Source organism: Gordonia sp. ABKF26 (assembly GCF_041103195.1).
Lineage (GTDB): Bacteria > Actinomycetota > Actinomycetes > Mycobacteriales > Mycobacteriaceae > Gordonia > Gordonia terrae.
In genome coordinates this window covers 2468698-2582462 of record NZ_JBGCVZ010000003.1, presented here as the reverse complement: position 1 = coordinate 2582462, position 113765 = coordinate 2468698, and the positions used below count along the sequence as shown (strand labels likewise).

The 113765-nt window shown below is 68.1% G+C and carries 110 protein-coding genes, 3 tRNA genes, 1 other RNA gene and 1 pseudogene (2 of these 115 only partly in view); 53 read left to right on the top strand and 62 right to left on the bottom strand.

Going from position 1 to position 113765, the window contains the following annotated elements; all coding sequences use genetic code 11:
• From sucB to AB4Z55_RS12080, 5 genes are all read left to right on the top strand, one after another.
• On the top strand, positions 1-1555 hold the 3' portion of the coding sequence (sucB, locus tag AB4Z55_RS12100; protein WP_369519790.1) for a 2-oxoglutarate dehydrogenase, E2 component, dihydrolipoamide succinyltransferase. It extends 221 nt beyond the left edge of the window; 1555 of the gene's 1776 nt are visible here — the last part of the coding sequence; the start codon falls outside the window, past its left edge; it ends in the stop codon at positions 1553-1555.
• Positions 1556-1591: 36 nt separating this feature from the next.
• Positions 1592-2491, top strand: coding sequence for a TIGR01777 family oxidoreductase (locus tag AB4Z55_RS12095; RefSeq protein WP_369519789.1), 900 nt, complete (start codon positions 1592-1594; stop codon positions 2489-2491).
• Positions 2484-3221 carry a lipoyl(octanoyl) transferase LipB gene (lipB, locus tag AB4Z55_RS12090; protein ID WP_369519788.1) on the top strand — a complete coding sequence of 246 codons (738 nt, stop codon included), beginning with the start codon at positions 2484-2486 and terminating at the stop codon, positions 3219-3221. The genes AB4Z55_RS12095 and lipB overlap by 8 nt, the downstream gene beginning before the upstream one ends.
• Positions 3218-4306: a lipoyl synthase gene (lipA, locus tag AB4Z55_RS12085; RefSeq protein ID WP_369519787.1), complete on the top strand. Its 1089-nt coding sequence runs from the start codon at positions 3218-3220 to the stop codon at positions 4304-4306. The genes lipB and lipA overlap by 4 nt, the downstream gene beginning before the upstream one ends.
• Positions 4307-4370: 64 nt before the next feature.
• Positions 4371-5111 carry a DUF4191 domain-containing protein gene (locus tag AB4Z55_RS12080; RefSeq protein ID WP_369519786.1) on the top strand — a complete coding sequence of 247 codons (741 nt, stop codon included), beginning with the start codon at positions 4371-4373 and terminating at the stop codon, positions 5109-5111.
• Positions 5112-5283: 172 nt separating this feature from the next.
• Here AB4Z55_RS12080 and AB4Z55_RS12075 read toward each other — a convergent pair whose 3' ends face one another.
• Positions 5284-5787: an RDD family protein gene (locus tag AB4Z55_RS12075; RefSeq protein ID WP_369519785.1), complete on the bottom strand. Its 504-nt coding sequence runs from the start codon at positions 5785-5787 to the stop codon at positions 5284-5286.
• 322 nt (positions 5788-6109) lie between these two features.
• Here AB4Z55_RS12075 and glnA (AB4Z55_RS12070) point away from each other — a divergent pair, with 322 nt between their 5' ends.
• Both glnA (AB4Z55_RS12070) and AB4Z55_RS12065 read left to right on the top strand, forming a co-directional pair.
• A complete protein-coding gene (glnA, locus tag AB4Z55_RS12070) occupies positions 6110-7543 on the top strand; it encodes a type I glutamate--ammonia ligase (protein ID WP_004022935.1) in 1434 nt (477 codons plus the stop codon).
• A 137-nt stretch (positions 7544-7680) separates the two neighbouring features.
• On the top strand, positions 7681-7938 hold the full coding sequence (locus AB4Z55_RS12065; protein ID WP_004022936.1) for a hypothetical protein: 258 nt from the start codon (positions 7681-7683) through the stop codon (positions 7936-7938).
• A gap of 46 nt (positions 7939-7984) precedes the next feature.
• On the opposite strand, the gene AB4Z55_RS12060 is transcribed toward AB4Z55_RS12065, so the two are convergent.
• On the bottom strand, positions 7985-9043 hold the full coding sequence (locus tag AB4Z55_RS12060; protein WP_369519784.1) for a zinc-dependent alcohol dehydrogenase family protein: 1059 nt from the start codon (positions 9041-9043) through the stop codon (positions 7985-7987).
• Between the two features lie 233 nt (positions 9044-9276).
• Between AB4Z55_RS12060 and AB4Z55_RS12055 the strand changes: the two genes are divergently transcribed.
• Positions 9277-9462 (top strand): hypothetical protein, encoded by a 186-nt coding sequence (locus tag AB4Z55_RS12055; RefSeq protein ID WP_004022938.1) that lies wholly within the window; start codon positions 9277-9279, stop codon positions 9460-9462.
• Positions 9463-9505: 43 nt separating this feature from the next.
• Here the strand turns inward: AB4Z55_RS12055 and AB4Z55_RS12050 are convergent, their stop codons facing one another.
• The 4 genes from AB4Z55_RS12050 to glnA (AB4Z55_RS12035) form a co-directional block, all read right to left on the bottom strand.
• On the bottom strand, positions 9506-10192 hold the full coding sequence (locus AB4Z55_RS12050) for a heme oxygenase (biliverdin-producing) (RefSeq protein WP_369521005.1): 687 nt from the start codon (positions 10190-10192) through the stop codon (positions 9506-9508).
• Complete coding sequence (locus tag AB4Z55_RS12045; protein WP_064570573.1) at positions 10186-11136, bottom strand: endonuclease/exonuclease/phosphatase family protein; 951 nt, start codon at positions 11134-11136, stop codon at positions 10186-10188. Before AB4Z55_RS12045 ends, AB4Z55_RS12050 begins: the two co-directional genes overlap by 7 nt.
• Before the next feature lie 75 nt (positions 11137-11211).
• A complete protein-coding gene (locus tag AB4Z55_RS12040; RefSeq protein WP_081487044.1) occupies positions 11212-14241 on the bottom strand; it encodes a bifunctional [glutamine synthetase] adenylyltransferase/[glutamine synthetase]-adenylyl-L-tyrosine phosphorylase in 3030 nt (1009 codons plus the stop codon).
• 67 nt (positions 14242-14308) lie between these two features.
• On the bottom strand, positions 14309-15649 hold the full coding sequence (gene glnA, locus AB4Z55_RS12035; RefSeq protein WP_004022942.1) for a type I glutamate--ammonia ligase: 1341 nt from the start codon (positions 15647-15649) through the stop codon (positions 14309-14311).
• A 326-nt stretch (positions 15650-15975) separates the two neighbouring features.
• Between glnA (AB4Z55_RS12035) and panB the strand changes: the two genes are divergently transcribed.
• From panB to AB4Z55_RS12020, 3 genes are all read left to right on the top strand, one after another.
• On the top strand, positions 15976-16821 hold the full coding sequence (gene panB / locus AB4Z55_RS12030; protein WP_064570574.1) for a 3-methyl-2-oxobutanoate hydroxymethyltransferase: 846 nt from the start codon (positions 15976-15978) through the stop codon (positions 16819-16821).
• An 87-nt stretch (positions 16822-16908) separates the two neighbouring features.
• Positions 16909-17892: a prolyl aminopeptidase gene (pip, locus tag AB4Z55_RS12025; RefSeq protein WP_248642982.1), complete on the top strand. Its 984-nt coding sequence runs from the start codon at positions 16909-16911 to the stop codon at positions 17890-17892.
• Positions 17893-17961: 69 nt separating this feature from the next.
• On the top strand, positions 17962-19455 hold the full coding sequence (locus AB4Z55_RS12020) for a CHAD domain-containing protein (protein ID WP_369519783.1): 1494 nt from the start codon (positions 17962-17964) through the stop codon (positions 19453-19455).
• A 64-nt stretch (positions 19456-19519) separates the two neighbouring features.
• Here the strand turns inward: AB4Z55_RS12020 and AB4Z55_RS12015 are convergent, their stop codons facing one another.
• The 6 genes from AB4Z55_RS12015 to cobC form a co-directional block, all read right to left on the bottom strand.
• Positions 19520-20968, bottom strand: a complete 1449-nt coding sequence (locus AB4Z55_RS12015) for an RNB domain-containing ribonuclease (protein ID WP_369519782.1) — start codon at positions 20966-20968, stop codon at positions 19520-19522.
• A gap of 72 nt (positions 20969-21040) precedes the next feature.
• An RNA gene (gene rnpB / locus AB4Z55_RS12010) (RNase P RNA component class A) lies at positions 21041-21457 on the bottom strand.
• 71 nt (positions 21458-21528) lie between these two features.
• Positions 21529-22221: a histidine phosphatase family protein gene (locus tag AB4Z55_RS12005; protein ID WP_369519781.1), complete on the bottom strand. Its 693-nt coding sequence runs from the start codon at positions 22219-22221 to the stop codon at positions 21529-21531.
• 4 nt (positions 22222-22225) lie between these two features.
• A complete protein-coding gene (locus AB4Z55_RS12000; protein WP_354562868.1) occupies positions 22226-22963 on the bottom strand; it encodes a C4-type zinc ribbon domain-containing protein in 738 nt (245 codons plus the stop codon).
• A gap of 81 nt (positions 22964-23044) precedes the next feature.
• Entirely contained in the window at positions 23045-24181 is a 1137-nt protein-coding gene (locus tag AB4Z55_RS11995; protein ID WP_369519780.1) for a Nif3-like dinuclear metal center hexameric protein, read from the bottom strand.
• Entirely contained in the window at positions 24159-25355 is a 1197-nt protein-coding gene (gene cobC, locus AB4Z55_RS11990; protein ID WP_369519779.1) for an Rv2231c family pyridoxal phosphate-dependent protein CobC, read from the bottom strand. The genes AB4Z55_RS11995 and cobC overlap by 23 nt, the downstream gene beginning before the upstream one ends.
• 30 nt (positions 25356-25385) lie before the next feature.
• On the opposite strand from cobC, the gene AB4Z55_RS11985 reads away from it, so the two are divergent.
• Complete coding sequence (locus AB4Z55_RS11985; RefSeq protein WP_369519778.1) at positions 25386-26072, top strand: HAD hydrolase-like protein; 687 nt, start codon at positions 25386-25388, stop codon at positions 26070-26072.
• Between the two features lie 45 nt (positions 26073-26117).
• Positions 26118-26597, top strand: a complete 480-nt coding sequence (locus AB4Z55_RS11980) for a low molecular weight protein-tyrosine-phosphatase (protein WP_033203936.1) — start codon at positions 26118-26120, stop codon at positions 26595-26597.
• A gap of 16 nt (positions 26598-26613) precedes the next feature.
• Here AB4Z55_RS11980 and AB4Z55_RS11975 read toward each other — a convergent pair whose 3' ends face one another.
• Positions 26614-27618 (bottom strand): putative zinc-binding metallopeptidase, encoded by a 1005-nt coding sequence (locus AB4Z55_RS11975; RefSeq protein WP_248642990.1) that lies wholly within the window; start codon positions 27616-27618, stop codon positions 26614-26616.
• A 37-nt stretch (positions 27619-27655) separates the two neighbouring features.
• Here AB4Z55_RS11975 and AB4Z55_RS11970 point away from each other — a divergent pair, with 37 nt between their 5' ends.
• The gene (locus AB4Z55_RS11970; RefSeq protein ID WP_369519777.1) at positions 27656-28651 is read left to right on the top strand and encodes an SURF1 family protein; all 996 of its coding nucleotides are present in this window, start codon (positions 27656-27658) and stop codon (positions 28649-28651) included.
• On the opposite strand, the gene AB4Z55_RS11965 is transcribed toward AB4Z55_RS11970, so the two are convergent.
• Positions 28629-29633, bottom strand: a complete 1005-nt coding sequence (locus tag AB4Z55_RS11965) for a cobalamin biosynthesis protein (protein WP_369519776.1) — start codon at positions 29631-29633, stop codon at positions 28629-28631. The two genes, AB4Z55_RS11970 and AB4Z55_RS11965, sit on opposite strands and share 23 nt — an antisense overlap.
• Before the next feature lie 42 nt (positions 29634-29675).
• On the opposite strand from AB4Z55_RS11965, the gene AB4Z55_RS11960 reads away from it, so the two are divergent.
• The 3 genes from AB4Z55_RS11960 (at position 29676) to AB4Z55_RS11950 (ending at position 33534) form a co-directional block, all read left to right on the top strand.
• Entirely contained in the window at positions 29676-30488 is an 813-nt protein-coding gene (locus AB4Z55_RS11960; protein ID WP_064570582.1) for a spermidine synthase, read from the top strand.
• Between the two features lie 87 nt (positions 30489-30575).
• Positions 30576-32531, top strand: coding sequence for a protein kinase (locus AB4Z55_RS11955; RefSeq protein ID WP_369519775.1), 1956 nt, complete (start codon positions 30576-30578; stop codon positions 32529-32531).
• A 115-nt stretch (positions 32532-32646) separates the two neighbouring features.
• Positions 32647-33534 carry a DUF559 domain-containing protein gene (locus tag AB4Z55_RS11950; protein WP_369519774.1) on the top strand — a complete coding sequence of 296 codons (888 nt, stop codon included), beginning with the start codon at positions 32647-32649 and terminating at the stop codon, positions 33532-33534.
• 63 nt (positions 33535-33597) lie between these two features.
• Here the strand turns inward: AB4Z55_RS11950 and AB4Z55_RS11945 are convergent, their stop codons facing one another.
• Complete coding sequence (locus AB4Z55_RS11945; protein WP_369519773.1) at positions 33598-34422, bottom strand: maleylpyruvate isomerase family mycothiol-dependent enzyme; 825 nt, start codon at positions 34420-34422, stop codon at positions 33598-33600.
• Positions 34423-34601: 179 nt separating this feature from the next.
• Between AB4Z55_RS11945 and AB4Z55_RS11940 the strand changes: the two genes are divergently transcribed.
• The 4 genes from AB4Z55_RS11940 (at position 34602) to AB4Z55_RS11925 (ending at position 37964) form a co-directional block, all read left to right on the top strand.
• Positions 34602-35585, top strand: a complete 984-nt coding sequence (locus tag AB4Z55_RS11940; protein WP_004022961.1) for a YafY family protein — start codon at positions 34602-34604, stop codon at positions 35583-35585.
• A 102-nt stretch (positions 35586-35687) separates the two neighbouring features.
• A complete protein-coding gene (locus tag AB4Z55_RS11935) occupies positions 35688-36779 on the top strand; it encodes an NAD(P)H-binding protein (RefSeq protein ID WP_369519772.1) in 1092 nt (363 codons plus the stop codon).
• A 50-nt stretch (positions 36780-36829) separates the two neighbouring features.
• A complete protein-coding gene (locus AB4Z55_RS11930) occupies positions 36830-37537 on the top strand; it encodes a CPBP family intramembrane glutamic endopeptidase (RefSeq protein WP_369519771.1) in 708 nt (235 codons plus the stop codon).
• Between the two features lie 352 nt (positions 37538-37889).
• Positions 37890-37964, top strand: a tRNA-Val gene (locus AB4Z55_RS11925).
• 53 nt (positions 37965-38017) lie between these two features.
• On the opposite strand, the gene AB4Z55_RS11920 is transcribed toward AB4Z55_RS11925, so the two are convergent.
• Positions 38018-38494 (bottom strand): hypothetical protein, encoded by a 477-nt coding sequence (locus AB4Z55_RS11920; RefSeq protein ID WP_369519770.1) that lies wholly within the window; start codon positions 38492-38494, stop codon positions 38018-38020.
• Complete coding sequence (locus tag AB4Z55_RS11915; RefSeq protein WP_239401142.1) at positions 38487-39140, bottom strand: RNA polymerase sigma factor; 654 nt, start codon at positions 39138-39140, stop codon at positions 38487-38489. The genes AB4Z55_RS11920 and AB4Z55_RS11915 overlap by 8 nt, the downstream gene beginning before the upstream one ends.
• 124 nt (positions 39141-39264) lie before the next feature.
• Between AB4Z55_RS11915 and AB4Z55_RS11910 the strand changes: the two genes are divergently transcribed.
• From AB4Z55_RS11910 to AB4Z55_RS11880, 7 genes are all read left to right on the top strand, one after another.
• Entirely contained in the window at positions 39265-39762 is a 498-nt protein-coding gene (locus tag AB4Z55_RS11910; protein ID WP_004022966.1) for an Asp23/Gls24 family envelope stress response protein, read from the top strand.
• Entirely contained in the window at positions 39762-40100 is a 339-nt protein-coding gene (locus tag AB4Z55_RS11905) for a hypothetical protein (protein ID WP_369519769.1), read from the top strand. Before AB4Z55_RS11910 ends, AB4Z55_RS11905 begins: the two co-directional genes overlap by 1 nt.
• Positions 40097-40276, top strand: a complete 180-nt coding sequence (locus AB4Z55_RS11900; RefSeq protein WP_004022968.1) for a hypothetical protein — start codon at positions 40097-40099, stop codon at positions 40274-40276. The genes AB4Z55_RS11905 and AB4Z55_RS11900 overlap by 4 nt, the downstream gene beginning before the upstream one ends.
• Positions 40269-40823, top strand: coding sequence for an Asp23/Gls24 family envelope stress response protein (locus AB4Z55_RS11895; RefSeq protein WP_369519768.1), 555 nt, complete (start codon positions 40269-40271; stop codon positions 40821-40823). Before AB4Z55_RS11900 ends, AB4Z55_RS11895 begins: the two co-directional genes overlap by 8 nt.
• Positions 40820-41419, top strand: a complete 600-nt coding sequence (locus tag AB4Z55_RS11890) for a hypothetical protein (protein ID WP_369519767.1) — start codon at positions 40820-40822, stop codon at positions 41417-41419. The genes AB4Z55_RS11895 and AB4Z55_RS11890 overlap by 4 nt, the downstream gene beginning before the upstream one ends.
• Complete coding sequence (locus AB4Z55_RS11885) at positions 41416-41964, top strand: hypothetical protein (protein ID WP_004022971.1); 549 nt, start codon at positions 41416-41418, stop codon at positions 41962-41964. Before AB4Z55_RS11890 ends, AB4Z55_RS11885 begins: the two co-directional genes overlap by 4 nt.
• A gap of 73 nt (positions 41965-42037) precedes the next feature.
• Positions 42038-42235: a CsbD family protein gene (locus tag AB4Z55_RS11880; RefSeq protein ID WP_369519766.1), complete on the top strand. Its 198-nt coding sequence runs from the start codon at positions 42038-42040 to the stop codon at positions 42233-42235.
• 106 nt (positions 42236-42341) lie between these two features.
• Here AB4Z55_RS11880 and AB4Z55_RS11875 read toward each other — a convergent pair whose 3' ends face one another.
• Positions 42342-43547, bottom strand: coding sequence for an RtcB family protein (locus AB4Z55_RS11875; protein WP_369519765.1), 1206 nt, complete (start codon positions 43545-43547; stop codon positions 42342-42344).
• A 173-nt stretch (positions 43548-43720) separates the two neighbouring features.
• Between AB4Z55_RS11875 and AB4Z55_RS11870 the strand changes: the two are divergent.
• Together AB4Z55_RS11870 and AB4Z55_RS11865 are read left to right on the top strand one after the other, a co-directional pair.
• A pseudogene (locus AB4Z55_RS11870) lies at positions 43721-44668 on the top strand (ABC transporter transmembrane domain-containing protein); the annotation flags it as partial.
• 178 nt (positions 44669-44846) lie between these two features.
• Entirely contained in the window at positions 44847-46037 is a 1191-nt protein-coding gene (locus tag AB4Z55_RS11865) for an ATP-binding cassette domain-containing protein (protein WP_369521004.1), read from the top strand.
• On the opposite strand, the gene AB4Z55_RS11860 is transcribed toward AB4Z55_RS11865, so the two are convergent.
• The 3 genes from AB4Z55_RS11860 to AB4Z55_RS11850 all read right to left on the bottom strand — a co-directional run bounded on the left by AB4Z55_RS11860 (position 46027) and on the right by AB4Z55_RS11850 (position 47733).
• Entirely contained in the window at positions 46027-46509 is a 483-nt protein-coding gene (locus AB4Z55_RS11860; RefSeq protein ID WP_004022978.1) for a peroxiredoxin, read from the bottom strand. The two genes, AB4Z55_RS11865 and AB4Z55_RS11860, sit on opposite strands and share 11 nt — an antisense overlap.
• A complete protein-coding gene (locus tag AB4Z55_RS11855) occupies positions 46506-46928 on the bottom strand; it encodes a DUF3052 domain-containing protein (protein ID WP_004022979.1) in 423 nt (140 codons plus the stop codon). The genes AB4Z55_RS11860 and AB4Z55_RS11855 overlap by 4 nt, the downstream gene beginning before the upstream one ends.
• A gap of 187 nt (positions 46929-47115) precedes the next feature.
• Positions 47116-47733, bottom strand: a complete 618-nt coding sequence (locus AB4Z55_RS11850; protein ID WP_354562061.1) for a hypothetical protein — start codon at positions 47731-47733, stop codon at positions 47116-47118.
• A gap of 140 nt (positions 47734-47873) precedes the next feature.
• Between AB4Z55_RS11850 and aceE the strand changes: the two genes are divergently transcribed.
• The 6 genes from aceE (at position 47874) to AB4Z55_RS11820 (ending at position 56412) form a co-directional block, all read left to right on the top strand.
• Positions 47874-50768: a pyruvate dehydrogenase (acetyl-transferring), homodimeric type gene (aceE, locus tag AB4Z55_RS11845; protein ID WP_369521003.1), complete on the top strand. Its 2895-nt coding sequence runs from the start codon at positions 47874-47876 to the stop codon at positions 50766-50768.
• A 77-nt stretch (positions 50769-50845) separates the two neighbouring features.
• Positions 50846-52117, top strand: coding sequence for a PucR family transcriptional regulator (locus AB4Z55_RS11840; protein ID WP_369519764.1), 1272 nt, complete (start codon positions 50846-50848; stop codon positions 52115-52117).
• A 195-nt stretch (positions 52118-52312) separates the two neighbouring features.
• Positions 52313-53221 carry an ACP S-malonyltransferase gene (locus AB4Z55_RS11835; protein ID WP_369519763.1) on the top strand — a complete coding sequence of 303 codons (909 nt, stop codon included), beginning with the start codon at positions 52313-52315 and terminating at the stop codon, positions 53219-53221.
• Positions 53222-53352: 131 nt separating this feature from the next.
• Positions 53353-53655 carry a meromycolate extension acyl carrier protein AcpM gene (acpM, locus tag AB4Z55_RS11830; RefSeq protein ID WP_010841190.1) on the top strand — a complete coding sequence of 101 codons (303 nt, stop codon included), beginning with the start codon at positions 53353-53355 and terminating at the stop codon, positions 53653-53655.
• A complete protein-coding gene (locus AB4Z55_RS11825; RefSeq protein WP_010841191.1) occupies positions 53655-54923 on the top strand; it encodes a KasA/KasB family beta-ketoacyl-ACP synthase in 1269 nt (422 codons plus the stop codon). The genes acpM and AB4Z55_RS11825 overlap by 1 nt, the downstream gene beginning before the upstream one ends.
• A 37-nt stretch (positions 54924-54960) precedes the next feature.
• Positions 54961-56412: an acyl-CoA carboxylase subunit beta gene (locus tag AB4Z55_RS11820; RefSeq protein ID WP_369519762.1), complete on the top strand. Its 1452-nt coding sequence runs from the start codon at positions 54961-54963 to the stop codon at positions 56410-56412.
• A gap of 109 nt (positions 56413-56521) precedes the next feature.
• Here AB4Z55_RS11820 and AB4Z55_RS11815 read toward each other — a convergent pair whose 3' ends face one another.
• The 5 genes from AB4Z55_RS11815 to AB4Z55_RS11795 all read right to left on the bottom strand — a co-directional run bounded on the left by AB4Z55_RS11815 (position 56522) and on the right by AB4Z55_RS11795 (position 61862).
• Positions 56522-57040: a DUF3145 domain-containing protein gene (locus tag AB4Z55_RS11815; RefSeq protein WP_004022987.1), complete on the bottom strand. Its 519-nt coding sequence runs from the start codon at positions 57038-57040 to the stop codon at positions 56522-56524.
• A gap of 128 nt (positions 57041-57168) precedes the next feature.
• Positions 57169-57987: a serine hydrolase domain-containing protein gene (locus AB4Z55_RS11810; RefSeq protein ID WP_369519761.1), complete on the bottom strand. Its 819-nt coding sequence runs from the start codon at positions 57985-57987 to the stop codon at positions 57169-57171.
• Positions 57988-58010: 23 nt separating this feature from the next.
• The gene (locus AB4Z55_RS11805) at positions 58011-59141 is read right to left on the bottom strand and encodes an NDMA-dependent alcohol dehydrogenase (protein WP_004022989.1); all 1131 of its coding nucleotides are present in this window, start codon (positions 59139-59141) and stop codon (positions 58011-58013) included.
• A gap of 230 nt (positions 59142-59371) precedes the next feature.
• Complete coding sequence (fadD5, locus tag AB4Z55_RS11800) at positions 59372-60976, bottom strand: fatty-acid--CoA ligase FadD5 (protein ID WP_369519760.1); 1605 nt, start codon at positions 60974-60976, stop codon at positions 59372-59374.
• Positions 60977-61055: 79 nt separating this feature from the next.
• The gene (locus tag AB4Z55_RS11795; protein ID WP_101819388.1) at positions 61056-61862 is read right to left on the bottom strand and encodes an enoyl-CoA hydratase-related protein; all 807 of its coding nucleotides are present in this window, start codon (positions 61860-61862) and stop codon (positions 61056-61058) included.
• Positions 61863-62062: 200 nt separating this feature from the next.
• Between AB4Z55_RS11795 and AB4Z55_RS11790 the strand changes: the two genes are divergently transcribed.
• Positions 62063-63250: a TetR/AcrR family transcriptional regulator gene (locus AB4Z55_RS11790; protein WP_239401164.1), complete on the top strand. Its 1188-nt coding sequence runs from the start codon at positions 62063-62065 to the stop codon at positions 63248-63250.
• 6 nt (positions 63251-63256) lie between these two features.
• Here the strand turns inward: AB4Z55_RS11790 and AB4Z55_RS11785 are convergent, their stop codons facing one another.
• From AB4Z55_RS11785 to AB4Z55_RS11765, 5 genes are all read right to left on the bottom strand, one after another.
• Complete coding sequence (locus tag AB4Z55_RS11785; protein ID WP_369519759.1) at positions 63257-64198, bottom strand: hypothetical protein; 942 nt, start codon at positions 64196-64198, stop codon at positions 63257-63259.
• 62 nt (positions 64199-64260) lie between these two features.
• Positions 64261-64686: a pyridoxamine 5'-phosphate oxidase family protein gene (locus tag AB4Z55_RS11780; RefSeq protein ID WP_064570603.1), complete on the bottom strand. Its 426-nt coding sequence runs from the start codon at positions 64684-64686 to the stop codon at positions 64261-64263.
• A 67-nt stretch (positions 64687-64753) separates the two neighbouring features.
• Entirely contained in the window at positions 64754-65506 is a 753-nt protein-coding gene (locus tag AB4Z55_RS11775; protein WP_354562066.1) for an isocitrate lyase/phosphoenolpyruvate mutase family protein, read from the bottom strand.
• Between the two features lie 119 nt (positions 65507-65625).
• Entirely contained in the window at positions 65626-66273 is a 648-nt protein-coding gene (locus AB4Z55_RS11770; protein WP_369519758.1) for a dihydrofolate reductase family protein, read from the bottom strand.
• Between the two features lie 122 nt (positions 66274-66395).
• Positions 66396-67256 (bottom strand): SDR family oxidoreductase, encoded by an 861-nt coding sequence (locus AB4Z55_RS11765; RefSeq protein ID WP_369519757.1) that lies wholly within the window; start codon positions 67254-67256, stop codon positions 66396-66398.
• Positions 67257-67362: 106 nt separating this feature from the next.
• On the opposite strand from AB4Z55_RS11765, the gene AB4Z55_RS11760 reads away from it, so the two are divergent.
• From AB4Z55_RS11760 to AB4Z55_RS11745, 4 genes are all read left to right on the top strand, one after another.
• The gene (locus AB4Z55_RS11760) at positions 67363-67755 is read left to right on the top strand and encodes a helix-turn-helix domain-containing protein (RefSeq protein WP_004022998.1); all 393 of its coding nucleotides are present in this window, start codon (positions 67363-67365) and stop codon (positions 67753-67755) included.
• Positions 67756-67814: 59 nt separating this feature from the next.
• On the top strand, positions 67815-68003 hold the full coding sequence (locus AB4Z55_RS11755) for a hypothetical protein (RefSeq protein WP_004022999.1): 189 nt from the start codon (positions 67815-67817) through the stop codon (positions 68001-68003).
• 128 nt (positions 68004-68131) lie between these two features.
• A tRNA-Asn gene (locus tag AB4Z55_RS11750) sits at positions 68132-68204 on the top strand.
• Between the two features lie 124 nt (positions 68205-68328).
• A tRNA-Ile gene (locus AB4Z55_RS11745) sits at positions 68329-68402 on the top strand.
• Between the two features lie 86 nt (positions 68403-68488).
• On the opposite strand, the gene AB4Z55_RS11740 is transcribed toward AB4Z55_RS11745, so the two are convergent.
• The 5 genes from AB4Z55_RS11740 to AB4Z55_RS11720 all read right to left on the bottom strand — a co-directional run bounded on the left by AB4Z55_RS11740 (position 68489) and on the right by AB4Z55_RS11720 (position 74480).
• Positions 68489-69046, bottom strand: coding sequence for a dihydrofolate reductase family protein (locus AB4Z55_RS11740; RefSeq protein ID WP_369519756.1), 558 nt, complete (start codon positions 69044-69046; stop codon positions 68489-68491).
• A gap of 128 nt (positions 69047-69174) precedes the next feature.
• Positions 69175-71097 (bottom strand): DNA primase, encoded by a 1923-nt coding sequence (dnaG, locus tag AB4Z55_RS11735; RefSeq protein ID WP_101819381.1) that lies wholly within the window; start codon positions 71095-71097, stop codon positions 69175-69177.
• A gap of 66 nt (positions 71098-71163) precedes the next feature.
• Entirely contained in the window at positions 71164-72480 is a 1317-nt protein-coding gene (locus AB4Z55_RS11730; RefSeq protein WP_369519755.1) for a deoxyguanosinetriphosphate triphosphohydrolase, read from the bottom strand.
• Positions 72473-72958 carry a cold-shock protein gene (locus AB4Z55_RS11725; protein ID WP_369519754.1) on the bottom strand — a complete coding sequence of 162 codons (486 nt, stop codon included), beginning with the start codon at positions 72956-72958 and terminating at the stop codon, positions 72473-72475. Before AB4Z55_RS11725 ends, AB4Z55_RS11730 begins: the two co-directional genes overlap by 8 nt.
• Positions 72959-73094: 136 nt before the next feature.
• A complete protein-coding gene (locus AB4Z55_RS11720; RefSeq protein ID WP_004023004.1) occupies positions 73095-74480 on the bottom strand; it encodes a glycine--tRNA ligase in 1386 nt (461 codons plus the stop codon).
• Between the two features lie 204 nt (positions 74481-74684).
• Here AB4Z55_RS11720 and AB4Z55_RS11715 point away from each other — a divergent pair, with 204 nt between their 5' ends.
• From AB4Z55_RS11715 to AB4Z55_RS11705, 3 genes are all read left to right on the top strand, one after another.
• The gene (locus AB4Z55_RS11715; protein WP_369519753.1) at positions 74685-76223 is read left to right on the top strand and encodes a M28 family metallopeptidase; all 1539 of its coding nucleotides are present in this window, start codon (positions 74685-74687) and stop codon (positions 76221-76223) included.
• Between the two features lie 85 nt (positions 76224-76308).
• Positions 76309-76683 (top strand): metalloregulator ArsR/SmtB family transcription factor, encoded by a 375-nt coding sequence (locus tag AB4Z55_RS11710; protein WP_004023006.1) that lies wholly within the window; start codon positions 76309-76311, stop codon positions 76681-76683.
• Entirely contained in the window at positions 76680-77108 is a 429-nt protein-coding gene (locus AB4Z55_RS11705; protein WP_004023007.1) for a Fur family transcriptional regulator, read from the top strand. The genes AB4Z55_RS11710 and AB4Z55_RS11705 overlap by 4 nt, the downstream gene beginning before the upstream one ends.
• 24 nt (positions 77109-77132) lie before the next feature.
• On the opposite strand, the gene AB4Z55_RS11700 is transcribed toward AB4Z55_RS11705, so the two are convergent.
• The 14 genes from AB4Z55_RS11700 to hrcA form a co-directional block, all read right to left on the bottom strand.
• Positions 77133-77543 (bottom strand): hypothetical protein, encoded by a 411-nt coding sequence (locus AB4Z55_RS11700; RefSeq protein ID WP_004023008.1) that lies wholly within the window; start codon positions 77541-77543, stop codon positions 77133-77135.
• Positions 77540-78361: an isoprenyl transferase gene (locus AB4Z55_RS11695; protein WP_004023009.1), complete on the bottom strand. Its 822-nt coding sequence runs from the start codon at positions 78359-78361 to the stop codon at positions 77540-77542. The genes AB4Z55_RS11700 and AB4Z55_RS11695 overlap by 4 nt, the downstream gene beginning before the upstream one ends.
• Entirely contained in the window at positions 78342-79145 is an 804-nt protein-coding gene (recO, locus tag AB4Z55_RS11690) for a DNA repair protein RecO (protein ID WP_004023010.1), read from the bottom strand. The genes AB4Z55_RS11695 and recO overlap by 20 nt, the downstream gene beginning before the upstream one ends.
• Before the next feature lie 54 nt (positions 79146-79199).
• The gene (locus AB4Z55_RS11685) at positions 79200-81083 is read right to left on the bottom strand and encodes a pyruvate kinase (protein ID WP_369519752.1); all 1884 of its coding nucleotides are present in this window, start codon (positions 81081-81083) and stop codon (positions 79200-79202) included.
• Positions 81084-81134: 51 nt separating this feature from the next.
• Complete coding sequence (locus AB4Z55_RS11680) at positions 81135-82547, bottom strand: DUF3533 domain-containing protein (protein WP_354562081.1); 1413 nt, start codon at positions 82545-82547, stop codon at positions 81135-81137.
• Positions 82548-82603: 56 nt separating this feature from the next.
• Entirely contained in the window at positions 82604-83515 is a 912-nt protein-coding gene (era, locus tag AB4Z55_RS11675) for a GTPase Era (RefSeq protein WP_004023015.1), read from the bottom strand.
• Positions 83508-83852: a cytidine deaminase gene (locus AB4Z55_RS11670; protein WP_248643016.1), complete on the bottom strand. Its 345-nt coding sequence runs from the start codon at positions 83850-83852 to the stop codon at positions 83508-83510. Before AB4Z55_RS11670 ends, era begins: the two co-directional genes overlap by 8 nt.
• Positions 83849-85318 (bottom strand): hemolysin family protein, encoded by a 1470-nt coding sequence (locus AB4Z55_RS11665; RefSeq protein WP_004023018.1) that lies wholly within the window; start codon positions 85316-85318, stop codon positions 83849-83851. Before AB4Z55_RS11665 ends, AB4Z55_RS11670 begins: the two co-directional genes overlap by 4 nt.
• Positions 85315-85902, bottom strand: coding sequence for an rRNA maturation RNase YbeY (ybeY, locus tag AB4Z55_RS11660; protein WP_369519751.1), 588 nt, complete (start codon positions 85900-85902; stop codon positions 85315-85317). Before ybeY ends, AB4Z55_RS11665 begins: the two co-directional genes overlap by 4 nt.
• Positions 85899-86981, bottom strand: coding sequence for a PhoH family protein (locus tag AB4Z55_RS11655; protein WP_004023020.1), 1083 nt, complete (start codon positions 86979-86981; stop codon positions 85899-85901). The genes ybeY and AB4Z55_RS11655 overlap by 4 nt, the downstream gene beginning before the upstream one ends.
• 135 nt (positions 86982-87116) lie before the next feature.
• A complete protein-coding gene (locus AB4Z55_RS11650) occupies positions 87117-87896 on the bottom strand; it encodes an alpha/beta hydrolase family protein (RefSeq protein WP_369519750.1) in 780 nt (259 codons plus the stop codon).
• Complete coding sequence (locus tag AB4Z55_RS11645) at positions 87893-88642, bottom strand: 16S rRNA (uracil(1498)-N(3))-methyltransferase (RefSeq protein ID WP_369519749.1); 750 nt, start codon at positions 88640-88642, stop codon at positions 87893-87895. Before AB4Z55_RS11645 ends, AB4Z55_RS11650 begins: the two co-directional genes overlap by 4 nt.
• A 63-nt stretch (positions 88643-88705) precedes the next feature.
• Positions 88706-89872: a molecular chaperone DnaJ gene (gene dnaJ / locus AB4Z55_RS11640; protein ID WP_101819376.1), complete on the bottom strand. Its 1167-nt coding sequence runs from the start codon at positions 89870-89872 to the stop codon at positions 88706-88708.
• A 172-nt stretch (positions 89873-90044) separates the two neighbouring features.
• Positions 90045-91079: a heat-inducible transcriptional repressor HrcA gene (gene hrcA, locus AB4Z55_RS11635; RefSeq protein ID WP_010841232.1), complete on the bottom strand. Its 1035-nt coding sequence runs from the start codon at positions 91077-91079 to the stop codon at positions 90045-90047.
• Between the two features lie 162 nt (positions 91080-91241).
• Between hrcA and AB4Z55_RS11630 the strand changes: the two genes are divergently transcribed.
• A complete protein-coding gene (locus AB4Z55_RS11630; protein WP_004023027.1) occupies positions 91242-91700 on the top strand; it encodes a type II toxin-antitoxin system VapB family antitoxin in 459 nt (152 codons plus the stop codon).
• Positions 91701-91718: 18 nt separating this feature from the next.
• Here AB4Z55_RS11630 and hemW read toward each other — a convergent pair whose 3' ends face one another.
• Complete coding sequence (gene hemW, locus AB4Z55_RS11625; protein WP_051987151.1) at positions 91719-92885, bottom strand: radical SAM family heme chaperone HemW; 1167 nt, start codon at positions 92883-92885, stop codon at positions 91719-91721.
• A 400-nt stretch (positions 92886-93285) separates the two neighbouring features.
• Between hemW and AB4Z55_RS11620 the strand changes: the two genes are divergently transcribed.
• Genes AB4Z55_RS11620 through AB4Z55_RS11600 form a run of 5 tightly spaced genes read left to right on the top strand, consistent with a single transcriptional unit; the run spans position 93286 to position 98792 of the window.
• A complete protein-coding gene (locus AB4Z55_RS11620) occupies positions 93286-95061 on the top strand; it encodes a nitrite/sulfite reductase (RefSeq protein ID WP_064570616.1) in 1776 nt (591 codons plus the stop codon).
• Positions 95058-95807: a phosphoadenylyl-sulfate reductase gene (locus AB4Z55_RS11615; RefSeq protein ID WP_004023031.1), complete on the top strand. Its 750-nt coding sequence runs from the start codon at positions 95058-95060 to the stop codon at positions 95805-95807. Before AB4Z55_RS11620 ends, AB4Z55_RS11615 begins: the two co-directional genes overlap by 4 nt.
• Positions 95804-96781, top strand: a complete 978-nt coding sequence (gene cysD / locus AB4Z55_RS11610; RefSeq protein WP_369519748.1) for a sulfate adenylyltransferase subunit CysD — start codon at positions 95804-95806, stop codon at positions 96779-96781. Before AB4Z55_RS11615 ends, cysD begins: the two co-directional genes overlap by 4 nt.
• Positions 96781-98076, top strand: coding sequence for a sulfate adenylyltransferase subunit 1 (locus tag AB4Z55_RS11605; protein WP_369519747.1), 1296 nt, complete (start codon positions 96781-96783; stop codon positions 98074-98076). Before cysD ends, AB4Z55_RS11605 begins: the two co-directional genes overlap by 1 nt.
• Complete coding sequence (locus tag AB4Z55_RS11600; RefSeq protein ID WP_369519746.1) at positions 98073-98792, top strand: sirohydrochlorin chelatase; 720 nt, start codon at positions 98073-98075, stop codon at positions 98790-98792. The genes AB4Z55_RS11605 and AB4Z55_RS11600 overlap by 4 nt, the downstream gene beginning before the upstream one ends.
• 321 nt (positions 98793-99113) lie before the next feature.
• Here the strand turns inward: AB4Z55_RS11600 and AB4Z55_RS11595 are convergent, their stop codons facing one another.
• Positions 99114-99314: a hypothetical protein gene (locus AB4Z55_RS11595; protein ID WP_004023035.1), complete on the bottom strand. Its 201-nt coding sequence runs from the start codon at positions 99312-99314 to the stop codon at positions 99114-99116.
• Positions 99315-99461: 147 nt separating this feature from the next.
• Here AB4Z55_RS11595 and AB4Z55_RS11590 point away from each other — a divergent pair, with 147 nt between their 5' ends.
• Positions 99462-101468, top strand: a complete 2007-nt coding sequence (locus AB4Z55_RS11590) for a glycoside hydrolase family 15 protein (RefSeq protein WP_369519745.1) — start codon at positions 99462-99464, stop codon at positions 101466-101468.
• 69 nt (positions 101469-101537) lie between these two features.
• On the opposite strand, the gene AB4Z55_RS11585 is transcribed toward AB4Z55_RS11590, so the two are convergent.
• The 6 genes from AB4Z55_RS11585 to AB4Z55_RS11560 form a co-directional block, all read right to left on the bottom strand.
• Positions 101538-102356, bottom strand: a complete 819-nt coding sequence (locus AB4Z55_RS11585; protein WP_369519744.1) for an SDR family NAD(P)-dependent oxidoreductase — start codon at positions 102354-102356, stop codon at positions 101538-101540.
• Positions 102357-102426: 70 nt separating this feature from the next.
• On the bottom strand, positions 102427-103362 hold the full coding sequence (locus AB4Z55_RS11580) for an alpha/beta hydrolase (RefSeq protein ID WP_248643020.1): 936 nt from the start codon (positions 103360-103362) through the stop codon (positions 102427-102429).
• Positions 103359-103883 carry a flavin reductase family protein gene (locus AB4Z55_RS11575; protein WP_004023040.1) on the bottom strand — a complete coding sequence of 175 codons (525 nt, stop codon included), beginning with the start codon at positions 103881-103883 and terminating at the stop codon, positions 103359-103361. The genes AB4Z55_RS11580 and AB4Z55_RS11575 overlap by 4 nt, the downstream gene beginning before the upstream one ends.
• 28 nt (positions 103884-103911) lie before the next feature.
• A complete protein-coding gene (locus tag AB4Z55_RS11570; protein ID WP_239402485.1) occupies positions 103912-104808 on the bottom strand; it encodes an alpha/beta hydrolase in 897 nt (298 codons plus the stop codon).
• Between the two features lie 87 nt (positions 104809-104895).
• Positions 104896-106761 carry an acyl-CoA dehydrogenase gene (locus AB4Z55_RS11565; RefSeq protein WP_248643022.1) on the bottom strand — a complete coding sequence of 622 codons (1866 nt, stop codon included), beginning with the start codon at positions 106759-106761 and terminating at the stop codon, positions 104896-104898.
• Between the two features lie 75 nt (positions 106762-106836).
• Positions 106837-108039, bottom strand: coding sequence for an acyl-CoA dehydrogenase family protein (locus tag AB4Z55_RS11560; RefSeq protein WP_239402487.1), 1203 nt, complete (start codon positions 108037-108039; stop codon positions 106837-106839).
• A 299-nt stretch (positions 108040-108338) separates the two neighbouring features.
• Between AB4Z55_RS11560 and AB4Z55_RS11555 the strand changes: the two genes are divergently transcribed.
• Together AB4Z55_RS11555 and AB4Z55_RS11550 are read left to right on the top strand one after the other, a co-directional pair.
• Positions 108339-109379, top strand: coding sequence for an LLM class F420-dependent oxidoreductase (locus AB4Z55_RS11555; RefSeq protein WP_239402488.1), 1041 nt, complete (start codon positions 108339-108341; stop codon positions 109377-109379).
• A 24-nt stretch (positions 109380-109403) separates the two neighbouring features.
• Positions 109404-111332 (top strand): NAD(P)/FAD-dependent oxidoreductase, encoded by a 1929-nt coding sequence (locus AB4Z55_RS11550; protein WP_248643023.1) that lies wholly within the window; start codon positions 109404-109406, stop codon positions 111330-111332.
• Positions 111333-111472: 140 nt separating this feature from the next.
• Here AB4Z55_RS11550 and AB4Z55_RS11545 read toward each other — a convergent pair whose 3' ends face one another.
• The 4 genes from AB4Z55_RS11545 to AB4Z55_RS11530 form a co-directional block, all read right to left on the bottom strand.
• Positions 111473-111880, bottom strand: a complete 408-nt coding sequence (locus tag AB4Z55_RS11545; RefSeq protein ID WP_239402490.1) for a hypothetical protein — start codon at positions 111878-111880, stop codon at positions 111473-111475.
• A 3-nt stretch (positions 111881-111883) separates the two neighbouring features.
• Positions 111884-112930 (bottom strand): phosphotransferase family protein, encoded by a 1047-nt coding sequence (locus AB4Z55_RS11540; protein ID WP_004023048.1) that lies wholly within the window; start codon positions 112928-112930, stop codon positions 111884-111886.
• Entirely contained in the window at positions 112930-113388 is a 459-nt protein-coding gene (locus tag AB4Z55_RS11535; protein ID WP_248643024.1) for an SDR family NAD(P)-dependent oxidoreductase, read from the bottom strand. The genes AB4Z55_RS11540 and AB4Z55_RS11535 overlap by 1 nt, the downstream gene beginning before the upstream one ends.
• A 115-nt stretch (positions 113389-113503) precedes the next feature.
• Positions 113504-113765, bottom strand: partial view of an AMP-binding protein gene (locus AB4Z55_RS11530; RefSeq protein WP_239402492.1) — the 3' portion only. 1298 nt of this gene lie beyond the right edge of the window; 262 of the gene's 1560 nt are visible here — the last part of the coding sequence; its start codon lies beyond the right edge, outside the window; its stop codon occupies positions 113504-113506.

The following is a 113765-nucleotide window of genomic DNA, read 5'->3' as shown; positions in this document are numbered from 1 at the left end:
CCTGATCGGTGACGCCGACGAGGCCGACTCCGGTTTCGACGACTCCGGCTCGGAGTCGGCCGGAGGCGACGAGCCCACCGAGGCCGCCCCCGAACCCGAGCCCGAGCAGGCGGCCGAAGAGCCCTCCACCGAGGAGGACGCCCCCGCCGAGAAGCCCACGGCCGACACCGGTTCCGGCTCGGCCGAGGGCACCGATGTGCTCATGCCCGAGCTCGGTGAGTCGGTCACCGAGGGCACGGTCACCAACTGGCTGAAGTCCGTGGGCGACGAGGTGGCGGCCGACGAACCGCTGCTCGAGGTCTCGACCGACAAGGTCGACACCGAGATCCCCTCCCCCGTCGCGGGCACGCTCCTCGAGATCCTCGCGCAAGAGGACGACGTGATCGAGGTCGGCGGCAAGCTCGCCGTCATCGGTGACGCGTCGGCGACTCCGTCGAAGAAGGAGCCCGAGCCGGAGCCCGAGCCCGAGCCGGAACCCGAACCCGAGCAGAAGTCGGAGCCCGAGCAGGCACCCGCTCCCGAGGAGGAGCAGAAGCCGCAGCCCGAGGCCGAGTCCAAGACCCCCGAGAAGTCCGACCCGCCGACCGTCGAGTCGACGCCGTACGTCACCCCGCTGGTGCGCAAACTGGCCGCGGAGAACAACATCGACCTCAACGCGATCAAGGGCACCGGTGTCGGCGGCCGGATCCGCAAGCAGGACGTGCTCGCGGCGGCCGAGGAGGCCAAGGCGCCCGCTCCCGAGCAGAAGCCCGCGGCGGCTGCTGCTCCGTCGGCACCCGCGGCATCGGCCGGGAAGTCCGCATCGCCGGAGATCCGTCCCGAGCTGGCCGAGCTGCGCGGCACCACCCAGAAGATCAACCGCATCCGGCAGATCACGGCGAAGAAGACCCGCGAGTCCCTGCAGCAGAGCGCCCAGCTGACGCAGGTCTTCGAGGTCGACATGACCCGCATCGCCGGACTGCGCAAGGCGGCCAAGGAGAGCTTCAAGGCCTCCGAGGGCGTCAACCTCACGTTCCTGCCGTTCATCGCGAAGGCCGTCGTCGAGGCGCTGAAGGCGCACCCGAACGTCAACGCGTCGATCGACGAGGACAAGAAGGAGATCACCTACTACGACAAGGTGCATCTGGGGATCGCCGTCGACACCCCGCAGGGTCTGCTGTCGCCGGTCATCCACAACGCGGACGACCTGTCGATCGCCGGCCTCGCCCGGGCCATCGCCGACATCGCGTCGCGCGCTCGGTCCAACGGCCTGAAGCCCGACGAGCTCGCCGGCGGCACCTTCACCATCACCAACATCGGCAGCCAGGGCGCCCTGTTCGACACCCCGATCCTGGTCCCGCCGCAGGCGGCGATGCTCGGTACCGGTGCCATCGTCAAGCGTCCGGTCGTCATCACCGGCGAGGACGGCTCGGAATCGATCGCGGTGCGCTCGATGTCCTACCTGCCGCTGACCTACGATCACCGTCTCATCGACGGCGCCGACGCCGGCCGCTTCCTCACCACGGTGAAGAAGCGTCTCGAAGAGGCTGCCTTCGCCGCGGACCTGGGCCTCTAGCCCGGATTCCCGGAGACGGCACACCGAGGACACGCGATGCGGATCGCCGTCGCAGGGTCACAGGGGCTGATCGGCAACGCCCTGGTCAACTCGCTGCGCGCGGCGGGCCACACGGTCACACGTCTGGTCCGCCGCGAGGCACGCGCCGATGACGAGTTCAGTTGGGATCCCGAGACCATCGGCGTCCCGCCCGAGAGCCTCGACGGCGTCGAGGCGGTGGTGTCACTCGGTGGTGTCGGCGTCGGCAACGGCCGGTGGACCGGCCGGTTCAAACAGGAATTGCGGGACTCGCGGATCACCCCTACCGAGATCCTCGCCGAGGCGGTCCGGGATCTCGGTATCCCGACCTTCGTCAGTGCGAGCGCGACGGGCTACTACGGCGACACCGGTTCACGGCCGGCGACGGAGTCCGACGATCCGGGCGAGGGTTTTCTCGCCGACCTGGTCGTGGACTGGGAACGCGCGGCAACCGCCAACGCGGGAGACGGCACCCGTCTCGTCCTGCTGCGCACCGCGCCCGTCCTGAGTGCGCAGGGTGGTCTGCTCGGGAAGCTCCGTCCGCTGTTCAAGCTGGGGCTCGGCGGGCCCATCGGCGACGGGAAGCAGTACTTCTCCTGGATCAGCCTCATCGACGAGGTGCGGGCCATCGAGTTCCTCCTCGCCTCCGACGTGTCGGGACCGGTGAACCTGAGCGCACCGGGCGCCGTTCCGTTCGGCGAGTTCGCGTCGGCTCTGGGCCGTGCCGTACACCGTCCGACCGTGCTGCAGGTCCCCGCTTTCGCGGCACGCCGGGTCGGCGGCGAGATGGCCGAGGAAATGATTCTGTTCAGTCAACGCGTTGCACCTGAGGTGCTGACCGATCACGGATTCACCTTCACCCATCCCGGTGTCGACGAGGCCCTGGCCTACGCCACCGGTTCCCGACGCCATGACTGATCGACCGATCCGCGCGAGTACCGATCCGGTCGAGATCCGCCGGCTCGGCGTCCTCGACTATCAGTCGGCCTACGACATGCAGCACGGGCTGGCCACCGACCGCGCGGACGGCATCCTCGACCACGACGTACTGCTGTTGCTGGAACACCCCTCCGTCTACACCGCGGGCAAACGCACCGAGGACTCCGACCGGCCCACGAACGGCGCGCCGGTGGTTGATGTCGACCGCGGCGGTCGGATCACCTGGCACGGCCCGGGGCAGCTCGTCGGCTACCCGATCGTGAAGCTCGCCGAGCCGCTGGACGTCGTCGAGTACGTGCGTCGCCTGGAGGCGGCGCTGATCACGGTCTGCGCCGGGCTCGGCGTGGCCACCGGCCGGGTCGACGGCCGATCGGGCGTGTGGATCACCGACGACGCCGGGGAACGCAAACTCGGACAGATCGGTATCCGCGTCGCACGCGGGGTGGCGTTGCACGGCTTCGCGCTCAACGTGGACCCCGACATGTCGGCGTTCGAGGCGATCGTCCCCTGCGGAATCGCCGACGCCGGGGTGACCTCCCTCGCCCGCGAACTGAACCGCCCACTCTCGGTGGACTCGATGCTCGACGACACCGTCGACGCGGTGTGCTCCGCGCTCGACGCCCCCGACTTCGACCCCACCGCCACCCCGGTGCCCGCCACCACACAGTCCGAAACACCCACTTCTGCAAGCGTAGGATCGATTCAGTGACCGCGTCCCCCCTCACCCCCGGACCCGGTGCCCCCGACGCCACACCCTCGGCATCGGCATCCGCACCCTCGACCGCCAGCCCCGCCCCCGAAGGCCGCAAACTGCTCCGCCTCGAGGTGCGCAACGCCCAGACCCCCATCGAACGCAAGCCGGAGTGGATCCGGACCCGCGCGACGATGGGCCCGGAGTTCACCGAACTCAAGGGCCTGGTCAAGCGTGAAGGCCTGCACACCGTCTGCGAAGAAGCCGGCTGCCCCAACATCTACGAGTGCTGGGAAGACCGCGAGGCGACCTTCCTCATCGGCGGCGAACAGTGCACCCGCCGCTGCGACTTCTGCCAGATCGACACCGGCAAGCCGTCGGCCCTCGACCGCGACGAACCCCGCCGCGTCGCCGAGAGCGTGCAGGCGATGGGCCTGCGTTACTCGACCATCACCGGTGTCGCGCGCGACGACCTGCCCGACGAGGGTGCCTGGCTCTACGCCGAGACCGTCCGCGCGATCCACCGCCTCAACCCCGGCACCGGTGTGGAGAACCTGATCCCGGACTTCCACGCCAAGCCCGACCTGCTGGCCGAGGTCTTCGACGCCCGCCCCGAGGTCCTCGCGCACAACCTCGAGACCGTGCCGCGCATCTTCAAGCGCATCCGCCCGGCGTTCCGCTACGAGCGGTCCCTCGAAGTCATCACCGCTGCACGCGATTTCGGGCTGGTGACGAAATCCAACCTCATCCTTGGGATGGGCGAGACCCCGCAGGAGGTGCAGTCGGCGATCGTGGATCTGCACGAGGCGGGCTGCGACATCCTGACCATCACGCAGTACCTGCGGCCCTCGCCGCGGCATCATCCGGTCGAGCGCTGGGTCAAGCCCGAGGAGTTCGTCGACCACTCGGAGTTCGCGCAGGAAGTGGGTTTCGCCGGCGTCATGGCGGGTCCGCTGGTGCGTTCGTCGTACCGGGCCGGGCGTCTGTACGCGCAGGCGATGGCCCATCACGGCCGCGAGATCTCGCCGGCACTGGCCCACCTGGCAGCCGAGGGATCGGCCAGCCAGGAGGCCTCCAGCCTGATGGCCCGCCTCGCCCGCTGACCCCTCTCCGCGCATCCGGTGACCTTTGCGGCGGTCGCCGGACGCGCGGACGTAAACTGGGCTCATGGCAAAGGCGCAGGTGAGCAAAGAGGTCAAGGCCGAGAAGAAGAAGGCCCGTAAGGCGGCATCGAAGGAACGGCGCCAACAGCTGTGGCAGGCCTTCCAGATGCAGCGCAAGGAAGACAAACGACTCATCCCCTACATGGTGGGCGTGATCGTCCTGTCGATCGCTGTCTTCACCGCGCTCGGGTTCGCGCTCGGCTCGCCGTGGCTGCTGATCCCGCTCGGCGTGGTGCTGGGCATCCTGGGTGCGTTCATCCTGTTCGGCCGCCGGGTCCAGAAGAACGTCTACACCAAGGCCGAGGGACAGCCGGGCGCCGCGGGGTGGGCCCTGGGCAACATGCGCGGGCAGTGGCGGGTCAAGCAGGCCGTCGCCGGGACGTCTCAGCTCGACGCCGTGCACCGCGTCATCGGCAAGCCGGGTGTGATCCTCGTCGGCGAGGGCTCGCCCACGCGCATCAAGTCGCTGCTCGGCCAGGAGAAGAAGAAGGTCGCGCGCGTCGTCGGCGACACCCCGATCTACGAGATCATGGTGGGCAACGACGACGGTCAGATCCCGCTGTCGAAGCTCGAACGGCATCTCAACAAGCTGCCCAGCAACATCGACCGCAAGCGGATGGAGACCCTCGAGGGTCGGCTGTCCGCCCTCGGCAGCAAGGCTCCCGGCCCCGGCATGCCGAAGGGGCCGCTCCCCGCGAACGCCAAGATGCGCAGCATGCAACGGACGGCGCGCCGCCGCGGCTGACGCTTCCGCCCCACCCCGTCGACTGTGCACCCGATCTCGTCGACCGTGCACCCGATCTCGTCGACTGTGCACAGGGGTGAGTTCGACGGGCAACGACCTACGACAAAACCCACCACCGATTCGATTCGGTGGTGGGTTTTGTCGATGAGTGGCTCGTGCGGATCGGCCGCCGTCAGCGGGTCCGGACGAGAGCGGTTCCGGTGGCGCGGTCGTGCAGGGCGCGCCCGTTGTAGTCGTTGATCAGCGCCGGCACCAGGAAGATCATCAGCAGCTGACGGAAGAAGGCGCGGACGATCCCGACCGCCGCCGGGCTCTGCTCGCCGGTCGCCTCGGCGGTGTTGCGCTCGGAACCGAAATCCACTCGCGCGACCCGCATCCCGATGATGAGTTGGCCCGGGGTGAACCCGAACAGAGTCACCGCGAAGATGCCCATCACGAACCACACGCCGAGCTGTGTGGTGGCGAGGTGTGGCGAGTAGAACCCGACGAACAGCAGCGCGAGTCCGGCGGCTATCAGCCAGTCGACGAGCAGACCCGCGACGCGCGGCCAGCCGGTCGCCAGCGACCCGGGCCCGTTCTCCGGGAGGCCCAGATCCTGCCCTCGGTACTCGTTCTCCACGCCGGACGCGGGACCGATCTGCGGTCCCGACAGCCAGGAACCCGTGACTCGTCCCATCGGTGATGACTCCTCTCACGCGACCGCGCGACCACCTCGGTCCGCGTCGTCGCCGCACTACGAACCATCGTAGTCGCTGGTTGTCGCGACCCGTCCCGGCCATTCGGGCCTGCCGCTAGGGTTGGGGTGCGCCGAGTGCGTCGCGCCCCGAACACGCTGTGTAGCGAACACCACTGCGCGTGTAACACGGGGGAAACACGGACTTAGCGCATGGGCAACTTCGCCTCCATACGGTTGCCGCTGAGATCCGCTGCTGTTTCTCAGTGGCGGATGTGGCGTGTCCCCATACACGGACCACCGATCACGAAGGAGTCACCGCACGGTGTACAGCAGTAAAGAAGAACTACTCGAGGGCATCAAGAAGGAAGGTGTCGAGTACGTCGACATCCGATTCTGCGACCTGCCCGGTGTCATGCAGCACTTCTCGATCCCCGCGTCAGCCTTCGACGAGGACGTCTTCGAGGAGGGTCTGGCATTCGACGGCTCGTCGGTGCGTGGCTTCCAGTCGATCAACGAGTCGGACATGATGCTGCTGCCCGACCCGGCCACCGCGCGGATCGATCCGTTCCGCAAGGCCAAGACGATGAACCTCAGCTTCTTCGTCCACGACCCGTTCACGCGCGAGGCCTACAGCCGCGACCCGCGCAACGTCGCCCGCAAGGCCGAGGACTACCTCGCCTCGACCGGCGTCGCCGACACCTGCTTCTTCGGCGCCGAGGCCGAGTTCTACATCTTCGACTCGGTGTCCTTCGGCTCCGAGATGAACGGCACCTTCTACGAGGTCGAGTCCGAGTCCGGCTGGTGGAACACCGCCTCGCCGACCGACCCGGACGGCAGCCCGAACCTCGGCTACAAGGTCCGCCCGAAGGGTGGCTACTTCCCCGTCGCACCGTACGACCACTACGTCGACCTGCGCGACGAGATGTCGACGAACCTGACCAACTCGGGCTTCGAGCTCGAGCGCGGCCACCACGAGGTCGGCACCGCGGGCCAGGCCGAGATCAACTACAAGTTCAACACGCTGCTCCACGCAGCCGATGACGTGCAGCTGTTCAAGTACATCATCAAGAACACCGCGTGGCAGAACGGCAAGTCGGTCACCTTCATGCCGAAGCCGCTCTTCGGTGACAACGGCTCGGGCATGCACGCCCACCAGTCCCTGTGGAAGGATGGCAAGCCGCTGTTCCACGACGAGGCCGGCTACGCGGGCCTGTCGGACCTGGCGCGCTACTACATCGGCGGCATCCTGCACCACGCGCCGTCGCTGCTGGCCTTCACCAACCCGACGGTCAACTCCTACAAGCGTCTGGTGCCGGGCTACGAGGCCCCGATCAACCTGGTCTACAGCCAGCGCAACCGGTCGGCCTGCGTGCGTATCCCGATCACCGGCAACAACCCGAAGGCCAAGCGCCTCGAGTTCCGTTGCCCGGACAGCTCGGGCAACCCGTACCTGGCGTTCGCCGCGATGATGATGGCCGGCCTGGACGGCATCAAGAACAAGATCGAGCCGCACGAGCCCGTCGACAAGGACCTCTACGAGCTCCCGCCGGAGGAGGCGAAGAGCATCCCGCAGGCTCCGACCTCGCTGGCCGCGGTCATCGACCGCCTCGAAGAGGATCACGAATACCTCACCGCCGGTGGCGTGTTCACCGAGGACCTCATCGAGACCTGGATCGCGCTCAAGCGCGAGAACGAGATCGAGCCGGTGCAGATCCGTCCGCACCCGTACGAGTTCTCGCTGTACTACGACTGCTGAGCCACGCTCCAGCCGACTCGGCCCGCTCCGCGATCGTTCTCCGATCGCCGAGCGGGCCGTTTCGTTGCCGGGCTACCAGCACGGCAATCCGCGCGAGGCGCCCTACCCGCCCGTCCCATCGTGCGACGATGAGCCGCATGGGCACACTCCTGACGTCCGACGAGTTCGAGATCCGGCTGCTGTTCGCGGAGTCCGTCCCGGAGGTGATGCAGTTCGTCCGCGACATGGTCCGGCAACGCGAACCGATCGCCCTCGAACTGGAGGGGTCCGCGCACATCGTGAACCTCGCCAACGTCCGGCACTTCTCGCTGGTCGACCACACGGCCGACGACGAGACGCTGGACTCCGACGAGCGCACCACGGTCGTGCTGTCCATCGCCGAGGCCAGAGAGTAGCGACGCCACGCAGATCGGGGCGTACGTCGCCGTGAGGGGGCGTCCCTCAGTCGCCGGCGGCGATGATCACCTTGAGCGCGTGCTCGTCGGCAGCGTTGCCGAACGTGTCGTACGCTTCGTCGAATTGATCGAACGTGAACCGGTGGGTGATGAACTTCTCCGGGGCGATGTCGCCGCGTTCGATGCTCTCCAGGAGTTCGGGCGCCGTGGTGGCATTGACCAGGCCCGTGGTGATCGTGAGGTTGTTGATCCAGTCCCGCTCGATCGGGAACGTCACGCTCTCGCCGTGCACGCCCACGTTGGCGACGTGACCGCCGGGACGCACCGAGTCGAGCGCGACGCCGAACGTCGCGGGTACTCCGACAGCTTCGATCGCGACGTCCACACCGAGTCCGCCCCGGCTGAGTTCTCGGAGCTGGGCGACGACGTCGCCGCCGGCATTCACGTCGATGGTGTCGGTCGCGCCGAACTCCCGGGACTGCTCGAGCCGGAACTTGTTGCCGTCCACGGCGATCACCTTGGAGGCACCGGCGGCCGAGGCCGTCATCACGGCGGCCAGACCCACCGGCCCCACCCCGACGATGGCGACGACGTCGCCCTCCGCGACCGCGCCGTAGAGCACCCCGATCTCGTAACCCGTCGGCAGGATGTCACTGAGCATCGTCCCCTGCTCCGGCGTCACCTTCTCCGGAAGCGGGATGAGTCCGTTGTCGGCGAACGGAACCCGGACGAATTCGGCCTGCGTCCCGTCGATGAGGTGGCCGAAGATCCAGCCGATGCCACCCACCGTCTGGCAATGCGACGTCAGACCCGCTCGGCAGAACTCGCACGTACCGCACTTGCTCACGCACGACACGATCACGCGATCCCCGACCCGAACCCGCTCGCAGCCCGGACCGACCTCGGTGACCACGCCGACGCCTTCGTGACCGAGAATCCGACCCGGCGTGACCGCCGGTACGTCGCCCTTGAGTATGTGCAGATCCGTCCCGCAGATGGTGGTCACCTCCATCCGGACGATCGCATCCGTCGGTTCCTGCAGAACAGGATTCGGAACGTCCTCCCAGGCTTTCCGGCCGGGACCGTGATACACGAGAGCTTTCATCGACGACTCCTCACGTCTGCGGGTCTCGCCCGCAGCGTAAGCACGGACCGGTGAGCGGTTCGTCTCAGATTGAGACGCCCCGGCTCCCTTGTCGAGAGACCGTCCACCTCGTCACCCGGCCACCGCCCGATCCCGCAATTCGTGGACCAGGAGGCCGGGGCGGTCTGTGATCCGTACCACTTTCGGGACTTGTTACCCTGCCGACTCACCAGGTACGACCGTAGTTTGGACGAATGACCCGCGATGTATATGTCGAAGACCTCGTACCCGGCGACCGGATCAGCCTCGAAGGCACTCCTCGCGTCGTTCGCACCACCAGCCGACTCGACGGCAATCAGCTACGGATCGAGCTCGTGAAGGGTCATGACGACCTGAGCGAGGTCGTGCTGGACCGGACGGTCAAGCTGCAGGTCAACTGAGCCGGAGCTCGCCAGATCCCGACCGCGCGGACGGACCTATGGGTCAGGCCGCCCGGGCGCCGTCGAGATCGCCGAACACCGCTTGGTTGTGATCGAATGCCGCGATCGCCTCGTCGACGAGGCGATCGATTCCGTCCGCGTCGAGGGGTAGTGCGTCGAGCCGTGCCCGGTAGGCGTCCTTGTAGCGCTTGAGCTTGTCGATCTCGTCGAACGAGTAGAAGCTCAGTGCCGCGTCGTCGACGCCGTAGTGCTCCCGCATGCGGTGGGCCACCACCTGACCGCCGCTGAGGTCGCCGAGATAGCGGGTGTAGTGGTGGGCCACATACCGCGCCGGGTCGGTGCGGGTGGACTCGATCGCGGCCACATACCGCGCCACCGCGGGCAACGGCGTCGTGTCGGACGGGTCGATGCCGAAGGACGCGAGGTCGGCACCGAGTCGTTGCAGGCGCAGCAATCTCGGGTCGAGCACGGCATCGGCGACGGGATCTCCCGCCAGGTCGGCGCCGACACGTTCGAGGGCCTCGTAGACGAAGTAGAGCTGGATCGCGAGGCGCTGGTACTCGCCGGTGTCCAGCCGGCCCGACATCAGGTCGTCGATGAACGGAGCGTGTTCGGCGCGCTCGTGCGCCACCGCGGTCGCCGACCGCAATCGCTCGGAGATACTCCGACGCTCCGGCGCACTCGGGCGGTCGGCGTCCTGGGGCCCGGCGTTCTGCAGATCCGTCATGATGCCACCAGTGATACCACCAGAGTCCGGTGATCGGAACCCGGCAGGTAGTGGGTGTCCATCGACGTCGCCACGAAGCCACGCAGGATGACGCGGTCGATGGCGACCAGCGGCCGGTTACCGATCTGCTTGTCGGTGGGATAGCTGGGCAGGAACCCGGCACCCGCCACATCGGTGCCGTCGACGAGCCCGTTGGTCAACAGACTGCGGTATTTCGCGTGATTCCACGTGGAGTTGTAGTCCCCGATCGCGATCACCCGGCCTGGCGGGAGCTGCTCGAAATGCTCGGCGAGGGTGTCCATGTCGGCGAGCCAGTCCCAGTTGCGGCCCCACAACGGTGCGGCCGGATGGATGGCCAGCACCTGGGTGCCCGCCGCCCCCGGCAGGTCGGTCCGGGCCTGCAGGTTGTGCAGCACGGTCCCCGGGATGTTGTAGCGCTCGTCGAGCGGCATCTTGCTGAACATCGCGGTACCGGCCGCGTAGCTGTACGGGATCGCGAACTCGTGCGGCAGCGCGCGCCCGATCTCGCTGCGCCGCAGGCGTTCCAGCGCCTCGGGGGTGACCTCCTGCAGGGACACGAGGTCGGGATCGGCGTCGGCCACGATCTTCTCGAGCGCAGCGATGTCACCACCGCCGAAGAGCAGGTTCGCCGAGACCACCGTGAACCGCTCGCCGGCGGGCGCGGCCTCGGCGACGACGAGAGGCACCTGGGTGTAGGCCAGAGCGCCGGCCGCCACGACGGCGAGCGCCAGCATGAACCAGCGTCGCAGAACCCCGAAGACGATGATCGCGATCAACCCCGGGATGAGCGCGAACTGGACCGCGCTCGTGAGGTACAGCGTGACGTCACCGCGTGACGGGTAGTAGTGCAGGAACACACCCAGCACCACGCCGGCGAGCATCGCCCACCCCAGGACGTACGCAGCCGCCCACAGAAATCTCGTCATCGCTCCCCCATGTGACCCGGTGTTCCCCCGCCGGATTCATCTGTGCCCTTGGGCCTCGTCTGTACCGCCGGTGTGTCAGGCCCCGAAGACCTTCAGCACCACGGCCTTCGCTCGACGCGTCACCCGGAGATAGTTCTCCAGGAACTCGTTGGCCTGATCCTCCGGCCACCCCGCGGCGAACGCGATCTGGCGCAGTTGCGCGCCCGGTCCGGGCAGCTGGTCGATCGGCTTGCCGCGGACCAGGACCAGCGCATTGCGCGCCTTCGTCGCGGTCGTCCAGGCGTCCTTCAGCAGCGTGACGTCGTTCTCCGACAGCAACTCCGCGGCGCCGATGGCATCCAGCGAGTCGAGCGTCGACGTGTTGTGCAGGCTGCGGTAGCGGTGCGCGTACTTGAGCTGGAGCAGTTGCACCGTCCACTCGATGTCGGCGAGGCCGCCGCGACCGAGTTTGGTGTGGGTGGCCGGATCGGCACCGCGCGGCAGGCGTTCGGCATCGACCCGGGCCTTGATCCGGCGGATCTCCTTCACGGCGTCGTTGCTGACCCCACCGGCCGGGTACCGCACATGATCGATCATGTGCAGGAAGTCGATGCCGAGGGCTTCGTCGCCGGCGACCTGGTGCGCGCGCAGCAGGGCCTGGACCTCCCACGGTTGCGCCCATTGCGCGTAGTAGGCGGCATAGGACGCCAGGGTCCGCACGATGGGGCCGTTCCGGCCCTCCGGGCGCAATCCGGTGTCGACCTCCAGCGGCGGGTCCGCGCTGGGGCTGCCCAGCATCGACCGCACGTTCTCGGCGATCGTCTGCGCCCACTTGAGCGCCTCGGACTCCTCGGCGGCCCGGTCGGGCTGACACACGAACATCACGTCGGCATCCGAGCCGTAGCCGAGTTCGCCGCCGCCGAGCCGACCCATTCCGATCACCGCGATGCGGGCCGGCGCACGGCTCCCCCGCTCGCGCTCGGAAATGTTGATCGCCACGGTCAGCGCGGCATTCAGCACCGCCGCCCACACACCGGACAGCGCCTTGCAGACGGCCGGCACGTCCAGCAGCCCCAGGACGTCGGCGGACGCGATGCGTACCAACTCCGCACGCCGATGCGAACGCGCAACGGCCACGGCTCGTTTCATGTCCTGCTGGCGAACGGTCGACGCGATGAGCCCCTTGGCCACGTCCTCGGGCCGGACGTTGCACAGCTTGGGACCGTCCGGTCCGTCGGAGTACTGGTGGATCACCTCGGGTGAGCGCATCAGCATGTTCGCGATGTACTCCGACGTCCCGAGGACCTTCATCAGCCGCGCCGCGACGACGCCGTCGTCGCGCAACAGACGCAGGAACCAGTCGGTGTCCTCCATGACATCGCAGAGGCGGCGGTAGTTCAGCAGACCCGCGTCGGGGTCGGGGGTGTCCCCGATGTGCTCGAGCAGCTGGGGCAGGATGAGGAGCTGGATCTGGCCGCGCCGTCCCGGCGCGTTCGACAGGGCGCGAATGTGACTCAGCGCGCGGTCGGGTTTCGCGTAACCCAGTGCGGCCAGCCGTCTTTCGGCCGAGGTGTCGGTCAGGGTCAGCTCGTCGGTCTTGAAGCGGGTGACCGCCTCGAGCAGCGGCCGGTAGAACAGCTTCTGGTGCAGGCGCCGAACCCGCAGGCTCTGGTGACGGATCTGTTCGCGCAGCACCCCTGTCGCGTCGAGTTCGCCCTCACGACGGATGTGTGCGGCGCGGGCGAGCCAGCGCAGTGCCTCGTGGTCGTCGGGCTGGGGCAGGAGGTGCGTCCGCGACATCCGCTGCATCTGCAGACGGTGTTCCAGCAACCGCAAGAACTGGTATGACGCACTGAGATTGGCGGCGTCGTCGCGTCCGACGTAGCCGCCCGCGGTGAGCGCGGCCAGCGCGTCGACGGTCGGCATGACGCGCAGCTTCTCGTCGACCCGGCCGTGCACCATCTGCAGGAGCTGGACCGCGAACTCGACGTCGCGCAGACTGCCGCGTCCGAGCTTGAGGTTGCGTTCCCGCTCGTCCTCGGGCAGCAGGGATTCGACGCGGCGCCGCATCTTCTGCACCTCGGGCACGAAGTCGGGTCGCTCGGCGGCCTTCCACACCATCGGTTTGACGGCGGCGATGTACTCGTCGGCGAGCTGCATGTCGCCGGTCATCGCCCGTGCCTTGAGGAGTGCCTGGAACTCCCAGGTCTTGGCCCACCGCTCGTAATAGGCCACATGCGATTCGAGTGTCCGCGTCAACGCGCCGGACTTGCCCTCGGGCCGGAGTGCGGCGTCGACCTCGAAGAACGCGAGCGAACCGATGCGCATCATCTCGCCTGCGATGCGGGCCGCGGTTCCGTCGGCCGGGTCGCTGACGAAGATGACGTCGACGTCGCTGACGTAATTGAGCTCGCGCGCACCGCATTTGCCCATCGCGACGACGGCGATCCGCACCGCGATGGGATCGTCGCCGCACACCTCGGTGAACGCGACGGCGAGCGCCGCGGTCAGGGCGGCGTCGGCCAGGTCGGACAGGTACGCGCCGACCTCGGGCAGCCACATCACCGGCTCGTCCTCGACGGTCGAGGCGACGTCGTGCGCGGCGAGTTGCAGGATCAGGTTGCGGTAGGCCAGGCGTAGCGCGACGACGGCCTTCGGGCCGGCCAATCGGGCCCGGTAGACCCGATTGCCCTTCTCGACCTCACCCGGCACGGCCTGGGCGTCGACGGCGGCGAGCATCAGACGGTCGACCTCGGCGCGGTCGGGCAGCTCGTCGGCGAGCAGCAATCGCCAGCTCGACGGTTCGGCGACGAGGTGATCGGCGAGTGCGTCCGAGGAGCCGATGACCGCGAACAGGCGGCCGCGGAACGAGCGCTCCGCCCGCACCAGGGCGTCGATCTCGGACCACTCGTCACCGACGGCTCCGCGCAGCCGCACGAGCGTTCGCAGCGCGAGGTCGGCGTCGGGTGATCGCGACAGCGCCCACAACACATCGACCGATTCGGGCGTGTTCCAGCCGAGGTCGGCCAGGTTCCGGGGTGCGGAGTCGTCGAGGAGACCCAGGCGTCCCGCGCTGGGGACCGTGCTGCGTCCGGCTCGCCCAGCGGGTCCCGATCGTGTTGTCACATCACAAAAGTAGCGACCGAGTCCGCCGAATACGACATCGCGGTGCCGGACCGGGTCGGACCGGGCTCTACAGCGGCAGGTAGTTCTGCAGCTCGAACGGGGTCACGAGGCTGCGGTAGTTCGTCCATTCCGTCCACTTGTTGCGGAGGAAGTAGTCGAAAACGTGCTCGCCGAGCGCCTCGGCGACCAGCTCCGAGTTCTCCATCTCCTTCAACGCGTCGGCCAGGCTGCCGGGGAGTTCCTTGTAGCCCATCGCACGACGCTCGGCGGAGGTGAGGGCCCAGACGTCGTCCTCGGCCTCGTCGGGCAGCTCGTAATCTTCGTTGATGCCCTTGAGGCCCGCGGCCAGCAGTACCGCGAAGGTGAGATACGGGTTGCAGGCCGAGTCGGGGCTGCGCACCTCGACGCGCCGCGAGGACGCCTTGTTCGGCGTGTAGAGCGGGAGCCGGATCAGCGCGGAACGATTCGCGCCACCCCAGGTCGCCGCAGTGGGCGCCTCGCCGCCGTGGATGAGCCGCTTGTAGCTGTTGACCCACTGGTTGGTGACCGCACTGATCTCCGAGGCGTGGTGCAGGATGCCGGCGATGAACTTCTTGCCCGTTGCGGAGAGCTGCATCGGGTCGTCGGGGTTGTGGAAGGCGTTGATGTCGCCCTCGAAGAGACTCAGGTGGGTGTGCATCGCCGACCCGGGATGCTCGCTGAACGGCTTGGGCATGAAGGTCGCCCAGACGCCCTCGTTGATCGCCACCTCCTTGATGAGGTAGCGGAAGGTCATGACGTTGTCGGCCATCGACAGCGCGTCGGCGTAACGCAGGTCGATCTCCTGCTGCCCGGGCGCACCCTCGTGGTGGGAGAACTCGACCGAGATCCCCATCGACTCGAGCGCCTCGATGGCGTGCCGCCGGAAGTTCGGTGCGGCGTCGTGGACGGCTTGGTCGAAGTAGCCGCCGGAGTCCGCCGGGGTCGGCACCGACCCGTCGAGCGGCGCCTCCTTCAGCAGGAAGAATTCGATCTCGGGATGGACATAGCAGCTGAAGCCGAGGTCGGCGGCCTTGTTCAGCTGCCGGCGCAGGACATGGCGCGAGTCGGCCCAGCTGGGGGTGCCGTCGGGCATCGCGATGTCGCAGAACATGCGGGCCGAGTGGTGCCGGCCGGCCGAGGTGGTCCACGGCAGCACCTGGAAAGTCGACGGATCGGGTTTCGCGACGGTGTCGGCCTCCGAGACCCGTGAGAAGCCCTCGATGGCCGAGCCGTCGAAGCCGATCCCCTCCGCGAACGCGCCTTCGAGTTCGGCCGGGGCGATCGCCACGGATTTCAGATAACCGAGGACGTCGGTGAACCACAGACGTACGAAACGGATGTCGCGCTCTTCGAGGGTCCGCAGCACGAATTCCTTTTGTCGATCCATGGTCGCCGACCTTAGAAGTACGCTGTTAAATCCGTGTTACACGCGCGAATCCAACTCGCTGTGCAGCGGTTTTGCAGCCGTCATCCCACATCGTGGGAAGCTGCGGCGAGCACCCGGGACTCGAGGCGCGTCGTCGTCGCGGGCCGGCCGGTCTCCAGGGTCCCACATTGCCCGAGCCCGACCGGTCGACGCGTGTGACCAATCGCATACAGACGGCCGGTCACAACGGGCCCCGCCGGTGAAACAATGGCCTACGTCCGTGTTCAACCCGGGTACCCGCCGCGCCGCTCCGGCCAGTCGGGACTCGAGGCAGAAAAGAGACAACGATGTCCGATTCCTCGGTATACGGCGCGCCCGCCTCCGGTCAGTCCGCCAAGCGGCGCGTGACCCGCATCCACCACCTGGCCCAGATGAAGGCCGAAGGCGAGAAGTGGTCGATGCTCACCGCGTACGACTATTCCTCCGCCCGCATCTTCGACGCTGCGGAGATCCCGGTTCTCCTCGTCGGCGACTCCGCCGCGAACGTGGTCCTGGGCTACGACACCACCATCCCGGTCACCGTCGACGAGATGATCCCGCTCATCCGCGCCGTCGTTCGCGGTGCACCGCACGCGTTGGTCGTCGCCGACATGCCGTTCGGCAGTTATGAGATCGGTCCGCAGCACGCCCTCGAGAACGCGTTCCGGATCTTCAAGGAGACCGGCGCACACGCGGTCAAGCTCGAGGGTGGCGAGCGCGTGGCACCGCAGATCGCCGCTCTGTCCGCCGCCGGCGTGCCCGTCATGGCGCACATCGGTTTCACCCCGCAGAGCGTCAACGGGCTGGGCGGGTTCCGCGTCCAGGGTCGCGGCGACGGGGCCGATCAGCTCATCGCCGACGCCATCGCCGTCCAGGAGGCGGGTGCCTTCGCCGTGGTGATGGAGATGGTCCCGGCAGACCTCGCCGGCCAGATCACGCGCAAGCTCACCATCCCGACCGTCGGCATCGGCGCGGGCAACGAGACCGACGCCCAGGTCCTCGTCTGGCAGGACATGGCCGGCCTCACCCACGGCAAGACCGCCCGATTCGTCAAGCGCTTCGCCGATGTCGGGGGCGAGTTGCGTTCGGCCGCCGAACAATACGCCGACGAGGTACGCCGCGGGATCTTCCCGGGCCCCGAGCACAGCTACTGACCCGCGGGTCCGCCGTCCCGGCGCAGCACGCCTGTCGCCGGGACGTCCCACCGGCCGAGCACGGCGCAGACGCCTACGCTGACGTCCATGCGGAACTTCTACCCGGAGATCGAGCCCTACGCCGCCGGCCACCTCGATGTCGGTGACGGCCAGCAGATCTACTGGGAGACGTCGGGCAACCCGGACGGGAAGCCCGCGGTGTTCGTACACGGCGGACCTGGGGGCGGGACCGCTCCGACGCAACGCCGGTTCTTCGACCCGGCGAAGTACCGCATCGTGCTGTTCGACCAGCGCGGCTGCGGCCGGTCGCGTCCGCACATCGCCGACGGCGCCGACCTGAGCGTCAACACCACGCCACACCTCATCGCCGACATGGAGCGACTCCGTGCCCATCTCGGCATCGAGCGCTGGCAGGTCTTCGGCGGCTCCTGGGGTTCGACACTGGGCCTCGCCTACGCGCAGGCCCATCCCGACCGGGTCACCGAACTCGTGCTTCGCGGCATCTTCCTGCTGCGGCGCAGCGAGATCGACTGGTACTACAACGGCGGCGCCGCCCACATCTACCCCGATCTGTGGGAGAGCTACCTCGAACCCATACCGGTCGACGAACGCGACGGTGACCTGGTCGAGGCGTATCACCGGTTGCTCACCTCCGACGACGCCGAGACAGCTCGCGCCGCCGCCCGCGCCTGGACGGGCTGGGAACAGGCGACCAGCTATCTCCTCCCCCGCCCCGAGGAGGACACGGCCGACGCATCGGAGGACACACCGCACGGCACGGACGCCGACCGGTTCGACCTCGCCTTCGCGTCGATCGAGAACCACTACTTCGTCAACCACGGATTCCTCCGCGACGGCCAGCTCCTCGAGAACATCGACGCGATCGCCTCCATCCCCGGCGTGATCGTCCAGGGCCGTTACGACGTGGTGTGCCCGACGCGCAGTGCGTGGGACCTGCACCGCGCATGGCCGGCGGCCGATCTGCACATCGTCGCCGACGCCGGGCACGCATCCTACGAACCGGGCATCCGGCATCACCTCATCGAGGCGACCGACCGGTTCGCGCGGTAGCCGACGCCGCGCGCCGAGGCACACCACTAAACTCGACGGACAGCCGTCGACGACTTCAGGAGGATCCAGGTGGCCGCATCCGAGCAGGTCGAGGTGGAGCTCAAATTCGATGTGGACGCCGGTCACGTGGCCCCCGACCTGCGAGCCCTGCCGGGCGTCGTCTCGGCGACGCCCCCGGAGACCTTCTCTCTCGACGCCACCTACTTCGACACCGAGAATCTCGACCTCGCCGGCAACAAGATCACCATGCGCCGGCGTACCGGCGGAACCGACGAGGGCTGGCATCTCAAGCGTCCCAGCCACATTCCCGGCGCGCGGCGTGAACTGCAGGTGGGATTCGACGAGGCACCCGCCGACGGTGAGGTGCCGGAGGCGCTGTCGGCCCCGGTCCTCGCCCACGTCCGCGCACGCACACTCATCCCGGTCGCGGTGATCTCGACGACGCGCACCGTCACCCGACTGCTCGGTGCCGACGAGGAGCCGCTCGCCGAACTCGCCGAGGATCTGGTGACCGCGCAGTCGCTCCTGCCGGGCGGCCACTGCCAGCAGTGGGCCGAGTGGGAGTTCGAACTCCTCTCCGGAGGCACGACCAAGCTGCTCAAGGCCGCCGACAAGGCGTTGCGCGCCGGGGGCGGCCGAGAGGCGTCGAGCGCGTCGAAGCTCGCCCGTGCGATCGGTGCGACGCCGACGGTCCACGAGCCGCGACTCTCCAAGCGACCCACCGCACTCGAACTCGTCGTGACCGACATCGCGCTGCACCGCAATTCGCTGGTCGCCTACGACCCGCTCGTGCGTGTCGACGCCCCCGACGCCGTACACCAGATGCGGGTGGCCTGCCGCCGTCTGCGCAGCGTGCTGTCGGGATTCCCCACCGTCCTCGATGCCGAGCGCACCGCACACATCGGCGCCGAGCTGAAGCTGCTGGCTCAGATCCTCGGCGACGCCCGCGATTCCGAGGTGCAGCTCGAGCTGAGCGAATCACTTCTGCGTGGCGAGAACGCCTCGCCCGAGCTGCGCGCCGAACTCGCCGGCACCGAGGTCACCGTGCATGACCGCGCACTGCGCGCGGCGCACGCGGCGATGTCGTCGAAGCGGTATTTCACCCTGCTCGACAGCATCGACGGCCTGATCGCCTCGCCGCCCCCGGGTCCCGACGCCGACCTCCCGGCGACGACGGTCGTCGACAAGGCGATCGCCCGCAGCCGCAAGCACATTCATCGCGCCCAGGCCCGCCTGGCGAGCTTCGCCGAGGGGTCGGACGAATGGGAGGAGCAGATGCACACCGTCCGCAAGCGCGCGAAGCGTCTGCGCTACAGCATCGACGCGACCGAACCGCTCGGCAAGAAGAAGTACCGTGCCGTCGGCTCGGCCGCCAAGAAGATCCAGTCCGCGCTCGGCGATTTCAACGACACCCGGATCAACCGGACGCGACTCGCGCAGATTGCGTCGGCCGGAAACCTCGGTGGCCCCGACATGTTCGTCCTCGGCCGGATCGACGCCCGGCTCGAGGCCGACGGTCATCGCGCGATCGCCGCATACCGGAGGGTCGCCAAGGACCTCTGACACCGCTGCTGCTCGAGCCACGCACCGGTGGCGAGCCGAGTCGAAACCACTCCCCCGCAACGACTCAGACCCGGCGGAACTCCACCGTCCGGCTCATCTCGTCGGCCTTGGTGAGTTCGACGACCACGCGGTCGCCGGGGCGCAGATCACCCGCGCTGCGCGCGATCACCGGCGGATCGGACAGGAAGATCTGCGCCGGGCGACGTTCGGTGGCGGCAGACATCACCACGGCGTCGAACCGCTCGCCCACCCGCTCGCGCAGGATGACGGCTTCCGCGAGGTCGATGCTCGCGCGATCCGCGGTGGCGCCGAGCGTGTCGGCCGACCGCAGGATCTTCGGCAGCGTCGGCAACGCCCGCTGCACCCAGTCGGGTACCGGCGTACCGGCGGTGACCGCGAGGCACACCTCGGTGGCGAAGCGATCGCCGAGCCGACGCAGCGGCGCGGTGACATGGGCGTAGAGCCCGCCGATCGCCGAATGCCGCATCCATGCGTCGTCGACGGACTCGGCGTCGTCGCCCCCGGGAAGTGCGAGATAGTTGGCGCCGCGCATCAGACCGCCCGCAGCCGACTGCAACGCCAGGGTGCTCGGCTCGTCCCCCGGCAGACCCGCCAGGAACCGTCCCACCGACACTCCGTCCGGCCAGTCCACGCCGAGCGCCCGGGCCGCGGCGCGCAGATCCTCGACCGCATCCTCCTCGGCCGGCGGCAGCGTGCGCAGCAACCCCACACCGGCCTCGGCCATGAGCGTGCCCGCGCACATCCCGGCGAGCAGCGACACCTGGGAGTTCCACATGTCGGCGGGTGTGTGCGCCTCGAGGTCGAGCCGCCACCCGCCGTCGGTGCGGACGACCGTCTGATCGGGCAGGTCGAGTTCGATCGCACCGCGCGCCAACGCGACCTCGCGCCGGAGCTCGCCGAACGCGGGCAGAGCCGCGATGGACGGGTGCAACCGACCGGTGGCCGCGTCCGCCGAGACACCGGCGTAGTCGAGGCGGGCGACGGAAGAGATGCGGGATCGTCGCACTCGAACATCGGTCACCGACCCGTCTCCGGCCACGCGGATGGTCCACAGCACGCAGAGTCTGACCTGTTCGGGCAGAAGGGAACCCGCGCCCTCGGACAGCTCGCGAGGGTGCAGCGGGACCGAGCCGTCCGGGAAGTACACGGTGGTGCCGCGTCGACGGCTCTCCTGGTCGAGGGCGCCCTCCGGGGTGATCAGGGCCGCGACATCGGCGATCGCGTAGTCGACGACGAACCCGTCACCGTCGGCCGTGATGTGTACCGCCTGGTCGAGATCGCGGGAGGTCGGTGGGTCGATGGTGACGAAGGGGACGCCGGTGTGGTCCTCGCGGACCTCGGCGTACCGATCTGCACCCGGGGCGTCGGACTCGATCCGTTCCGCGGTGGCCCGTGCCTCGGCGAGCGCGTCCGCGCCGTACTCCTCGTCGACGCCCAGTTCGGTGCGTATACCGGCGAAGTCGATGTCCGGGGCCGAGAGAATGCGTTTCACTCCCCCAACCCTAGAGAGCACGCGGGTCCCTACGGCGCACGACGCGCGATCGCGGTGTCGATCGAGAAAGGGCGAACGAGTCGGCACATAAGCCGGATCCTGTACCCGCACGGTCGGTGAGACCGATGCGGGTGGCGACCATCCATCTGGGCACACCGTCGCCGGGTACCTCGAGCGGCCCACCCGCGGGCTGGGGCGAGCAGCCCTCGTGACGCCCGCGCACACGCACCGTGAGGTGCGTGCTTCGGCCTTGCTCCGGGTGGGGTTTACCGAGCCGGCACGGTCACCCGTGCCGCTGGTGCGCTCTTACCGCACCGTTTCACCCTTACCGACCTCGCGGCCGGCGGTCTGTTCTCTGTGGCACTGTCCCGCGGGTCACCCCGGGTTGCCGTTGACAACCACCCTGCTCTGCGGAGTCCGGACTTTCCTCGATGCGCGGCGTGGCGGGAGACCGCCCGTTCCGCGTACCGCGGCCGCCCGGCCGACTCGTTCGCGCACCCAGGATACGCACGGAACCGCGCACGGCGACAGGCGGGCGGCGACCGGGATCGCCGAACGCGTCAGTCGCGCCAGTGCGCCGCGTCGTTGACGAGCCGGACGACGGAGCCGCCGTCGTCGAAGAACTCGGCGATCGACACCGACGCGAGGTCGAGGTGCAGCCGGAACAACAGCTCGGGTCCGACGCCGAGTGCGTCCTGTAACAGTGTCTTGATCGGCGTGACATGGGAGACCAGCACCACGGTCTGCCCCGAATACTTCTCCAGCAGTTCGGCTTTCGTCTGCGCGATGCGCTCGGCGACCTGCGCGAAGCTCTCCCCGCCGGGCGCCGGCACGGTGATGTCGGACAGCCAGGTGCGGTGCAGCTCCGGGTCGCGCATGGACGCCTCGGTGAACGTCAGGCCCTCCCAGTCGCCGAAGTCGTTCTCGATCAACCCGGGGTGTTCGATGACGTCGATTCCGGTCAGCGCACCGACCTCCTCGGCCGTCGCTCGTGCACGACGCAGCGGCGAGGTCACGATCGCGGTGATCCCGTCCTCGCGGACGACGCGCTGTGCGGCCGCGCGCGCCTGGCGCCGGCCTTCGTCGGTGAGTTCGGGATTGCCCCGGCCGGAATAGCGCCGCTCCACCGACAGCGCGGTCTGTCCGTGCCGGAGCAGGATGAACCGTGTCGGTTCGCCCCGCCGGCCCTGCCACGACGGCGCCTTCGTCGTCGAATCGCCCTCGGGCGCGGACTCTTCGGCAGTGGCCGTCACGAATCTAGATCCCGGATTCGGCGGTACGCACGAGGACTGCACCGCACTCCTCGCATCGGATCACCTCGTCGGACTGCGCCGCACTGATGGTTGCGATCGTCCCGCGGTCGAGTTCCATCCGGCATGCTCCGCAGCGGCGGGCGCGCAGCAGGCCGGCACCGATACGTCCGCCGGCGCGCTGCTTGTCGTACACCGCGAGCAGCGGCGCATCGATCTCGACCTCCACGGACTCCCGGCGCTCCCGCGCACGCGACAGGTCCTCGTCGATGGTCGCCAGCGACTTGTCCCGCCGGACCTGCGCCTCGGCGACCTTCTCCTCGAGGTGGCTGATGGTTGCCGCGGCACGGGTGCGTTCGGATTCGACGGCCTCCTGCTGCTCCATCAACGACAGCATCTCGTCCTCGAGCACGGCGCGCCGACGACCCAACCCGGCCAGCTCATGTTGCAACTCCGACAACGCCTTCGGCGCCAGACCACCGGCGGTCAGCAGGGCCGAGTCCTTGGCCTCGCGGTTGGCCATACCGGTCACCTCGGAGTCGATCCGACGGTACTCGCGACCCAGGTCCTCCGCGGCGATCTCCGCGCGCACCAGATCGTCACGCGCAGCATCGATCGCGGAGTTGTGTTCGGCGATCTCGGCGTCCTCCGGCAGGGTCTTGCGGCGATGGACGAGACGGTTGATCTCGGCATCGGAGTCCGCGAGATCGAGCAGCAGTCGCTGCACGGCGGCGTCGACTTTCATTGCGGTCTCCTCTTCGGCGAAAGTCCCCCCACCGTACGCGGGAGGTGTCCACGAGCCGGCGGCGGCTCGGTTTCTCCGGACTCAGCCCGCGCTGTGCAGCGCGAACGGATCGGTCGGCGCGTCGAAGACTCGCACCGGCGCCCCCAATTCGGTCTCCAGCAGCGTCCCGACCTGCGCACACCACGGGAACTCGGTCGCCCAGTGTCCGGCGTCGACCAGGGCCGGCCCCCCATCGCGCAGACTCTCGTCGACCGGATGATGACGGAGATCACCGGTCAGATATACGTCGACGCCGAGACCGCGGACACGATCGAGCAGGGAGTCCCCGGCACCGCCGCACACCGCGACGGTCTGCACGAGTGCGTCCGGGTCGCCCGTGGCGCGAACGCCGGTCGGGGTGCGCAGCACCCGGGCGGCCTCGGTGACGAAGTCGCGCAGTGTCATCGGCTCGGCGAGGGACCCGACCCGACCGAGTCCGACCTCGCTGCACAGGTCGGCCAGCTCGAACACGTCGAAGGCCGGTTCCTCGTAGGGATGGGCGTCGCGCAGAGCACGCAGGATCCCGGCGCGCAGGCCACGGGTGGCGACCATCTCGACCCGCGCCTCGTCGACGTGGGTGCGCATCCCGATCTCGCCGATGGTCGGCGACGCGTCCTCGCCGGCCTCGAACTGTCCCGTTCCGACGACGGTCCAGGAGCAGTCCCGGTAGTCGCCGATCGCTCCCGCGCCCGCGGCGAACATGGCCTCGCTCACCTGCTCGACGTTGCCCTCCGGCACCATCACGACCCATTTGTCCATGGCTGCAAGCGGTTTCGGATCGATCGGAACCGTGCCGCGGAGTCCGAGCACAGAGGCGAGCGCGTCGGAGACACCGGGCCGGGCACTGTCGGCGTTGGTGTGTGCGCACAGCAGTGCGATCCCGCTGCGGATGAGCCGATGCACGATCCGTCCCTTGGGGGTGTCGGCGGCCACCGAGGTGACGCCCCGCAGCAGCAGCGGATGGTGGGCGACGACGATCCCGGCGTCGGCCTCGACCGCGGCGTCGACCACCGCGTCGGTGACGTCCACACACACCAGGACGTCGCGCGCGGAATCGGCCGGGTCGCCGCACACCAGACCGACCGCATCCCACGATTCGGCGAGGACGGGCGGATAGGCACGTTCGACCACGGCGACGACGTCACCGACCGTCACCTCAGAACCGGTCTCCGACGTCACGGCCGATCTCCTCTCGTACCAACTCGATCGCGCGCGTGAGCGCCCGAACCTGCGGAAGTCCACGGATGGCGAGACGAAGGTGCGAGTCGCCGAGGCCGACGAAGTTCGCGCAGCTCCGCACCGCGAAACCGTGGCGGACCAGACGCGCTTTCACCTCGGTGGCGTCGGGCATCTCGACCAGGACGAAGGGCGCGGCGGGAGCGGCCGCCACCCGGAGTCCGACGCGCGTGAGTTCGTCGACCATGTCGGCACGCTCCGCGGCGACCATGTGCGCGGTCTCGGCGCAGTAGCGCTGCCCCTGCTCCTCGACGCAGGCGGTCAGCGCTGCGAGAGCGGGGGTCGACACCGCCCACGGCCGACGCCCCGCCCGCAACCGGTCGAGCAGGTCCGCCGGTCCGAGCAGATACCCCGCACGCAGGCCTGCGAGACCGAACGTCTTTGTCACACTGCGGATCACGAGAAGATCAGGCCAGTCGGCGGAGGCGAGTGACTGCGGTTCGGGCGATCCGTCGGCGCCGAGGGTGAGGTCGGCGAAGGCCTCGTCGACCACGAGAATCCGCCCCGGCCGGCGCAGCGCGGCGATGGCCTCGGCCGGGTGCAGCACCGAGGTCGGATTGGTGGGGTTGCCCAGGATGACGAGGTCGGCATCGTCCGGCACCGTGGCGGTGGTCTCGACGCCGGCCGGCGCGGCCAGGTTCCAGGGCGCCCTCAGCGCGACGTGGGTGATCGGGATGCCGGCGGCCCGGAGCACGATCTCGGGTTCGGTGAACGACGGCTGGATCAGGGCCGCATGCCGGGCACCCAGTCGTGGGAGCATCTCGAATCCATCGGCGGCGCCGGAGAGCAGCAGCACCTCCTCGGGGCGACGGTCGTGTGCCGCGGCGATGGCGTCGACGGCGCGTCGCTCCTGCGCTCCGGTCGGATACCGCGCGAGATCGTCGAGTCCCGCCCGGATCGCGTCGAGCACGAATCCGGGCGGCGTGCCGCGGACGTTGACCGCGAAGTCGACGAGTCCTGGGACGGCGTCCTGGTCGCCATGGCGTTCCGGGTCGGTGAGATCGGCGCGCGGCGGCTGCGTCTCGGTGATCCCCATGCCGGTGCGGGCCCGCGCAGGAGACACGGACGGACGCGAGGGCCCGGTCTCGACATCGAGCGCGTCGTACCCAGCTGTCATGTGTTCAGACCTTACGTGCACGATGGAGACGTGACGACGACGCCGGATCCCCGCCATCCCGAGACCGTCCTACTCGTCGACCTCGACGGCACGGTCACCGACAGTTTCGCAGGTATCGAGAACAGCTTTCGGCATGCTCTCGCCGTGGTCGGGGCACCCGACCCCGACCCGCGCATCGTGGCCGGCATCGCCGGACCGCCGATGATCGACACGCTCAACGCACTGGGACTCTCGCCCGAGGTGGCCGAGAAGGCGATGCGCGCGTATCGAGAGCGGTACACCGAGGTCGGCTGGTTGGAGAACTCGGTCTTCGACGGCATGGGCGAGCTGCTCGCCGATCTGGCCGCCGGGGGACGAACCGTGGCGATCGCGACGTCGAAGATCCAGACCACCGCCCGCCGGATTCTCGACCATTTCGGTCTCGCCGATCACTTCCGCTTCATCGCCGGGGCGAGCGACGACGGCACCCGCCGCGAGAAGGCCGATGTGATCGCCTCCGCGCTCGACGAGCTCGGGATCGCCACCGACCCGCAGACCGGGCACGTCACCAGTCCGGTCGTGATGATCGGCGACCGCAGCCACGATGTGCAGGGCGCAGCGGCCTTCGGCATTCCGGCGATCCTCGTGCGTTGGGGTTACGCTCTGGGCGGGGAGGAACAGGGCGCGACCTGGGCGGTCGGGTCCGTGGCCGAACTGCGCGACGTGCTGGGTGTGTGACCCCCACCCCGACAGCGGACGGCGAATCGACTTGTTGAGGTAGCAGTGGCTGACGAACTTCACATCTGCTTCGTGTGTACGGGCAACATCTGCCGGTCACCGATGGCGCAGAACATCTTCCGGACCGCACTCGACGACGCCGGCCTCGGCGGCAAGGTGCGGGTGTCGAGCTGCGGGACGAGCGGCTACCACGTCGGCGAACCGGCGGACAATCGCGCGCGGACCGAACTGGTCGCACACGGCTATTCCGACGCCCACGTCGCCGCTCTGCTCGGACCCGAGCACTTCGACGCCGACCTCCTGCTCGCGATGGACGAGGGCCACGTCCGCGAACTCGAACGCAAGCGGCTCGGCGACCGCACGCGGCTGCTGCGCTCGTTCGATCCCGCGGCCCCGGCCGACGATCTCGACCTCGCCGACCCGTACTACGGCACCCCCGACGACTTCGTACTGACGCGCGAGCAGATCGAGGGCTCGATGCCGGGGCTCATCGACTGGGTACGAGCCGAACTCGGGGTGTCCTGAGCTCGACCGACGCGACTCAGGCCGCCGGAGCGACGAGATTGTGCACGAAGCGGATCTTGGTCAGGACCTTCTCGGGCAGCACGAACGGATAGAGGTCGGGGTGCCCCATCGACCGGTTGATCTGGTTGAGCGCCCAGGTCAGCGGTAACCACTCGTCGAGGACCCGATCGAAGCCGACATCACCGGGCGGGACCCCTTCGAAGGTCGAGCCGGCGGGCGCCATCGCGAACGCCGCCGCGGTGTCGAGGGTGTCGCGAATGTGCAGGTAGTGCGCAAAAGTCTCGGCGAAATCCTCGGCCGGATGCATCGTCGCGTACGACGACACGAAGTCCTGCTGCCAGCCCTCCGGCGCGCCCTCGCTGTAGTGGCGGTCCAGTGCTGCCTGGTAGTCCTCGTCGGGATCGCCGAACAATTCCTCGAAGCCCGGGCGTCGATCGTCGGTGATGAGGACGAGTTGGTAGTAGTGCCCGATCTCGTGCCGGAAGTGGCCGAGGACGGTCCGATACGGCTCGGCGAGCTCGACGCGCATCTGTTCGCGGTGAACGTCGTCCCCCTCGGCCAGGTCGAGCGTGATGACCCCGTTCGCATGACCGGTGATGACCGACTGCTGCGCGCTGGAGAGCAGGTCGAAGGCGAGACCGGACTGCGGATTCTCCTCCCGCGTCTCGATCGGCAGCTTGAGTTCGTCGAGTTCCAGGATGAGGCGCCGCTTGGCGGTCTCGGTCTGTCCGAAGATGACCAACGCCTCGGTGTCATCGTCGCCGGGCCGGGTGCGAGTGAGCCGGCACGACTCGCACATCGTCGGCTTGCCACTCCACTTCACCAGCCAGTTGCATTGCGCGACTTTGGTGTTGGCGCAACGTTCGAGCAGCACGCCGTCGACCTCCGCGCGTGCCTTGTCGTCGAGGACGTGGATCGACCGGGTCTTCAGCCAGAAGCCGAGCGGGCTCCGGCAGTTCAGGCACAGACTGTTTTCGAAGGAGAGACGCTGACCGCACTTCAAGCAGAGGAAGTCTCGCATTTCGATCAGGCTACCCCCGCTCGGTAACCTGGGCGGTGTGCACGTACTGCGAACGATCCTCCGGCCCGGGTGGATTGCGCTCGGTCTCGTGGTCGCGGCGTTCGCGGTGGCCTGCTTCACCCTGCTCGCACCCTGGCAGCTGGGCAAGAACTCCGACACCGAACGCCGCAACGACCTGATCCGTACCGCCACGTCGATCGAGACGGCCCCACTGGCCGAGGTCGCGCCGTCGTCGGCCTTCGTGCCGTCCTCAGAGTGGCGGTCCGTCGCGGTGACCGGCCGTTATCTGCCGGACCGGCAGGCCCTGGTCCGGCTCCGCAACATCGACCAGCGACCCGCCGTGGAGGTCCTCACCCCGTTCGCGGTCACCGGGTCGGACCGGGTGATCCTCGTCAACCGCGGGTACGTACGGCCGGTCGAGGGTGCAGTACCCGACATCCCCGCACCACCGGCAGGCGAACAGACCGTCGACGGCCGGATCCGGGCAGCCGAGAGCGTGAGTACCGAGCGCGGAACGCGCGTCGAGAACGGCGCGCTGACCGTCGCGACGATCAACCCGGGCCTGGTGTCCGCCGCGACCTCGACCCCGATGGACGACTTCTACCTGCAGCTCTCCCCTGACCAGCCGGGTTCACTCGGTGAGATCTCGCTGCCGCAGCTCGACACCGGACCGTACCTGTCGTACGGCCTGCAATGGCTGGCGTTCGGTGTGATGGCCCCCCTGGGCGTCGGCTACTTCCTGTACTCCGAGATCCGCGCCCGACGCCGGGCGGCCGCCGAGGCGTCGGCGGCGGCGCAACCGGCCGCGGCCACCCCGGCCGGACCCGACTCCGAGGCCTCGTCCGAACCGGACGCGACTCCCGGTCCGGCGGCCGAGTCGCGCGCCCAGCGGCGGCAGCACCGTCGTGACGAGCTCCGGGCGGCCGCCGGAACCACGATGACCCATCAGGTCGGCGACATCGGCCACGGCCGGCGGAACGGCGACGAGTCGCGCGACGTCCGCGACAAGCTCACCCGGCGATACGGCGGCTGAGCCAGCGCGCCGCGGCCGTGGCGCCCGGACGCGCGACGGCGACGGCCGCACAGGTCAGGACCGTCGCGCGCTGCACGCGTCGGGACAGCGCCACGGCGGCACGGAGATCCGCCGGTCCCGGCGCCGGTCCGGAGCCGAGGGTCGGACGCACCTCGACTCCGTGCGGGTAGACCGTCCGTCCGCCGAGTTGCACGCCCAGCGCACCCGCGAACCCGGCTTCGACGACCCCGGCATTCGGGCTCGGATGGGCGCCGCTGTCCCGCCGCCAGGCCTCGACGGTCCGACGCGGCGCGCCGCCGAGCACCACCAACAACGAACCGGCGAGCCGCGCCGGCAGCAGGTTGGCGAGGTCGTCCAGGCGCGCGGCCGCCCAGCCGAAGTCCTGGTAGCGCGGATTCCGGTATCCGACCATCGCATCGAGCGTGTTCACGGCCCGATACCCCAGCACGCCGGGGACACCGGCGACGGCGCCCCACACCAGCGGCCCGACCGTCGCATCCGACGTGTTCTCCGCGATCGACTCGAGGGCGGCGCGGCACAGGCCGGCCTCGTCGAGCGACTCCGGGTCCCGGCCGCACAGGCTCGGGATGAGCGCCCGCGCGGCATCGATGTCGTGCGTCTCCAATGCCTCCGCCACCGCGTCGCCGACCCGGCACAGCGAGGTGCCGCCCAGGGCGATCCACGTCGACGCGGCGGTCACCGCGACACCGGCGATGCCCGTCACGCGTCGATCCGCCGCAACCGCCAGGACCACCGTCGATCCCACCATCACCCCGACCAGACCCACACCCGCACGCCGCGAATCCCGGTAGAGGCGCCGCTCCACGGCGCCGGTCAACCGGCCGAACCCGGCCACCGGGTGGCCGCGTGCCGGATCGCCGAACAGATCGTCGAGCACGAAACCGACCAGCATCCCGGCCGCGGTGACGGCACCGCGTCGACGATCGGGGCGGGGACGGTGAACACGAGGCGGTCTGGGCACCGCGCGATCGTATCGACCCGTGCCGTGCCAGACTTGGCCCCCGTGGCCCGGACAACCGCACACCCGACGCCCGGTCGGTACGACATCGACACCGGCGTTGCCGAGCTGAGCCCGGACACGATCGCGGGCGGGTGGCTGCTCACGATCAACGGAGCCCACAGCTCGCACATCCACCCCGACGACCCCACTGCGCTCGACTTCGAATACCTGCGCCAGATGGCCGCCGTCATCGACGAGCGTCACCCCGACACCACCGATCGCCTCCGGGTTCTGCACCTCGGCGGCGCGGCCTGCGCACTGGCACGTCACCTCGACCACCGCTACCCGGACGCCCGTCAGGTGGCCGTCGAGATCGACGCCGAACTCGCACGCCTCGTCCGGGAATGGTTCGACCTGCCCCGCGCGCCGAAGCTGCGTATCCGCGTCGGCGATGCACGGCAGGTCGTCGAGTCGCTCCAGCCCGGCACGCGCGATGTGGTCGTGCGCGACGCCTTTGCCGGCGACCGCACCCCGCGGCATCTGACGACCACGCAGTTCACCGAGCGTGTGCGCGATGTCCTCACCCCCGGTGGCCTGTACCTGGCCAACTGCGGCGACAGCCGCGACCTCGCCGGCGCCCGGGCCGAAGCCGCGACCGTCGGAGCCGCGTTCGACCATCTGGCGCTCATCGCCGATGCCGCGATGTTCAAGGGCAGGCGCACCGGCAACATCGTGATCGCGGGCAGCGACGCACCGCTCGAACCCTCGGCGACACTCATCCGCACTCTGCTCAGTGACCCACTACCGGCTCAGATCCTCTCCGGGGACCGCGCTCGGGAGTTCGCCCGCGGTGAGGCCCTCACCGACGAGGCGTGACGATGGCGTCACGAAGCACGCTGCACGTCGATCACGGTCGATTGGATAGGGTTGTCTCGATTCCGACGCCGAGGAACCGAGGATGACGTGAGCGATCCATCGTCGCGTGCGGGTACGACGCTGGGCCCGTACCGCATCGACAGACTTCTGGGTCGTGGCGGCATGGGTGAGGTGTACGAGGCCTACGACACCGTGCGCGAACGCCGGGTCGCGTTGAAACTCCTGCCCCCACATCTCGTCCACGACAAGGACTTCCGCGAGCGATTCGAGCGTGAGTCGAAAACCGCGGCGAAGCTCTCCGACCCGCACGTCATCCCGATCCACGACTGGGGCGAGAAGGACGGCGTGCTGTTCATCGACATGCGGCTCGTCGACGGGCAGGACCTGCGCAAGCTTCTCGCCGATGGCCCGCTGCCGGCCGCCCGGGCCGTGGCGATCCTCGGCCAGGTCGCGTCCGCACTCGACGCCGCACACCGTGGCGGCCTGGTGCATCGCGACATCAAGCCGGACAACATCCTCGTCGACGCCGACGACTTCGCGTACCTCGTCGACTTCGGGATCGCCCAGGGCACCACTGACAGCCGGCTCACCCAGATCGGAACCGCCCTCGGGACACTCGCGTACATGGCGCCGGAGCGCTTCGGCGACGACCCCGCCGGACCCAGCTCGGACAACTACGCACTCGCCTGCGTGCTCTACGAATGCGTCACGGGTCAGACGCCGTACCCGGCGAAGACCGACCAGGGTCTGATGACCGCGCACATCACCAAGGAACCACCGACGATGGGCGGTCCGCTCGACCCGGTGATCGCACGCGGACTCGCCAAGGATCCGGCACACCGCTATCCGACGGCCCGAGAACTGCTCCGCGCGGCGTCGACCGCGCTCACCGACCCTCCCCCGTCGTCGGCGCCGCCGACGGTGACACCCCGCATCGTGACACCACCTCCGATGGCCCCACCCCCGACGGCCCCACCCACGTACGCACCGGGCGGGAGCGGCTCGGACGCGTTCGGAAAGCCCGGCGGACCGGTTCCGTCGGATCGCACCATCATCTCGCCCGGCACGCCCCCGGCCGGCAAGCCCGGCGCGCGCGGGTTCGCTTCTCCCCCTGAGCATTCCGGCCCGCAGAGACATTCGTCGTACTCGGGTCCCCCGCAGCATTCGGGCCCTCAGCAGCACTCCGGTTCCCAGCGGTTCTCGGGTCCCCAGCAGTTCTCCGGTCCCCAGCAGTTCTCCGGCCCGACCCAGTGGGGCGGCGCACCGACGCCTGCGCCGCGGAAGTCGAACACCGGGCGGAACGTCGCCATCGCGGTGGGAGTCGGGCTGGTGGTCATCGCGCTGGCGGTGACCGGCATCGTGGTCGTCCTGTCGGGCTCCGGCGGCGACGATTCCCCCACGCCGAGCACGTCGACGAGTGCGATCCCGGCGGGCACCGTGACGTGCGATTACCCTCAGCGCACAGCAGTCGGCGGCATCACCGAGCCCGCACCGGCCGCGAGCCAGCCGAACACCGGAACGGTGGAGGCGCAGATCCCGATCGCGGGCCAGGGCACGATCGATCTGACGCTCGACCGCGCGGAGGCGCCCTGCAACGTCGGGGCGATGGTGTCGCTGATCAAGTCCGGCTTCTACGACAACAGCAAGTGTCACCGGGCGTCGCGGCAGTACCTCATCTGCGGTTCGTCGGGTGGCCGGGAGGGCACCAATCCGGGTTGGACCAGCCCGGACGAGCTCCCCGAGAACCTGCCGTCGGCGGGTACCGACGACGACGGGGTCCCGCAGGTCACCTATCCGCGCGGCACCGTCGGCATCCTCGACCTGCCCGACGACGAGGGCGCGACCGGATCGACCACGTTCTTCTTGCTCGCCGACGACACCCGCCTGCCGCTGACCTACTCGATCGCCGGCACCATCGACCCGTCCGGACTGGCCGTCCTCGACAAGGTCCTGGCCGGCGGGTTCACCCCGACCCGGCCTGGGGCCGCGTCGGGTCCGCCGAATCAGAACCTGCTGATCCAGAAGGCCACCGTCAGCGAGTAGGGCGACGAGAGTCCCCCGGATCCGGTTGCGGTTTGTCCCGGCTTCCGGGACAAACCGCAACCGGAACCTCAGGCTTGTTGGTTGCTACCCCGGCATGCAACCGGAACGGCCGCTGATGCGTCCAAAGCCCGTGGACGATCTTCATCAACTGATCAGCAGGCAGGACGGCGTGGTCTCGGCATCGCAGGCGATCGCAACCGGGTTGAGCCGATCCGCGATCGGCCGACGACGCGCCTCCGGTGAATGGGTGGCAGTCGCGCGAGCGGTGTACCTCGTGGCCGGCCATCACCGATCGGCGCGGGCTCAAGCGCGCATCGCGGTGCTCTCGGTGGGCGCCGATGCTGCACTCGGAGGGCTCGCCGCCGCGTGGTGGCTCGGTCTGCATCCCACCGAGCCACGAAAACACCTCGTCTTCACAGCTTCTCGCGGAGCCCATGGACGGTCGTCGGCGACCGCGGTGATCCGGCACCGACACCTCGACGAGGTCGACGTCACCACGCACGCCGACCTACGTGTCACTGCGACAGCGCTCACCGTCCTCGACGCCGCCGCCGAACTGGGAATCGCTGTTCTCGATTCGGCACTCCTGTCCGGCACCGTGAAGCTCGCCGACCTCGAGGCCGCACACTCCCGGTACCCCAGGCGGCACGGTTCCCCGACCATCACCCGCTACCTGCGGCTCCTCGGCGATGGCGCGCGGTCGGAGGCCGAGCGGATCGTGGCCACGCTGTTTCACGAGTCGGGCACGGTGGGCTGGACACCGAACATGAGTGCCGAGGGGTATGTCATCGACGTGGCCTTCACCCGCGAGAAGCTGGCTGTGGAAATCGACGGTTTCGCCCATCACCGCGACGTCACGACATTTCAGCGGGATCGGACCAAACGCAATGCGTTGATCGCCGCGGGCTGGACAGTGCTGAATTTCACCTGGGCCGATATCGTCGAACGGGGCGATCAGGTGGTGACCACGGTCCACGATGCCTTGAGCCGCTCGGTCGCCTGATCCGGTTGCGGTTTGTCCCGGCTTCCGGGACAAACCGCAACCGGAACGCGACCGCCCGGCCGATCAGATCACGTAGTTCATCCGCTTCAGGATCGCTTGTCCCAGAGCATGATCGCCATGCAACTCCAGCGCGGACGGATCCGCGTCACGCCGCCCTCCGGCGAACCGCGCCAAGTTGGTGGCGTCCAGCCGGATGCGTACGTCGGCAGCATCGTCACCGCCGTCGAACTCGTCGACGATGCCCGCCCGGTCCCCGACCGCGATCCGCACGGTTCGCGGGGACACCCCGGTGATGTCGAACAGCACGGTACTGCCCTTGGGCGCGTCGGCCCGCTTGCCGACGACGAACGGGAGCGACGCACCGATCTCATCGAGGGCCAGGGACGCCGGGCCGGGCTCCGCGACCGCGGAACGGTCGGTGCCGTCACGCAGGTCGATCTCGTGCACCCAGCAGTCGAAGATGCGGATCCGCATGAATCGGCCGTAGGTGTCGGGCCCGGCGGGCGTCATCGCCTCGGCGTCGAAGTCCGCCTGCGACATGGCTTTCAGCGCCGCGGTGCGGACGCCGATGATCTCGTCAAGGGCGGCGACCACCTCGGCACGCGGCTTCGGCCGATAGTGGTCGACCCACTTCTCGTTGAGTTCACCGATCGGATTGCGGACGTGATCGAGGGCGCTGACCGTGCGGGTGGCCTCGACGTCGCGACCGTCGAGCATGCTCTCGGTGCCGACGATATGGGCGACGATGTCGGCGTTGGTCCAGCCGGGGAGAACCGACGGAGCCGACCACGCATCGTCGTCGAGCGTCCGGGCCAGCTCACCGATCACGCCCCACTGGGCGATCAGCGCCTCGGTCACCTCGTCGATCGGCAGGATCGTCGTCGCCATCGTCACTCCCTCGGGTCGGTGCCGGTGTCGGGGTCGCCGGCGGATCACTCGGATCAACCGTATCGAGGACCGTTCCGTGAATCCCGGGACCCGCCGAACGGGAGGCGACGGCGCCGCGCGAAACCGTCGGATGCGAACAAGGACCGAACCTGTCCGCGTCATCGGGCACGATGAGACGCATGTTGGAAACCTCGGCTCGGTTGCTGGCGCTGTTGTCGCTGTTGCAGACACGACGCGAGTGGTCGGGTCGAGAGCTCGCCGAACGCCTCGACATCACCACCCGCACCGTGCGTCGCGATGTCGACAAGCTGCGCGAGTTGGGTTATCCGGTGGATGCCAACGTCGGCTCGCGCGGTGGCTACCGGCTGGGCGCGGGCGCCGAGATGCCGCCGCTGCTGCTCGACGACCAGGAGGTCCTCGCAGTCGCCCTGGGACTCGACGCGGTGACCACCGGCGCGGTCGCCGACATGGCGGAGGCGTCGGCGGGCGCACTGGCGAAGCTGCGTCAGGTCATGCCGTCGAGACTGCGCCACCGGCTCGATGCACTGCGGATCGAGGCCGTGCCCCGGACGGCGCCGGCGAGCGCCGTGTCGGCCGACCGGCTCACCGAGATCGCGACCGCATGCCACCGGAACGAGCGCCTGCGATTCGACTACCGGCGCAACGACGGCGAGGAGAGTCGGCGCGAGATCGAGCCCTATCGCCTCGTCCGCAACGGGAACCGCTGGTATCTGGTCGGTTTCGACATCCAGCGGATGGACTGGCGGTCGTTTCGCGTCGACCGGATGGAACCGAAAGTGCCGACCGGGCCGCGGTTCACCCCGCGCGAGCCACCCGAGGGCGGCGCGGCGGCGTTCGTGCTGCGCGGCCTCGGTTCGGTCTATCGGCGTGCGACCGCACGAGTACGCATCCACGCCTCGCTCGATGAGGTCTCGGCGATGGTTCACGAATCCTGGGGGGCGCTCGAGTCCGGCGACGAACACAGTTGCGAGGTCACCCTGTACAGCACGTCGCTGGCATCGATAGCGCGCTGGATGTACGCGTTCGGAGCGGACTTCACCATCATCGAGCCAGCCGAACTCCGCGCCGAGATGGCGGCGGCGGCGGAGTACCACGACCAGGTCGCGGAGCGGTACCGCAGAGCGGTCGACGCCCAACCGTGATCGCCGTCACGGCTGTTATCTCGCCGTGACATCGGCACCGTGTCCGTCACACCCCGGACGCGAGCCCGACGGACTCCGCCGAATGTCTCTACCGTCGGTGTCATGCGACTTCTCATCACTGGCGCCACGGGGTACGTCGGGTCCCGATTGGTGTGCGCACTGCTCAAACAGGGACACGACGTGGTCGTCACGTCGCGGGACACGCGAAAGCTCGCCAAATTCGGCTGGTCGTCGCAGGTCAGCATGGTGACCATGGACGCCGATGACCCGGCTTCGGTGACGAAGGCGATGTCGGACGCGGGTCAGATCGACGCGATCTACTACCTCGTCCATGCGATCGGCCAGGCCGACTTCGCCAACGGCGACCGGGATGCGGCGCGCAACGTCGCCGAGGCCGCCCGCGACAGCGGAGTCGATCGCATCATCTACCTCGGCGGTTTCGTGCCATCGGACGACAAGCTGTCCACTCACCTGCAGAGCCGCGCCGACGTGGCCGAGGGTCTGCGGATCGACGGCGGGCCAGAACTCGTGTGGCTACGCGCAGCAGTGGTCATCGGCGCCGGTTCGACGTCGTTCGAGATCATCCGGTACATGGCCGATCGGCTGCCGGTGATCCCCGAGCCCGACTGGATCACCAACGAGATGGATCCCATCTCCATCCGCGACGCGGTTCACTACCTGGCTGCGGCGTGCGACTCGTCGATCCTGCCCGCAGGGCACTACGACATCTCCGGCCCCGACAGCGCACGCTACATCTCGATCCTGCACGAGTACGTGTCGGCGATCCGGGTGCCGAGACTGCGGCTGCCGGTCTTCGGGATCTCGACCCGGCTCGCGGGACGGGTCGGCGGCATGCTCGTGCCGGTCCCGGCGTCTCTCACCGAAGAACTCGTCACCTCGCTCGATCACCCGATGACGGCGTCCGAGCACCGCATCCGCGATCTCGTCCCGCCACCGGAAGGCGGTCTGACGCCGATGCGCGAGGCCGTCCACGCCTCGGTGCGGTCGCCGTACCCACGCTCGGTGTGCGATCTCGACGACCTGCATCATCTCGCCGACACCGATCCGGCCTGGGCCGGCGGTGACTGGCTCCGTGTGAAGCGGAGTGTCGTCGAGACGATCGGCACGTCCATCGGGGTCGCGTCGAAGGTCGTCGGAGTTCTCCGTCCCACACGCACCGATGTAGCGTCGTGACCGTAACCGTTGATCGACCGATTCTCTGACCGATCGAACGAGGTGGTGATGTGCTGGTGACCTCACTGGCGCGCGACCTGTACGACTCCGTCGCCGCGGACCGTGACCCCGACCCCGGCGCCCACTACATCCGACGACGCTGGCTGGTCGGCGTCTTCCTCGTCATCGGCGCAGTGGTTCTCGGCGTCTCCCTGCGGGTGGAGCCGGGAGATGCGGCCTTCTATCCGCTGACCATTCTTCTGGCGGCTGTGTGGATCGTCGGCGCATTCGTCTCCGGCCCACTGCGACTCGGGGCCTTCAGCCCCACCCCGTCACGCCCACCCGACCGCATCGGCGCCATCGGACTCGGCGTCGTCGTCGGCCTGGCCGTGGGCGGCGCGTTCGTGGTCGGCGGCCTGATCGCACGCATGATCCCGGGCGTCAGCGACCTCGCCAACCAGGTGCTCGCCTTCGCCGACTTCGGCAGCCTCGCCGTGGTCACCGCGATCACCATGGTCAACGGCCTCGCCGAGGAGTTGTTCTTCCGCGGCTCGGTCTATTCGGCGGCGCGCCCGCACAACCCGATCCTCGTGTCGACGGTGATCTATGTGCTGGTCACCATGGCCAGCGGCAATGTGATGCTCGGCTTCGCCGGCGCCGTCCTCGGCACCGTCTGCGCGATCCTCCGTCGCAGCACCGCCGGCGTCCTCGCACCCGCGATCACCCACGTGATCTGGGGCGCTGTCATGGTCCTGGCGCTACCGCCCGTCTTCGCCTGACGGCCAGACCTCGACTCGACTGCCAGACTTCGATCGAAGTCTGTCGGTCGAGTTGACGTCTGCCGGTCCCGCTCCCCACTCTCCGGGGCATCGACACCCTTCGCCCCTGCGCTGAGACGAGCGCGAGCTCCCCTCTGATCCCCGAGGTGCGAGGAGCGCAAGCACCCCTCTGATCCCTGAGGTGTGAGGAGCGCAAGCACCCCTCTGATCCCTGAGGTGCGAGGAGCGATAGCGACGAGCCTCGAAGGGCCGGCGACCCGACCACTCAGCCCCCCGGTCAGACCCGGTTTGGGCGACCGGCATCGGAGCGACTAAATTCGTGTGCGCAGCGCCACGTATGTGGCTGCGGCGCGCGCGTATAGCTCAGCGGTAGAGCTCTGGTCTTACACACCAGCGGTCAGGGGTTCGAATCCCTTTGCGCGCACCACCCCGACCCCACAGCCCCCAACCCTTGCCGCGCGGCTTCGGGCTGTCACATCGCTAGCGAGCCAGCCACTCTCGGGTGTACACATCCTGCCAGCGCACCGAGATGTTGCGACGGGCGACGGCACTGCTGTCGCCGCCGAGGGTCTCGACCAGAACCTCGTCGACGATGTCGCGCACGTCGTCGGAGAGTGCGGGCAGGTCGTCGGCGTAGCGGGCGATGAGACCGACGCGCACGCCGTCGACGGTCTCGCCGTCGCCGTCGACCGACACGAAGACGGTCAGACGGCCGAGTTCGCGTCGGGTCCGGATCGCGATCAATTGTTTGACGACGCGGTCGCTGGTGTAGATGCGCAGGCCGTCGGTCGCCAGCGTTCGCGCGGGACGCCGGATCCGCTGCAGGCTCCCCGAGATCGAGGAGATCAACCGGTCGACGTCGCTCGCGGGTTCGTCGGCGATCTGCCGCGTGGCCTCGACCAGCCAGGCGTCGGCGACGTCGGTGGCGTCGGAGTCGCGCGCGTGGTTGTCAGGCACCGACCTCGCCTCCCTCCGCGTCGTCGACGCTCGTCGTGGCCGTCGGTGTGGTTCTCGGTTTACCAGGGTTCCAGGGCTCCAAACGGGTCAACAGGAACTTCCGGCTGCGCTGGAGATGACCGCGCACCGACCCGGTTGTGATGCGTAACACCTGTCCGATTTCCTCGAGCGTAAGCCCCTCGACCTCCTTGAGCCACCACGCGGCGCGCGAATTGGCGGGGAGATTGTCCAGTTCGGCGCGCAGCGCATCGATGAGCAGACTCCGCTCGGCCATGTCGGCCGGCAGCGGTCCGACCGCTTCGAGTTCGGCGAACCGCTCGTCGTCGAACGGTACATCGCGTCGGCGACGATGGTAATCGACCGCCTTCCGGTGCGCGATGGTGAACATCCAGGTGCGGAAGCTGCTACGGAACGCGAAGTCGGGCAACCCTTTCCATGCATCCAGCAAGGTCTCCTGGGTGAGGTCCTCGGCGGTCTGCCTGCCGTCGACCATCCGCGACATGTACCGCAGCAGACCGGGTGTCACGCGTCGGACGAGCACGTCGAAGGCCTCGGTGTCGCCGACCGACGCGGCGCCCGCGAGCTCGTCGTCGCCGAGCTCGGACAGGTCGAGCGATTGCCTGTGAGCCGAATCACTGGGTTTCATCCGTGCAACTCCCCCCGTCCGTCCCGACTGACCTTACAGACGGATCGTGAACAGCCTTTGCGATAACGCATCATCCGAACGCGGTCCGTCTACGAAGAAGACACGACGACCGAAGGAGTTCGACATGTCCGCAAGCGCCACCACCACCAAGGACGCCACACACGAGGACGCCGCTGTCGACGCGTCGCGTACCGACGCTGCTGCAGGGCGTGCACTCGCCCGCCGTGAGTCGACCGGCGACCGCGGACGTACCTCCATCGCCGACATCGTCGTCGCGAAGGTCGCCGGGATCGCGGCTCGTGAGATCGACGGGGTCCACGATCTGGGCGGCACCACCGAGCGCGTGGTGGGCCGGGTCCGCGACGTCCTGCCGGGCACGACGGTGAGCACAACCCAGGGAATCGAGGTCGAGGTCGGTGAGCGTCAGGCCGCCGTCGACGTCTCGATCGTGGCCGAGTACGGCGTGGCGATCCATCAGCTCGCAGCAGCCATCCGACGCAACGTGATCAGCGCGATCGAGCAGATGACCGGCCTCGAGGTCACCGAGGTCAACGTGACCGTCCACGACATCGCGTTCGGCGACGACGAGCAGGAGTCGAACACCACCCCGCGGGTCCAGTGATGACGTCGGACCTTCCGGACGCGCGGACGGAGGAGGGCGGCGCACTGGCAGATCGCCTCGCTGCCGCCGTACTCGCGGTCCCGGGTGTGCACGACCTACACAGTGGACTGTTCGGCGAGATCGCCACTTATCTTCCCGGACATCGGGTCCCGGGTGTGTCCCTGGCCGAGGACAGCGGTGAGGTCCACATCGTCGTCGATGCCGCGCACGACCTCCAGAGCGTGGCCGCGAAGGTGCGCGACACCGCCGAGACGGTTGCCGCGAGACCGGTCTCGGTGACCGTGGCGGACATCAGCGTGAGCTCGAACCCGAGTCGGAATGAAGGGGAAGCGGAATGAACAACGCAGTAGTGGGCCTGTTCGTGGGGCTCCTCCTGGCTCTGGCCGCCGTCGCCGGTGGGCTGGCGGGCTTCCTGCTGGCCGTCGTGCTCGGAGCCGCGGGACTGGTGCTGGGTCTCAACCGGGACGGCGCCATCGACCTGGGCGCGCTCCTGCGGAGCCGGGGTCGTGGCTGAGCAGCACACCGGCGGGCCCGTGCCGGGCGGCGGCCCGGCCGGGGGCGTCTCGCCACCCGGGACGCTCACCATCGCCGACCGCGTCCTCGAAAAGGTCGCGGCCCGTGCGGCTCTCGACATCCCGGGCGTCGTCCGCCATCGCGGCGGAGTCGGCTCGGTCCTGGGGCCGGTCGGCGAGCGGTCCACCCTGCCCACGGCAAGCATTCATGCCGGCGGCACCCGGATCACGCTCTCCCTCGCACTCGAGTGGCCGTGCGCAGTAGCCGAGGTGTCGCGCCGCACCCGCGATCACGTCGCCGCCGAGGTCGAGCGCCTCACCGGGGTCGTCCCACTGCGCGTCGACGTGACGGTGTCCAAGTTCGAGCCACGGCAGGCCATCCGACGCCGGCAACGGGGGTACGTCGACCTCCCGCCGGTCCGCGAGGACACCCAGCCCGATGTGCCGCAGGCAAACCCGCCGTCGGACGCACCGGACGCGGCAGATCCGCCGCACGACACCGCGGCCTTCACTCCGACCATCAGCACCGAGACGGGGGCACGACGATGACAACTCACGCCAAAGTCGCACCCGATCGCGCGACGCTCGACAGCGAGCGGACCGGCGAACCCGGGCACGTCTTTCCGCCCGCGGCCCTGCCCGGCGCCGCGATCGCCGGCGCCGCACTGGGGCTCGCGTTCATCGCACTGGGCGCGGTGGCCGTGCGAGACATCGCCGTCAACGCCAACTGGCTGGACGGTCGCGCGTGGTCGGTCACCGCCGCCGAGTGGATCGCCGACCTGCAGTGGCAGAACTGGATGTGGCCCGCCGCCGTCGGGGCGATCCTCCTGGGCCTGTTCCTGGTGTGGATCGCGATCAAGCCACGACGCCGGACACATCTCGAACTCGCCGGCGGAGACGGGATGTGGACGCGTCCCGGTGATGTCGCGAGACGGTGCAGCGCCGCTGTCTCCGACCTTCCCGGCGTACTCGACGCCGACACGGTGGTGACCCGTCGCAAGATGACCTGCACGGTCGGCGTGCGGACACAGGTCGCCGACCGCGCACTCATCGAGACCACGGCCGACTCGGTGGCCGCCGATCTGCAATCGCCGCCGCGAGTCGTCGTACGCCTGCGTGAGCGCGGAACGAGGAGCGTCCGATGAACCGTCTTCCCGCAACCGCACACCGACTGTCGGTCGGGCTCGTCGCCCTGCTGCTCATCGTCGTCGGCGCCGGGGCCGTGGCCTGGCGGGTCGACGCCGAGCCGGTGGCCGGGTGGGTCGACCGTCTCGACGAGCGCGCCGCTCTCGATGCAACCCAGGCGTCCTGGTGGATCTGGGTGCTGGTCGGGGTCACCGTGATCACCCTCGGCTGGGGTCTGCTGTTGCTGGCCACCAACATACGACCCCGAGCGGTCGACGACGCCCTGCTCGACGGCTCCGACCAGACCGGAACCCTCACCGTCGCACCGAAGTTGATCGCCAACGCGGCCGCGGAGGAACTCGCAGGCAACCCGTTGTTCCAGAAGGTGACGGCAAAGGCGATCGACGACCGGTCAAGGAGCATCATCCGACTCGAGGTCTCGGCGAAGCCCAACCGGGGCTTCGACGAGGTCACCGCACCCGTCGCCGACGCCGTCGCCGCGATCCGGAGGGCTCTCGGCGAGTCCGGAGTACACGTCCAGGCTTTCGTCCATCTCGACCGGTGACCGGACGAAGGACCCCGACCGGCAGCCTCATCCGAGGTTGTCGTCGATCGAAATGAAAAACAGGAGAAGAAGAATGGGATTCAGCGACAAGGTCAGCAACAAGGCCGAGGACCTCTCGGGTAAGGCCAAGGAGACCGCAGGCGATGTGACCGGTGACGACCAGCTGAAGAGCGAGGGCAAGGGCGATCAGCTGTCCGCCGCCGTCAAGGACGGCGTGGAGAACGTGAAGGACGCCGCGTCGAACATCAAGGACAAGCTGACCGGTAAGTGAGCATCACCGCCGGCAAACCGAACCTCCTCGCCGGCGGTGTCAGGCGAATCCCGAAGGTGCAGAGCACCTTCGGGATTCGTCCTGTTCGTGGGCCGGCGCCGGCCGGTCACGTCCCCTTGACGTTGAGGATCTGCCGCAGGGTGTGCTCGATGTCCACGAGATCGGCGGCGTCGGCCATCACCTGATCGATGTCCTTGTACGCATCGGGAATCTCGTCGACCCACTCGTCACCGTGCCGGTACTCGATCCCCGCCATCCGGGCGGCGAGATCGTCGGCGGTGAAACGCCGCCGCGCCTCACTCCGGGAGTACCGGCGGCCGGCACCGTGCGGCGCCGAGCACAACCGGGCCGGATTTCCCTTGCCCCGCACCACATACGACCGGGTTCCCATCGAACCCGGGATGACACCACGGACGCCCTCGTGGGCGTCGATCGCTCCCTTCCGGGTGAGCCACACATCCTTGCCCGCGTGCGTTTCCCGCACGGTGTAGTTGTGGTGGCAGTTGATCCGGTCCACCTCCAGCGACTCAGACCGGTCGTCGAGTCCACCGGAGACGTTGTCGCCGAACCACTCCGCGAACACCGCGACGAAACGATCCATCATCTCGGCCCGGTTCTCGAAGGCGAACCGCTGGGCCCAGGACAGATCCCGCAGGTACGCCGTCAGTTCCGGGGCCCCCTGCGGCAGGTAGGCGAGGTCGGCGTTCGGCAGCTTGATCCACCACTGTCGGCACAGCCGCTGGGCGATCTTGATGTGCTTCTGCGCGATCTTGTTGCCGACACCCCGCGAACCCGAATGCAGGAACAGCCACACCACGTCCCCCTCGTCGAGGCACAGCTCGATGAAGTGGTTGCCTCCGCCGAGCGAGCCCAGCTGCTCCCGCCACTTCGGTGAATGCGACAGGTCCACACCCTCTTTGGTGGCCTGTTCGTCGAGCGAGTCGATCCGTGTCCGGGTGAACGCGAAACGGTCGATCCCACGATTGTAGTTGCCGGGCGACAGCGGGATCGCGTCCTCGATCTTCGCCCGTAGTCGGCCGAGATCCATCCCGTCGATGTCCTCGGCGCGCAGTCGCGTCTGCACCGCGATCATTCCGCAGCCGATGTCGACGCCGACGGCGGCCGGGATCACCGCGCCGGTCGTCGGGATGACCGTGCCCACCGCAGAACCCTTCCCGAAGTGTGCGTCGGGCATCAGGGCGATGTGCGGATGTACGAACGGCATCCGGGCGGTCTGGGCCGCCTGGGTCAGGGTGTTGTCGTCCACGTGCGATGCGTAATTGAGCACCTTGGGCGACGCCATGGTCGGCATGGGGTTTCCTTTCGTGAGCGCCCGGGTCGCGGGCTCTCACATCAAAGCGTCGAATGCTCCCGGCGGCAACCGGATTTCCGCCTCCACAATGCCACTCGACATTCCCGGACGACACCCACAGACGTCGATGAAAGATCTCTCATGTGCTGCTCACGGAGACCTCATCGACGCCCATGAGAGTGAGAACCGTTCCGCTCGGGACCACCGGCGGAACGGTCACGACACACGGATGGATGTCTCCCGTCATGGCCTCGCGACCATCGCTCTCCGCGCTGTTGCGCCCCCGCACCGATGACCGACCGCTCGTGAAGCACTCCGCGACCCTGTCTGTGCTGCAGATCTTTCGCACGTTCGCGCCACGGCTTCGTCCCGTCCGGTGGTGGCTGCTCGCCGGCCTCACGCTGTCGGTGATCCCCGCGCTGATCGCCGTCGCCGAGATCGCACTGTTCGAGAGACTCGTCGACGACGTGCTGGTGCCGGCCGATCTCGGCCCATTCGCCTCCATCGCGGGGATCTACATCGCGCTCAACCTCCTGGCCGCGGTGATCGACGGAGCCGACGACTATCTGGGCACCTGGATCTCCCAGCGGTTTCTCACCACACTCCGGCGCGATGCATTCGCACATAAGCTGGCGCTGCCCTCCCACCGCCTCGACCATCTGCGCCTCAGCGATGTGATGAGTCGTCTCACCTCTGACATCGGTACGGTCGAGTCGTTCATGGTCCGTCACCTGACGTGGGGTTTCCGACAATCGGCCACGCTTGTCGTCTATGTCATCGCCCTCATGTGGATGGATCTGTGGCTGGCGCTGGCCTCCATGGTCGTCGTGCCGCTGTTCTCCTGGGCGGCAATTCGATTCGCCGACTTCACCAAGTCCGCGTCGCGCGAGCGGCGGCGGCGGGCCGGGTCACTCGGCGCGATCACCGAGGAGCACCTCGCCAATGCCGCCCTCGTGCAGGGCCTCAACCAGGAGCCGACCGCGATCGAGCGGTACGAGCGACAGAATCTCGCGATCATGGACGCCGAGCTGGTGGCCAGTCGGGTCCGCGCATTGTTCCTGCCGTTGGTGGGCCTGTTCGAACTCCTCGGTGTGCTCGTGGTCATCGGTCTCGGTGTGTGGGCGCTCGCCGCCGGGCGCATGACCCTGGGCGAGGTGCTGGCGTTCCTCGCGCTCCTGGGGAGTTGCTATCGGCCGGTACGCGATCTCGGGAATCTGCTGCCCTCGCTGTTCGCCGCCACCGCAGGCATCGAACGGGTACAGGAACTGCTGGACGAGCCCGCCCTGACCGACCCGCCTCATCACCCGCCTGCTGGACGGCTCGCTGCAACCGCGCTCGGGATCTGTTCTGTTGGGCGACAACGATCTTGCCTTCGCCACACGCCGCTCCGTCCGCGCCGCGGTCACCGTCGTCGCCCAGGAGATGTTGCTGTCCGACGCGACCGTCGCGGAGAACATCGCGTTCGCCAGACCCGACGCCACCGCCGCCGAGATCGCCGAAGCCGCTCGACGCGCCGATGCCCACGACTTCATCAGCCGGCTCCCGGACGGTTACGACACACGCATCGGACAGCGTGGCCGCACCCTCTCCGGTGGACAACGCCAACGACTCAACGTGGCCCGTGGACTCCTCCGCGGCGGCGGGCTCCTCATCCTCGACGAGCCGACCACCGGCCTCGACCGAACCTCTCGCCCCGCTGGGGTTCGGCAAGCGGACCGCCACCTGGGACGCCTTCGACACCGGACGTCGCACACGGTGCATCCCCAAGGTCATCCGCAGGCATCGGCGTCACGACGAGGAGGTCGCGGAGTCCGTCCGTCGCGAGGGACACGTGCTCGCCGATCTCGCTCACCGCATCTGGTGCGCGGCTACGGGATGCTGCCGCCGGACGAATCGGGCCTGGTGGGTTTCACGATGCAGACCATCCCCGGCGCCACCCTCGACGCAGCGATCGAGAACGGTCCGCTCAGCACCCACGATGTGCTGCAGCTGGGTGTGCAGTTGTCGGCGGCACTTCACCATCTGCACAGTCACAACTGGATCCACCTGGATGTGAAACCGTCGAACGTCATCATCCACGGCGGGCAGGCGATCCTGATCGACCTCGGGATCCTCGGCCGCCCCGGCGAGCGACGGGACGGCTCTGGAACGCGCGGGTATCTACCGCCCGAGCAGGCCGTCGGCGTCGCTCTGGGTCCCGCCGCGGACGTCTTCGCTCTTGGCGTCACGCTCTTCGAGGTGTCGACGTTGCGGCGGCCGTACGGCGCGATCCCGCCGTGGTCGGAGCGGGGCATCGGGCGACTCCGCACTCGCGGTCGCCCGACGTCGATCAGACCGATGTCGCCCGGTGTCGGTGCGCGCGGCCATGTGCCCGACGAACTCGTCGAGTTGCTCGGTCACATGCTCGATCTCGATCCCGACAGACGACCGGAGATGGGGGCCGTCTGGCAACGGCTCGCGTGGATGACCGAGGGCCCGGTCAGGCGATGACGCCGAGAGCCTTGTCCCAGACGGCGTTCTCGCGCACCTCGCCCGGACCGACCATGTCGGCGAAGACGATCACGCCGTCTCGGTCGACGAGAAAGGTTCCACGATTGGCGTAACCACGATCCTCGTTGAAGACGCCGTAGGCACGCGCGGTGTCACCGTGCGGCCAGAAGTCCGACAGCAGCGGGAACAGGAATCCCTGCGCTGCGGACCACACCTTGTGGGTGGGCGAGGGACCGACCGACACCGTCACCGTCGTCACGTCGTCGTTCTCGAAGCGCGGTTGCTGGTCGCGAATGTAGCCCAACTCGCCCTGGCAGGTGCCGGTGAACGCGAGCGGGAAGAACACCACGAGCACATTGCGTTCGGCTCGCAGTGCCGAGAGCGACACGAGCTGATTGTTCTGGTCGCGAAGGGCGAAGTCCGGTGCCCGGTCGCCGACGGTCAGGGGCGCAGAAGGCAGAGCACCGCTCATGCTTTCTTGCCCGCGCGGGCCTTGGGCTGGACCAACCGGGCCGCCGACCAGTCGCCGAGACTGATGGCCGAGGTCTGCGTGAGCCCCGCGGTCGGGGCCGCTTCGGCGATCTCGCTCGGATCGACGTAGCCGGGTTGGCCCGTCTTCGGCGAGAGCACCCACACGAAACCGTCTTCGGCGAGCGGACCGATGGCGTCCATCAGGGCGTCGACGAGGTCACCATCACCGTCGCGCCACCAGAGGACCACGACGTCGACGACGTCGTCGGCATCCTCGTCGACCATCTCGGCGTCGATCGCGTCCTCGATGTCAGCGCGCAGTTCGTCGTCGGTGTCCTCGTCCCAGCCGAGTTCCTGCACGACCAAGCCTGCGGTCAAGCCCAGTTTCTGGGCGTTGCTACCGTCTGTGGCGGCTACCACCGCGCGTGACCTCCTGAAGATGTGTGGATCGTTGTGTGTGTCGTCTGTGCCGAATCCGCGTACGCTTCCGCACGCCGTTCGCCTGTCAGCATAGGCAACAGCCTAAAGCCTCACATTGCAAGCCGAACGCCGTCAGGGATTTCGGGCGTTTCGCGATCGGCCTGTGCCTACCCCGAGCGGGGCGACGCTAACCGCCCGGGCGAGCCGACCTCGTCGAGGGGGCGGACGAGCGCGGGGTGGCCGACGATGTTGCCGGCAGCGGCGTGTAGCCGCCGCACACGTCGAGCAGCCGCTGCTTGTCACGGGACCACTGCCCCGACACCGGATTCAGGCCGGCACTCAGTTCACGACGGATGGCATTCTCCAGCTTCGCGGTCGACTCGAGGAAGGTCCGCGCCGGCGTCGAGACGTCGACCGGGGCGGTCGCGGTGATCTTGGGTCGGATCTGATCGGCACCGGCGATCAGACTGGCCCGCGCCTTCTCGTCGAGATCGCCGACGCCGGGATACGACTGTGCGACGTTCAGCCGGGCGACGAAGGCGTTGAACCCGCGGACCATCACGACCATCGACGCCATCGACTCGCGGCACAGCTCGACACCCTCGGCCCGCACCTCGGCGGCCGCCGAGGCCGACAGCTCGGACCGGTAGACGGCGACCTCGCCCGGCGCGGGGGCGCCCTCACCGCCGACCGTGGTGGCGCATGCACCCGTCAGCGCGGCCCCGAGTGCGATCGTGGCTGCGATCGTCGACCGGACGACACGGCCGCGGTGGCTCGCGGCCGCCACCGCTCCTCGATCCGGCATTCACTCCCCCTACTGGTCAGTAACCGTTTCTGGACGCTACCGCATCCCGGCGATCGCGACACCCGACAAGGATCCACCCGGTGCCAAGCCACCCCACATGGGGCACGATGAAGGGAGGCACCGCACAACATCGGAGCGCGGTGCCCGACGCCATGCAGTCGGACCACCACCCCGAGTCCGGCCTGTCAGAGGGAGTAGGCATCACCGTGACCAACCAGATGGACCATGCGACACAGGACGTCTCGCCGAGCGAACAAGCCGGGAACACCGGACCCCGCTCGAACGGACGCGCCGCCGGACAACGAGTCCGGGTCATCCGCGAAGGAGTCGCGTCCTATCTGCCCGACATCGACCCAGACGAGACCGACGAATGGCTCGACTCGTTCGACGCCCTCCTCGATGCCGCGGGACCCGGTCGCGCTCGGTACCTGATGCTGCGACTTCTCGAGCGGGCCGGCGAGAAGCGCGTGTCGATCCCCGCACTCACCTCCACCGACTACGTCAACACCATCCCCACCGAGGCCGAGCCCTGGTTCCCCGGCGACGAGGACGTCGAACGCCGCTTCCGTCAGATGATCCGGTGGAACGCCGCGATCATGGTGCATCGCGCCCAGCGGCCGGGTGTCGGTGTGGGCGGCCACATCTCCACCTATGCCTCGTCGGCGTCGCTCTACGAGGTCGGCTTCAACCACTTCTTCCGCGGCAAGGACCACTCCGGCGGCGGCGACCACATCTTCATCCAGGGCCACGCCTCACCGGGCATCTACGCCCGCGCCTACCTCGAGGGCCGGATCGACGAGGCCCGGATGGACGGCTTCCGCCAGGAGCACAGCCACGCCGGCGAGGGCGGCGGCCTGCCGTCGTATCCGCATCCGCGCCTGATGCCCGATTTCTGGGAATTCCCCACCGTCTCCATGGGTCTCGGCCCGATGAACGCCGTCTACCAGGCGCGCTTCAACCACTACCTGCACGACCGCGGGATCAAGGACACCTCCGACCAGCATGTGTGGGCCTTCCTCGGCGACGGCGAGATGGACGAGCCCGAGTCGCGCGGCTTCGCCAGCTTCGCGGCCACCGAGGGTCTCGACAACCTGACCTTCGTCATCAACTGCAACCTGCAGCGTCTCGACGGCCCGGTGCGCGGCAACGGCAAGATCATCCAGGAACTCGAGTCCTTCTTCCGCGGCGCCGGATGGAACGTCATCAAGGTCATCTGGGGCCGTGAGTGGGACTCGCTGCTGCACGCCGACCGCGACGGCGCTCTGGTCAATCTGATGAACACCACACCCGACGGCGACTTCCAGACCTACAAGGCCAACGACGGCGCGTTCGTCCGCGAACACTTCTTCAACCGCGACCCGCGTACGAAGGAACTCGTCAAGGATCTCTCCGACGCCGACATCTGGAACCTCAAGCGCGGCGGTCACGACTACCGCAAGATCCATGCCGCCTACGCCTCGGCGATGACCCACAAGGGACAGCCGACGGTCATCCTCGCCCACACCATCAAGGGCTACACGCTGGGCAAGCACTTCGAGGGTCGCAACGCGACGCACCAGATGAAGAAGCTGACGCTCGACGACCTGAAGGCCTTCCGCGACAGCACGCGGATCCCGATCACCGACGAGCAGCTCGAGAAGGACCCGTACCTGCCGCCGTACTACAACCCCGGCAAGGACTCGCCGGAACTCCAGTACATGCTCGACCGGCGCAAGACCCTCGGCGGCTTCCTGCCGAGCCGGCGCACGAAGTCCAAAGTCCTGAAGGCGGACATGAGTTCGGCGCTGAAGGCCACCGCGAAGGGCTCGGGCAAGCAGCAGGTCGCCACCACCATGGCGCTCGTACGTGTCTTCAAGGATCTGTTGCGCGACAAGGAGATCGGCAAGCGCATCGTCCCGATCATCCCCGACGAGGCGCGCACGTTCGGGATGGACTCGTGGTTCCCGACCCTCAAGATCTACAACCGCAACGGGCAGCTCTACACCTCGGTCGATGCCGAACTGATGCTCGCCTACAAGGAGAGCTCGGAGGGCCAGATCCTCCACGAGGGCATCAACGAGGCCGGGTCGGCGGCCAGCTTCGCCGCGGTCGGCACGTCGTACTCGACCCACGACGAGCCGATGATCCCGCTGTACATCTTCTATTCGATGTTCGGTTTCCAGCGCACCGGCGACAGCTTCTGGGCGGCCGCGGACCAGATGGCGCGCGGCTTCGTCATCGGCGCGACCGCGGGACGCACCACACTGACCGGCGAGGGGCTCCAGCACGCCGACGGGCACTCCCCGTTGCTGGCCGCCACGAACCCCGCGGTCGTCGCCTACGACCCGGCCTTCGCCTACGAGCTCGGCCACATCGTCGAGCGCGGCATCGAGCGCATGTACGGCGACGACCCGGAGAACGTCTTCTACTACCTGACCGTCTACAACGAGCCGATCAGTCAGCCGGCCAAGCCCGAGGGGCTCGACCCGGCCGGCATCGTCAAGGGCGCGTACCGGTTCCAGAAGGCTCCCGAGGGCAAGCAGCATCCGGCCAACATCCTCGTCTCCGGCGTGACCATGCCCGACGCGCTGCGCGCCGCAGACATGCTCGCGGAGGAATGGAACGTCGGCGCCGACGTCTACTCGGTCACCTCGTGGAGCGAACTCGCCCGCGACGGCATCCGCGCCGACCGCGAGGCGGTGCGCGATCCGGGGGCCGAACCGGCCCCGGCCTACCTGACCGAGTTGCTCGCCGACGCCGCCGGCCCGTTCGTCGGAGTGAGCGACTACATGCGTGGCGTCCAGGAGCAGATCCGGGCCTACCTCCCGGGCACCTACCTCACGCTCGGCACGGACGGCTTCGGGTTCTCCGACACCCGTCCGGCGGCACGCCGGTTCTTCAACGTCGACGCCGAGTCGATCGTGGTCGCCGTGCTCGTCGCGCTCGCCCGGGACGGCAACATCGAGATGTCGGTCGCCAAGCAGGCCGCCGACAAGTACCGGATCGACGACGTCTCGGCCGCGCCCGAGCAGACCAGCGATCCGGGCGTCGCCTGAGCGTCGCGTCGACGGACGCGGCCTCGTCTCGCCCACGGCCGGGGACTCCTCCCGACCCGAAGGTCTAGATTGAGGTCGTGTCCGATGCCCGCGTGAACAGGAAGTCACCACCCGCGGACGTGTTCGGTGAGCGGGGTGCCCATGTACCGGCCCCCGCCACCGTGCACGACGCGCTCCCCGACACGCTGCTGCGGCGGGTCAAGCAGTACAGCGGCCGCCTGGCCACCGAGGCGGTCCATTCCATGCAGGACCAGCTGCCGTACTTCTCCGATCTCGACGCCGCACAGCGCGCGAGCGTGCAGCTCGTCGTACAGACCGCGGTGGTGAACTTCGTCGAGTGGATTCAGGACCCCGAGGGCAACGTGAAGTTCACGGTCCAGGCCTTCCAGGTGGTTCCCCAGGATCTCGCCCGCCGGATCACCCTCCTGCAGACCGTCGAGATGGTCCGCGTGGCGATGGAGTTCTTCGAGAAGTGGCTCCCGCTCCTGGCCCGCAACGATGCCCAGCTCCGCGCGCTCACCGAGTCGGTGCTGCGGTACGGACGGGAGATCGGCTTCGCCGCGGCATCCATCTACGCTTCGGCCGCGGAGTCGCGGGGTGCATGGGATTCCCGGCTCGAGGCCCTGGTCGTGGACGCGGTCGTCCGCGGGGACACCGGCGCCCAGTTGCTGTCCCGCGCAGCAGCGCTCAACTGGGAATCGGATGCACCCGCCACCGTCATCGTCGGGACCCCGCCGCCGGAACAGAACGTCTCGGTGCCGCTGGCGATCCACAACACGGCCAAGTCCTTCGACCGGTCGGCCCTCTCGGTGGTGCAGGGTTCGGTACTGGTGGCCATCGTGAGCGGTCCGGCCCGTCCGACCGAGAAGTTCGTCGGCGCGCTGCTGTCCCACTTCGCCGATGCCCCGGTCGTCATCGGACCGACGATGCCGAACCTCGGCAGTGCGCACACGAGTGCGACCGAGGCGATGGCCGGAATAGAGGCGGTCGCGGGCTGGCCGAACGCCCCGCGCCCGGTCCACAGTCTCGAACTGCTCCCCGAACGCGCGCTCAACGGCGACGAGTCAGCGATGACCGCTTTGGTGGAATCCCTCGTCCTACCGCTGGCCGAGGGCGGCTCGACGTTGACGACGACGCTCGATGCCTACCTCGACTCCGGCGGCTCGGTGGAATCGTGCGCTCGGATTCTGTACATACATCCAAATACGGTCCGCTACCGGTTGAAGAAAATTTCAGAAATCACAGGACGTGACCCAACTAACCCTCGCGACGCCTACGTTCTGAGGGTCGCGTCGACGGTGGGTCGACTGACACACTTCCGGCACAAATCGCATGCATCAGCCACATGAGTCACACCGGTTTCATGTCCGATTCACCGTTTGTGCTGATAGAAGCCTTAAGAACACGGTTCGGTAACAAATCTCGGACTGGTGACGAACCAGGTGACCTGTAGGTCACCTTTGTGGGAACCCCACAAAAGGCGGCGACAAGGTTCATGCTTCTCCACACCCACATCCCACGGGCAAAGGGTGTTCTCTGGTCACGTGCTTTCGATGCTTGCCCCCGGACAGGGCTCACAGACACCCGGAATGCTCGTGCCCTGGCTCGAACTGCCGGGCGCGCGTGACCAGCTCGCCACCTGGTCCAAGCTCATCCAGCTGGACCTCGAAGGGCTCGGCACCACCGCCACCGCGGAGGACATCACCGACACCGCGGTGACCCAGCCGCTCGTCGTGGTCGCGGCGCTGCTGGCCTACGATGAGGTCCGCAAGAACGGCGAGCTGCCTACCGACGCCGTCGTGGCCGGACACTCGGTGGGTGAACTGGCCGCCGCGGCCATCACCGGTGTGATCTCCGCCGACGAAGCGGTCACGCTCGCCGCGATCCGCGGTGCCGAGATGGCCAAGGCCTGCGCGCTCGAGCCCACGACCATGGCTGCCGTTCTCGGTGGCGACGAGGCCGCGGTACTCGCGCGCCTCGACGAACTCGACCTCGTCCCCGCCAACCGCAACGCGGCGGGTCAGATCGTCGCCGCCGGCGCGGTCGCCCAGATCGACGAACTCATCGCGTCGCCGCCGGAGAAGGCTCGCATCCGCAAGCTCGCCGTCGCCGGCGCGTTCCACACGCACTTCATGGCTCCGGCCCAGGAGGCCGTCGCCGCTGCCGCGGCACAGATCACCCCGTCCGACCCCGTCCGCACGCTGCTGTCGAACTCCGACGGTCAGCCTGTAACGGACGGCGCCGACGCGCTGACAAAACTGGTGGGACAGGTGACCAGGCCGGTCCGCTGGGATCTCTGCTCGGCGTACCTGCGGGACCACTCGGCCGACGCCGTGGTGGAACTGCCCCCGGCGGGGACGCTGGTGGGTATCGCCAAGCGCGAACTCAAGGGCACTCCCGCGCTGGCGCTCAAGGAGCCCGGCGACATCACGAAGATCACCGAACTTGGATAGCGGTCGCGGGTAGTCCGCGACCCCCGGAACGCCGGCTGTTCGAGCCGGCGTGTCCAAGCGCGCGGACTCTCCTGTCCGTCATGCGCTCCGGAACCATCAAGTCAACGAAGCTAAGGAAAGGGAACGCCACAGTGGCTGCCACCCAGGAACAACTCATTGCCGGCATCGCGGAGATCATCGAAGAAGTCACCGGCATCGAGCCGTCCGAGGTGACCCTCGAGAAGTCGTTCGTCGACGACCTCGACATCGATTCGCTGTCCATGGTCGAGATCGCGGTCCAGACCGAGGACAAGTACGGCGTGAAGATCCCGGACGAGGATCTCGCCGGCCTCCGCACCGTCGGCGACGCCGTCGCCTACATCCAGAAGCTCGAGAACGAGAACCCCGAGGCCGCTGCAGCCATCAAGGCGCAGGTCGAGGCAGACGAGAACTGATGACTCCCTCTTCCCTCCGCGAGTACTCCACGCTGGGTGGGAACTTCCCGAGTGTGGTGGTCACCTCCATGGTGGCCACCACCTCGCTGGGCGGGGACCTCGACTCGACCTGGAAGAACCTGCTGGCCGGCGAATCGGGAATCCGTGAGCTGACCGACGACTTCATCACCAAGTACAACCTCCCGGTGCGCATCGGTGGTCGTCTCCTCCAGGATCCCGCCGAGGAGGTCACGCGCGTCGAGTCCCGGCGGATGGCCTACGTCGAGCGCATCGCGCACGTCATGAGCAAGCGCCTCTGGGCCCAGGCCGGCGAACCCGACGTCGACAAGGACCGCCTGGCCGTCGTGATCGGTACCGGTCAGGGCGGCGCCGACGCGATGGTCGACGCGGTCCAGGCCATGGAGACCACCGGGAACTACCGCAAGGTGTCCCCGCTCGCCGTCTCGATGGCGATGCCGAACGGACCGGCGGCCGTCGCGGGACTCAACGTCGGCGCCCGCGCCGGCGTGATCACCCCGGTCTCGGCCTGTTCATCGGGCGCCGAGGCCATCGCACACGCCTGGCGCCACATCGTCATGGGTGACGCCGACATGGTCGTCACCGGCGGCGTCGAGGGTCACATCGACGCGGTGCCGATCGCCGCCTTCTCGATGATGCGTGCGATGAGCACGCGCAACGACGATCCCGCGGCCGCCTCGCGGCCGTTCGACAAGGACCGCGACGGGTTCGTCTTCGGCGAGGGCTCGGCGATGCTGATCCTCGAGCGTGAGGATCATGCACGGGCACGCGGCGCGCACATCCACGCCCGCCTCCTCGGCTCCGGCATCACCTCCGACGGATTCCACCTCGTCGCCCCCGACCCCAGTGGACAGGGCAACGCGCGGGCGATGACCCGGGCCCTGCAGACCGCCGGTCTGCAGCGCTCCGACATCACCCACATCAACGCGCACGCCACGTCGACCCCCATCGGCGACACCGCCGAGGCCGCGGGCATTCTCGCCGCCATCGGCCAGCACGCGGCGGTGTACGCACCGAAGTCCGCGCTCGGACACTCCATCGGTGCCGTCGGGGCGCTCGAGTCGGTCCTGACCATCAAGAGTGTCGAGGAAGGCGTCATCCCGCCGACCCTCAACCTCGAGAATCTGGACCCGGAATGCGACATCGACGTCGTGCACGGTGAGCCCCGCTACGGGCAGATCGAGTACGCGATCAACAACTCGTTCGGTTTCGGTGGGCACAACGTGGCGCTCGCCTTCGGTCGCTACTGAGCACTCCCGCCACACCCCCGACACCCAGGAGACATCGATGACGACCTTGGCTCCCGTTGCCGGCCGCGAAGAAGCCGCCGATCCCCGCGACCCCCTGTTGCGGCTCACCAACTTCTTCGACGAAGGCACGATGTCGCTGCTCCATCCACGCGACAAGTCGGGCGTCCAGGCCGCCGTCGGTCTGGTCCACGGGGTCCGGACGGTCTCCTACTGCACCGACGGCACCGTGATGGGTGGCGCCATGGGTGTCGTGGGGTGTGCGCACATCGTCAACGCCATCGACACCGCCATCACCGAGCAGGCGCCGGTCATCGGCATCTGGCACTCGGGTGGCGCTCGCCTCGCCGAGGGTGTCGAGGCGTTGCACGCGGTCGGCCAGGTCTTCGAGGCGATGGTGCGCGCCTCCGGCTACATCCCGCAGATCTCGGTCGTCGTCGGGTTCGCGGCCGGCGGCGCGGCCTACGGCCCGGCGCTGACCGACGTCGTGATCATGGCGCCGGCCGGCCGGGTCTTCGTGACCGGGCCGGATGTCGTCAAGAGCGTCACCGGCGAAGAAGTCGACATGGAGTCGCTGGGCGGCCCGACCACACACGGCAAGAAGTCCGGCGTCTGCCACATCGTCGCCGACTCCGAGCCCGATGCGCTGTGGCGGGCGCGGCGTCTCGTGTCGACGTTCACCCAGCAGGGACACTTCGACCGCGATCACGCCCGGGCCGGCGACACCGACCTCAAGGCCCTGCTGCCCGAGTCGAATCGTCGCGCCTACGACGTCCACCCCGTCGTCGAGCAGCTGCTCGACTCCGGTGTTGCCGCCGACGGCGAGACGGAGATCTCGAGTTTCGAAGAGCTGCAAGCGAAGTGGGCGCCGAACATCGTCGTCGGCTTCGGTCGGCTGTCCGGACGCAGCGTCGGTGTCATCGCGAACAACCCGCTGCGGATGGGCGGTTGCCTCAACTCCGAGAGTGCGGAGAAGGCATCGCGTTTCGTCCGCCTCTGTGACGCCTTCGGAATCCCGCTCATCGTCATCACCGATGTACCGGGCTACCTTCCCGGCGTCGGCCAGGAGTGGAACGGCGTCGTCCGGCGCGGCGCGAAGCTGCTGCATGCGTTCGCCGAGGCCTCGGTCCCCCGCGTCACGCTGGTGACCCGAAAGATCTACGGCGGCGCCTACATCGCGATGAACTCGCGAGCGCTCGGCGCCACCGCGGTCTTCGCCTGGCCGGGTTCGGAGGTCGCCGTGATGGGCGCCAAGGCCGCGGTGGGCATCCTGCACAAGAAGGCGCTCGCGGCGGCACCCGACGACGAGCGTGAGGCTCTGCACGATCGTCTCGCCGCCGAGCACGAGGCGATCGCCGGCGGTGTCGGCCGGGCCCAGTCCATCGGCGTCGTCGACGAGATCATCGACCCGGCGCAGACACGCAGCATCATCGCCGAAGCGCTCGCGGCCGCACCCGCACGTCGCGGACGCCACAAGAACATCCCCCTCTGACGCATCTTCGCAGACGACGAGAAGTGCCCCGGTCCACGAGGACCGGGGCACTTCTTTATTCCGCTCCCTGAGGAGCTTCCGGAGCCTGCGGAGGAAGCGTCTCGAAGGGTCACCCCACCCGCTGCTGCAGCCAGGTCACCTCGGCGCCCGCGCCGCCCATGCGGTACTGCTCCAGCGCGTTGTCCCATGCGGTTCCGAGTGCGCCTTCGAGCTCGCCGGCGAGACCGGCGCTGTCAGGCTGTGATTCGATCATCGAGCGCAACTGGTTCTCGCCGATGATGACGTCACCGTTGGCGCTCGTGGAGCCCCGCCAGAGGCCGAGACCCGGGACGTAGCAGAACCGTTCGCCGTCGACGCCCTCGCTCGCGTTCTCGGTCACCTCGAAGCGAAGCGCCGACCACTCACGCAGAGCCGTCACCAGACGTGCCGCGGTGCCGACCGGCCCTGCCCAGTCGACAGTGGCGCGCTGCATGCCCGGCTCGGCATCCTGTGCCGACCATTTCAGGTTGGCGCGCGCATTCAGGGTCGACGACAGAGCCCACTCCACATGCGGGCACAGCGCCACCGGCGCCGAGTGGATGTACACCACTCCTGTTGTCATGTCCGCAAACTGATTCAGATTGCGCACCTTGTTCACCTCCGTTGTCGACGAGGAACGTCTTCCCCAACACACCTCGCGACAGCGGATATCACATTCGTAAGCTCGATTGTGCCCCATGATGCACGTGTTGCGCTAGTTTCTGGTGCGAGAAAAATTCAGTTCTGTGACGAGAGTTCATCAACGACACGATCGTTGAACTCGCTCCACAGCGGCTTGGCCCACGCCCCGAAGGCCCGATCGGTCAACACCACGCACGCCGCGTCGAGCGCCGGGTCCACCCAGAGAAACGTCCCGGCCTGTCCGAAGTGCCCGAACGTGCGCGGAGAATTTCTCGTCCCGGTCCAGTGCGGCGACTTCTCCGAACGGATCTCGAAGCCGATACCCCAGTCGTTGGGGCGATGCTTGCCGTAGCCCGGTACGAAACCGTCGAGCCCGGGAAACTGCACCGACGTCACGGCCGAGAACGTCTCCGGCGCCAGCAGACGGGCGTTCATGAGCTCCCCGGCGAATGCGCTCAGATCCGCGACGCTCGACCGGGCCGCGTGCCCGGCCGAGCCCTGCAGAGTCGTCGACGACATCCCCAGCGGCGCGCACACGGCTTCCGAGAGGTATCGGTCGAACTGTATGCCGGTGGCCTCGGCCACCGCGTCTGCGGCGACCTCGAAGCCCGAACTCGAGTAGATCCGCTGCTCCCCTGCCGGCGCCTGGACCTCATGGGTGTCGTAGGCGAGACCGGAGGCGTGTGACAGGAGATGGGCGAGCGTGGACCCGGGCGGGCCGACGGGATCGTCGAGCTCGACGGCGCCCTCCTCCACCGCCACGAGAACGGCGTAGGCGGCGAGCGGCTTGGTGACCGAGGCGAGTTCGAAGACACGAGCGGGGTCGCCGAACTGCTCGGCGACCCCGTCGCGGGTGATGATCGCCGCCGACACGTGGTCGACGGGCCATTCCGTCAGAGAATCAAGGACAGACACATCGGGTCACGTTACCCGGGTGCTCACCAGTCCTCTTCGGTGTAGCGGATGACACCGCGGATGTTCTTGCCGTCCAACATGTCCTGGTAACCCTCGTTGATCTGGTCCAGGCGGTACTGCCGGGTGATCATGTCGGCGATGTTGAGCTTCCCGATCTTGTACATCGACAGCAGCTGCGGGATGTCGAGCTTCGGGTTGGCACCACCGAAGATGGACCCCTGCAGGTTCTTCTGCAGCAGGGTCAGCATCGCGAGGTTGAGGTTCACGTCGCTCTCGAGCATGTTGCCCATACCCGTCAGCACACAGGTGCCACCCTTGGCGGTGATCCCCATCCACAGGTCGACATCCTTGCCGTGGACCTCGCCGACGGTGACGATCACCTTCTGGCACATGCCGCCGTGCGTGGTCTCCGCGATGGCCATGGCGGCCTCCTCGACCGACGCGAACGCCGCCGTGGCCCCGAACTTGAGCGCCTGCTCGCGCTTCCACTCGACCGGGTCGATCGCGAACAGGTTGCGTGCGCCGGAGATCACCGCGCCCTGGAGCGCCGCGGTACCGACGCCGCCGACACCGACGATGGCGACATCTTCACCCGGCCGGACGTCGCCGCTGCGGGTCGACGAGCCGTAACCGGTGGGGATGCCGCACCCACACAGTGCGGCGACCTCGAACGGGATGTCCTTGTCGATCTTCACCGCCGACGCCTCGTGCACCACCATGTAGGGCGAGAACGTACCGAGCAGCGTCATCGGGTAGACGTTCTCGCCGTCCGCGGTGTGGATGCGGAAGGTGTTGTCCGAGACGGCTTCGCCCTGCAGCAGCATGGCGCCGAAGTCGCACAGGTTGGCCATGCCCGACTGACACGACGGACACTTGCCGCACGACGGGATGAACGACAGCACGACGTGGTCGCCGACCTCGAAGTCGGTGACCCCCTCGCCGATTTCGGCGACGACGCCGGCACCCTCGTGGCCACCCAGGATCGGGAACCCGGCCATCGGGATGCCACCGGTCATCAGGTGATGATCGGAGTGGCACATGCCCGCGGCTTCCATCTTGATCTTGATCTCGTGGGCCTTGGGATCGCCGATCTCGATCTCTTCGATCGCCCACGGCTTGTTGTGCTCCCGCAGCAGCGCACCTTTTGTCTTCACTGAACTCCTCCGTTCGAACCCGGCGGGTCTCACACCGGGAGGACCTACTCACTCCGACGGTTGCCGCCATGACGTGACAGTAGTCACTCAACCACAAAATTGGAACGTGTTCTAGTGGGTGTTTCTTGCTCCCGTAAATGCCCGACGCGTCGCGCACCGACCAGCACACAACGACCTGGGCGCGAGTGCTCGCGCCCAGGTCGGAGGGTTGTTGCCGTCGGGAAGACGCGTCAGTCGGCCAGGCCGGCGTCCTTGCTGCCGTAGCTCTTGCGAAGAGTCGGCTTGACGACCTTGCCACCGGCGTTGCGCGGCAGTTCGTCGACGATGACGAGGTCCTTCGGGTGCTTGAAGCGCGCGAGGTTCTCGTTGAGGTACGGCTCGAGGTCGGCGAGGGTCAGATCCTCCACACCTTCGGCGAGAACGACGACCGCGACGGGCACCTCGCCCCACTTCTCGTGTGCGCGACCGATGATCGCCGCCTCGGTGATGCTCGGGTGACCGAAAAGCGCGTTCTCCACCTCGGCGCAGTAGATGTTCTCGCCACCGGAGATGATCATGTCCTTGGCGCGGTCGACGACATAGAGGAAGCCCTCCTCGTCCGCGCGGACCAGGTCGCCGGAGTGGAACCAGCCACCCGCGAACGCATCCGCCGTGCCCTGCTCGTTCTGCCAGTACCCCTTCATCATGTTCGGGCCCCGGTAGACGATCTCGCCGACCTCACCCTGCGCGACGTCGTTCCCCTCGGGATCGACGATGCGCGCGGTGACCGCGGGGACGACCTTGCCGATGGAGCCGATCTTGCGCAGGGCGTCCTTGCCCTCGAGCACACAGGTGATGGGCGACATCTCGCTCTGCCCGAAGACGGCGACGTTCAGGGCGTCGGGGAAGGTCTCGTTCATCGCATTCAGGACGGTGTCCGACGCCGGGGCGGCACCCCAGCTGATCACCCGGAGATTGAGGTCGCGCGGTTTGGCCTGCTGCGCGGCGCAGACGGCCTGCCACTGCGCGGGTACCAGGAAGATCGAGGTGGTGCCCTCTTTCTCGATGGTGTCGAGCATGTCGTTGGGGTCGAACGCACCGAGCGGATGGATCACCGAGAGCGCACCCATGTAGAACAGCGGCGCCATCGCGCCGAGGCCGGCGATGTGGAACATGGGCGCGACGCAGGAGCCGATGTCGTCGGACCGCGTCTGCAGAGCCTGCAGACAGGTGACGGCCTGCGCCTGCATGTTCGTGTGGGTGAGCATGGCGCCCTTGGGCTTTCCGGTCGTGCCCGAGGTGTACATGATCAGCGCGACGGTCTCCTCGGGAACGTCGATCTCCTCGAGATCCGAGGCGTCCTCGGCAACGAGCGACTCGTAGTCGAGGTGGTTCTCCTTGTCCGACCCACCGACCACGATGGTGTGCTCGATCGCGCCGGTGGAGGCGGCCGCGGCGTCGGCCAGCGGTGCCAGCAGGGTCTCGGTGACGATCACCTTGGCACCGCTGTCGTCGACGAGGAAGGCGACCTCGGCCGGGCTCATCCGGATGTTCACCGGCACCGGGATGGCGCCGATCAGGTTGGCGCCGAGGACCGCTTCGACGTACTCCGAGCGATTGAGCAGGACGATCAGGACGCGATCGCCGAACTGCACACCGCGTCGGCTCAGTGCGGCGGCGAAGGCCCGGCTGCGCTCGTCGAGCTCCTTCCAGGTGGTGACGTTGCCCAAGAACTTCAGGGCCGGCTTGTCCGGGGTCATGAAGGCGTGCCGGCGGATCTGGTTGTTCCAGTGGTTGCGGCGCGAGCGCAGTGGCTCGGTGGCCAGGTCGCTGAAGGTGTCGACGGTCGCGGTCATACGATCGGTCTCCTCGTTGTCTTTCTGATGGTGGGGTCGGGAACGGTTGTGGTGCAGTGCGTCCGGTGCGACGCAGCGCTCACTTGGAGGCGCCGGCGAACGCGGTGATCGCCGCCTGGAACTCCGGGGACTGGAGCAGTTCGGTCTGGCCGTCGAGTTCTCGCTCGATCGCGGCGTCGAACCCGGCCATCGTGTGGGCATCGAGCGCGGCTTTCGTGAGCCGTAGCGCGGCGGGGCTCTTGGTCGCAAGCTTGTGCGCCACCGTGCCGACCACCTCGTCGAGCGCGGCGCGGTCGTCGACGACCCCGTTGACGAGTCCGGCGTCGAGAGCCTCCGACGCTCGGAGCTTCTCGCCGAGCAGCGCCAACTCGTTGGCACGTACGCGGCCCACCGCCGTGGCGAACGACATCGACGCGGCGCCGTCGGGCATCAGACCGATGTTGACGAACGCGAGCAGGAAGTACGACCGTGCCGTCGTGTAGATGAGATCGGCACCGAGCGCGAGCGATGCGCCGATTCCGGCGGCTGCGCCGTCGACGGAGGCGATCACCGGGACCGGGACCGATCGCACGGCGCGCAGGAGATCGGAGCCCCCGGAGATGATCTGCCGGGCCTGGTCGCGGGTGAACCCGGACGCGCCGCCCTCGGTCGACCTCTCGGCGAAGCCCCGGACGTCGGCACCGGCGCTGAAACTGCCGCCCGCGCCGTCGATCACGACCACGCGGACGTCGTCCCGAGACGACCACTCCGCCAACGTGTCCTCGATCGCCTGATGCGCCCCGCCGTCGAGGGCGTTCATCCGTTCGGGTCGCGAGATCGTCAGCCGCCCGATCCCGGAATCGTCCACGGACGTCACCACTCCGCCGTGCGTGCTCTCGTCGCTCACTACCTCTCCCCACTCATGCCGGTTTCGATAGACACAGCTCCCCACATCTGTGCCATCGCTAAGATTACTATCACAGTGCGACGCAGATCACGAGAATTCTCGTTAACTTATCAGCTGCGATTGAGCGCTTCTACTGCTGTTTTGGTCCGAGAGCCCGAAATGTGTCACGAGAACGTGGTCTCCGGTTAGGCTGTGTCGTCATGACCGCCCGCCCGCAGACGTCGCGTCCCGAATCGGACGCCCGGCGTCGCCGTCCAGCCGATCGGCGACGCATGATCGTCGACTCCGCGGCGAAGGCGTTCAGCGACGGCGGATATCACGCGGTGCGTCTCGACGACATCGCCGAGGCCGTCGGCATCTCCACGCCTGCGCTGTACCGGCACTTTCCGAACAAGTACGCACTGTTCGCCGAGACCACCGCCGAACTCGCCACCGGTCTGCGCGACGTCCTCGACACCGTTCCCGAGGGGACGCCGGCGGAACTGCACGCGCTCCTCGAGGCGATCACCGCCACCTCGTTCGACAACCGGCGCCGCGGGGGGCTGTATCGCTGGGAATCTCGGTATCTCGAGCCGGCCGACGCCGCGATCGTCCGAGACGTCGTCGTCCACCAGCACCGACGCGTACGCGCGGCCGCCCGTCGGCTGCGGCCGTCGCTCGGCGAGGTCGACGCCAACCTCATGGCGGCCGCGATGATCAGCGTCGCGGCGAGTCCGACGACGCACCGCGCCGCGTTGCCGGCCCGCGACGCGACGGCACTGATGAGCTGCGCCGCGGCCGGCCTGCTCGACGTCGACCTCCCCGAGTCCACAGAACCGGAGCCGCCGACGGTCGCCGGCCTCGCGCCCGCAGCCAGGCGCGAGGTCATCCTCACCGAGGCGATCGAACTCTTCGCCGCTCGCGGGTTCCGGGACGTGACGATCGAGGACATCGCGCATGCGGCCGAGCTGCCCGCTTCGGGTGTGTATCGCTACTTCCCCAGCAAGGTCGCAATCCTCGAGGCATCGTTCTGGCGCGCCACCGACCGGGTCACGTCGGCGATCGCCGACGCCCTCGCCGCGTCGACGACGCCCCGGGAGGCGATCGTCGCAATCCTCGCCGCCTACATCCGGTTGAGTTCCAGCACAACAGATCTGATCGCGATCTACGAAACCGAGATCGGGCACACGACCCCGGAGGTACGCGCGGAACTCCGCAACCAGCAGCGGATCACCGTCGACGAGTTCGCCACCTGGCTCACCCGCGACCGCGACGAGTTGTCGCTCTCCCAGGCCCGGTTCCTCGTGCATGCGGCGCTCAACGTGGTCACCGACCTGTCCCGCCAGTCCCCACCGCCCTCACCCGAGCGGATCGAGGCACTCGCGATGCGCATCCTGCTGCACGGCTGAACTCCCTCACAGCACGGCGAAGTCGTCCATCAGCCACCGGCCGTCCTGCTCGACGAGAGTGACCTTGACCCGCGACTGGTACGGGAATCCGTCGGGGAACTCCTGGGCGGTCTGCGGGGACTTCAGGGTCTGGTCCAGCGTCACCAGCACCACCGCCTTGCCGTCGTCCAATGACATGATGCCCGCGTTGTCGGCCTGCGCCGTCGAGACCGATTCCGCCGCAGTCGATCCGCGTCGGGCGTCCTGCGAGGACTCGATGTATGTCTGGGTGAAGGCGGGCGTCGAGATCTCTCGGATCCGCCGATTGAGGTCGGCATAGTCGGCGGAGTTGTAGGTGGAGATCTCGGCCGCGTACCGACGCGCGGTCTCGAGAAGCGATGTGGAGGCGCCGGCCGAAGCGCTGGTCCCGGCCCGCTCGTCGGCGTCGACATAGGCCACCGCGAGTACTGCGGTCGACGCTGCGAGGACGACGACAGCCACGATCAGCCCGATCACGGCCCAGGGCCGGGCACCGACCGCCGCTGTCCATCCGGTCCACCGCGCGCCACGGCGGCGGTCCGCGGCGGGATCGATCTTGCGTGGGGTCCGGTCCGCGACGGGCTCGGCGGACGGCGACGCCGCGTCCGGGCTCGGGACCTCCGAGTCCGTCAGACCCGTGCCGGTCGAGTCGGGTGCCGAGTCGCCGCCGGAACCGGAACCTGTTGTGCCACTCCTACGCTCGGCCTTTCGGGCTGCTTTCGCCGCCTTGGCCTCGGCCTCGGCACGGTACTTGTCGCGGTTGCTGCGGTTGGCCTCGAGGAACTCGTTGCCGTCGAGGGGGGTCACCTCCTCGACGTCGCTAGATGACGTCGCCTGCCGCGATCCGACGTCGACGGGCTGATCGGACTCGACGCCGGATTCGGCGGACGCGGGGTCGGGCTGATCGGACGTGGAACGCGACTTCGGCATGCGTTCAATGTAGCGAGACGGTCGCGGCCGGTTCGTCTCGCTGCCGGATCAGCGGCACTCGGTCACAGACTGCCGAGGTCCAGCGACACCCACTGCGTCGGCTCGAGGAACAGTTTCGTCTGCGGACCGTGGTCCTTCTCGGCCATCTCCACGTAGGGTTCGACCGCCTGGGGCGGAAGATAGCGCGACGCCATCTCCTGCAGGTCGGCGCGGGTGCCGGCGACCAGGTCGACCGCATCCCCCGACACCGCCACGTACATCAGCCGCGGCGACACCTCGTCGACCATGAGCGTGAACCGCCCGGCCGCCCGGATGAGCTGCAGTTTGCGCGACTCGGTTCCGGTGAGCAGCCAGGGCCGACCGCCCGGCTCGTAGTGGTACCAGATCGGGACGGTCAGGGGCGCCCGGCCGGGCTCGGCCTCCACCGACAGCGCCGCGACGTGGGGTTCGGACAGAAACGCTTCTCGTTCGGATCTCGTGAGTGCCATGTGCCGACGGTAGACCGGACCGCCGACATCCCGTCCGGGTTCGACGACCTCGGACGGGATGCCCTCGCTACTTCCAGGGCTCGAGGACCTCGGCGGCGCGTTCGGCGAGCACCATCTGGAAGATCGGCCCGAAACTGACGCGAGCGACGCCGAGTTCGGCGAATGCCGACTTCGAGTTCTTGGTCGGATGTCCGATCGCGTTGACCGGCAAGGGCAACTCCGCGGTGAGTCGCTTCTGTGTGGCGTCGTCGTGGAAACCGACCGGGTACAGCACGTCCGCACCGGCTCGGGCGGCCAGCTTCAGTCGCTCGATGGCGCGCTCGACGCGGTCGGAGTCGTCCCCGACCTGCTTCACGAAGAGGTCGGTGCGCGCGTTGATCACCACGTGCACGTCGGTGGCGTCGGACGCCGCCCGCAACGCGCCCACGAAGTCGGCGTGCTCCTGGGCCTCGCGAAGCCGTCCGCCCTCGCTGTGCACGGTGTCCTCGATGTTCAGACCGACGGCACCCGCCGCGATCAGTCCGTCGATGAGCGTCTTCGGGTCTTCCCCGTATCCGGATTCGATGTCGACGGAGATCGGGACGTCGACGGCGGCAGTGATCTGCCGGATGCGGGTGGTCAGTTCGTCGAACGTGATGCCCTCGTTGTCGGGCTTGCCGATGGAATCCGACACCGGATGACTGCCGACCGTCAGCGCCGTGAATCCCGCCGAGACCGCGAGGTTCGCCGACCAGGCATCCCACACGGTGGGCAGGATGACCGGGTTACCGGGCTGGTGGAGTTCGAGCAGAGTCGTGGCCTTGCTGGAGAGTTCCGTCATGGTCCCTACAACTACGCCGATCGGCGGGCGCATTCCACCGACGCCGCGATCCGGTTGTGGTTTGTCCCGGCTACCGGGACAAACCGCAACCGGATCGGGGTGCGGTCGACGGGCCGGCGTTACTTGCGCCAGAACAGGTGATGCGTGACCCCGCTGGAGCTGGGGACCGACTCGTGGTGGTACCGGTCGTCGAGTTCCTCGGGCGACTCCCAGAGCTTCAGCCCGGTTCCGATCGTGACGGGCGCGACGGCGATGTGCAGGGTGTCGATGAGACCGGCGTCGAGGAATTCCCGCACGGTGCTGACACCCCCACCGACGCGCACATCCTTACCGGCGGCCGCGGTCTTCGCCTGCTCGGCGGCCTCGGCCGGTGTGGCGTCGAGAAAGTGGAATGTGGTGTCGCTCAGTGTGAACGACGGTCGCACATGGTGCGTCAGCACGAAGACGGGTGTGTGAAAAGGCGGTTCGTCGCCCCACCACCCCTGCCACTCATGGTCCGTCCACGGACCGCGTTGGTAGCCGAACTTGTTGCGGCCCATGATCTCCGCGCCGATGTTGTGGGCGAAGTCGCGAGTGAAGTAGTCGTCGAGGCCGCGGGTGCCACCCGGGTCGGTCCGGTTGGGCCAGCTCGCGGTGGCACCCGCCCACGACATCAGTTCCCACGGCTCGACCCGGTCACCGAAGGGGCGGTCGAACGTCTGGTTCTCCCCCGCCCCCACCCCGTCCTGCGAGATGGAGAAGTTCTGGACTCTCAGTAGCTGCGGCATGGTTTTCCGTTCTCGTCGTCTGTCGGCACGAGCAATCTATGCGGACAGACCCGGTGGCGCCGGAAAACTCATCGTTGCGACTCGGACCGGACCACATCGGGCGACCATCGTGAGACGGAGGTTCAGCCGAGCGCCTGCGCGATGACGTCCGCGACGGGAGTCGACGACCGGCCGGTGAGCGACTTGAGATCGCCGGAGTCGGTGTCCAGCTCTCCGCGGCTGATACCGGCGTCGGAGCTCGCCAGCATCGTGGCGACCGGTTCGGGCAGACCTGCGCTGACGAGAGTGGCCTGGTACTCGGCTTCGGAGAGGTCGCGGTACTCGACTGTCGCACCGGAGGCCGCACTGATCGCGCGGGCGAGCTCGCCGTAGGTCAGTCGCTCGTCACCGCCGAGCTCGTAGACCTTGCCTGCCTGATCGGAACCGGCGGTGAGTACGGCTGCGGCCGCGGCCGCGTAATCGGCGCGTGCCGCAGCCGCGAGGCGTCCGTCGCCGGCAGCACCGAAAAGCACCCCGGTCGACACCGCCTGCGGAATGGCCCCCAGGTAGTTCTCCCAGTACCAGCCGTTGCGCAGGATCACGGCGGGAACCGATGACTCGCGCAGCCTGGCTTCGGTGGCGACGTGCTCGGGAGCCAGACTCAGACCGCTCGTATCCGCGTGTAGCAGGCTGGTGTACGCGATGAGCGCGACGCCGTTGGCCTCGGCGGCCTCGATCACGTTGGTGTGCTGGGCGAGACGTCGCCCGACCTCCGACCCGGAGATCAGCAGCAACTTGTCGACTCCGGCGAGCGCGTTCCGCAGCGAGTCCGGATCGTCGTAGTCGGCGACCCGGACCGTGACGCCCTGTGACGCGAGTTTCGACGCCTTCGACTCATCGCGGACGATCGCGACGATGTCGCCGGCGACGACGCCGCGACCGAGCAACTCCTCGATCACCAGGCCGCCGAGATGTCCTGTCGCGCCGGTCACTGCTGTGGTCATTGTGTCCTCTTCTCTTCGGGGTTGGTGACCACAGTATGCACTAACTTTTCGTAAGTGCAATACTAACTGTTAGCAAGATCTCGACCCTTGGGCTACCGTTGAACCCGTGACCGAGATCAGCGACCAGTCCCTCGAGGCGGACGTCTTCGCCCGGGACTGCTCGTCGCGGACGACGCTGCAGACCGTCACCGGACGCTGGGGCAGCCTCGTGCTCATCGCCTTGGGCGAGAGCAACTATCGGTTCAGCGCGCTGCGTCGGCGCGTCGACGGCGTGAGTGAGCGGATGCTGTCGCAGACCCTGCAGAACCTCGAGCGCGACGGCATGATCGTCCGCACCGTCCTCGAGGCCATCCCGCCGAAGGTCGAGTATCACCTCACCCCGCTGGGCCGGCAGGTAGCCGACCAGCTGAGCGGGCTGATCGAACTCGTGCAGGACAACATGCCCGTCGTCCGGGACGCCCAGGCCCGCTACGAGGAGCGACGCGGCGTCGGAGACTGAAATCCACCTCGTCGGGTACACGTGGATACGTAGGAGTTCGACGACGAGAGGAGCGACCGATGACGTCACCGGAAACCGACCTGCCGATCGAGGCCAGCGAGGCCGATGCGATCGAGCAAGCCCAGCCGACGGACCCCGAACCCGGCTCCGGACCGGCCCCGACGGTGCCATTCGACGCCGATGAGGCGGATGTCGCCGAGCAGCACACCGAGGTCGAGGCCGAGTCCGAGGATTATCCCCGCGAGTAGCGACTCGGCGTCGGACCGACGACCGCGTGCGGTTGACCGCGCGTTTTGTCGTCCGGCGCGACCATGCGCTAAAGTCTGTCCTCGGTCCTGGTGACGCACTCGATGAGCGCCGAACAGGTCCGAGGCAGTCCCCCATAGCTCAATTGGCAGAGCATTCGACTGTTAATCGAACGGTTACTGGTTCGAGTCCAGTTGGGGGAGCAGATGAGCCCGTCACCCGCTCCGGCAGGTGACGGGCTTTCTTCTGTTCGGCGGCCCTGTCGGTCCGCATTCATACCGCAGTCGACGTTGCGGTAATGTCCTGCACCGGGCTTTCGGGTCCCATGGGGCGGTAGCTCAGTCGGTTAGAGCCGCGGACTCATAATCCGTAGGTCGCGGGTTCGAGCCCCGCCCGCCCCACCGAAGTGGCTGTGCCGCAGCGCGATCCGCAACGCTGTCGGCTGCCTACCCGCGTTCCCGACGGACCGGGACACTGTGGTCGGCGGTCATCTCTCCACTCGACACCAGTACTCGGTCTCACCCGGGATCGGTGTGAGCCGGACCTCGTCACCATCGGGCCGGTCGAACAGCCGCACACCCCCGCCGAGGAACACCGGGACGAAGAACACGAGCACCTCGTCGAGCAGCCCGTGGTCGATCATCTGGCGGGCGACTTCGGCGCCGATGACGGTGACGTAGGCCTCGCCGGCGATCTCCTTGGCCAGCTCGACCGCTTCGTGCAGATCGGAGACGAACGTGACCCCCTCGACGGCGTCGGCGGGCGGGTTGTGCGTGAGAACCACCGCGGCTCCGTCGTATTCACCGCCGAACGCACCTTCCCGGTCGGTGCCCTTGTTGGGATCATCGCCGCGGAACGAGCGATTGCCGACCAGTAGCGCGCCGGTGCCGCGCATCAACCGGGCGGCGGCGTCGTCGGCTGCGATGGACGTGGGCTGCCCGCCGGTCGGGGCGTCGAAGAACCGGGTCAGCCAGGACATGTCACCACCAGGTCCGGCGATGAATCCGTCGAGTGATGCCGTCGCCGAATACGTCGTGGTCGCCATGGGTTCCTGCCTTCGTCGGTCGTCGCGGGGGTGCCGACGGGGTAGACCTCGGCGGGGGCGGGAACTCATCGCCGCGGGGGCTGCGCTCGTCGCCGGGTCGACCCGCGAGGACGGCTCCACCTGCGGGATCAGCCCGCGCCGACGATGGGGTCGACGGCCTGTTCCAGCAGGCTCCGACGATAGGCCTCGAGAGCGACGAGATCGCCGAAGACCGCGTTGTAGCCGTCGGGATCGTCGCTGGGCGCCATCCGGCGCAGTCGCGACTTGATGTCGGCGATCTGCGTGCCCACCCACACCTCCTGCAGCCGCGCCAGCACGCTGGAGATGTAGCGGGCGATGTTGTCCTCGTCGACCGGCATCGATTCGACGGCGAGCTCGGTCACGAGCGGGTCGATGATCGGATCGTCCACGGCATTGCGCACGGCGTCGACCCAGGCGGCGCCACCGAGACCGGCCGATGTCCCGCCGAGACCGGTCATCGCCTGGCGGATGATCGCGTACGCCGGCTCGTTGAAGCACTCGACGGGCAGCGAGTCGAACACCGTGCCGGCGATCGCCGGATACTGCAGCGCGGCCTTCAGCGCCTCCCGCTGCGGCCACAGGCGCGGATCGTTGGGTTGCGGCCGCGCGGAGGTCGGGGCCGACTCGGCCTCCGGTCGGTTGCGGGCACCGCGCGTGGCTCCCCGACCACCGGATGGGCTGACGCCCTGCGCCTTCCGGATTCTGGCGCCCTCCTCGCGCACGCGCCCGAGAACCTGGGAGACCTCTTCCCACCCGACCCAGCCGGCGAGCTGCCGCGCGTACTCGTCGCGTAGTGCGATGTCCTTGATCCGGGCGACCACCGGCACGGTGTCGCGCAGGGCGTGCACGCGACCTTCGGCGGTGTCGAGGTCATGTCCGGCGAGCAGCGCCTTGATCGCGAACTCGAACATCGGCACTCGACGCGCGATCAGGTCGCGGACGGCCGCGTCCCCCTTTTCCTGGCGGAGTTCGCAGGGGTCCATGCCGTCGGGTGCGATCGCCACGAAGGTCTGTCCCGAGATCGACTGCTCCCCCTCGAATGCCTTGAGGGCAGCCGCTTTTCCGGCGTCGTCGCCGTCGAAGGTGTAGATGACCTCGCCGCGGAAGTACGAGTCGTCCATCATCAGACGCCGGATCAGTGCCAGGTGATCCTCACCGAAGGCGGTGCCGCACGACGCGACCGCGGTGGTCACGCCGGCCAGATGCATCGCCATCACGTCGGTGTAGCCCTCGACGACCACGACCTGATGGCCCTTGGCGATGCTCTTCTTCGCGTGATCGAGACCGAACAGCACCTGAGACTTCTTGTACAGCATGGTCTCCGGCGTGTTCATGTACTTGCCGAGGTTGTCGTCGTCGAAGAGCTTGCGGGCACCGAAGCCGATGATGTCGCCGGCGAGATTGCGGATCGGCCACAGCAGGCGGCGGTGGAACCGGTCGATCGGACCCTTGCGTCCCTGCTTCGACAGCCCGGCCGCCTCGAGCTCGCTGAACTCGAACCCCTGCGACAGCAGCGCCTTGGTCATCGTGTCCCAGCCGGCAGGCGCGTAGCCACAACCGAATTGGACGGCCGCCACCGCGTCGAAGTCGCGTTCCTTCAGATAGTCGCGCGCCGGTTGCGCCTCCGGTGACTGCAGCGCGGCGGCATAGAACTTCGCGGCAGCCGCGTTGGCCGCCACCAGACGGGCGCGTGTCCCGCGGTCGCGCTTGATGGCGGTGCCGCCGCCCTCGTAGTTGATCTGGTAACCGATCCGGTCGGCGAGCTGCTCGACCGCCTCCACGAAGCTGATGTGTTCCTGCTTCTGCAGGAAGCTGTAGACGTCCCCGCCCTCGCCGCAACCGAAGCAGTGGAAGTGTCCGTGGTTGGGCCGTACGTGGAACGACGGCGACTTCTCGTCGTGGAACGGACACAGCCCCTTGAGGCTGTCGGCACCGGCCCGACGCAGCGCGACGTAATCGCCGACGATGTCCTCGATCCTCGTCTGCTCACGGATCGCCGTGATGTCGCGATCGGGAATTCGGCCTGCCACGCGACCAGTGTAGTGACGCCGGAGAGGCCGCCCGGCCGGGTGCTTCGACGACCCGATCCCCCGGCGCTAACCCAGGTGCGCTTGCGCCCCCGAATTGTGCTTGTCGGTGCGCTCGAGCCGGCCTTCGGTCATCGACGCGATCTGGTCGACGATGACGCGCATGCGGGCGGCGTCGTCGGACGCGGCGTTCCACCACGGCACGAAAATCGGGTCCAGACCGCCGGGCGCCGCCTCGACGAACCAGTTCGCCACGCGGTGGATGCGTTCCCGCTGACGACGTTGGGTCGCCTTGTGGCGCTCGTTGGAGAAGATGAACCGCAGTGCCAGGGTCTTGAGCATCGACACCTCGGCGGCGATGAGTTCCGGTACCTCGAGGTCGGCGTCGTAGCGCGACACCGGCCGGCCCCCGACCACCTCGCGGGTCCCGGTGATCGCCGCCGACGCGAAGCGCCCGATGAATTCACTGGTCAACCGTTTGAGTGCGACATAGGAGTCGAGAGTTCCGTCGAAGACACCCACCGAACGCACGATGTCCATCCGGTGCAAGCGCGCGGCGGCGTAGACGAGCGCCTCGGGATCGAGACCGGGGAACTCCTTGGCGCCGATGTCGGCCAGCGCCCGCTGATCCTGCGGGTCCCCGAGCGTCCGCAGATCGATGCGGCCGCCGATCACGCCGTCCTCGAGGTCGTGCACGGAGTACGCGACGTCGTCGGACCAGTCCATGATCTGGGCTTCGACGCATTGCCGGGTCCCGGGCGCATCCCGACGGATCCAGGCGAGCATGCCGGCGTCGTCGTCGTAGGCCCCGAACTTCCCGCCCGGGGTACGCCGGGTCCACGGATACTTCAGGGTCGCGTCCAACGAGGCGCGGGTGAGATTCAGGCCGGCACTGTGCCCGTCGGCGTCGAGCAGCTTGGGTTCCAGCCTCGTCAGGATTCGGAGGTTCTGGGCGTTGCCCTCGAAACCGCCGTGATCCGCGGCCACCTCGTCGAGCGCGCGTTCGCCGTTGTGTCCGTACGGCGGATGCCCGATGTCGTGGGCGAGTCCGGCGAGTTCGACGAGGTCGGGTTCGGCGCCGAGGCCGATGGCGATGCCCCGGCCGATCTGCCCGACCTCGAGCGAATGCGTGAGCCGGGTGCGGGGCGTGTCACCTTCCCGCGGACCGACGACCTGTGTCTTGTCGGCCAGCCGGCGAAGCGCCGCGGAGTGCAGGACCCGCGCCCGATCTCGGGCGAAGTCGCTCCGATGATCGGTCCGCGTGCCGGGCAGGCTCGCGACCTTGGCTCCCTCGGGAACGAATCGCTCGACGGCTTCGTCGCCGTACGCGGCCACCGCCGGGAGAACATGACCGACGGTCTCGGGCCCCTGGCGGGTGTCAGTCAAGCACCCAGCCCCGGGCGACGGCGAAGTCGGTGACGCGCTGCCGGATCGCCACGATCTGGCGTGCGGTGAGGGCGCCGTCGGCGTCGAGCAGCAGTTCGGTCAGCTCCTCGGTGAACGCGGCGGAGTCCAGCGAGCCGCCACCGCGCGGCCGACGGCTGCCGCGGTCGTCGTGGCGTCCCCGGTCGCCCCGATCACCGCGGTCGCCCCGATCTCGGCCGTGATGCTCGTCGCGGCGGTGCGCCCGGGCGCCCGCGGCGTCGTCGACGGGTGCGGCCTCGGTCACTGCGACGTTGATCGCCTTGGAACCCCGATCGGTCTCCTCGACGTCGAAAGACACCTTCGCGCCGGGCTTCAACGAGTTCTCATCGATGTCGATGTCGTTGATGTGGAGGAACACATCGGCGCCGCCCGACTCCGGCGCCAAGAACCCGAATCCCCGATTCGCGTCGTAATGAACGACTTTCCCGCTGACAGACACGACTCCACTCACTCTCTCGTCACGCGCACGACGGACCCCATGCCCTACTCCACGCGACAACTCGCCATCAAGTGTGACAGACATCCGCAGGTCAGGCGGAATCGTGGGCGTACGCCCCGAGGCGCCGCGACAGTTCTCAGGCGCCGAGCAGCTTGCCACCGAGATACTCGGCGACCTTGTCGAGCGCGACCCGCTCCTGACTCATGGTGTCCCGTTCGCGCACCGTGACGGCCTGGTCGTCGAGGGTGTCGAAGTCGACGGTCACGCAGAACGGGGTGCCGATCTCGTCCTGTCGGCGGTAGCGCTTGCCGATGCCCTGCGCGTCGTCGAACTCGACATTCCAGTGCTTGCGGAGTTCGGCGGCGAGGTCGCGGGCCTTCGGCGAGAGCTTCTCGTTGCGCGAGAGCGGCAGCACGGCGACCTTGATCGGTGCCAGCCGCCGGTCGAGCCGCAGGACGGTGCGAGTGTCGGTGCCGCCCTTTGCGTTCGGCACCTCTTCCTCGGTGTAGGCATCGCACAGGAACGCCATCAGCGAGCGGGTCAGGCCGGCAGCCGGTTCGATGACGAACGGGGTGTAGCGCTCGCCCGACGCCTGATCGAAGAACGACAGGTCCTCGCCCGAGTGCTTGCTGTGCGTCGACAGGTCGTAGTCGGTGCGGTTGGCGACACCTTCGAGTTCGCCCCACGGGTTACCGGTGAAGCCGAACTTGTACTCGACGTCCACTGTCCGCTTGGAGTAGTGCGACAACTTCTCCTTGGGGTGGTCGTAGAGCCGCAGGTTCTCCGGATCGATGCCCAGGTTCACGTACCAGTCGAACCGCTGGTCGATCCAGTACTGGTGCCATTCCTCGTCCTCGCCCGGCTTGACGAAGAATTCCATCTCCATCTGCTCGAACTCGCGGGTCCGGAAGATGAAGTTGCCGGGGGTGATCTCGTTGCGGAAGCTCTTGCCGATCTGCGCGATGCCGAACGGCGGCTTCTTGCGCGCGGTGGTCATCACGTTCTTGAAGTTCACGAAGATGCCCTGGGCGGTTTCGGGACGGAGGTAGTGCAGGCCCTCCTCGTCGTCGACGGGACCGAGGAACGTCTTCATCAGACCGCTGAAGGCCTTGGGCTCGGTCCAGTTGCCGGGCTGCCCGGTCTCCGGGTCGTTGATGTCGGCCAGGCCGTTGGCCGGCGGATGCCCGTGCTTGGCCTCGTAGGCCTCGATGAGGTGGTCGGCGCGGTAGCGCTTGTGGGTGTGCAGCGACTCGACGAGGGGGTCGGTGAACACCTCGACGTGGCCGGAGGCCTCCCAGACCTGGCGCGGCAGGATGACCGACGAATCGAGACCCACGACGTCCTCGCGGCTGATGACCATCGTGCGCCACCACTGCCGCTTGATGTTCTCCTTGAGTTCGACGCCGAGCGGGCCGTAATCCCAGGCCGACTTGGTACCGCCGTAGATCTCACCGCACTGGTAGACCAGGCCCCGACGCTTGGCGAGGTTGACGACGGATTCCACATTGGACTGGGCGGCCACGGTTAACTGCTCTCCACGGGTTGAGGTGTTCGGCTGGGACGGTCGTGCTGATGCTCGGTGCTCGGCGTGCATCCACGAGATGCAGGCGGCAACCCGTACAGACTACCGAGCAGGTGTCCTGTTTCCCGAAAGCACCGGCAACTCCGGTCGTCGCCGCGAACCGTTGGGCGCACGCCGGCGTTCCGGAACTGCCACAGTGGCAGGGTGATCGTTCGAGTACGACGACGCGTCGTCGTCCCTGTTCCGGCGCGGCATGGCCGGCCGACGTTCCTGGCAGCGTCACTGGCACTGGTACTGGCACTCGTCGCGGGGTGCGCGGACGAACAGCCCACAGAGGTCGATCGGCCCTCTTCGGCGCCGGTGTCGACCCCCTCGCCCGCACCCCCGGTCGCCGAGGTCACCCCGAACGCGCTGGGCGAGGCGGTCACCATCGAGAACGTGATGGCCCACGTCCGCGCCTTCCGGCAGATCGCCGACAACAACGGCGGCAACCGCGCAGCCGGCACATCCGGGTATGACGCATCGCTCGACTACGTCGCCGGGCTGCTCCGCACGGCGGGTTTCGACGTGACCACGACGCCGGTCGACTACGAGCGCTTCGACGCCGGGCCGGTGAGCCTGACGGCCGACGACCTGAAGGTCGCGACGCGCATCGTCGAGTACTCGGCAGGCACGGGTGACACCCCGGTCACCGCCGCGCCCGTGACCGTCGACGGGCTCGGATGCGCGAGCACCGACTTCCCGGGGGCGGTGCGCGGGTCGGTCGCCGTGATCTCGCGCGGCACCTGCACCTTCGCCGACAAGGCACGTAACGCGCAGTCCGCCGGTGCGGTCGGGGCGATCATGGTCAACAACGAACCCGGCCCGCTCACGGGCGCCACGCTCGGGCCGGATGACCGCCCCACGATCCCCGTCCTCGGCGTCTCCGCCGACGACGCCGAGCGGGTGCGGTCGGCTGGATCGGTGACGCTCTCGGTCGAGGCGGAGACCACCGGCATCCGCACGCGCAACCTGATCGCCGAGACCCGGACGGGCACCGCCGACGACGTCGTGATGGCCGGCGCGCACCTCGACAGCGTCGTCGAAGGGCCCGGCATCAACGACAACGCGAGCGGCAGCGCGGCTGTCCTCGAGACCGCGCTGCGGCTCGGCTCGTCCCCACGCGTTGCGCACCGGGTGCGGTTCGCGTTCTGGGGCGCCGAAGAGGACGGCCTGGTGGGTTCCTCGGAGTACGTCCGGGGACTCGACCCGGCCGGCCGCGCGGCGGTCGCCCTGTACTTGAACTTCGACATGCTCGCGTCGCCCAACGGCGGTTACTTCACCTACGACGGGGACGATTCCGAACGCGAGGGAGCCGGCCCCGGCCCGGACGGCTCCGGGGGCATCGAGCGGACCTTCGAGAAGTTCTACGCCGATCGGGGCATCCCCCTCGCACCCGACGACTTCGACGGCCGCTCCGACTACGGTCCGTTCATCGCGGTGGGCATCCCCTCCGGCGGGGTGTTCACCGGCGCGGAGACCGAGAAGAACGAGGCGCAGGCCGAGCTGTGGGGCGGCCGCGCGGGAGAACCCTTCGACCCCGACTATCACACGGCGCGCGACACCCTCGACAACATCGACACCGACCTCCTGGCCGTCAACTCCTCCGCGGTCGCGTTCGCGGTGGCGACGTACGCGCTGTCGACCGCGGGCGCGGACGGGGTTCCCCCCGTCGCCGACCGCCGTCGCGCGAACGGCGGCTGACCGGCCACGCGACCCGGGCATGGATTGAAAACCATTTCCGTTAGAATGGTCGGATCAGTGGCGCGAGCCAGGCGAGAGGAGCGCGATGTCGACCCAACCGTTGGACGGGCCCGACCCCGTCGAGGCGGCCGATGCCGCGGCCCGGGAAGCCGCCGCCGACCTCCTGCGTGCCCTCGCCTCCCCCACCCGCGTCGCGATCGTGCTGTCCCTGCGCGAGCGGGTGCAGTGCGTCCATGAACTCGTCGGGCACCTGGGTCTGAGTCAGCCGCTGGTCAGTCAGCACCTGCGTGTCCTCAAGGACGCCGGCGTGGTACGCGGCCAGCGCAACGGCCGCGAGATCACCTACGAACTGCTCGACGATCACGTCGCCCACATCGTCGGCGACGCCCTGATCCACGCGAACGAGACCCACGACGGCCGCGCAGTGCCGACCGACGCCTCCCGGGCGGTGAACGAATGAGCGGGGTCGCCTCCGGACCGCAGCCGGTCACCGGCATCCGGTCGACGCGCCAGCGGGCCGCGATCGCCGACGCCCTGGCCGGCACCGAGGACTTCTGTTCCGCCCAGGAGTTGCACGAGATCCTCAAGGCCCGCGGTGAATCGATCGGCCTGACAACGGTCTACCGCAATCTCCAGGCGCTGAGCCAGGCCGGCCAGATCGATGTGCTGTGGGACGGCTCCGGTGAGACGCGCTACCGCCATTGTTCGTCGGGACACCACCATCACCTCGTGTGCCGCGAATGCGGAACCACCGTCGAGGTCCAGGCCGAGCCGGTCGAGCGATGGGCCGCGAAGATCGCCGCGCAGCACGGCTTCACCGACATCAACCACACCGTCGAGGTCTTCGGCCGCTGCGGTGATTGCCGGGTCGCCGAGAGCGACTGAGCAGGGAGCGGAGGGGCGGTCGCGTCAGGCGGAAGCCGGACCCATCAGCCGCTCGGCGGCGTCGACCCCGGCGGCGAGCACGATGTGCAACACCGTCAGCAGTGGTACGTCGTCGAGCTGGCTTGCCGGAAACGTGTAGTACTGCAACACATCCGTGGTGACCCCGGCACGATCGGAGCGTCGGAGGCTGCCGAAACTGAGCTGGGCTGCGCACGCCTCGACATCGTCGCGCAGGCTCGGCGTGTTGGGCAGGTCCATCGCGACCATCTGAGTCATGGCCAGCACGTCGAGGCCGTCGGCCAGCGTGAGTACGCGGATCGATGCGCGCGTCGGACCGACCTGTACCACCAGCGAATCGGCGTCGGGACGGTCGACGGGCCCGAGTTCGGCGACGATCTCGGCCGTCCGGTCGAGGAGCGTGGCGGCATCGGTCACGACGGCTTCACCCCGCCGAAACGCCGGTCGCGCGAAGCATATTCGAGGCAGGCGGCCCACAGGTCACGGCGGTCGAAGTCCGGAAAGAGCTTCTCCTGGTAGACCATCTCCGCGTACGCCGACTGCCACAGCAGGAAATTCGAGATGCGCTGCTCCCCCGAGGGACGCAGGAAGAGGTCGACGTCGGGCATGTCCGGCTCGTCGAGGTATCGCGCGAACGTCGACTCCGAGATCCGCTCGGGATCGATCTCTCCCCGGGCCGCCCGGCGGGCGATCTCCCGTGCGGCGTCGGCGATCTCGGCGCGGCCGCCGTAGTTGACGCACATCGTCAGCGTCATCGCGGTGTTGTCCCTGGTCATCTCCTCGGCGATCTCGAGTTCACGGATCACGCTGCGCCACAAGCGCGGCCGGCGTCCGGCCCACCGCACGCGGACACCCATCTCGTGCATCTCGTCGCGCCGCCGACGGATGACGTCGCGATTGAAGCCCATGAGGAACCGCACCTCGTCGGGGCTGCGGGACCAGTTCTCGGTGGAGAAGGCGTAAGCCGACAACCAGCCCACACCCAATTCGATACAGCCGCACACGGTGTCCATCAGCACGGCCTCGCCGCGCTTGTGTCCTTCGGTGCGCGGGAGTCCGCGATCGGTGGCCCAGCGGCCGTTGCCGTCCATCACCAGTGCCACGTGCTTGGGTACGAACTCGGCGGGGATGGCCGGCGGACGCGCGCCGCTCGGGTGCGGGTCGGGCGGCCGAACGTCGCCACGGGGGCTCGCGGACTTCCGCCCTCTCGCGGAACTACCCGGCCGCAACGCCATCGTCGACTCTCCTCACACCCACGTCCACACCTGTGTCCATCAGCCTATGAGGCGCGGTGCGCTCGATCAGAGGCAGGGTTCGGAGCTGCCGTTCGAGATGCCACTGCAGGTGCGCGGCGGTGAGCCCGCTGGCCTGACGGCGCAGCGACGGCGTCGAGTCGGTCACGTGATCCCACTGACCGCGGAACAACGCGTCCATGAGGTCGAGCACGCCGGGCGACGGTGTCGCCGAACCCGGCGGGCGACAGGGCAGGCACACTGCACCACCCGCGGCGACGTGGAAGGCGCGATGCGGCCCCGGCGTCGCGCATCGTGCGCACTCTTCCAGGGCCGGCATCCAGCCCGCGCTGTACATGGCGCGCAGCAGATAGGCATCGAGGATCAGTTCACGCGGTCGTCGGTCGTCGGCCAGCGCCTCCAGTGCCCCCACCGTCAGCCGGTGCAACTGGCGGGTGGGAGCGCGCTCTTCGCCCGCCAGACGCTCCGCGGTCTCGAGGACCGCGCAGGCCGTCGTGTAGCGGCCGTAATCGGCGACGATGCGATCGGCGAAGGCGTGCAGGCTGTGCACCTGGGTGACCACGTCGAGGCTGCGCCCCGGATACAGATGTACATCGATGTGGGCGAATGGTTCGAGCCGGGCGCCGAATTTCGAGCGGGTCCGCCGGACGCCCTTGGCGACCGCGCGCACGAGGCCGTGTTCGGCGGTGAGCAGCGTGATGATGCGGTCGGCTTCGCCCAGCTTGTGCTGGCGCAACACGACGGCCTCATCCCGGTAGAACCTCACCCGGGCATTCTCCCACCGGGCACCGACACGCGCGCCCCCGACATGCCCGCAGTCCTACCCCGGATCGATGTCGAAGGAGTTCAGCGGCCGGAGCAGCGACCGCTTCTTCTCCACGTGACCGCCCATCCGGTCCAGGATGGACGTCAGTGCCTCGATCGCCTCGACGATGTACGGCCCCTTGTTGAGCATCACGCCCTCCGCGCGGCGGCTCATCGCCGCATCGGTGACCTCCGCACGAGACGGAACGCCCGTCTTCGCCAGCCCGTCGAGCACCTGCGTCGCCCAGATGACCGGGACATGTGCGGCCTCGCACAGCCACAGGATCTCCTCCTGTACCTCGGCGAGCCGACCGAACCCGACCTCGACGGCCAGGTCGCCGCGGGCGATCATCACCCCGACCGCATCCCAGCGCATCGCCTCGAGCAGCATCTGCGGCAGCGACTCGAAGGCCGCCCGGGTCTCGATCTTCAGCACGATCCCCACGTCCGGTGCGCCCCGACGACCCAGCTCGTCGATCAGGTCGGCCACGTCCTCCGGCGACCGGACAAAGGAGCAGTTCACCATGTCCGCGCGCGCTGCCACGAACTCCAGGTCTCGCCGGTCGGCCGCCGTGAGCGCCGGGATGTGCAGCGTCGTGTCCGGTAGGTTGATCCCCTTCTCGGCCCGGAGTTTGGTTCCACCCGGACCGGCACGCTCGACGTCGACCACGATCTCGTCGCCGAGCTTCTCCCGGACGCGCCCGGCGATCTTGCCGTCGTCGAACAGCACCCGATGGCCCGGCATCACATCGTCGAAGGCCTCCCCGAGTTCGCAACCGATCCGATGGGGCCCGATGCGAGTCGCCGGAGCCGGGGTGAGGTCGCGCTGTAACCGGATCTCGTCGCCGGTGCGCACCAGCAGGTGCTGGCGCTTCTCCGGCAGTTCGTCGACGACGAGACTGCGCCGGGAGCGGGCCGCATCCCGACTGGCGTCCTCGGAACCCGCCACACCGATCGGCATGCCCGTCTCGTAGTAGACGGTCCGATCGGTCTCTGCGTCGATACCCGCCTCGGAGACCGAGACCACCTCGAGACGTCGCCGGCGACCGCGGGCGTCACGCAGGACCAGCTGGTCTCCCTCAACGGCGTCGACGAGTGCACCCACCGGGATGACCGCGTCGATCCCGTCGGGCAATCGTGCCCCGGGGTCGAGCGGCGTCGTACCGAGCCGCACCCGTGACCGTCGTTCGACCGTGCCGTTGTCGGCGCGGACGGGTTTCACCTTGATCACCTTCGGCCCCGGTTCGAGCGGTCCGGTACGCAATTTCGGTCCGGCGAGGTCCATGGCCACCCGCACCCGGCCCGGCAGGGACCGGACGGACTCGATCATCCGTGACCACTCGGTCGGACCGTCGTGCGCGCAGTTCACCCGCGCGACGTCCATCCCGGCTGCACCCATGGCGCGGACCAGGTCCGGATCGTCGGCGGCCTGGGTCGGCATCGTGACCATCACGCGGGTGGCCCGCTCGCCGTGCTCGTCCCCGGGTCCGTCGGCGGTCGCGTCGTCACCACCACCGGGGTGTACGCGCCCGAGGAGCCGATCGCGATTGCGGGTCAGGGTTCGCACACCCCCGGCGAGATCACCCCAGATCGGATGCCGGGTACGGCCCTCGGCGAGCGCGTCCACGGTCTCGATGACCGTCTCGATCCACGAATAGACGATCGACTCCATCCGGCCGAGACTCGACAGACCGTGCGCGGACATCGATTCCTGCAGCGGACGAAGGTCGCGGCGTCGGACCGCGACGTAGTGCACGAGGTTGCGGGCGCTGTGCCGGTGCTGATCGGCCACGGCGGCGATGAGCGACTCGGCCTGCAGCTCCGCGCGGTCGAGGTCGTCCCGCAGCTCGTGCAGAGCCGTGGACAGTTCGGGGATCGACATGACGACGGGGATACCCATCCCGCCACGGTGTCAGACCCAGGTGAACGGTCGGGGCGGCGCGACCACGTCTCAGCCGGCGTTGACGATCTTGTCGAGCTTCGGCGGAAGAGTCATCCCACCCGGATACCGGTGCCAGCCCTTCCGGTCGTAGTACTTGGTGCCGAGCAGACCGAGAAGCACACCGACGAGCAGACCGATGAAACACTGGATGATCGACCGGCCGAGGCCTGCCGACAAGTCGGCGTCGAAATACAAGACCGCGCGCACACCGAGATAGATCACATGCATCGGCTCGATCGCGGCGACCCATTCGAAGAATCGCGGACTCGCCTCGAGTGGGAGGGTGCCGCCGGACGACGGCAATCCGAACACCACGAAGAACAGCAGGTTGAACAGCAGACCGGCGTTGCCGAACACCGCCATCATCGCGCTCGCACTCACCCCGACCGCGAAGATGCCGAGCACCGACAGCATCCAGAGCACGAATCCGTTCGGGATCGATGTCCCGACCATCGCGCCGACGGCGATGAACAATGTGGACAACACCACCGCGACGAGGAACATGATCGTCCACTTCGCCGCGAGGGTCGCCCACCGGCTGATCGCGAGCCGCTCGCGCAGCTGATAGAACGGCCCGTATTCCACGGGCGTCTGGCCGAGCATGCCGTCGACGACGATGCTGACCATCATCGCCCCGGTGAACCCCGCCAGGACGAGCAGCAGGGTCAGATAGAACGCCGACAGACCGTTGCCCGCGCCGTTGGGAAGCGGCGTCGGTTCGGAGACCTCGACGGCCACCGGGCTCGCGAGCGCGAGCTGTGCCGCACCGGTGAAGGTGATGTCGTTGCGGTCGAGCTGGGTGCGGACCTGCTCGGTCAGCTGTGCGCCGACCTGATCGTTGACGCGCGTCCGCACCTGGTCGGCGAGGGTGGTGGTGATCGACGACGCGAACGCGCCGGAACCCCGGTTGATGAAGATGTCGATGGTCGGTTTCGCCGGTTCGGCGGTGAGGACCGTGGACCGGCCCAGTGCGACAGCCCGATTCGTGAAGTTCGACCCGACGACGATGACGCCGTAGACCTTGCCGCTGTTCAGCTCGGAGAGGGCGGTCGACCGGTCGGTGCGGCGCACGACGATCCCGTTCTCCGCCGCCGAGGAGATGATGCCCTCGGCGACCTGCTCGCCGAAGTTCTGCTCCGTGGACTGTCCGTCGGCATCCTGCACCTCACCGCCGGCGTCCTCCTGCACCAGCGCGACCGGGAAGTCGTGGAGGTGGCGCTGCGGATCGACGACCGCCGCCATGTACAGCGCGGCCATCAGCGAGAACATCACCGCCACCAGCGCGAGCGGTGCGAGCCAGAATCGGGGCGACCCGAGCACTCCCGCGATCGTGCGTCCCGTCGGCTGGTCGGCATCCGGCGCTTCGTGCGCGCCCCTGCCGAGTGCGTCTCCCGGCTGCTCCGGCGACTCGTGCGTTCCCATCGGCGTACCTCCCCGCAGGCCGCCCCCGTCGGCGTCAGGCCGCCGGGAACACGCTGCTAGAAACCCAATCGACGCAGCTGTTTGGGGTCGCGTTGCCAGTCCTTGGCGACCTTCACATGCAGATCCAGGTACACCTTGGTCCCCAGCAGCCGCTCGATCTGTGCGCGGGCAACTGTACCCACCTCTTTCAGACGCGCGCCCTTGCGTCCGATGATGATGCCCTTCTGGCTGTCACGCTCGACGAACAGCACGGCGTGGACGTCGACCATCGGCGGCAGCTCGGGATCCCGGTCCTCCCGGTCGATGACCTCTTCGATGACGACGGCCAGCGAGTGCGGCAGCTCGTCGTGCACCCCCTCGAGTGCGGCTTCGCGGATGAACTCCGCCATCAGCACCTGCTCGGGTTCGTCGGTGAGTTCACCGTCCGGGTAGAAGGCGGGACCCTCCTCCATGAGGCCGACGAGCACGTCGGACAGCACGTCGAGCTGCTTGCCCGACTTCGCCGACACCGGGACCACCTCCGACTCCGGTCCGAGGACCTCGGAGAGCGCGAGAAGCTGTTTGGCCACCTGCTCCGGACCGACCCGGTCGATCTTGGTGACCACGCCGACGATCGTCGTGCGGGGTGCCATCTCACGGACCTGCGAGATGATCCAGCGGTCGCCCGGCCCGATCGCCTCGTCGGCGGGAATGCAGACACCGATCACGTCGACCTCGGAGTAGGTGTCGCGGACGAGGTCGTTCAGTCGCTGACCCAGCAGCGTGCGCGGTCGGTGCAGACCCGGGGTGTCGACGAGGATCAACTGGGCGTCCGGCCGGTTGACGATCCCGCGGATGGTGTGGCGGGTGGTCTGCGGACGATTCGAGGTGATCGCGATCTTCTCACCGACGAGGGCATTGGTGAGCGTGGACTTACCGGTGTTGGGCCGGCCCACGAAACAGACGAAGCCCGAACGGAACTCAGGCATTCGCGCGCCCGATGCGCCGTTGCGGTGCACCCGCGGTGTCGGTCAGGACCGCGTACGCCTCGGGGCTGAGCTCGTGCAGGGTCGCCAGGCCCGGGTCGTCGGACTCACCGTTCACGACGACCGCCGCCTCGAAGGAGCGGGCCCCACTCGAGATCGCGGACGCCACCGCAACCTGCAGCCCGGTGAGGGTCAGGGTGCGGGTGCGCACGTCGGCTCCGGCATAGGTGCGGCCGTCGCCGTCCCGGACCGCGGCGCCCGACGGCGCCTCGGCGCGCGCCAGCGCGCCCCTGGCGAGCACCACGAGCTTGCGATCCTCGTCGGTGAGGGTCTCGGTCACTGATTCATCCTTGCTCTCGGGTCGTCTGCACTGTCGCGATCGGCGGCGTCGCCCTCCGGGGCGTCGTCGCCGGTGTCTCTCGCCGCTCGCTCGGCCCGCCGCTCGTCCTCGTGGTCACGGCCCGCGGCCCGTTCAGAACGCCCCGCCGAGCGGCTCGAGTGGCCGCGGTGCTCGTCGCGCCGAGACTCCTCCTCCGCGCCGGGGACCCGGGTGACCAGCACCGTGATGATGCGTTGGCGGCCTTGGCGATTGGGCCCGCCCTCGGCCACCAGCTGCAGTCCGTGCGATTCGACACGGGCGCCCGGCAACGGCACACGGCCCAATTCCAGGCCGACGAGTCCGCCGACCGTCTCGACCTCTTCCTCGGCGATCTCGACGTCGAACAGCTCGCCGAGGTCTTCGACGGGCAGTCGTGCCGACACCCGGTAGGACCCGTCGCCGAGGTCGTCGACCGGGGCGAGCTCGTCGGTGTCGTACTCATCGGTGATCTCGCCGACGATCTCCTCGAGAACGTCCTCGATGGTCACGAGGCCGGCGATGCCGCCGTACTCGTCGACGAGCATCGCCATGTGGTTGCGCTCGCGCTGCATGTCGGCGAGGACCCGGTCGAGCGGTTTGGAATCGGGGATGAACTCGGCGTCACGCATCACGTCCACGACTCGGAGCGTCGAGGGGTCGATGCGCTGGGCGACCGTACGGGCCACCAGGTCCTTGAGGTACACGATGCCCAGGACGTCGTCGGTGTTCTCACCGATCACCGGGATCCGCGAATGTCCGGACCGCGTCGCGAGACTCGTGGCCTGCAGCGCGGTCTTGTCGGCCTCGATCCACACCATCTCCGGGCGCGGGACCATCACCTCGCGGGCGCTGGTGTCACCGAGGTCGAACACCGACTGGATCATGCGGCGCTCGTCGGCAGCGACCACACCCGACGCCTCGGCGAGGTCGACGACCTCACGCAACTCGACCTCGGTCGCGAACGGACCGTTGCGGAACCCGCGACCCGGGGTCAGGGCGTTGCCGATCAGGATCAGCAGACGGGTCAGCGGTTTGAGCAGCACTCCCAGCGCGAACAGCAGGTACGACGATGCCAGCGCGATCGTGTAGGCGTGTTGCCGGCCCAGGGTGCGGGGGCCGACGCCGACCGCGACATACGAGACGACGGTCATCGCGGCGATGGCGACCGCCAATCCTCCGCCGACGCCGATGAGTTGGGTCGCGGCGACCGCGACGAGCGCGACGGCCGCGGTCTCGCAGACCACGCGGAGCAGCACCACGAGGCCGAGATAGGTCGCGCGTGCGCCCAAGATGTCCGCCAGGCGGCGCGCACCCGCGCGCCCCTCGCGGACCATGTCGTCGACCCGGGCGTTCGACACGGTCGACACCGCGGTGTCCACCGCCGCGAAGATCCCACCGACCCCGATCAACACGACTGCGGCCACGATGAACCAGTAGTCAGAGGTCACCCTCGGTCCTCCTCGGACCGCGTCGGGGCACCGGGGGCCGGCGTTCCGCCCTCGACACCGGTGAATCCGATGTTCGACAGCAGCCGCGAATCACGGTCGGTCTGCCGTTGCTCCTGCGCACGGCGGTGACGTTCGGCGTAGAACGCGTCGAGGATGCGGTTCTGCAGCCCGAACATCTCGCGCTCCTCCTCCGGTTCGGCGTGGTCGTAGCCGAGCAGGTGGAGTACACCGTGGATGGTCAGCATCGCCAGCTCGTGCTCGAAGGACCGTTTCGCCTCGCGCGCCTGCTTCCGGGCGAAGTCGGGACACAGCACGATGTCACCCAGGATCGCCGGCCCCGGGTCGGTGGCGTCCGGCCGTCCGCCGGGCACGAGTTCGTCCATCGGGAAACTCATCACGTCGGTCGGACCGGGCAGGTCCATCCACTGCACGTGCATGTCCGCCATGGTGTCCTCGTCGACGCACAGCACCGACAGCAGCGCCGCGGGATTGACGTCCATCGCGTTCACCGCGAAGCGCGCGGCATCGATGATCAGCTCGGAGGGAACCTCCACCCCGGATTCGTTCGCGAGTTCGATGCTCATGAGCGACGTCCCTGAGACGCGGCCCGCCGCGCGGCGCGGTTGCCGCCGAGCGCGGTGTTGGGCAGACCTCGCTGCGCCTCCTCGGCCCGTCCGTAGGCGTCGACGATGTCGGCGACCAACCGGTGCCGGACCACGTCCTGGCTGGTGAGCCGCGCGAAGTGGATGTCGTCGATGCCCTCGAGGATCTCCGTCGCCGCCAGCAGCCCGCTCCGGGCACCGCCGGGCAGGTCCATCTGGGTGACGTCGCCGGTGACGACGACCTTGGAACCGAAGCCGAGCCGGGTCAGGAACATCTTCATCTGTTCGCTCGTCGTGTTCTGGGCCTCGTCGAGGATGATGAACGCGTCATTCAGGGTGCGGCCGCGCATGTAGGCCAACGGTGCCACCTCGATGACCCCGGCGGCCATCAGCTTCGGGATCGCGTCCGGGTCCATCATGTCGTGCAGCGCGTCGTACAGCGGACGCAGATACGGGTCGATCTTCTCGCTCAGCGTGCCGGGCAGGAAGCCGAGGCGCTCGCCCGCCTCGACCGCGGGCCGCGTCAAGATGATGCGGTTGACCGACTTGGACTGCAGCGCCTGGACGGCCTTGGCCATCGCGAGGTAGGTCTTGCCGGTACCGGCCGGGCCGACACCGAACACGATGGTGTGGTCGTCGATGGCATCGACGTAGTGCTTCTGGTTGAGCGTCTTCGGCCGGATCGTCTTACCGCGTCGCGACAGGATGTCGAGCGACAGCACGTCGGCAGGCGATTCCTCGGTGCCGTCGGACAACATGGACACGCTGTGCCGGACGAGATCGGGTGTCAGCGGGGTACCCCGGCCGACGAGGTCGACGAGTTCGGCGATGACGCGCTCGGACGCCGCGACCTCGGCGGGTTCACCGGTGAGCGTGACCTGATTGCCGCGGACGTGGATGTCGGCGGGCAGCAGCTGCTCGAGCGTACGCAGGTTGACGTCACTGGCGCCGAGCAGCCCGAACACGACTCCGGGAGAGACTTCGACAGTGGATGTGACCCCAGACCGGCGCGGCTGCGTACGGCTGGATTGCCCGCTCTGGTCGGGGTTGTCGTCACTCACGTATGAAATCACTCCTGGTGTTCTGTTCTGGATGCTGTTCTGTTCTGGCTCGACCCCGGCCCACCGCTCCCGCGGCCCGCAGAGGTGTGGTCAGTGTATCGCGGTGCAACAGCCGATCAGCAGGCAATATTTCCGTCAGATCCCCAGCACCCGGATCGTCTGCCGCGTGCACGCGCTCCGCGGGTCGACGAAGGCGTCGTGCCCTTCGCCGGGGACCGCGACGAACTCCGCGGACTGTCCGCGGGCGATCGCGGCGTCGACGTACCGGCGGCTGGACTCGATCGGGATGAGATCGTCGGTGTCACCGTGTATCGCCACGACGTGGGCGTCGACGACCGGCGCCAGCAGGGGCGAGGCATCTGCGTACCGCCGCGGCGACTCACTGAACGGCCGACCCATGAACGCCCGCACCGACTCTCGGTCGGCGGCTTCGACGGTGTCCAGTACGGCCGCCTGCGCGACGACCGTGGTGATGGTGGCCGTGGCGGTACGTGCGCCGAGCTGTCCGACCGCCCAGACCGCGAGCTGGCCACCGGCCGAGTGCCCGACGACCGCCGTCGAGGAGAAGTCGACGCCGCCCGCCGGGAGCAGGTCACGGACGGACCCGTCGAGGGCGCCGAGTGCATCGATGACATCCCGGCCGGTGTTCGGCCATCCGCCGCCCACTTCACCGACCCGGCGGTACTCGATGTTCCACACCGCCGCCCCGCGCTCGGCGAGCATGCGGGCGATCGCGGTCTGCGTCGTCGAGCCGAATTCGACCGACCAGGAGCCGCCGTGCACCAAGACCACGAGCCGCGCGGGCGCCGCGGCGTCGAAACCGTCGGCGGGCACGTACAGGTGCCCGAACTGCGAAGGCGCCGAGCCGTATTCGACCTTCGTACGACGCACCGAGCGGCGTCCGACGACACTCATCGCGTCCACCGGCGGGTGAGCACCCCGATCGCGCCGAGCGCCACCGCGGCCGCCGTCGACGTGCGCAGGACCTCGGGACCGAGCACGACCGACTGCGCCCCGAGCGCGGTCAGATCGGCGACCTCACCGGCGTCGAGACCACCCTCCGGCCCGACCACGAGCAGGATCTCGGTGGCGTCGGCGAGTGGCAGCTGCGCGAGTGGCTGCGCGGCCTCCTCGTGCAAGACGGCGACGACCCCGCCCGCGGCCACGACGTCCGCGCAGCGGGCACGGACGTCGATGGTGGTCGCGAGGTCGGTGACCTCCGGGATCCACGGACGCCGGCTCTGCTTCGCGGCCGCCGACGCCGCGGCCCGCCATTTGCCGACACCCTTGTCCGCCTTGCCCGTCCATCGCGACACGCACCGCAGTGCCTGCCAGGGCACGATGACATCGACGCCCGCCTCCGTGGCGAGGTCGACCGCGAGCTCGGACCGTTCGGATTTCGGCAACGCCTGCACCAGGGTCACCTGCGGGGTGGGGCGCGCCTCGAACGAGAGGTCGTGGACGGCCGCCACCAGCGTGTCCTTGGCGGTGATCTCCCGGATCTCGCAACCGCCCACCGAACCGGCGCCGTCACCGACCAGGATCCGCTCGCCCACACCGAGCCGGGCGACGGTGACCGCGTGCCGGCCCTCGGGCCCACTCAGGGTCACCTCGGCCCCGGGTGCGGGCACGGAGTCCGCCCAGAACAGCGGTGGACTCACCGCGCACCCGCCGCCCGGGAGGGGCACACCCGCCGAGACCTCATCGCCACGGACACGCCGGGTCTACTTCCCGGCGAACGCGTTGCGCAGCCGCGAGAAGAGGCCACCCGGCGCCGCGGCGGCCGAGGTGTTGACCACCTCGATCTCGTCGGCGGCGACCTTGCGGTACTTCTTGAGCGCCTCGGTCTGCGCCGCGTCGAGTCGGGTCGGTACGACGACGTCGAGGTGGACGTGCATGGTGCCGCGCACTCCGGAACTGACGTGCGGCATGCCCTGACCCCGCAGCTTCACGATCTGCCCGGGTTGGGTTCCGGGTGCGACCGTCACGGTGACCGGGTCCCCGAGAATGGTCTCCACCTCGAACTCGGCGCCGAGCGCCGCGTCGGCCATCGGGACCTTGACCGTGCAGTGCAGGTCGTCCTTGTCGCGCAGGAACACCTCGTGGGGACGCTCGGAGACCTCGACGTACAGGTCGCCCGCGGGACCACCGCCCAGACCGACCTCGCCCTGACCGGTGAGACGCACGCGCATGCCGTTCTCGATTCCGGCCGGGATGCGCACGGTCATCGTGCGTCGCGAACGGTAGCGTCCGTCGCCGCCGCACTTGTGGCACGGGTCCGGGATGACCTCGCCGACGCCGTGGCAGGTCGGGCACTCCCGGACGGTCATGACCTGACCGAGGAACGAGCGCTGCACCGACTGGATCTCGCCGGCGCCCTTACAGATGTCGCAGGTCACCGGCTTGCTGTCACCGTTGGTGCCCGAGCCGGTACACACATCGCACAGGATCGCCGTGTCGACGGTGATCTCCTTGGCGACGCCCTTCGCGCATTCGGCGAGATCGAGGGTGAGGTTCACCAGAGCGGGCTCACCCGGCTGCACCCGCGATTTGGGCCCGCGACCCGAACCGAAGCCGCCACCACCGCCGAAGGCGCCGCCGTTGCCGAAGAACGCCTCGAAGACGTCGCCGAATCCCCCGCCACCGCCGCCGAAACCGCCGAAGCCGCCGGCACCCGCGCCGGCCAGCGGGTCGCCGCCGGCGTCGACGATGCGTCGCTTCTCCGGATCGGTCAGCACCTCGTAGGCCGTGCTGACCTCTTTGAACTCGTCTTCCTTGCCCGGGTTGACGTCGGGGTGCAGCTCGCGGGCCTTCTTGCGGTAGGCGCGCTTGAGCTCCTGATCACTGGCGCCCTGCGCCACACCCAGGATTGCGTAATAGTCACGTGCCACGGTTGTAGTGATCCTTCGGTCTCAGTTGGTGCCTGGCGGCGTGTGCTCTCACGATCGCGCGGGACGTGTGCGGGGCACCGTCCCGACCGCCGATCATCGACGCTGCTTCGTGCGTGCGGGCGGCGGGCCGGGGACAGCGGTCTGCCGGTCAGCGATCACGGGACGTCTGCGGTCATCGTTCGGCGAGCACCTCACCGATGTATTTGGCAACGGCCGCCACCGAGGCGATGGTTCCCGGATAGTCCATTCGTGTGGGGCCGAGCACACCGACGCCGCCGAACACGGTTCCCGATGCACCGTACCCCGTCGACACCACCGAGGTACCACGCAGGTTCTCCGTCCGGGTCTCCTCGCCGATCTGCACCGTGACCTGGCCCATGTCCTGCGTCGTCGCGAGGATCTTGAGCACCACCACCTGCTCCTCCAGGGCCTCCAGGACGGTGTCCATGCCGCCGACGACCGGGGTGAAGTCGGCTGCCGAGCGCGCGAGATTCGACGTTCCGCCCAGCACCAGTCGGTCGTCACCGCGTTCGACGAGGGTCTCGACCAAGACGGTCGCGATGTTGAGGACCGCCCCGCGCAGATCCTCGGGCGCAGAGTTGGCTAGTTCGGCGACCGCCGCCGAGGCGGCTTCGAGCCGTTTGCCGTGGAGAGCGGCGGAGAACAGATCACGCAACCGGGCGATCTCGTCCTCGTCGTGGTCCTCGTTCAGTGCCACCATGCGCTGTTCGACCCGGCCGTTGTCGACGATGACGACCAGCAGCAGACGCGATGGCGAGAGGGTGACGACCTCGAGGTGACGCACGGTCGCGGCCGAGAGCACCGGGTACTGGATGACCGCGACCTGCCGGGTCAGCTGGGCGAGGAGTCGGACCGACCGCCGCAGCACGTCGTCGAGGTCGACGCCGGAGTCGAGCACCGACAGGATGGCGCGACGCTCGGCGGCCGACAGCGGCTTGATCTCGCTGATCCGGTCGACGAACATCCGGTAACCCTTGTCGGTGGGCACCCGGCCGGAGCTGGTGTGCGGCTGGGTGATGTAGCCCTCCGCCTCCAACACCGCCATGTCGTTGCGGACGGTGGCGCTCGACACTCCCAGCTGGTGGCGCTCGACGAGCGCCTTCGAGCCGATCGGTTCCTGCGTGTCGACGTAGTCGGTCACGATCGCACGCAAGATCTCGAAGCGACGATCATCGGTGGTAGACACGCGGTACACCTCCTGACTCGGATCCCTGCCATACAGTTGGGTGCGTTCCATAGTACGAAATGGGATCGCGATCACCGTGCCACGGCGTGGTGTCGTGCACTGACGGTCGACGCATCGTCGAAGGGCAGCAATCGTCGAGGCAGAGGCGTCGGAGGAGTTCGCATGATCTTCAAAGGGGTGCGGGAGGGCAAGCCCTACCCCGACCACGGGTTGTCGACGCGCGGCTGGGCCAAGATCCCGCCGCGACAGTTGCGGCTCGACCAGCTGACGCCGATCACCAAGGTCCTCGCCCTGGACAAACTCCTCAGCGAGGACTCCACGTTCTACGGCGACCTCTTCGCCCACGTCGTGCGGTGGGAGGGCGAGCTCTACCTGGAGGACGGACTGCATCGCGCCGTTCGCTCGGCGTTGCGCAACCGCCACATCATCCACGCGCGCACGCTCGACCTCGACGCCCTGGACCTGGCCGACACGGCCAAGCCGTTGGACGAGCAGCTCGAGGACACCGCCGAGATCCCCGCGCGCCGGCCCCCGAGCGCACCCGACGGGGCGGGCGCGCACCGTCGTGGTCCGCGATCGACGGGCTGGACGAGTCCGCCCCGCCCCGACCAGACCTGGTGACAATCGGCGTGATCCGGGTCAGCCCCAGAGCACGCGACGGATCACCCCGTCGGCGAGCAGCCTTCCCGCATCGGTGAGCACGTAGGCCCCGCTGGTGGCGGTCAACAGACCGTCCGCGCAGAGCTGTTCGGCGTTCGCGGTCTCGGCCTCGTCGAGGAGGTCGCGCGGCAGTCCGCTGCGGCACCTGGTGGTCAACATGACGGCCTCGAGGTGTCGGTCCGCGGGACTCAACTGCTCGGCCGATGCGATCGGCAACACCCCGTCCGCCAACGACTTCGAGTAGCGCGCAGGGTGTTTGGCATTCAGCCAGCGAACGCCGGCGGCGTGGGAATGCGCGCCCGGACCGATGCCCCACCAGTCGTGGCTGTGCCAGTAGGCGATGTTGTGGCGGCACACCGAATCGTCGCCGCGCGCCCAGTTGGACACCTCGTACCAGTCGAGGCCGTCGGCACGCAGGCGCTGGTCGAGGATCTGATAGCGGTCGGCGAGGACGTCGTCGTCGGGCGCCGGCATCTCCCCGCGGCGGATTCGACGCGCGAGCGCGGTGCCGTCCTCGACGATCAGCGCGTAGGCCGACACGTGGTCCACCCCGGCCTCCAGGACGGCGTCGACGGTGGCGTGCAGGTCCGCATCGGTCTCACCGGGCGTGCCGTAGATCAGGTCGAGGTTGACGTGGTCGAATCCGGCGGCCCGTGCCTCCCGGGCGGCAGCGACGGCGCGGCCCGGGGTGTGGGTGCGGTCGAGCAGCCTCAGCACGTGCTCGGCCGCCGACTGCATGCCGAGCGAGATCCGGGTGAATCCGGCTGACCGGAGGTCCGCGAAGAACCCGGGCGAGGTCGACTCCGGGTTCGACTCGGTGGTGATCTCCACGTCGTCGGCCAGGTCGAAGTTCGTCCGCACGGAATCGAGGAGCCGCGTGAGACCGGCACCGCCGAGGAGCGACGGCGTGCCTCCGCCGACGAAGATCGTCGAGACCGGGCGGGCCGGCGTCAGCAATCGTGCCGCGACCTCCAGTTCGCGGGCGACCGCCTCCTGCCACGAGTCCGGCGAAGACGAGGAACCCAGTTCGCCCGCGGTGTAGGTGTTGAAGTCGCAGTAGCCGCACCGGGTCGCGCAGAACGGGACGTGCAGGTAGAGCGCGAGGGGCACGTCGGGGTCGACGCCGCGGCAAGCATCCGCGACCATCCCGGCCGCGGGCGTTGCTGTCTCGACGTTCACCCCTCCATCATGCCGATCGTGGCGGCAAGGGCGGAAATCGTCGACCCCGCCGGGAACAGCGTCGTCGTCGGCGGCGTTGTGCCGCGCAGGCGAGGACCTCCCCCGCCCGGTTTCCATCATCATGATGGAAAATAACCCCAAGTAGACGAGCCGATGCGGAGCGTGGCACTATGGACCGCGTGATTTTCCCCGGGGTGTGGCTCGCCGCTCGACGCCACATTGATCTCAAGCGCGTCAACAGCGCCTTCTGTCGCATCTAGCGACGTCTCGGCCCCGATTTGTCCCCATTTCTCGGGGGATGCCGGCACGTTTCAGCCCGTAATTCGTGCAACGAACGCCGGCCCTGTGTGCCGGCACAGGAGAGTTCATGACGTCCACCACCGACGCCCCCGCCGCTTCCGCCTCGGGTGCACCGAACGACGCTGCCGCCGAATCGGCCACCGCAGCACCGGCCGCCGAGAAGCCCGCGCGGCCGGCTCGCAAGGCCCGTCCGACCAAGCGCCGCGCCGAAGGACAGTGGAAGCTCGGTTACCGTGAGCCGCTGAACCCGAACGAGCAGGTCAAGAAGGACGACAACCCGCTCAACGTCCGCGCTCGCATCGAGAACATCTACTCCAAGCAGGGCTTCGACTCGATCGACAAGCAGGATCTGCGCGGCCGGATGCGCTGGTGGGGTCTCTACACCCAGCGCGCCGAGGGGTACGACGGCACGTGGACCGGCGACGAGAACATCGACATCCTCGAAGACAGCCACTTCATGATGCGCGTGCGCTGCGACGGTGGCGCGCTCAACGTCGAGCAGCTGCGCACCCTCGGTGAGATCTCCACCGAGTTCGCCCGCGACACCGCGGACCTCTCCGACCGTGAGAACGTCCAGTACCACTGGATCCGCATCGAGGACGTCCCGACGATCTGGGAGCGCCTCGAAGGTGTCGGACTCAAGACCACCGAGGCCTGCGGCGACTGCCCGCGCGTCGTGCTCGGCTCGCCGCTCGCCGGCGAATCCCTCGACGAGGTCCTCGACCCCACCCCCGCCATCGACGAGATCGTCCGCCGCTACATCGGCGACCCGAAGTACTCGAACCTGCCGCGCAAGTTCAAGACCGCGATCTCGGGCCAGCAGGACGTGGTGCACGAGATCAACGACGTCGCCTTCGTCGGCGTCGTCCATCCCGAGCACGGCCCCGGCCTCGACCTCTGGGTCGGCGGCGGACTCTCCACAAACCCGATGCTCGCCCAGCGCGTGGGCGCCTGGGTCCCGCTCGACGAGGTGCCCGACGTGTGGGAGGCCGTGGTCTCGATCTTCCGCGACTACGGCTACCGACGGCTGCGCGCCAAGGCCCGGCTGAAGTTCCTCATCAAGGACTGGGGCATCGAGAAGTTCCGTCAGGTACTCGAGGACGAGTACCTGGGCCGCAAGCTGATCGACGGCCCGGCCCCAGAGCAACCCGAGCGACCGATCGACCACATCGGTGTGCAGAAGCTGCGCAACGGACTCAACGCGATCGGCTTCTCCCCCATCGCCGGACGCGTCTCGGGCACGATCCTGACCAAGGCCGCGGCGGCCGTCGCCGCGGCGGGGTCCGACCGGGTCCGGTTCACCCCGTACCAGAAGCTCATCGTCCTCGACGTCCCCGACGACAAGGTCGACTGGCTGATCGACGAGCTCAAGCCGCTCGGCCTGCACGGCCGGCCCACGCGGTGGCGCCGGAATCTCCTGGCGTGCAGCGGTATCGAGTTCTGCAAGCTCTCGTTCACCGAGACCCGCAAGCGGTCGCAGGTCCTCGCGCCGGAGCTCGACGAGCGGCTCGCCGACATCAACTCGAAGCTCGACGTGCCGATCACGGTGAACATCAACGGGTGCCCCAACTCGTGCGGACGGTCCCAGATCGCCGACATCGGTTTCAAGGGACAGCTCGTCGAGGACGCCGACGGCAATCAGACCGACGGCTTCCAGGTCCACCTGGGCGGCAGCCTCGGACTGGATTCGGGTTTCGGTCGCAAGTTGCGCCAGCACAAGGTGCTGGGCACCGAATTGGGCGATTACATCGAGCGCGTGGTCCGCAACTTCGTCGACCAGCGCACCGAAGGTGAACGGTTCGCGCAGTGGGCCGTTCGTGCCGACGAGGAGGCACTGCGATGACCATCGAGACGACCCCCCGGACCGGGCGGCGCTTCAGCGAGGAGCAACTGCGCGACATCGCCGAGAAGGGCGCCGCGGACCTCGGTTCCGACGCCACTCCCGAAGAGCTGATCCGCTGGACCGCGCAGACCTTCGGCACCAATTTCGTCGTCGCGTCGAACATGCAGGACGCGGCGCTCGTCGATCTCTCGGTGAAGCACATCGATCGCGATCTCCTCGACGGCGACCCGGTCAAGGTGCTGTTCCTCGACACCGGATATCACTTCGCCGAGACCATCGGCACCCGTGACGCCGTCGAGCAGGTGTACGGCGTGGAGATGGTGAACCTGACGCCCGAGCACAGCGTCGCCGAGCAGGATGAGCTGTTGGGGCGCAATCTCTTCGCGCGCGACCCGGGCGAATGCTGCCGGCTGCGGAAGGTCGTGCCGCTCAAGGCCGGACTCGCCGGCTACGACGCGTGGATCACGGGCATCCGTCGCGTGGAGGCACCGACACGGGCGAACGCCCCGCTCATCTCCTTCGACGAGGGCTTCGGGCTGGTCAAGATCAATCCGATCGCGGCTTGGTCCGACGAGACGATGCAGGACTACATCGACACCAACGGCGTGCTGGTGAATCCGCTCGTCGACGAGGGCTACCCCTCCATCGGGTGCGCACCGTGCACCGCCAAACCCGAACCCGGATCCGATCCGCGCAGCGGCCGCTGGGCCGGACGCGCCAAGACAGAATGTGGGCTGCACGCATGACCGTGACCGAAACACCGTCCGTTCCGGAGACGCCCGGCGTCGCCGCCGCGGCCCCGACGAGCGGCGCCGCCGCGGAGGCCGACGAGTTCACCACACTCGACGCCCTGGAGTCCGAGGCGATCCACATCTTCCGGGAGGTCGCGGGCGAGTTCGAACGTCCGGTGATCCTGTTCTCCGGCGGCAAGGACTCCACCGTTCTCCTGCACGTCGCGTTGAAGGCGTTCTGGCCTGCGCCGCTGCCCTTCTCGTTGCTGCATGTCGACACCGGGCACAACCTGCCCGAGGTGCTCGAGTTCCGCGATCAGGTCGTCGAGCGGCACAACCTGCGGCTGCACGTCGCCAAGGTCGAGGACTACCTGGCCGACGGCCGCCTCACCGAGCGTCCCGATGGTGTGCGCAACCCCTTGCAGACCATTCCCCTCCTCGACGCCATCACCGAGAACCGTTTCGACGCGGTGTTCGGCGGCGGTCGCCGCGACGAGGAGCGATCGCGCGCCAAGGAGCGGATCTTCTCGCTGCGCAATGCCTTCGGCCAGTGGGACCCGAAGCGTCAGCGTCCCGAGCTGTGGAACCTCTACAACGGTCGCCACGCCCCGGGTGAACACGTGCGGGTGTTCCCGCTGTCTAACTGGACCGAACTCGACATCTGGCGCTACATCGCCCGCGAGCAGGTCCTCCTCCCGTCGATCTACTACGCCCACGAGCGCGAGGTCTACCAGCGTGACGGCATGTGGATGACCTCGGGAGTCTGGGGCGGCCCGCGCGAAGGTGAAGAGCTCCAACGCCTGTCGGTGCGCTACCGCACCGTCGGGGACGGCTCGTCGACCGGTGCGGTGCTCTCCGACGCCGCCGACAACGAGGCCGTACTCGCCGAGGTCGCCGCATCGCGGCTGACCGAGCGCGGCGCCACCCGTGGCGACGACCGGGTCTCCGAGGCCGCCATGGAAGACCGCAAGCGCGAAGGATATTTCTGATGAAACACGCCCCTGATCTCCTCCGCATCGCGACCGCGGGCAGCGTCGACGACGGCAAGTCGACGCTTGTCGGCCGACTGCTGTACGACACGAAATCCGTTCTGGCCGACCAGATCGACGCGGTCACCAAGGCCTCGGTGGACCGCGGACTCGACACCCCGGACCTGTCGCTGCTCGTCGACGGGTTGCGCGCCGAGCGCGAGCAGGGCATCACCATCGATGTCGCCTACCGCTACTTCGCCACGCCCGCGCGCTCGTTCGTGCTCGCCGACACCCCGGGCCATGTGCAGTACACCCGCAACACCGTGTCCGGGGCCTCCACCGCGCAGCTGGTGATCCTGCTCGTAGACGCCCGCACCGGCGTCGTCGCCCAGACCCGCCGCCACGCCGCGGTGATGGCTCTCCTCGGTGTCCCGCAGCTGGTGCTGGCCGTGAACAAGATCGATCTCGTCGCCGATCAGGCGTCGGTGTTCGCCGAGATCTCCGCCGAGTTCGCCGAACTCACCCGGTCGCTGGGCTGGTCGGACGAGCAGGTCACCGCGATCCCGGTGTCGGCGTTGCACGGCGACAACGTCGCGAACCGTTCCGATACCACCAGCTTCTACGACGGGCCGACCCTCATCGAGCACCTCGAGACCGTGCCCAACCTGGTGGAGCGCAACGAGGTGGGCCTGCGCTTCCCCGTGCAGTACGTCATCCGTCCGCGCACGCCGGAGCACCCCGACTATCGCGGCTACGCGGGCCAGATCGCCGCCGGTCGGGTCTCCGTCGGCGACGAGGTGGTCGTCCTGCCGTCGGGGCAGCGGACCACCGTCAGCCAGATCGACACCGCCGACGGCGGACTGCCCACCGCACACACCGGACGCAGCGTCACGATCCTGCTGGCAGACGACGTCGACATCTCCCGCGGCGATGTGATCGCAGCCGCCGCCGATGCCCCGGAACCGTTGCAGCAGTTCACCGCAACGGTGTGCTGGCTCGCCGAGAAGCCGTTGCGTCCGGGCGCGCGCCTGCTCCTCAAGCACGGCACCAAGACCACCCAGGCCATCGTCGGCGCACTCGACGCGCTGTTCGACGAGCAGAACCTGGCCCTGGTGGAGGCTCCGGAATCGGTGGAGCTGAACCAGATCGTGCGGATCTCGGTGCAGACCGCCGAGCCGATCCCGGCCGACGACTACCAGGTGAACCGCGAGTCGGGAAGCTTCCTGCTCATCGACCCGCAGGGCGGCAACACGCTGGCCGCCGGGCTCGTCGGCGACGCATTGGCTCCGTTGCACCTCAAAGAGCTGGTGTGACACCGAGTCTCGTCCTCGTCGCACACGGCAGTCGCGACCCGCGCTTCGGCGCGACCGCGCGCCGTGTGCGCGACGCCGTCGCCTCGAGCCTGCCCGGCGTCGACGTGGTGCTCTCCTACCTCGACCTCGACGAGCCACCGGTCGGGGATGTGCTCAGCCACATTGCCGCCGATCCGGTCGTCGTGCCGATGCTGCTCGCGGCGGGATACCACCACAAGGTCGACCTCCCGTCGATCATCGCGTCGTGCCGCCCGACGGCGCGACAGACCGACGTCATGGGCACCCGCTCGTTGACGGGCGCGCTGACCGATCGTCTGCTCGAGGCCGGCCTGGGACCGCGCGACGGGGTCATCCTGTCCGCGGTCGGGTCGTCTGACCCCGACGCCGATCGGTCGGTGCGTCTGCGCGCGATCGAGCTCTCGACTCGACTGCACCGGCCCGTCGAGGTGGTCTTCGCGACCAAACTGGGCGCGGGACAGCGTGCGGTGGCCACTGCTGTGCGACGGTTGCGCGCCGGCGGCGCCGACCGGATCGCCCTCAGTCCGTATTTCCTGTCGGCCGGACTGCTCACCGAGCGGGTCGAGTCGGCGCTCGACGCCCTGGTCGACAACACACTTGTCGCCGGCCCGCTCGGCACTCACCCAGAAGTCGTCGACGCGATCGGCTCGCTCTACCGCGCGGCCGTCGACCGACGCGCGGTGCCCGCCGGACACTGACTGTCCGCTCGCCGAAGAACGCAAGCGACGACCCTCTCGGCTCCCTGAGGTACGCGAGCGACGCCCCCCTGCTTGAAGGTCCAAGGAGCGCAGCGACGCCCCCTCTGCTCCCTGAGGTGCGAGGAGCGCAAGCGACGCCCCCTCTGCTCCCTGAGGTGCGAGGAGCGCAAGCGACGCCCCCTCTGCTCCCTGAGGTGCGAGGAGCGCAAGCGACGAGCCACGAAGGGCCCGGCGAGGATCAGCCCGTGATGAGCCACGCGATCACGACGAGGATCAGCAACGCCAGCAGCGCGAAGGTGACCGGCGAACGCAGTATCTTCTTCACAATCCGGTCCCATCGTCGTCGGCGAAGCGGCGTCGGTCGACCAGCGTGGCAGCGGCGTCGACCAGCAGGCTGAGTACATAGGCGATGAGGATCGCCACCGGGATGACGACGGCGACCGTCACGAGCAACTGGGGCACGAAGGACAGGCCTGTGAGCCACTCCTCCACGCTGTCCCACCAGGCGAAGAACGCCGACACCTCATCACCCCGTCATCCGAGTTCTCGATCGCGAACAGCAATCCGCCTGCCCGCTGCGCTGCGGTTTCGCAGTCCGTGATCACTGCCACCGCCCGGCTGCCGTGAGCCGAGTGGCGTCGGCGATCGCCCGTCGCAATGATAGGACCCATGTCTGTCGCAGATGACTCCACCGTAACGTCCCTGCCGACCGCGTCGCCGCGGGCATCCGGCACTGCGGCCGACGCCCACGTCACGCCGGTCACTCCCCCGACGCCGTCGCACACGAGCGCGTTCCCACCCATCGGCGACTACGCGTTCCTCTCCGACACCGAGACGAACTGTCTCATCGCCCGCAACGGCTCGGTGGAGTGGATGTGCGTTCCCCGTCCCGATTCGCCCAGCGTCTTCGGTGCGATCCTCGACCGCAGCGCAGGTCACTTCCGCCTCGCGCCCTACGGGGTGAACGTCCCGGTGGATCGGCGCTATCTGCCCGGCAGCCTGATGGTCGAGACGACCTGGCAGACCGACACCGGTTGGATCATCATCCGTGACGCGTTGGTCATGGGTCCGTGGCACGACAACGAACGTCGCTCGAAGACGCACCGCCGGACGCCCACCGATTGGGACGCCGAGCACATCCTGTTGCGCACCGTGCGCTGCGTGTCCGGCACCGTCGAACTGCACATGAGTTGCGAACCGGCCTTCGACTACCACCGTGGGACCACGAAGTGGGAGTACTCCGGCCCGGCCTACGGCGAGGCGATCGCGACCGCCAAGGACACCGATGCCGACACGCCCACCCTCAAACTCACCACGGACCTCCGCCTGGGTCTGGAGGGTCGCGAAGCGCGGGCACGCACCCGGCTCGTCGAGGGCGACAACCGCTTCGTCGCGCTCAGCTGGTCCCGGCAGCCGGCGCCGCAGAACTTCGAAGAAGCCGCCCAGAAGATGTGGGCGACAAGCGAGTCGTGGCGCCAATGGATCAACATCGGCAGCTTCCCCGATCACCCGTGGCGCTCCCATCTGCAGCGTTCGGCGCTCACGCTGAAGGGACTCACCTACTCCCCGACCGGCGCGCTGCTGGCCGCCGCGACCACGTCGCTGCCGGAAACGCCTCAGGGCGAACGCAACTGGGACTACCGCTACGCGTGGGTGCGCGACTCCACCTTCGCCCTGTGGGGCCTGTACACGCTCGGCCTCGATCGGGAGGCCGACGACTTCTTCTCGTTCATCGCCGACGTCTCGGGCATCACCAACGGCGAACGCCATCCGCTGCAGGTGATGTACGGCGTCGGCGGCGAGCGCACCCTCGAAGAGGAAGAGCTGACCCATCTCTCCGGATACGACGGCGCCCGGCCGGTCCGCATCGGCAACGGCGCGTACAACCAGGCGCAGCATGACATCTGGGGCACGATGCTCGACTCGGTGTACCTGAACATCAAGTCACACGAGGCGGTGCCGGAGACGCTGTGGCCGGTGTTGAAGGCACAGGTCGAGGAGGCCATCGAGCACTGGAAGGAACCCGACCGCGGAATCTGGGAGGTGCGCGGGGAGCCGCAGCACTTCACGTCGTCGAAGGTGATGTGCTGGGTCGCCCTCGATCGCGGGTCGCGTCTGGCGACCATGCACGGCGAGCAGGCCCACGCGAGTAAGTGGGCGGCGATCGCCGAAGAGATCCGTGCCGACATCCTCGAACACGGCGTCAACGAACGCGGGGTGTTCACCCAGCGCTACGGCGACGACGCGCTCGACGCCTCGTTGCTGCTCGTCCCGCTCCTGCGGTTTCTCCCGCCGGACGACCATCGGGTGCGCGCAACGGTTCTCGCGATCGCCGACGAACTGACCGAGAACGAACTGGTGTTGCGCTACCGGGTCGAGGAGACCGACGACGGTCTCAGCGGCGAGGAGGGCACGTTCACGATCTGTTCGTTCTGGCTGGTCTCGGCGCTCGTCGAGATCGGCGAACTCCCACGGGCGAAGACGCTGTGCGAGCGCCTGCTCTCCTACTCGAGCCCGCTGAAGTTGTACGCCGAGGAGATCGACGCAAAGACGGGACAACACCTGGGCAACTTCCCCCAGGCGTTCACCCACCTCGCACTGATCAATGCGGTGATGCACGTGATCCGCGCCGAGGAGGCGGCCCACCAGGCCACCTTCCAGCCGGCGAATCACTGAGCGAGGCCACCGTTCCGGCGTCCCTGTCGGCTCGAGCCGGCAGGGACGTCTGCGCTTCGGTTGCCCAAGTCAGACTGTCGTGGCTCCCAATGCGAGCATGTCGGCGACCATGGGCTGATGGGACAGCAGGCCCGCGTCGACCTTGACCTCCTGGCCGTTGATGCCGGCGGCGTCATCGGAGGCGAGGAATGCGAATACCTTCGCCTGTTGCTCAGGGGTGGGCATCTCGGGGTTCAGGTTCTGACGGCGGAAGATGTTCTTGATCTCCTCGGGAAGCTGCTGGGCAGGGGGTGAGGACGTGGTTCCCGGGCTGACTGCGTTGCAGCGCACGCCTTCTCGGCCGTACTGGGTGGCGAGGAACTTGGTGAGCGCGATGACACCGGCCTTCGAGGCACCATATCCGCTGAGACTGGTGTCGCCTGCAGACCCGTGCGTGGATGCCGTGTTGACAATCGCTCCACCGGCTTTGCGCAGGTACGGCAGGGTGTGCTTGCTCAACAGCATCACACTTCGCAGATTCACGGCGAGGACGTCGTCCCAGGCTTCCACCGTCATCGTGGCGACGTCGCCGTCCTCAGCCGGAAAGATGCCCGCGATGTTGATGACGATCGTGGGTTCGCCGAGCTGCTCGACAGTGGCATCCACCAACCGCTTGACCTGTGATTCGTGGCGCACATCGGTTTCGATCGCGATTGCCACCTGCCTCCCGTGGCGTTGATTGAGCTGGTCGGCCAGCGCCTGCGCCCCGGCGATGTTGATGTCGGCCAGCGCGACGAGTGCTCCCCCTGCGGCCAGTTCGGTGGCTGTCGCGCCACCGATGTTGAGGCCGCCGGGCTCGACACTCGTCGCGCCGGTCACGATGGCCACTTTGTTCTCGAAGTCGGGCATCTCTGTGTCTTCCTTTTTTCAGATCATCATCGGGTTGGTCGCAGTGTCGTCTTGTCAACGTGCCGTCGGCTCACGGCGGCCGCGATGTCGAAGGCGCCGCTTCCGCGCGCCGCAGCACGTCGCCGATGAACACCCCGATCTCGGCCACCCCTTCGCGAGCGCGCGGCAGGATGTCGGTGGAGAGCGTCCAGGCGTGGAAGGTCTCGGAGTACACCGAGAGCACGCTGGACCCGTTGCTCGCCTGTACATTTCGATGAAGGCGCACCGCGTCGTCGAGCAGGATCTCGGATTCGCTGGCGAGGACGAGGATCGGTGGTAACCCCCGCAAGTCGGCGAATACCGGAGAGGCAAGCGGGTTCTCGGCGTCGGCGTCACGGATGTACGCGGCTCTCAGGTCGCGCAGCGAACGCTCGGTGATGACCGGGTCGGTGTGTCTGTTGTTCGCGATGCTCTCGCCGGAGGCGGTGAAATCGGCGAGCGGGGACACGACCGCGGCTGCCGCCGGCAGTTCGGCACCGCGATCCCGCGCGTGGATCAGCACCGCCACCGTGAGTCCACCGCCCGCCGAATCGCCACCGATCACCGTCCGTTCGGCGCCGAACTCGGCGATCACCGCATCGACGACCGACGCCGCATCGTCGACCGCGGCGGGAAACGGGTGTTCGGGAGCGAGGCGGTAGTCAGGGACGATGACCGGCGCCCCGGTCGACCTCGACAGCGCCGCGGCGGCGTGCTGATACCCACGCGCACTGCCCATCACGTATCCGCCACCGTGGAACCACACGAGCACACGGTTGTCGGCCACCGCCCCGGCTCGCACCCGCACTGCCGGCACGCCGCCGACGATGACGTCGGTCACCGAGACATCGTCATCCACAACGGCGTCGAGCATCATCGTGTCGAGGTCGCGCCGCAGATCGTCGAGTCGAGCCCGCCGGTTTCCCAGCACCGCGGCCAGGCGATCGCGGGCTCGGACGAGAAGGTCATCGTCCCCTGCCCCGGTCATGCGCGCTTGACGCCGTTCGTCGTACCGGCCGGCGGCAAGGCCGCGTGGGTACCGAAACTGCGCGCGTGATAGGTCAGCGGTGCGATCGTCTCGCTGGCCACGTCGACGACCCGGCCGAACACGACGATGTGGTCGGCGACCTCCGCTGTGTGCATGACCTCGGCGGCAAGCCAATGCGGCACGTCGGCGATGCGCGGTACGCCCGCATCGACTCGCCACGACACCCCGTCGAACTTGTCCGCGCCCTTCCGGGCGAACTGTCCGGCGAGCCTCGACTGCGTGCTGCCCAGGACGTTCATCCCGAAGACCCCGGCGTCCAGCACCAGACCGAGCAGTTCAGACCCTCGATCGAGTGAGACCAGAAGCGACGGAGGCGTCATCGACAACGACGCGAAGGCACTCACTGTCGTGCCGTGTGGACGCTGTCCGTCCATGGCCGTCACCACCGCCACCGGCGTACACACCGTGGCCATGGCGTCGCGGAATCTGGCGGTCAGGTCATCGACCTGCTGAGCGATCATCCCTGGGTCCTTTCTCGTCGTGCAGCGGTCACACCGAGAGGTTCTTCCGAAGGAACGCGCCGGCTTCGTCAGCTGCCTGGATTCCTTCGGGCAGAATCGACGAGAAGAGGGGCCACACGTGAACCATGTCGTCGTACAGCGACACCGACGCCGATCCACCGGCTTCGACGATCTTTGCCGCCGCTCGGCGCGAATCATCGCGCAGAACCTCACCTGATCCGACCATGAACAAGGCCGGGGGCAGGTCCTTCAGCTCCGCGAACAGCGGAGATGCCTGCGGGTCGGCGGGATCGTGACCCTGCAGATATGCCTCGCTCACATTGCCGATCGAACCCCGGGACACAGCGATGTCCTTGCCGTCGAATTCGTCGATACTGTCGCCGCTTGCTGTCAGGTCGAGCAGCGGCGAGATGAACACCGCAGCGGCGGGCAGGTTTTCACCCTTGTCACGGAGGGCGACCAGCGCGCCGAGCACCAGCCCGCCGCCGGCCGAATCGCCGCCGACCGCGACATTGTGCGCACCATGACGTTCGACGAGCGCGCTGATCACCGCAACCGTGTCGTCCGAGGCTGCCGGGAACGGATGCTCGGGCGCCCGCCGGAAGTCGGCGAGTATCGCCGTCACCCCCGAGGCCCGCGACAGGTTGTGTCCGAGCTCCTGGAAGCCGCGGGCGCTGCCCATGATGTTGCCGCCACCATGGAACCAGACGAGGACCTTGTCCTCCACCGCCCCCTCCGCCGCGACGCGCAGCACGGGAACTCCGCCGACCTCGTCCTCGGACGGTTCGACACCCTCGGGCAGTGCGAATTGCAGGAACAGTCGGTCGTAGGCCTCGCGTAGGTCGTCGACCGTCGCTGTCGCGGGGTCGGGGAAGCCCTCGAGGTACATCTTCTCAACGCGTTCGAGCGCAGGTGTCCTGGCCATGATTCCTCCGAATGAAATTGGTTCCGAATGAAATTGGTTCCGAATGAGATTGGTTCCGAATGAGATTGGTTGACATCGCGGCGGGGGTCACAAGGCGTCGACGGAGAGGTCCATCACCGAATCGTCGACGTCGCGGGCGATTGCGGATTCGGCGATCACCACGGGCAACACGTTGCGAGCGAAGAACTCGGCGGCGGCCACCTTGCCCTCGTAGAACGCGCGGTCTCGGCTGCGCCCCGCCTGCGCCGTCGCGAGTGCATCTCGCGCGACGTCGGCGCCGCGGAGAAGCAACCAGGCCACCACGAGGTCACCGAGCATGAACATGAGGGGCGTGGTATTCAATCCGACGCGGTAGACGTTGGTCGCGCGGCCACCTTCGGACCGCGGATCAGAGGCCGTCAGGTCGGCGACCATTCCGGTCACCACGTCGCGGACGGCCTGGGCAGCCTCCGCCAGCAAGGCGCTCTCCCCCGCCGGCCCCTGTTGTCCGTCCCGACCGGCGAAGCTGGTGATCTCGCCGAAAAGATGATCGACGGCGACACACTTGTTCCTCGCGATCTTGCGGAAGAACAGGTCTTGCGCCTGCATCGCCGTCGTGCCCTCGTACAGGGTGTCGATCTTCGCGTCGCGCACGTATTGCTCGATCGGGTGGTCCTGCAGGTAACCCGAACCTCCCAGGGTTTGCAGCGATTCGGTACCGAGGACTGTCCACGACCGTTCGGAGCCATAGCCCTTGACGATCGGGAGAAGGAGATCGTTCACCGCCTCGGCCAGTCGGATGTCGGAGCCGTCGGCGGCACCGATCGCGATCTCGTCCTGCCACGAAGCCGCGTACAGAACCAATGACCTGAGACCCTCGGCATAGGCCTTCTGGGTGAGCAGGGAGCGTCGGATGTCCGGATGGGCGGTGATGGGAACCCGTGGGGCGCCGGGATTCGAACCCTGAGCGAGGTCTGCACCCTGCACCCTGTCCTTGGCGTACTCCAGGGCGTTGAGGTATCCCGTCGAGAGTGTCGCAATCGCTTTGCAGCCCACCATCATCCGTGTGTCCTCGAGTACGTCGAACATCTGGTTGATCCCGTCATGGACCTCACCGAGGAGCCACCCGCGAGCCGGCCCGTCCGCGCCGAGCGTCATCTCGCAGGTCGCCGACACCTTGACCCCCATCTTCTTCTCGATCCTGGTCGCATACACCCCATTGCGCTCACCCGTGAGTTCGCCGGTCGCGACGTCGAAGTGATACTTCGGCACCAGGAACAGGCTGAGGCCCTTGGTTCCGGGTCCACCCGCTCCCTCGACCCCGACCGGACGGGCGAGCACGAGGTGGAGGATGTTGTCGGCCAGATCGTGCTCGCCGGCGGTGATGAACCGCTTCACCCCGACGAGGCTCCACGTACCGTCGTCGTTGCGCGTTGCGGTTGTCTTCCCGGCGCCGACGTCCGAACCCGCATCCGGTTCGGTGAGCATCATGGTCACACCCCAGTGTCGCGAGGCGACGATCTCCGCGATCCGCTTGTCGCGCTCCGTTCCGCGTCGCCAGACCACCCGGCTCCCGGTCGGGAAGGCCAGGTAGGTCCAGAGGGTCGGATGAGCCCCGAGGACGAACTCCGCCAGCGCCCAGTTGAGCGAACTCGGTGCGGCGGTGCCGCCGAGCTCGGGAAGCACGCGAAACCGCCACCACTCGGCGTCGAGCCACGTCTTGTAGGTGGACGCGTAGGACGCCGGTACCGCAACTGTTCCCGCGGCGGGATCGAAAGTGGTCTCCGCGCGGTCGGACTCGGCAAAGGAGTCGGCGAGGCGCTCTCGTGCCAGCTGCTCCACTTCCCGCAGAGCCATCCGCGCGGTCTCACCGTCGACTTCCCGGAACGGTCCGACGCCGAAAACCTGGTCGCGACAGAACAACTCGAACAAATTGAACTCGACGTCGCGCAAGTTACTCCGGTAGTGCCCCACTGTCGATCACCTCTCCCTCCACCGACGCGCTCACCGGGATTCCCGTGTCAGCGGCGCCGACGCCCTCTGGTTCTGTCAGTCCTCGGCCCGTGCGTAGATCGGCAGGAGTACCGCCGCAGAGTCGACGAGCATCTTGGGATCGACCAGCAGGTGCTGTGTCGCGACGTGCATGTCCCGCACGTAGCGGCCGAGTGTGCTGGTGGAACCGATGCTCTTGCTCCCACCCCAGCGATGGGCGAACTCCACCGCGTCCAGGGCGACCTCGTGCACCCACGACAGCATCTGGGTGACGCGGGCGACGTGCTCGGGAGTGATCGGCTCACCCGCGGCCACAGTATTCTCTGCCGTCTTCGTGACGTCGTAGACGTAGAGTCGGGCAGCGCGGAGATTGGCTTCCTTCCGGGCGAAGTCGATTCGGAAGAAGTCGGCTTCGCCCACTGGGATCGTGTAGTTGGGACGCATCTTTCCCGTCGTCAGGTCGGCGACCAGTTCCAGTGCACGAGTGGCGATGCCGAGTGCGATCGAGGCGTGCGGCAGGCCACCGGCCAGTTCGTTGGTCAGTTGGTACATGACATCCGGCCGCGTCGGCGTGCCGCCGAAGGTCGGTGTCGTGTACTCGGCCGGTACGAACTGTTTGGTCACCCGGTAGTCATGGCTGCCGGTGCCCGCGAGACCCCAGACGTCCCAGTTCTTCGTGAACTCGACCTGGTCTTTGGGCATCAGAGCGATGCGTGCCTGTGGCTGACCGTTCTCACCCAGAATCGGAGCACCGTTCTCGTCGGCGACGATGAAGCCGGCTCCGATCCAGGTCGCATGGTCCGAACCGCTGGCGAAGGAATAGTCGCCGTCGATGATGTAGCCGCCGTCGACCTGGATGCCCATGTGCCGGGGCAGGAGCTGACCGGCCGCGATGAAGGGACGATCGGCGCTGAACACGGTCGCCGCGACCTCCGGTGCAAGGTAGCCCACGACGCCGGCAGTACCCCACTCGCTGGCCATCCAGGCCCAGCCCACCGAGGCGTCGGCCTTGGTCACCTCCTCGAAGACGCGCATACCCTCGCTGGGCAGCAGACCCCCACCCCCCAGGTCCTCGGGGATCAACATTCCGTGCAAACCCAACTCGACCAATGCATCGGCCACGGGCTTGGTGATGGTGCGCTCCCGTTCGATCGCCTCGGCCTCGTCGCGGATCAGCGACGCGATCGAGCGAGCACGCTCGAGGTAGTCCGCCTCCCTCGAGGACGCTTGGGTGGCTTCGGGGCTCAGAACTTCGGTCATGACGATGCCTTCCGTGCAGAGATGTCCGTCCGCCGTGGCCGCTTCGATCCAGCGGGACACGACCGGCGTCGGGTGAACTCTCGGTGTTCGACGTTCCCCCGCCGAATCACCGGATGTGAGTAAGCTAACATAGTAAGTACTAATGTCAATACCTGATTTTGCAGGTAGTACGGTTGTTGACCATCCGCACCAGGCATAGTAATCATTAACCAACGTTCCCAGCCTCGCGGCGAACCGAGTTTCACGGCCGCACCGAATTCGCGGTCGGGCGAATACATCGAGGAAGCAGGATTCCCGCCATGCGCATCGGCACAGTTCTCGGCCACGGCCGAAATTTCGATCAGATCGCCTCCGAGACAGTGGATTACGAGTCAGTCGGGCTCGATTCGGCAACTCTCGGCGAGGCCTACACCTTCGACGCGGTGTCCCAGCTCGGATTCCTGGCCGCGCGGACCACGTCGATCGAGCTCGCCACGGGGATTCTCGCGCTCGACGCACGAACTCCCGCAACGCTGGCGATGACCGCGGCCGGGCTCGACTACGTGTCGAAGGGGCGGTTCCGGCTCGGGATCGGCGCCTCGGGACCCCAGGTCGTGGAAGGATTCCACGGCGTCGCGTTCGAGCACGCCGTCGGGAAGACCCGCGAGACCATCGAGATCTGCCGCACGGTGTGGCGACGGGAACCGCTGCGCCACCAGGGCCGCCGATTCCAGATCCCCGTTCCGCCCGATCGTGGAACCGGTGTGGGCAAACCCCTCAAACTGATCAATCATCCGGTGCGGCCGGATATCCCCATCTCCGTGGCCGCACTTGGTGAGACCATGGTCGCGCTGACCGCCGAACTGGCACAGGGGTGGGAACCGATCTTCTTCTATCCCGAGAAGATGCAGGATGTCTGGGGCGATGCCCTGCGTCGCGGCAAGGCCAGACGCGATCCGGCCCTGGGAGATCTCGACATCATCGTCCGGTTGCCGTTCGCCATCGTCGACGATGATTCCGCGTGGCTGGATCGTGCCCGCCCCGAACTCGCGCTGTACATCGGAGGGATGGGGTCGCGCGAGAAGAATTTCTACAACTCGTTGGCGCGACGGTACGGCTTCGACGCGGAAGCCGCCGCGATCCAAGACCTGTTCCTGTCGGGCCGTCACGCGGAAGCTGCGGCGGCGGTACCCGATGAACTGGTTCGCGCCACATCGCTGATCGGGTCGGCCTCCTACGTTGCCGAACGTGTAGCCATGCTCGCCGAACTCGGCGTCGGGTTGCTCAACGTCGTTCCGATGGCCGACACCCACACCGAACGCCTTGCCGCCGTCGAGTCGCTTCGAGCACTCGTCGACTGACCACACCCCCGGAAAGCAGGAGTTATGACCCCCACGCCGAAACCCAACCCGCACCTCGACCGCGAGACGGTGCACCGCGCAGTCTCCGCGGGCAACGTCGGCTGCCTGCTGCCGGTTCTCTATCAGCTGACCGGCGAGGAGAAGTGGCTGTCGGCCCCGTACACCCCGAAGTCGCCCAGGGGTTTCGAGGAGCTGAACGACGGCGGTCTGCCGCCGGAGATCCTCGCCGAGATCCACGACGCGGTGACCGACGCGGTCCTGGACTGGTGCCACGGGAAGCCGCCGGCCGGCCCCGCCCCTGCCGGTGCTGAACTCGCCCGGCTGATGAGCGTCTCCATGGGTGAGCCGATCGGGGAGGATCACGCGCCGATGATCGCCGAGCAACTCGGCTTCGCCCCGTACCAGCCACCCGGCATCAGGGGCCGTATCCGGGACTCCCGCACCGACTTCGGTGTCGCGATCGTCGGCGCCGGGATCTCCGGTCTGCTCTGCGCGATCAATCTCGAGAAGGCCGGCATTCCGTACACGGTGTACGAACGCGATGCGGAACTCGGCGGAACCTGGTACGCCAATCAGTACCCGGGCGCGCGTGTCGACATCCCGAGTGACCTCTACTCGTTCTCCTTCCATCCGAAGAACTGGTCGGAGTACTTCGCCCGACGCGACGAGATCTTCGAATACGTGTCGGACGTGGCCCGATCGCATGGGGTCGTCGAGCGAATTCGCATGCGACACACCGTTGATTCAGCGATCTGGAACGATGAGGACCAGCGGTGGATGCTCTCGGTCACCGGCCCCGACGGCCGCCGGCAGGAGGTCGGCGCAACAGCGCTGGTGACCGCCGCGGGTCTCCACAGCACGCCGAACATCCCCGCGTATCCCGGAACCGAACAGTTCACCGGGCAGATCGTCCATTCCGCGGAATGGCCCGCCGATGTGGATCTGACCGGCAAACGGGTCGCCGTGGTCGGCAGTGGAGCGAGTGCGATGCAGCTCGTCGTGGCCATCTCCGAGCAGGTCGAGTCGATGGCGATCGTCCAGCGACAACCGCAGTGGATCACACCGAACGAGCATTACTTCGCACCGTCGGATCCGATCAAGCACTGGTTGTTCGACAACATCCCGTTCTACCGCGGCTGGTACCGATTCCGTCTCTACTGGCTCTACACCGAACGTACCTTCGCCGCGCTGCCCGTCGATCCGGACCGCGCCGCGAAGGGCAAGCTGGTCAGCTCGCTGAACGACGCGTTTCGCGCACACTTCACGGCCTACCTCGAGCGGCAACTCGACGGCGACGCCGACCTGATCCGCCGCACGACACCCGACTACCCACCGTTCGGCAAGCGTTTGCTCATCGACAACGGCTGGTTCGCCACCCTGCGCAAAGACCATGTCGAGCTGCTCACCGACCGCGTCGACCGGCTCACCCCGACCGGGATCGTGACCGCCGACGGCGAGGCACGGGAGATCGACGTGCTGATCCTGTGCACCGGGTTCCAACAACAGCGGTTCCTGTTCCCGATGGAGATTCGTGGCCGTGCGGAAACGTTGTTGCGCGACAGTTGGTCCGACGACGACGGCCGGGCCTACCTGGGTATCACGACGCCGGGCTTCCCGAATCTGTTCTTCCTGTACGGCCCCAACACCAATCCGCCCGGGGGCAGCTACATCACCATTGCCGAGGCCCAGGTCCGTTATGTCGTGGAGTCGATTTCCCGGTTGGTCACCGAAGATCTGGCCTCGATCGAATGCCGTCCGGAACCGTATGAGCGGTACAACCAGGAACTCGATGCGGCCAACGATGCGATGGTCTACGCCATGGACGGGGTCGACAGTTACTATCGCAACACCAGCGGCCGCGTGGTGACCAACTCGCCGTGGCCGGTCCACGAATACTGGGCCCGCACAGCATATCCGGACCCGAGCGACTTCGTGACCACCGCGCGCACCTGATCCGGCAGATCGCCTGTCCACGCAATTCGCCACCTCACCCGCAGACGCACCGGCCACTGCGCGCGTCTGCGGGGTGAGGTGGCGGGTTGGTGAAATACGACCGACTCCCCTGCTCGACCGCTCTGCGACGGTCGACGAGGTCAGTCCGGCAAACCGTTTCGCAAGGCGGTCGAGATCTGCTCGCGGACATCGACTTCGGTGAATCGGAGCACGGCGTCGACCGTCTTCGCCGATGCGCCGTCGTTCCGATAGGTCGACGCGAGCGCGGTCGAGATCGCACGACGCCGCTGCCGTAGGCCCTCGACCCCGGCTCCTGACACATCATGACCGAGCTCCAATTGCCGGGCCAGGTCGTCCGTCTCGGCGATGCACCGCGACAGCCGTTCAGTATCCCAATCGATGCGATCGGCCAGGTTGTCGAGGGCCTCGATGACCGCGGCCAGCTCGAGCCGTGCGGTCGTGTCGGTCAGGTGGCCGGCAACGCGGTGTGCCAGAGTGTCCCGGATCGTGGCGAAGAGCTGCCCCGGCTCGGTGGAGTAGACGGTCATGGCTCAGTATCCCCATTCTCTGTCCCGCAGCATCTTCGACAGCCAGCCGATGCTGTAGTAGACGCTGTGCGCCATGTTCGAGTAGCGCAGTTCATCGCGCTCACCGCACGAGTAGATGTCGACCGCCTGCAGGCATCCGACGGCCGTCTTGGTCAGCGACTGCACGGCCCACCAGGTGAGCGCTTCGGGTTGTGGGCGCCAGCCTCCCGCCGTCTCGTACTCGTCGAGGAAGGGCTCGAGATCGATCAGCTTGCACAGCAACGGCGAGCGCCCCCTCGAAGTCCGCTGCGCGAACCAGGCGATGTCGGCGGTCGGATCGGAGAAGTGGGCGGTCTCCCAGTCGAGCACACCGGTGATGGCGCCGTCGGCGATCACCACATTGCCGACACGGAAGTCGTTGTGGACGAGCGAGACCCGTCCCGACACCGCGTCTCGGCGATGATCGAGCCAGGCGAAGGCGAGATCAAGAATCGGAATGGGGATGTCGACGACGTCGCGATAGACCTGCGCCCACTTGTCGTTCTCGTCTTTCCCGGTGTCTTCCGGCGCCGGGACCGGACCGAGCACGGTCAATCCCAGGGTCTGCGGATCGGCGGCATGGAGACGCGCCATCTCGCGGGCGACATCGCGACCGAGTTGTTCCCGCTCCGCCGGGTCCGGGACCATCCGAGAGATCGTGGGTGGCATCGGGATCTGCCCGTGCACCTTCTCCATCGCGAACCATCCGCGCGCCCCGGCGGTGGGGACAACGGAGGCGACCACCTTCGGGACGCGCATACCGATGGCGCCGGCGGCACCGAGCAGCGCGACCTCGCGGGACACGTCGTAGTCACCGGCGATGCCGCTGACGGGTTGCCGCTTCACGGCATAGGTGTCCCCCTCCGGACCTCTCGGACCATCCCATGCGACGGTCACGAGGTAGGTCTCCCACGAGTTGCCCTCCCCACGCTTGTCGACATCGGTGAGGCGCAGGGTCCCGGCCGCGTCGAGCGCGCGATCGAGTTCGGCGGTCAGCTCGCCGAGAAAGCTCTCGGCGGTGGTGGTGGCCATCAGAAGATCGCCGCCTTCGGCCCGCCACCGTCGACCACGAGACGTTGTCCTGTCATGTATTCCGAGTCGGCCGACACCAGGAAGGCCACGGCACCGGCGACGTCCTCCGGCCGACACACCCGCCCGAACGGCGACGAGGCGTCGAGGTCGTCGATGTCGGTGCCGCGGCTGGCCGAACCGGCGTTGCTGACCAGCAGATCGACGGCGCCGAGATCGCTCGCGATGGTGTCCACCATCGACTCGACGGCCCTCACGTCGTCGATCGACACCTGATAGGCCCGAGCTCGTCCGCTGAAGGCGCCGATCTCGTCGACGACCTCGGCGGCGGCTTGGGCCTCACGGCGGTAGGTGATCGCGACGGTTGCGCCGTCCCGGGCAAGTCTCGACGCGACCGATCGGCCGACTCCTCGCGATCCGCCGGTGACGAGAGCGACGCGACCGGTCAACGGCCCCGTCACGTTGTCCCCTTGACACGGCCGGCGGGATCGTTCATCACTTCGTTCGCTCCTTCGTAGGTCTGCGGGTCCGCCTCACGCCGGATGGAGTGGGCGACACATCGCGGATCGCCGCTGCTCACGCGTGCGCGCCCGCGCGAGTCGGCCAGTACGCATCGCGCAGCGGCTTCTTGTAGAGCTTTCCGGTTGGCAGGCGGGGCATCTCGGAGATGAAGTCGAACGACCTCGGACATTTGAACTTCGCCAGCCCATCGCGGCAGAAGGCGTCCAGCCGCTCCCCCAACTCGGTCTGGTCGGCGTCGGGGTCGACCGGTTGGATCACTGCCTTGACCGCCTCGCCGAAGTCCTCGTCGGGCACGCCGAAGACCGCGGCATCGAGC

Excerpts from the sequence above, each read along its gene's own strand:
- AB4Z55_RS11915 (WP_239401142.1), bottom strand. The coding sequence starts at position 39,140 with ATGAAACCCAGTGATTCGGCTCACAGGCAATCGCTCGACCTGTCCGAG.
- AB4Z55_RS11615 (WP_004023031.1), top strand. The coding sequence starts at position 95,058 with ATGACCATCGAGACGACCCCCCGGACCGGGCGGCGCTTCAGCGAGGAG.
- AB4Z55_RS11650 (WP_369519750.1), bottom strand. The coding sequence starts at position 87,896 with ATGAGTGTCGTCGGACGCCGCTCGGTGCGTCGTACGAAGGTCGAATAC.
- AB4Z55_RS11570 (WP_239402485.1), bottom strand. The coding sequence starts at position 104,808 with ATGGCCAGGACACCTGCGCTCGAACGCGTTGAGAAGATGTACCTCGAG.
- AB4Z55_RS11555 (WP_239402488.1), top strand. The coding sequence starts at position 108,339 with ATGCGCATCGGCACAGTTCTCGGCCACGGCCGAAATTTCGATCAGATC.
- AB4Z55_RS11940 (WP_004022961.1), top strand. The coding sequence starts at position 34,602 with ATGTTGGAAACCTCGGCTCGGTTGCTGGCGCTGTTGTCGCTGTTGCAG.
- AB4Z55_RS11585 (WP_369519744.1), bottom strand. The coding sequence starts at position 102,356 with ATGCCCGACTTCGAGAACAAAGTGGCCATCGTGACCGGCGCGACGAGT.
- AB4Z55_RS12075 (WP_369519785.1), bottom strand. The coding sequence starts at position 5,787 with ATGGGACGAGTCACGGGTTCCTGGCTGTCGGGACCGCAGATCGGTCCC.
- AB4Z55_RS11850 (WP_354562061.1), bottom strand. The coding sequence starts at position 47,733 with ATGCCGGATCGAGGAGCGGTGGCGGCCGCGAGCCACCGCGGCCGTGTC.
- AB4Z55_RS11740 (WP_369519756.1), bottom strand. The coding sequence starts at position 69,046 with ATGGCGACCACGACGTATTCGGCGACGGCATCACTCGACGGATTCATC.
- AB4Z55_RS11590 (WP_369519745.1), top strand. The coding sequence starts at position 99,462 with ATGTCTGTCGCAGATGACTCCACCGTAACGTCCCTGCCGACCGCGTCG.
- AB4Z55_RS11680 (WP_354562081.1), bottom strand. The coding sequence starts at position 82,547 with ATGGGAACGCACGAGTCGCCGGAGCAGCCGGGAGACGCACTCGGCAGG.
- cysD (WP_369519748.1), top strand. The coding sequence starts at position 95,804 with ATGACCGTGACCGAAACACCGTCCGTTCCGGAGACGCCCGGCGTCGCC.
- AB4Z55_RS12065 (WP_004022936.1), top strand. The coding sequence starts at position 7,681 with ATGGGCACACTCCTGACGTCCGACGAGTTCGAGATCCGGCTGCTGTTC.
- AB4Z55_RS11950 (WP_369519774.1), top strand. The coding sequence starts at position 32,647 with ATGCGTCCAAAGCCCGTGGACGATCTTCATCAACTGATCAGCAGGCAG.
- AB4Z55_RS11885 (WP_004022971.1), top strand. The coding sequence starts at position 41,416 with ATGAACCGTCTTCCCGCAACCGCACACCGACTGTCGGTCGGGCTCGTC.
- lipB (WP_369519788.1), top strand. The coding sequence starts at position 2,484 with ATGACTGATCGACCGATCCGCGCGAGTACCGATCCGGTCGAGATCCGC.
- cobC (WP_369519779.1), bottom strand. The coding sequence starts at position 25,355 with ATGACAGCTGGGTACGACGCGCTCGATGTCGAGACCGGGCCCTCGCGT.
- AB4Z55_RS11905 (WP_369519769.1), top strand. The coding sequence starts at position 39,762 with ATGACGTCGGACCTTCCGGACGCGCGGACGGAGGAGGGCGGCGCACTG.
- AB4Z55_RS11785 (WP_369519759.1), bottom strand. The coding sequence starts at position 64,198 with ATGCCGAAGTCGCGTTCCACGTCCGATCAGCCCGACCCCGCGTCCGCC.
- AB4Z55_RS11770 (WP_369519758.1), bottom strand. The coding sequence starts at position 66,273 with ATGCCGCAGCTACTGAGAGTCCAGAACTTCTCCATCTCGCAGGACGGG.
- AB4Z55_RS11545 (WP_239402490.1), bottom strand. The coding sequence starts at position 111,880 with ATGACCGTCTACTCCACCGAGCCGGGGCAGCTCTTCGCCACGATCCGG.
- AB4Z55_RS11890 (WP_369519767.1), top strand. The coding sequence starts at position 40,820 with ATGACAACTCACGCCAAAGTCGCACCCGATCGCGCGACGCTCGACAGC.
- AB4Z55_RS12045 (WP_064570573.1), bottom strand. The coding sequence starts at position 11,136 with ATGACGAGATTTCTGTGGGCGGCTGCGTACGTCCTGGGGTGGGCGATG.
- glnA (WP_004022942.1), bottom strand. The coding sequence starts at position 15,649 with ATGGATCGACAAAAGGAATTCGTGCTGCGGACCCTCGAAGAGCGCGAC.
- AB4Z55_RS11765 (WP_369519757.1), bottom strand. The coding sequence starts at position 67,256 with ATGACCACAGCAGTGACCGGCGCGACAGGACATCTCGGCGGCCTGGTG.
- AB4Z55_RS11860 (WP_004022978.1), bottom strand. The coding sequence starts at position 46,509 with ATGAGCGGTGCTCTGCCTTCTGCGCCCCTGACCGTCGGCGACCGGGCA.
- AB4Z55_RS11780 (WP_064570603.1), bottom strand. The coding sequence starts at position 64,686 with ATGGCACTCACGAGATCCGAACGAGAAGCGTTTCTGTCCGAACCCCAC.
- AB4Z55_RS11630 (WP_004023027.1), top strand. The coding sequence starts at position 91,242 with ATGATCTTCAAAGGGGTGCGGGAGGGCAAGCCCTACCCCGACCACGGG.
- AB4Z55_RS11540 (WP_004023048.1), bottom strand. The coding sequence starts at position 112,930 with ATGGCCACCACCACCGCCGAGAGCTTTCTCGGCGAGCTGACCGCCGAA.
- AB4Z55_RS11820 (WP_369519762.1), top strand. The coding sequence starts at position 54,961 with ATGACGACCTTGGCTCCCGTTGCCGGCCGCGAAGAAGCCGCCGATCCC.
- AB4Z55_RS11705 (WP_004023007.1), top strand. The coding sequence starts at position 76,680 with ATGAGCGGGGTCGCCTCCGGACCGCAGCCGGTCACCGGCATCCGGTCG.
- AB4Z55_RS12095 (WP_369519789.1), top strand. The coding sequence starts at position 1,592 with ATGCGGATCGCCGTCGCAGGGTCACAGGGGCTGATCGGCAACGCCCTG.
- AB4Z55_RS11695 (WP_004023009.1), bottom strand. The coding sequence starts at position 78,361 with ATGGCGTTGCGGCCGGGTAGTTCCGCGAGAGGGCGGAAGTCCGCGAGC.
- AB4Z55_RS11900 (WP_004022968.1), top strand. The coding sequence starts at position 40,097 with ATGAACAACGCAGTAGTGGGCCTGTTCGTGGGGCTCCTCCTGGCTCTG.
- pip (WP_248642982.1), top strand. The coding sequence starts at position 16,909 with ATGCGGAACTTCTACCCGGAGATCGAGCCCTACGCCGCCGGCCACCTC.
- AB4Z55_RS12055 (WP_004022938.1), top strand. The coding sequence starts at position 9,277 with ATGACCCGCGATGTATATGTCGAAGACCTCGTACCCGGCGACCGGATC.
- AB4Z55_RS11775 (WP_354562066.1), bottom strand. The coding sequence starts at position 65,506 with ATGACGGAACTCTCCAGCAAGGCCACGACTCTGCTCGAACTCCACCAG.
- ybeY (WP_369519751.1), bottom strand. The coding sequence starts at position 85,902 with ATGAGCATCGAACTCGCGAACGAATCCGGGGTGGAGGTTCCCTCCGAG.
- AB4Z55_RS12000 (WP_354562868.1), bottom strand. The coding sequence starts at position 22,963 with ATGAAAGTCGACGCCGCCGTGCAGCGACTGCTGCTCGATCTCGCGGAC.
- AB4Z55_RS11620 (WP_064570616.1), top strand. The coding sequence starts at position 93,286 with ATGACGTCCACCACCGACGCCCCCGCCGCTTCCGCCTCGGGTGCACCG.
- AB4Z55_RS11580 (WP_248643020.1), bottom strand. The coding sequence starts at position 103,362 with ATGACCGGGGCAGGGGACGATGACCTTCTCGTCCGAGCCCGCGATCGC.
- AB4Z55_RS11755 (WP_004022999.1), top strand. The coding sequence starts at position 67,815 with ATGACGTCACCGGAAACCGACCTGCCGATCGAGGCCAGCGAGGCCGAT.
- AB4Z55_RS11825 (WP_010841191.1), top strand. The coding sequence starts at position 53,655 with ATGACTCCCTCTTCCCTCCGCGAGTACTCCACGCTGGGTGGGAACTTC.
- AB4Z55_RS12060 (WP_369519784.1), bottom strand. The coding sequence starts at position 9,043 with ATGAAAGCTCTCGTGTATCACGGTCCCGGCCGGAAAGCCTGGGAGGAC.
- fadD5 (WP_369519760.1), bottom strand. The coding sequence starts at position 60,976 with ATGACCGCGACCGTCGACACCTTCAGCGACCTGGCCACCGAGCCACTG.
- AB4Z55_RS11975 (WP_248642990.1), bottom strand. The coding sequence starts at position 27,618 with ATGCGAGACTTCCTCTGCTTGAAGTGCGGTCAGCGTCTCTCCTTCGAA.
- AB4Z55_RS11575 (WP_004023040.1), bottom strand. The coding sequence starts at position 103,883 with ATGATCGCTCAGCAGGTCGATGACCTGACCGCCAGATTCCGCGACGCC.
- era (WP_004023015.1), bottom strand. The coding sequence starts at position 83,515 with ATGCCTGAGTTCCGTTCGGGCTTCGTCTGTTTCGTGGGCCGGCCCAAC.
- AB4Z55_RS11605 (WP_369519747.1), top strand. The coding sequence starts at position 96,781 with ATGAAACACGCCCCTGATCTCCTCCGCATCGCGACCGCGGGCAGCGTC.
- AB4Z55_RS11945 (WP_369519773.1), bottom strand. The coding sequence starts at position 34,422 with ATGGCGACGACGATCCTGCCGATCGACGAGGTGACCGAGGCGCTGATC.
- AB4Z55_RS11880 (WP_369519766.1), top strand. The coding sequence starts at position 42,038 with ATGGGATTCAGCGACAAGGTCAGCAACAAGGCCGAGGACCTCTCGGGT.
- hemW (WP_051987151.1), bottom strand. The coding sequence starts at position 92,885 with ATGGTCGCGGATGCTTGCCGCGGCGTCGACCCCGACGTGCCCCTCGCG.
- AB4Z55_RS11935 (WP_369519772.1), top strand. The coding sequence starts at position 35,688 with ATGCGACTTCTCATCACTGGCGCCACGGGGTACGTCGGGTCCCGATTG.
- AB4Z55_RS11790 (WP_239401164.1), top strand. The coding sequence starts at position 62,063 with ATGACCGCCCGCCCGCAGACGTCGCGTCCCGAATCGGACGCCCGGCGT.
- AB4Z55_RS11710 (WP_004023006.1), top strand. The coding sequence starts at position 76,309 with ATGTCGACCCAACCGTTGGACGGGCCCGACCCCGTCGAGGCGGCCGAT.
- AB4Z55_RS11550 (WP_248643023.1), top strand. The coding sequence starts at position 109,404 with ATGACCCCCACGCCGAAACCCAACCCGCACCTCGACCGCGAGACGGTG.
- AB4Z55_RS11875 (WP_369519765.1), bottom strand. The coding sequence starts at position 43,547 with ATGCCGACCATGGCGTCGCCCAAGGTGCTCAATTACGCATCGCACGTG.
- AB4Z55_RS11685 (WP_369519752.1), bottom strand. The coding sequence starts at position 81,083 with ATGGGTATCCCCGTCGTCATGTCGATCCCCGAACTGTCCACGGCTCTG.
- panB (WP_064570574.1), top strand. The coding sequence starts at position 15,976 with ATGTCCGATTCCTCGGTATACGGCGCGCCCGCCTCCGGTCAGTCCGCC.
- AB4Z55_RS11560 (WP_239402487.1), bottom strand. The coding sequence starts at position 108,039 with ATGACCGAAGTTCTGAGCCCCGAAGCCACCCAAGCGTCCTCGAGGGAG.
- AB4Z55_RS11910 (WP_004022966.1), top strand. The coding sequence starts at position 39,265 with ATGTCCGCAAGCGCCACCACCACCAAGGACGCCACACACGAGGACGCC.
- AB4Z55_RS12080 (WP_369519786.1), top strand. The coding sequence starts at position 4,371 with ATGGCAAAGGCGCAGGTGAGCAAAGAGGTCAAGGCCGAGAAGAAGAAG.